This is a genomic window from Nocardioides sp. Root240, assembly GCF_001428825.1.
Taxonomy (GTDB): Bacteria; Actinomycetota; Actinomycetes; order Propionibacteriales; family Nocardioidaceae; genus Nocardioides.
Window position 1 is genome coordinate 287226 of sequence record NZ_LMIT01000001.1, and the last position, 108671, is coordinate 395896.

The 108671-nt window shown below is 71.7% G+C and carries 113 protein-coding genes and 1 riboswitch; of the genes, 53 read left to right on the plus strand and 60 right to left on the minus strand.

The window, feature by feature from the left end; translation table 11 throughout:
* Positions 1–191: 191 nt before the first annotated feature.
* The 5 genes from ASE20_RS01300 to ASE20_RS01320 form a co-directional block, all read right to left on the minus strand.
* On the minus strand, positions 192–641 hold the full coding sequence (locus ASE20_RS01300; RefSeq protein ID WP_056892720.1) for a DUF3040 domain-containing protein: 450 nt from the start codon (positions 639–641) through the stop codon (positions 192–194).
* 92 nt (positions 642–733) lie between these two features.
* Entirely contained in the window at positions 734–2005 is a 1272-nt protein-coding gene (gene dinB / locus ASE20_RS01305) for a DNA polymerase IV (protein ID WP_200952673.1), read from the minus strand.
* Positions 2006–2047: 42 nt separating this feature from the next.
* Positions 2048–2761 carry a methyltransferase domain-containing protein gene (locus ASE20_RS01310; protein ID WP_056892721.1) on the minus strand — a complete coding sequence of 238 codons (714 nt, stop codon included), beginning with the start codon at positions 2759–2761 and terminating at the stop codon, positions 2048–2050.
* Positions 2762–2817: 56 nt separating this feature from the next.
* A complete protein-coding gene (locus ASE20_RS01315; protein ID WP_225868996.1) occupies positions 2818–3282 on the minus strand; it encodes an SAV_6107 family HEPN domain-containing protein in 465 nt (154 codons plus the stop codon).
* Between the two features lie 114 nt (positions 3283–3396).
* Positions 3397–3855: a hypothetical protein gene (locus tag ASE20_RS01320; RefSeq protein ID WP_056892722.1), complete on the minus strand. Its 459-nt coding sequence runs from the start codon at positions 3853–3855 to the stop codon at positions 3397–3399.
* 59 nt (positions 3856–3914) lie between these two features.
* On the opposite strand from ASE20_RS01320, the gene ASE20_RS01325 reads away from it, so the two are divergent.
* Positions 3915–4388 carry a YbaK/EbsC family protein gene (locus ASE20_RS01325; RefSeq protein WP_056892723.1) on the plus strand — a complete coding sequence of 158 codons (474 nt, stop codon included), beginning with the start codon at positions 3915–3917 and terminating at the stop codon, positions 4386–4388.
* A gap of 15 nt (positions 4389–4403) precedes the next feature.
* A complete protein-coding gene (locus tag ASE20_RS01330; RefSeq protein WP_056892724.1) occupies positions 4404–5720 on the plus strand; it encodes a phytoene desaturase family protein in 1317 nt (438 codons plus the stop codon).
* A gap of 17 nt (positions 5721–5737) precedes the next feature.
* Here ASE20_RS01330 and metF read toward each other — a convergent pair whose 3' ends face one another.
* A complete protein-coding gene (gene metF, locus ASE20_RS01335) occupies positions 5738–6628 on the minus strand; it encodes a methylenetetrahydrofolate reductase [NAD(P)H] (RefSeq protein ID WP_056892725.1) in 891 nt (296 codons plus the stop codon).
* Positions 6629–6704: 76 nt separating this feature from the next.
* Between metF and ASE20_RS01340 the strand changes: the two genes are divergently transcribed.
* On the plus strand, positions 6705–7793 hold the full coding sequence (locus tag ASE20_RS01340; RefSeq protein WP_056892726.1) for a polyprenyl synthetase family protein: 1089 nt from the start codon (positions 6705–6707) through the stop codon (positions 7791–7793).
* Between the two features lie 22 nt (positions 7794–7815).
* Here ASE20_RS01340 and ASE20_RS01345 read toward each other — a convergent pair whose 3' ends face one another.
* The 4 genes from ASE20_RS01345 to ASE20_RS01360 form a co-directional block, all read right to left on the minus strand.
* Complete coding sequence (locus tag ASE20_RS01345) at positions 7816–8646, minus strand: methyltransferase domain-containing protein (RefSeq protein ID WP_056892727.1); 831 nt, start codon at positions 8644–8646, stop codon at positions 7816–7818.
* A gap of 75 nt (positions 8647–8721) precedes the next feature.
* Positions 8722–9135 (minus strand): barstar family protein, encoded by a 414-nt coding sequence (locus tag ASE20_RS01350; RefSeq protein WP_056892728.1) that lies wholly within the window; start codon positions 9133–9135, stop codon positions 8722–8724.
* Positions 9136–9196: 61 nt separating this feature from the next.
* Positions 9197–9679 carry a ribonuclease domain-containing protein gene (locus ASE20_RS01355; protein ID WP_056892729.1) on the minus strand — a complete coding sequence of 161 codons (483 nt, stop codon included), beginning with the start codon at positions 9677–9679 and terminating at the stop codon, positions 9197–9199.
* A gap of 3 nt (positions 9680–9682) precedes the next feature.
* Positions 9683–10063, minus strand: a complete 381-nt coding sequence (locus tag ASE20_RS01360; protein ID WP_056892730.1) for an Rv2175c family DNA-binding protein — start codon at positions 10061–10063, stop codon at positions 9683–9685.
* A gap of 147 nt (positions 10064–10210) precedes the next feature.
* On the opposite strand from ASE20_RS01360, the gene pknB reads away from it, so the two are divergent.
* The 4 genes from pknB to ASE20_RS01380 all read left to right on the plus strand — a co-directional run bounded on the left by pknB (position 10211) and on the right by ASE20_RS01380 (position 14818).
* Positions 10211–12307, plus strand: coding sequence for a Stk1 family PASTA domain-containing Ser/Thr kinase (pknB, locus tag ASE20_RS01365; RefSeq protein WP_225868997.1), 2097 nt, complete (start codon positions 10211–10213; stop codon positions 12305–12307).
* Positions 12297–13202 (plus strand): DMT family transporter, encoded by a 906-nt coding sequence (locus tag ASE20_RS01370; protein WP_056892732.1) that lies wholly within the window; start codon positions 12297–12299, stop codon positions 13200–13202. The genes pknB and ASE20_RS01370 overlap by 11 nt, the downstream gene beginning before the upstream one ends.
* 71 nt (positions 13203–13273) lie before the next feature.
* Complete coding sequence (locus ASE20_RS01375) at positions 13274–13756, plus strand: SRPBCC family protein (RefSeq protein WP_056892733.1); 483 nt, start codon at positions 13274–13276, stop codon at positions 13754–13756.
* A gap of 63 nt (positions 13757–13819) precedes the next feature.
* The gene (locus ASE20_RS01380) at positions 13820–14818 is read left to right on the plus strand and encodes a zinc ribbon domain-containing protein (protein WP_056892734.1); all 999 of its coding nucleotides are present in this window, start codon (positions 13820–13822) and stop codon (positions 14816–14818) included.
* Positions 14819–14990: 172 nt separating this feature from the next.
* Here the strand turns inward: ASE20_RS01380 and ASE20_RS01385 are convergent, their stop codons facing one another.
* The 3 genes from ASE20_RS01385 to ASE20_RS01395 all read right to left on the minus strand — a co-directional run bounded on the left by ASE20_RS01385 (position 14991) and on the right by ASE20_RS01395 (position 18504).
* On the minus strand, positions 14991–16328 hold the full coding sequence (locus tag ASE20_RS01385; RefSeq protein WP_056892735.1) for a class II 3-deoxy-7-phosphoheptulonate synthase: 1338 nt from the start codon (positions 16326–16328) through the stop codon (positions 14991–14993).
* Positions 16329–16425: 97 nt separating this feature from the next.
* Positions 16426–17883 (minus strand): APC family permease, encoded by a 1458-nt coding sequence (locus tag ASE20_RS01390; RefSeq protein WP_056892736.1) that lies wholly within the window; start codon positions 17881–17883, stop codon positions 16426–16428.
* A gap of 42 nt (positions 17884–17925) precedes the next feature.
* Positions 17926–18504 (minus strand): hypothetical protein, encoded by a 579-nt coding sequence (locus ASE20_RS01395; RefSeq protein ID WP_056892737.1) that lies wholly within the window; start codon positions 18502–18504, stop codon positions 17926–17928.
* Between the two features lie 90 nt (positions 18505–18594).
* Here ASE20_RS01395 and ASE20_RS01400 point away from each other — a divergent pair, with 90 nt between their 5' ends.
* Entirely contained in the window at positions 18595–19359 is a 765-nt protein-coding gene (locus ASE20_RS01400; protein ID WP_056892738.1) for an endonuclease/exonuclease/phosphatase family protein, read from the plus strand.
* 18 nt (positions 19360–19377) lie between these two features.
* Here ASE20_RS01400 and ASE20_RS01405 read toward each other — a convergent pair whose 3' ends face one another.
* Both ASE20_RS01405 and ASE20_RS01410 read right to left on the minus strand, forming a co-directional pair.
* Entirely contained in the window at positions 19378–20406 is a 1029-nt protein-coding gene (locus ASE20_RS01405; RefSeq protein ID WP_056892739.1) for a 6-phosphofructokinase, read from the minus strand.
* Between the two features lie 28 nt (positions 20407–20434).
* Positions 20435–21544 carry an ABC transporter ATP-binding protein gene (locus ASE20_RS01410; RefSeq protein WP_056892740.1) on the minus strand — a complete coding sequence of 370 codons (1110 nt, stop codon included), beginning with the start codon at positions 21542–21544 and terminating at the stop codon, positions 20435–20437.
* 252 nt (positions 21545–21796) lie between these two features.
* Between ASE20_RS01410 and ASE20_RS01415 the strand changes: the two genes are divergently transcribed.
* Genes ASE20_RS01415 through ASE20_RS01450 form a run of 8 tightly spaced genes read left to right on the plus strand, consistent with a single transcriptional unit; the run spans position 21797 to position 29441 of the window.
* Positions 21797–23089, plus strand: coding sequence for an ABC transporter substrate-binding protein (locus ASE20_RS01415; protein ID WP_056892741.1), 1293 nt, complete (start codon positions 21797–21799; stop codon positions 23087–23089).
* On the plus strand, positions 23086–24132 hold the full coding sequence (locus tag ASE20_RS01420) for a carbohydrate ABC transporter permease (RefSeq protein WP_082612046.1): 1047 nt from the start codon (positions 23086–23088) through the stop codon (positions 24130–24132). The genes ASE20_RS01415 and ASE20_RS01420 overlap by 4 nt, the downstream gene beginning before the upstream one ends.
* Positions 24129–24953, plus strand: coding sequence for a carbohydrate ABC transporter permease (locus ASE20_RS01425; protein WP_056892742.1), 825 nt, complete (start codon positions 24129–24131; stop codon positions 24951–24953). Before ASE20_RS01420 ends, ASE20_RS01425 begins: the two co-directional genes overlap by 4 nt.
* Complete coding sequence (locus tag ASE20_RS01430; RefSeq protein ID WP_056892743.1) at positions 24950–26401, plus strand: GH1 family beta-glucosidase; 1452 nt, start codon at positions 24950–24952, stop codon at positions 26399–26401. Before ASE20_RS01425 ends, ASE20_RS01430 begins: the two co-directional genes overlap by 4 nt.
* A gap of 10 nt (positions 26402–26411) precedes the next feature.
* Positions 26412–27455 (plus strand): LacI family DNA-binding transcriptional regulator, encoded by a 1044-nt coding sequence (locus ASE20_RS01435; RefSeq protein ID WP_056893064.1) that lies wholly within the window; start codon positions 26412–26414, stop codon positions 27453–27455.
* A 22-nt stretch (positions 27456–27477) separates the two neighbouring features.
* Entirely contained in the window at positions 27478–28296 is an 819-nt protein-coding gene (locus tag ASE20_RS01440) for a DUF1028 domain-containing protein (protein WP_056892744.1), read from the plus strand.
* A complete protein-coding gene (locus ASE20_RS01445; protein WP_056892745.1) occupies positions 28293–28904 on the plus strand; it encodes a maleylpyruvate isomerase N-terminal domain-containing protein in 612 nt (203 codons plus the stop codon). The genes ASE20_RS01440 and ASE20_RS01445 overlap by 4 nt, the downstream gene beginning before the upstream one ends.
* Positions 28905–28934: 30 nt before the next feature.
* Positions 28935–29441, plus strand: a complete 507-nt coding sequence (locus ASE20_RS01450; RefSeq protein ID WP_056892746.1) for a DinB family protein — start codon at positions 28935–28937, stop codon at positions 29439–29441.
* Between the two features lie 12 nt (positions 29442–29453).
* Here ASE20_RS01450 and ASE20_RS01455 read toward each other — a convergent pair whose 3' ends face one another.
* Together ASE20_RS01455 and ASE20_RS01460 are read right to left on the minus strand one after the other, a co-directional pair.
* Entirely contained in the window at positions 29454–30347 is an 894-nt protein-coding gene (locus tag ASE20_RS01455; RefSeq protein ID WP_056892747.1) for a hypothetical protein, read from the minus strand.
* Entirely contained in the window at positions 30340–30957 is a 618-nt protein-coding gene (locus ASE20_RS01460; protein WP_056892748.1) for a TetR/AcrR family transcriptional regulator, read from the minus strand. Before ASE20_RS01460 ends, ASE20_RS01455 begins: the two co-directional genes overlap by 8 nt.
* Before the next feature lie 56 nt (positions 30958–31013).
* Here ASE20_RS01460 and ASE20_RS01465 point away from each other — a divergent pair, with 56 nt between their 5' ends.
* Both ASE20_RS01465 and ASE20_RS01470 read left to right on the plus strand, forming a co-directional pair.
* Positions 31014–32234 carry an oxygenase MpaB family protein gene (locus tag ASE20_RS01465; RefSeq protein WP_056892749.1) on the plus strand — a complete coding sequence of 407 codons (1221 nt, stop codon included), beginning with the start codon at positions 31014–31016 and terminating at the stop codon, positions 32232–32234.
* A gap of 43 nt (positions 32235–32277) precedes the next feature.
* Complete coding sequence (locus tag ASE20_RS01470; protein WP_056892750.1) at positions 32278–33384, plus strand: phospholipase D-like domain-containing protein; 1107 nt, start codon at positions 32278–32280, stop codon at positions 33382–33384.
* Between the two features lie 13 nt (positions 33385–33397).
* Here the strand turns inward: ASE20_RS01470 and ASE20_RS01475 are convergent, their stop codons facing one another.
* The 4 genes from ASE20_RS01475 to ASE20_RS01490 are packed head-to-tail and all read right to left on the minus strand — an operon-like array spanning position 33398 to position 36394.
* Positions 33398–34054 (minus strand): response regulator, encoded by a 657-nt coding sequence (locus ASE20_RS01475; RefSeq protein ID WP_056892751.1) that lies wholly within the window; start codon positions 34052–34054, stop codon positions 33398–33400.
* Complete coding sequence (locus ASE20_RS01480) at positions 34051–34566, minus strand: flavin reductase family protein (RefSeq protein WP_056893065.1); 516 nt, start codon at positions 34564–34566, stop codon at positions 34051–34053. Before ASE20_RS01480 ends, ASE20_RS01475 begins: the two co-directional genes overlap by 4 nt.
* Positions 34563–35684 (minus strand): MacS family sensor histidine kinase, encoded by a 1122-nt coding sequence (gene macS, locus ASE20_RS01485; protein ID WP_225869020.1) that lies wholly within the window; start codon positions 35682–35684, stop codon positions 34563–34565. The genes ASE20_RS01480 and macS overlap by 4 nt, the downstream gene beginning before the upstream one ends.
* Positions 35681–36394 (minus strand): lysophospholipid acyltransferase family protein, encoded by a 714-nt coding sequence (locus tag ASE20_RS01490; protein ID WP_056892753.1) that lies wholly within the window; start codon positions 36392–36394, stop codon positions 35681–35683. Before ASE20_RS01490 ends, macS begins: the two co-directional genes overlap by 4 nt.
* A 137-nt stretch (positions 36395–36531) precedes the next feature.
* On the opposite strand from ASE20_RS01490, the gene ASE20_RS01495 reads away from it, so the two are divergent.
* Entirely contained in the window at positions 36532–37305 is a 774-nt protein-coding gene (locus tag ASE20_RS01495) for an alpha/beta hydrolase (RefSeq protein WP_082612048.1), read from the plus strand.
* A 9-nt stretch (positions 37306–37314) separates the two neighbouring features.
* The gene (locus ASE20_RS01500) at positions 37315–37731 is read left to right on the plus strand and encodes a hypothetical protein (RefSeq protein ID WP_056892754.1); all 417 of its coding nucleotides are present in this window, start codon (positions 37315–37317) and stop codon (positions 37729–37731) included.
* Between the two features lie 126 nt (positions 37732–37857).
* Here ASE20_RS01500 and ASE20_RS01505 read toward each other — a convergent pair whose 3' ends face one another.
* Genes ASE20_RS01505 through ASE20_RS01525 form a run of 5 tightly spaced genes read right to left on the minus strand, consistent with a single transcriptional unit; the run spans position 37858 to position 41816 of the window.
* Positions 37858–38769, minus strand: a complete 912-nt coding sequence (locus ASE20_RS01505) for an ROK family protein (protein ID WP_056892755.1) — start codon at positions 38767–38769, stop codon at positions 37858–37860.
* A gap of 5 nt (positions 38770–38774) precedes the next feature.
* Positions 38775–39719, minus strand: coding sequence for an ROK family glucokinase (locus ASE20_RS01510; RefSeq protein ID WP_225868998.1), 945 nt, complete (start codon positions 39717–39719; stop codon positions 38775–38777).
* A complete protein-coding gene (locus ASE20_RS01515) occupies positions 39716–40138 on the minus strand; it encodes a hypothetical protein (RefSeq protein ID WP_056892756.1) in 423 nt (140 codons plus the stop codon). Before ASE20_RS01515 ends, ASE20_RS01510 begins: the two co-directional genes overlap by 4 nt.
* Positions 40135–41334 carry an ArsA family ATPase gene (locus ASE20_RS01520; protein WP_056892757.1) on the minus strand — a complete coding sequence of 400 codons (1200 nt, stop codon included), beginning with the start codon at positions 41332–41334 and terminating at the stop codon, positions 40135–40137. Before ASE20_RS01520 ends, ASE20_RS01515 begins: the two co-directional genes overlap by 4 nt.
* A gap of 23 nt (positions 41335–41357) precedes the next feature.
* Entirely contained in the window at positions 41358–41816 is a 459-nt protein-coding gene (locus tag ASE20_RS01525; RefSeq protein WP_056892758.1) for an SRPBCC family protein, read from the minus strand.
* A 102-nt stretch (positions 41817–41918) separates the two neighbouring features.
* On the opposite strand from ASE20_RS01525, the gene ASE20_RS01530 reads away from it, so the two are divergent.
* The 10 genes from ASE20_RS01530 (at position 41919) to ASE20_RS24155 (ending at position 53058) form a co-directional block, all read left to right on the plus strand.
* Positions 41919–43706: an AMP-dependent synthetase/ligase gene (locus ASE20_RS01530; protein WP_056892759.1), complete on the plus strand. Its 1788-nt coding sequence runs from the start codon at positions 41919–41921 to the stop codon at positions 43704–43706.
* 189 nt (positions 43707–43895) lie between these two features.
* On the plus strand, positions 43896–44633 hold the full coding sequence (cpaB, locus tag ASE20_RS01535; RefSeq protein ID WP_082612049.1) for a Flp pilus assembly protein CpaB: 738 nt from the start codon (positions 43896–43898) through the stop codon (positions 44631–44633).
* A 13-nt stretch (positions 44634–44646) separates the two neighbouring features.
* Entirely contained in the window at positions 44647–45840 is a 1194-nt protein-coding gene (locus ASE20_RS01540; RefSeq protein ID WP_056892761.1) for an AAA family ATPase, read from the plus strand.
* Positions 45837–47351 (plus strand): CpaF family protein, encoded by a 1515-nt coding sequence (locus tag ASE20_RS01545; RefSeq protein ID WP_056892762.1) that lies wholly within the window; start codon positions 45837–45839, stop codon positions 47349–47351. Before ASE20_RS01540 ends, ASE20_RS01545 begins: the two co-directional genes overlap by 4 nt.
* Positions 47351–49267: a type II secretion system F family protein gene (locus ASE20_RS01550; RefSeq protein ID WP_056892763.1), complete on the plus strand. Its 1917-nt coding sequence runs from the start codon at positions 47351–47353 to the stop codon at positions 49265–49267. The genes ASE20_RS01545 and ASE20_RS01550 overlap by 1 nt, the downstream gene beginning before the upstream one ends.
* Positions 49267–50193, plus strand: a complete 927-nt coding sequence (locus ASE20_RS01555) for a type II secretion system F family protein (RefSeq protein WP_056892764.1) — start codon at positions 49267–49269, stop codon at positions 50191–50193. The genes ASE20_RS01550 and ASE20_RS01555 overlap by 1 nt, the downstream gene beginning before the upstream one ends.
* Positions 50194–50209: 16 nt before the next feature.
* On the plus strand, positions 50210–51781 hold the full coding sequence (locus tag ASE20_RS01560) for a sensor histidine kinase (RefSeq protein WP_056892765.1): 1572 nt from the start codon (positions 50210–50212) through the stop codon (positions 51779–51781).
* Entirely contained in the window at positions 51778–52428 is a 651-nt protein-coding gene (locus tag ASE20_RS01565) for a response regulator (protein ID WP_056892766.1), read from the plus strand. Before ASE20_RS01560 ends, ASE20_RS01565 begins: the two co-directional genes overlap by 4 nt.
* A 162-nt stretch (positions 52429–52590) precedes the next feature.
* Positions 52591–52779: a Flp family type IVb pilin gene (locus ASE20_RS01570; RefSeq protein ID WP_056892767.1), complete on the plus strand. Its 189-nt coding sequence runs from the start codon at positions 52591–52593 to the stop codon at positions 52777–52779.
* Positions 52780–52863: 84 nt separating this feature from the next.
* A complete protein-coding gene (locus tag ASE20_RS24155) occupies positions 52864–53058 on the plus strand; it encodes a Flp family type IVb pilin (protein ID WP_200952674.1) in 195 nt (64 codons plus the stop codon).
* A 3-nt stretch (positions 53059–53061) separates the two neighbouring features.
* Here the strand turns inward: ASE20_RS24155 and ASE20_RS01575 are convergent, their stop codons facing one another.
* The 4 genes from ASE20_RS01575 to ASE20_RS01590 all read right to left on the minus strand — a co-directional run bounded on the left by ASE20_RS01575 (position 53062) and on the right by ASE20_RS01590 (position 57062).
* The gene (locus ASE20_RS01575) at positions 53062–54300 is read right to left on the minus strand and encodes a M48 family metallopeptidase (protein ID WP_056892768.1); all 1239 of its coding nucleotides are present in this window, start codon (positions 54298–54300) and stop codon (positions 53062–53064) included.
* A gap of 5 nt (positions 54301–54305) precedes the next feature.
* Positions 54306–55505, minus strand: a complete 1200-nt coding sequence (locus ASE20_RS01580; protein ID WP_056892769.1) for a hypothetical protein — start codon at positions 55503–55505, stop codon at positions 54306–54308.
* Positions 55502–56425, minus strand: a complete 924-nt coding sequence (locus ASE20_RS01585) for a C40 family peptidase (protein WP_056893068.1) — start codon at positions 56423–56425, stop codon at positions 55502–55504. The genes ASE20_RS01580 and ASE20_RS01585 overlap by 4 nt, the downstream gene beginning before the upstream one ends.
* Before the next feature lie 97 nt (positions 56426–56522).
* A riboswitch (cyclic di-AMP (ydaO/yuaA leader) is annotated at positions 56523–56686 on the minus strand.
* A gap of 169 nt (positions 56687–56855) precedes the next feature.
* Positions 56856–57062 (minus strand): hypothetical protein, encoded by a 207-nt coding sequence (locus tag ASE20_RS01590; RefSeq protein ID WP_056892770.1) that lies wholly within the window; start codon positions 57060–57062, stop codon positions 56856–56858.
* Between the two features lie 110 nt (positions 57063–57172).
* Here ASE20_RS01590 and ASE20_RS01595 point away from each other — a divergent pair, with 110 nt between their 5' ends.
* Both ASE20_RS01595 and ASE20_RS01600 read left to right on the plus strand, forming a co-directional pair.
* The gene (locus ASE20_RS01595) at positions 57173–58882 is read left to right on the plus strand and encodes a DEDD exonuclease domain-containing protein (RefSeq protein ID WP_056892771.1); all 1710 of its coding nucleotides are present in this window, start codon (positions 57173–57175) and stop codon (positions 58880–58882) included.
* A 180-nt stretch (positions 58883–59062) separates the two neighbouring features.
* The gene (locus ASE20_RS01600) at positions 59063–59341 is read left to right on the plus strand and encodes an Lrp/AsnC family transcriptional regulator (protein ID WP_056892772.1); all 279 of its coding nucleotides are present in this window, start codon (positions 59063–59065) and stop codon (positions 59339–59341) included.
* An 18-nt stretch (positions 59342–59359) separates the two neighbouring features.
* Here ASE20_RS01600 and ASE20_RS01605 read toward each other — a convergent pair whose 3' ends face one another.
* On the minus strand, positions 59360–61744 hold the full coding sequence (locus ASE20_RS01605; RefSeq protein WP_157538371.1) for a hypothetical protein: 2385 nt from the start codon (positions 61742–61744) through the stop codon (positions 59360–59362).
* Positions 61745–61942: 198 nt separating this feature from the next.
* Here ASE20_RS01605 and ASE20_RS24940 point away from each other — a divergent pair, with 198 nt between their 5' ends.
* Entirely contained in the window at positions 61943–62287 is a 345-nt protein-coding gene (locus ASE20_RS24940) for a hypothetical protein (RefSeq protein ID WP_056892774.1), read from the plus strand.
* Positions 62281–63090 (plus strand): HTTM domain-containing protein, encoded by an 810-nt coding sequence (locus ASE20_RS01615; RefSeq protein WP_056892775.1) that lies wholly within the window; start codon positions 62281–62283, stop codon positions 63088–63090. Before ASE20_RS24940 ends, ASE20_RS01615 begins: the two co-directional genes overlap by 7 nt.
* Here the strand turns inward: ASE20_RS01615 and trpD are convergent.
* From trpD to ASE20_RS01630, 3 genes are read right to left on the minus strand one after another with little or no spacing between them, the layout of a single operon-like run.
* Positions 63048–64070, minus strand: coding sequence for an anthranilate phosphoribosyltransferase (gene trpD / locus ASE20_RS01620; RefSeq protein WP_056892776.1), 1023 nt, complete (start codon positions 64068–64070; stop codon positions 63048–63050). The two genes, ASE20_RS01615 and trpD, sit on opposite strands and share 43 nt — an antisense overlap.
* Positions 64067–64468, minus strand: a complete 402-nt coding sequence (locus tag ASE20_RS01625) for a hypothetical protein (RefSeq protein ID WP_200952675.1) — start codon at positions 64466–64468, stop codon at positions 64067–64069. Before ASE20_RS01625 ends, trpD begins: the two co-directional genes overlap by 4 nt.
* 10 nt (positions 64469–64478) lie before the next feature.
* The gene (locus tag ASE20_RS01630) at positions 64479–65429 is read right to left on the minus strand and encodes a cytochrome c oxidase assembly protein (protein WP_225868999.1); all 951 of its coding nucleotides are present in this window, start codon (positions 65427–65429) and stop codon (positions 64479–64481) included.
* 115 nt (positions 65430–65544) lie between these two features.
* On the opposite strand from ASE20_RS01630, the gene ASE20_RS01635 reads away from it, so the two are divergent.
* The 4 genes from ASE20_RS01635 to ASE20_RS01650 all read left to right on the plus strand — a co-directional run bounded on the left by ASE20_RS01635 (position 65545) and on the right by ASE20_RS01650 (position 69973).
* Positions 65545–66198: a heme-copper oxidase subunit III gene (locus ASE20_RS01635; protein WP_082612054.1), complete on the plus strand. Its 654-nt coding sequence runs from the start codon at positions 65545–65547 to the stop codon at positions 66196–66198.
* Between the two features lie 67 nt (positions 66199–66265).
* The gene (locus tag ASE20_RS01640; protein WP_082612055.1) at positions 66266–67168 is read left to right on the plus strand and encodes a c-type cytochrome; all 903 of its coding nucleotides are present in this window, start codon (positions 66266–66268) and stop codon (positions 67166–67168) included.
* On the plus strand, positions 67165–68265 hold the full coding sequence (locus tag ASE20_RS01645) for a ubiquinol-cytochrome c reductase iron-sulfur subunit (RefSeq protein ID WP_056892778.1): 1101 nt from the start codon (positions 67165–67167) through the stop codon (positions 68263–68265). The genes ASE20_RS01640 and ASE20_RS01645 overlap by 4 nt, the downstream gene beginning before the upstream one ends.
* A 1-nt stretch (position 68266) precedes the next feature.
* Entirely contained in the window at positions 68267–69973 is a 1707-nt protein-coding gene (locus ASE20_RS01650) for a cytochrome b (RefSeq protein ID WP_056892779.1), read from the plus strand.
* A 371-nt stretch (positions 69974–70344) separates the two neighbouring features.
* Here ASE20_RS01650 and ASE20_RS01655 read toward each other — a convergent pair whose 3' ends face one another.
* The 4 genes from ASE20_RS01655 to coxB all read right to left on the minus strand — a co-directional run bounded on the left by ASE20_RS01655 (position 70345) and on the right by coxB (position 74630).
* Positions 70345–71547, minus strand: coding sequence for a L,D-transpeptidase (locus ASE20_RS01655; RefSeq protein ID WP_082612099.1), 1203 nt, complete (start codon positions 71545–71547; stop codon positions 70345–70347).
* A 103-nt stretch (positions 71548–71650) separates the two neighbouring features.
* On the minus strand, positions 71651–72067 hold the full coding sequence (locus ASE20_RS01660) for a cytochrome c oxidase subunit 4 (RefSeq protein WP_056892781.1): 417 nt from the start codon (positions 72065–72067) through the stop codon (positions 71651–71653).
* The gene (ctaD, locus tag ASE20_RS01665; protein WP_082612100.1) at positions 72067–73686 is read right to left on the minus strand and encodes a cytochrome c oxidase subunit I; all 1620 of its coding nucleotides are present in this window, start codon (positions 73684–73686) and stop codon (positions 72067–72069) included. The genes ASE20_RS01660 and ctaD overlap by 1 nt, the downstream gene beginning before the upstream one ends.
* Before the next feature lie 68 nt (positions 73687–73754).
* A complete protein-coding gene (coxB, locus tag ASE20_RS01670; protein WP_056892783.1) occupies positions 73755–74630 on the minus strand; it encodes a cytochrome c oxidase subunit II in 876 nt (291 codons plus the stop codon).
* Positions 74631–74768: 138 nt separating this feature from the next.
* Here coxB and ASE20_RS01675 point away from each other — a divergent pair, with 138 nt between their 5' ends.
* Together ASE20_RS01675 and ASE20_RS01680 are read left to right on the plus strand one after the other, a co-directional pair.
* Complete coding sequence (locus ASE20_RS01675) at positions 74769–75887, plus strand: cysteine desulfurase family protein (RefSeq protein WP_056893072.1); 1119 nt, start codon at positions 74769–74771, stop codon at positions 75885–75887.
* Complete coding sequence (locus tag ASE20_RS01680) at positions 75884–76108, plus strand: sulfurtransferase TusA family protein (protein WP_056892784.1); 225 nt, start codon at positions 75884–75886, stop codon at positions 76106–76108. Before ASE20_RS01675 ends, ASE20_RS01680 begins: the two co-directional genes overlap by 4 nt.
* Here the strand turns inward: ASE20_RS01680 and ASE20_RS01685 are convergent.
* The gene (locus ASE20_RS01685) at positions 76101–77033 is read right to left on the minus strand and encodes a carbohydrate kinase family protein (protein ID WP_225869022.1); all 933 of its coding nucleotides are present in this window, start codon (positions 77031–77033) and stop codon (positions 76101–76103) included. The two genes, ASE20_RS01680 and ASE20_RS01685, sit on opposite strands and share 8 nt — an antisense overlap.
* Before the next feature lie 141 nt (positions 77034–77174).
* Between ASE20_RS01685 and ASE20_RS01690 the strand changes: the two genes are divergently transcribed.
* Positions 77175–77387 carry a hypothetical protein gene (locus ASE20_RS01690; RefSeq protein ID WP_056892786.1) on the plus strand — a complete coding sequence of 71 codons (213 nt, stop codon included), beginning with the start codon at positions 77175–77177 and terminating at the stop codon, positions 77385–77387.
* Between the two features lie 114 nt (positions 77388–77501).
* Here the strand turns inward: ASE20_RS01690 and erpA are convergent, their stop codons facing one another.
* The 4 genes from erpA to ASE20_RS01710 all read right to left on the minus strand — a co-directional run bounded on the left by erpA (position 77502) and on the right by ASE20_RS01710 (position 80718).
* On the minus strand, positions 77502–77918 hold the full coding sequence (gene erpA, locus ASE20_RS01695; protein WP_225869000.1) for an iron-sulfur cluster insertion protein ErpA: 417 nt from the start codon (positions 77916–77918) through the stop codon (positions 77502–77504).
* 58 nt (positions 77919–77976) lie between these two features.
* Positions 77977–79080, minus strand: a complete 1104-nt coding sequence (locus tag ASE20_RS01700) for an NAD(P)-dependent alcohol dehydrogenase (protein ID WP_056892787.1) — start codon at positions 79078–79080, stop codon at positions 77977–77979.
* Entirely contained in the window at positions 79077–79550 is a 474-nt protein-coding gene (locus ASE20_RS01705) for a DUF4334 domain-containing protein (protein ID WP_056892788.1), read from the minus strand. The genes ASE20_RS01700 and ASE20_RS01705 overlap by 4 nt, the downstream gene beginning before the upstream one ends.
* Positions 79551–79632: 82 nt before the next feature.
* Positions 79633–80718 (minus strand): glycerate kinase, encoded by a 1086-nt coding sequence (locus ASE20_RS01710; protein WP_056892789.1) that lies wholly within the window; start codon positions 80716–80718, stop codon positions 79633–79635.
* Positions 80719–80788: 70 nt separating this feature from the next.
* Between ASE20_RS01710 and nadA the strand changes: the two genes are divergently transcribed.
* Genes nadA through ASE20_RS01730 form a run of 4 tightly spaced genes read left to right on the plus strand, consistent with a single transcriptional unit; the run spans position 80789 to position 83562 of the window.
* Positions 80789–81964, plus strand: a complete 1176-nt coding sequence (nadA, locus tag ASE20_RS01715) for a quinolinate synthase NadA (protein WP_056892790.1) — start codon at positions 80789–80791, stop codon at positions 81962–81964.
* Positions 81957–82316, plus strand: coding sequence for a zinc ribbon domain-containing protein YjdM (locus ASE20_RS01720; RefSeq protein WP_056892791.1), 360 nt, complete (start codon positions 81957–81959; stop codon positions 82314–82316). The genes nadA and ASE20_RS01720 overlap by 8 nt, the downstream gene beginning before the upstream one ends.
* Positions 82317–82318: 2 nt before the next feature.
* On the plus strand, positions 82319–82906 hold the full coding sequence (locus tag ASE20_RS01725) for a DUF3043 domain-containing protein (RefSeq protein WP_056892792.1): 588 nt from the start codon (positions 82319–82321) through the stop codon (positions 82904–82906).
* Positions 82903–83562 (plus strand): hypothetical protein, encoded by a 660-nt coding sequence (locus tag ASE20_RS01730; protein ID WP_056892793.1) that lies wholly within the window; start codon positions 82903–82905, stop codon positions 83560–83562. Before ASE20_RS01725 ends, ASE20_RS01730 begins: the two co-directional genes overlap by 4 nt.
* Before the next feature lie 78 nt (positions 83563–83640).
* On the opposite strand, the gene ASE20_RS01735 is transcribed toward ASE20_RS01730, so the two are convergent.
* Positions 83641–84651, minus strand: coding sequence for an aldo/keto reductase family protein (locus tag ASE20_RS01735; RefSeq protein ID WP_056892794.1), 1011 nt, complete (start codon positions 84649–84651; stop codon positions 83641–83643).
* A gap of 75 nt (positions 84652–84726) precedes the next feature.
* On the opposite strand from ASE20_RS01735, the gene ASE20_RS01740 reads away from it, so the two are divergent.
* Genes ASE20_RS01740 through ASE20_RS01750 form a run of 3 tightly spaced genes read left to right on the plus strand, consistent with a single transcriptional unit; the run spans position 84727 to position 86233 of the window.
* Positions 84727–85266, plus strand: coding sequence for a GNAT family N-acetyltransferase (locus ASE20_RS01740; protein ID WP_056892795.1), 540 nt, complete (start codon positions 84727–84729; stop codon positions 85264–85266).
* A gap of 2 nt (positions 85267–85268) precedes the next feature.
* On the plus strand, positions 85269–85931 hold the full coding sequence (locus ASE20_RS01745; RefSeq protein ID WP_225869001.1) for an AzlC family ABC transporter permease: 663 nt from the start codon (positions 85269–85271) through the stop codon (positions 85929–85931).
* On the plus strand, positions 85928–86233 hold the full coding sequence (locus ASE20_RS01750) for an AzlD domain-containing protein (RefSeq protein ID WP_056892797.1): 306 nt from the start codon (positions 85928–85930) through the stop codon (positions 86231–86233). The genes ASE20_RS01745 and ASE20_RS01750 overlap by 4 nt, the downstream gene beginning before the upstream one ends.
* Before the next feature lie 134 nt (positions 86234–86367).
* Here ASE20_RS01750 and dapB read toward each other — a convergent pair whose 3' ends face one another.
* Entirely contained in the window at positions 86368–87159 is a 792-nt protein-coding gene (gene dapB / locus ASE20_RS01755; protein ID WP_056892798.1) for a 4-hydroxy-tetrahydrodipicolinate reductase, read from the minus strand.
* A gap of 51 nt (positions 87160–87210) precedes the next feature.
* Between dapB and ASE20_RS01760 the strand changes: the two genes are divergently transcribed.
* Both ASE20_RS01760 and ASE20_RS01765 read left to right on the plus strand, forming a co-directional pair.
* Positions 87211–87726, plus strand: a complete 516-nt coding sequence (locus tag ASE20_RS01760) for a class I SAM-dependent methyltransferase (protein ID WP_056892799.1) — start codon at positions 87211–87213, stop codon at positions 87724–87726.
* A gap of 45 nt (positions 87727–87771) precedes the next feature.
* Positions 87772–89511, plus strand: coding sequence for a BCCT family transporter (locus ASE20_RS01765; RefSeq protein ID WP_056893074.1), 1740 nt, complete (start codon positions 87772–87774; stop codon positions 89509–89511).
* Between the two features lie 74 nt (positions 89512–89585).
* Here the strand turns inward: ASE20_RS01765 and ASE20_RS01770 are convergent, their stop codons facing one another.
* From ASE20_RS01770 to ASE20_RS01790, 5 genes are all read right to left on the minus strand, one after another.
* The gene (locus ASE20_RS01770; RefSeq protein WP_056892800.1) at positions 89586–90953 is read right to left on the minus strand and encodes a M16 family metallopeptidase; all 1368 of its coding nucleotides are present in this window, start codon (positions 90951–90953) and stop codon (positions 89586–89588) included.
* Positions 90950–93178, minus strand: a complete 2229-nt coding sequence (locus ASE20_RS01775; protein ID WP_056892801.1) for a polyribonucleotide nucleotidyltransferase — start codon at positions 93176–93178, stop codon at positions 90950–90952. Before ASE20_RS01775 ends, ASE20_RS01770 begins: the two co-directional genes overlap by 4 nt.
* A gap of 244 nt (positions 93179–93422) precedes the next feature.
* Entirely contained in the window at positions 93423–93698 is a 276-nt protein-coding gene (gene rpsO, locus ASE20_RS01780; RefSeq protein ID WP_056892802.1) for a 30S ribosomal protein S15, read from the minus strand.
* Between the two features lie 96 nt (positions 93699–93794).
* Positions 93795–94862 (minus strand): HAAS signaling domain-containing protein, encoded by a 1068-nt coding sequence (locus tag ASE20_RS01785; RefSeq protein ID WP_056892803.1) that lies wholly within the window; start codon positions 94860–94862, stop codon positions 93795–93797.
* Complete coding sequence (locus tag ASE20_RS01790) at positions 94859–95191, minus strand: PadR family transcriptional regulator (RefSeq protein WP_056892804.1); 333 nt, start codon at positions 95189–95191, stop codon at positions 94859–94861. The genes ASE20_RS01785 and ASE20_RS01790 overlap by 4 nt, the downstream gene beginning before the upstream one ends.
* An 87-nt stretch (positions 95192–95278) precedes the next feature.
* Between ASE20_RS01790 and ASE20_RS01795 the strand changes: the two genes are divergently transcribed.
* Complete coding sequence (locus ASE20_RS01795; protein WP_225869002.1) at positions 95279–97390, plus strand: molybdopterin-dependent oxidoreductase; 2112 nt, start codon at positions 95279–95281, stop codon at positions 97388–97390.
* A gap of 12 nt (positions 97391–97402) precedes the next feature.
* On the plus strand, positions 97403–97825 hold the full coding sequence (gene arfB, locus ASE20_RS01800) for an alternative ribosome rescue aminoacyl-tRNA hydrolase ArfB (RefSeq protein ID WP_056892806.1): 423 nt from the start codon (positions 97403–97405) through the stop codon (positions 97823–97825).
* A 6-nt stretch (positions 97826–97831) separates the two neighbouring features.
* Here the strand turns inward: arfB and ASE20_RS01805 are convergent, their stop codons facing one another.
* The 10 genes from ASE20_RS01805 to rimP form a co-directional block, all read right to left on the minus strand.
* Positions 97832–99010, minus strand: a complete 1179-nt coding sequence (locus ASE20_RS01805) for a molybdopterin-dependent oxidoreductase (protein WP_056892807.1) — start codon at positions 99008–99010, stop codon at positions 97832–97834.
* A 33-nt stretch (positions 99011–99043) separates the two neighbouring features.
* Positions 99044–99979: a nucleoside hydrolase gene (locus ASE20_RS01810; protein ID WP_056892808.1), complete on the minus strand. Its 936-nt coding sequence runs from the start codon at positions 99977–99979 to the stop codon at positions 99044–99046.
* Positions 99976–100995 (minus strand): hypothetical protein, encoded by a 1020-nt coding sequence (locus ASE20_RS01815; RefSeq protein ID WP_056892809.1) that lies wholly within the window; start codon positions 100993–100995, stop codon positions 99976–99978. Before ASE20_RS01815 ends, ASE20_RS01810 begins: the two co-directional genes overlap by 4 nt.
* Position 100996: 1 nt before the next feature.
* On the minus strand, positions 100997–101944 hold the full coding sequence (locus tag ASE20_RS01820; protein WP_056892810.1) for a bifunctional riboflavin kinase/FAD synthetase: 948 nt from the start codon (positions 101942–101944) through the stop codon (positions 100997–100999).
* A 56-nt stretch (positions 101945–102000) separates the two neighbouring features.
* The gene (gene truB, locus ASE20_RS01825) at positions 102001–102864 is read right to left on the minus strand and encodes a tRNA pseudouridine(55) synthase TruB (RefSeq protein ID WP_056892811.1); all 864 of its coding nucleotides are present in this window, start codon (positions 102862–102864) and stop codon (positions 102001–102003) included.
* Between the two features lie 7 nt (positions 102865–102871).
* On the minus strand, positions 102872–103324 hold the full coding sequence (rbfA, locus tag ASE20_RS01830; protein WP_056892812.1) for a 30S ribosome-binding factor RbfA: 453 nt from the start codon (positions 103322–103324) through the stop codon (positions 102872–102874).
* An 85-nt stretch (positions 103325–103409) separates the two neighbouring features.
* Positions 103410–106286, minus strand: a complete 2877-nt coding sequence (infB, locus tag ASE20_RS01835) for a translation initiation factor IF-2 (RefSeq protein ID WP_056892813.1) — start codon at positions 106284–106286, stop codon at positions 103410–103412.
* 93 nt (positions 106287–106379) lie between these two features.
* Positions 106380–106736, minus strand: coding sequence for a YlxR family protein (locus ASE20_RS24160; protein ID WP_082612057.1), 357 nt, complete (start codon positions 106734–106736; stop codon positions 106380–106382).
* Positions 106737–106798: 62 nt separating this feature from the next.
* A complete protein-coding gene (nusA, locus tag ASE20_RS01840; RefSeq protein ID WP_056892814.1) occupies positions 106799–107767 on the minus strand; it encodes a transcription termination factor NusA in 969 nt (322 codons plus the stop codon).
* A complete protein-coding gene (gene rimP / locus ASE20_RS01845; RefSeq protein ID WP_056892815.1) occupies positions 107767–108288 on the minus strand; it encodes a ribosome maturation factor RimP in 522 nt (173 codons plus the stop codon). Before rimP ends, nusA begins: the two co-directional genes overlap by 1 nt.
* 67 nt (positions 108289–108355) lie before the next feature.
* Here rimP and ASE20_RS25220 point away from each other — a divergent pair.
* A partial coding sequence (locus ASE20_RS25220) for a hypothetical protein (RefSeq protein ID WP_200952676.1) occupies positions 108356–108671 on the plus strand: 316 nt, incomplete at its 3' end.

Consider the following 108671-nt stretch of genomic DNA (forward strand, 5'->3'; position numbering starts at 1 on the left):
ATCGCCGCCGGGACCGATCACCGTCCGGCGCCTCCGGAACCCACCCGCCGTCTTCGACGGCCGGTCCCCTGGAGGGAAGGTGGTCGGGCGTCCGGGCGACTTGGTCGAGCCGCTCACCTCCGGCTTCGGGCGCGCCGATCACCCGTCGCGCAGGCTCGATCAGCCGTTGCTCCGGGTGCGTGCAGGAGGAGTCAGAAGCCGCCGTTGTCGCGGCGGCGGCGCCAGCGGGCCTGGAGGGTGGCCATGAAGCCGCCGTGGGAGTGGCCGCGGGAGCCACGGCTGCGGGGGCCGCGGGGGCTGCGGGAGCGGCCGCCGTCGACGATGCCGAAGCCCGAGGGGTGGGCCGCGATGTGGGGCTCGGTGCCGCTGGCGCGCTGGCCGCGGAGGGCCGACATCAAGACGGTCGCGGAGCCGAGCATCACGACGAAGCCGGCGACACCGACGGGCCAGTAGCCGCTGACGGCGCCGCCCATCATCACGGCCACGCCGGCGGCGAAGACGACGCCAGCGAGGATGGCGCGACGGCGGGCCGCCTGGCGCAGGGTGGTGCCGCGGAGGGTCGAGGCGAACTTCGGGTCCTCCTCGCTGAGGGCGCGCTCCATCTGCTCGAGCAGGCGAAGCTCCTCTTCTGAGAGTGGCACCGGTTCCTCCGACACGTCGCTGAACTGTGCTCCAAGTGTAGGCAGGCAATTCCCGACGGGGTAGGGCGTCCCCCGAATTTGTGCACTCGCCGTCACCGGATGGCCTGAACTGGCCATCCCGGGGGTCGGGGGGAGGAGTCCGCGGCGGACAGCAGGCTGGCCCGACGCACGGCCGACGAGCCGAACCGGCCGGCAGCCAGGTCGACCGCGCGATCGGCGTCCGGCCAGCCGGGGTCGCGCTCGCCGAGAGCGAGCTGACGGGAGTCGCCGTCGCGGACCCGGCGCAGGCCCTCGATGCGGACACCGACCAGGCGCACCGACGGCCACCGGGGTGCCATCGCGTCGAGCAGCGTGTCGAGGAGGGACACCGCGACGTCGTAGACCTCCTGGGTCACGTCGGTTGGCTCCGGCAGCGTGCGGGAGCGGTTGACGGTGGTGAAGTCGGAGAACCGGACGGTCACGGCGACGGTCCGACCGACCCGGCCGGCCGAGCGCGCCCGGGCGGCGACCTTCGAGGTCAGTCGCAGCAGCTCGCGGTGGAGGCGGGCACGATCGGTCAGGTCGACCGCGAGGGTGTGCTGGGAGCCCATGCTCCCCTCGGGCTCGCCCTCCCCGAAGCCGAACACCCCCGCTCCCCCCGGCCGCAGCTCGCTGCGGTCGGTGCCCCAGACCAGGCTGTGCAGGTGGCCGCCGAGATGACCCCCGAGCATCCGGCGCAGCTGGTCGACCGGGACCGCCGCGACGTCGCCGACGGTCATCAGGCCGAGCCGGTGCAGGCGCTGGCGGGTGGCCTCGCCGACGCCGTGGAGGACGCCGACGTCGAGCGGGTGCACCTCGGCGGCGAAGCGGTCGGGCGCGATCACCCGGACGCCGTCGGGCTTCGCGAGCCGGCTGCCGAGCTTGGCGACCGAGACCGTGGCGGCGATGCCGACCGAGCAGGTGATGCCGTGCTCCGCGCGGATCCGGGAGCGCAGCCGCTCCGCGATCGCCTCGGGTGAGCCGAACAACCGACCTGCGCCGCGCACGTCGAGGAAGGCCTCGTCGAGCGAGGTCACCTCGACGACGGGCGTGACGGTGCGGAACGTCTCCATGATCGCCTTCGACACCGGCGTGAGCACGGCGAAGTCGGGCGGCATGGTGACGGCCTGGGGACACAGCTTCCGGGCCTCCGTGCCGGACATGCCGGAGCGGATGCCGAAGCGGCGCGCGGGGTAGTTGGCCGAGAGCACCACCCCGCGATGACCACCGCCGACCACGACGGGGACCTCGTGCAGCTCAGGACGGTCGCGGATCATCACCGAGGCGTAGAACGCGTCCATGTCGATGTGCAGGATCGGGCACACCGGCGGCGCGGCCGCCGTCATGGCGCGCCGCCGCGGGGCGAGGCACCACCGGAGGGGCTGGGATCAGGCGCGGGTGGCGAGGACGTGCAGCTGGGTCGCCAGCGGGAGGTACTCGGGGCGACCGGCCACGGCGCGCTCCAGGTCGACGAGCGCCGCTGCGGCGCCCGGCTCGAGGTCGACGAGGGCGGCGGGGACCAGGTCGGTGAAGACGCGGACGGCGTGGACCGTGGTGGACTCGAACCCGGCCTCGGCGAGCAGGGTCGCGAGCTCGCCGGCCGTGAACCGGCGACCCGTGCGCCCGTCCACCGGCTCCGGGTCGTCGAGAAGCGAGCGGGCCTGCTGGAAGTGGCCGGCCATGGCCCGGGCGACCACCGCGGCGTGGCGCTGACCGACGACGAGGCTGAGCAGGCCGCCGGGACGGAGCACCTCGCCGATCCGGGCCAGGGCGAGGGCGGGATCGACCACCTCGAGCACGCCGTGGCACAGCACCACGTCGGCCGTGCCGGCGCCGACCACCTCGACCAGGTCGGTGACGTCGCCCTGCAGGCCGGTGACCTCGAGGTCGACCTCCTGCGCCCGCCGCGCGAGCGCGGCGAGGGCATCGGGGCTCGGGTCGACGACGCGGACCCGGTGGCCCGACTCCGCCAGCCGTACGGCGAAGCCGCCGGTCCCGCCGCCGAGGTCGACCACGTCCCGCGGGCCGCCGGCGAGGGCGGCCTCGAGGGCGTCCCAGACGACGGCGGTCCGCACCGAACCGCGCTGCTCGCGAGAGGCCATGCCCGAAACACTATCGGCCCTCCCTCCGGTTGCGTGCCCCGACCGGCCGAGCGCGGTCAGCCCGCCACGCGCCCGGCGAGCCGCAGCTCGACCGGGACGTGGGGAGCGAGGCCGAGGGACTGCTCGACCAGCGCCAGGAAGCGGTCGGCGTCACGGACCAGGTCGTCGGCCTCCCGCTCGGACACCGCTCGGGTGGAACCGGCCTCGGCGGCGGCCCGCTTGGCGGCGCCGGCAGCGAAGAAGGTGGCCCACTCCCCCATCTCGGGCGCGACCTCGGCGAGCAGGACCCAGGCGTTCTTCTGGGCCCGGCGACGTGGGCCGGCCGGCCGCGCACGGGCCGAGAGCAGCGCCGCCGCTGCCCGCAGGGCCGCCACGTGGGCGCACGCGTAGCGGGTGGCGACGTCGATGGACGCGACCGCCTCGCTCAGCGACTCCGCCGAGCGCAGGAGGTAGTTGTGCGTGGTCGCGGGCAGGGTGTCCGGACCGACGGGGAACGACGAGGCGTGCTGCTGCGTGACCACGGGCATCTCCTTCGAGTGGTGTTCGAACATCTGTTCGAACACTTCGAAGGTACACCCGGGCTCCGACACAAGGTCAAGAGCGCATCTGGGCGAACGGGGCTGCCGGAGGGGCGCTCAGCCCTCGGGGTGCGGCTCGTGGGCCGCGCGGGCCGCCTCGCGCACGAACTGACGCGACTGCGGGTGCCAGATGAAGACGAGCGTGACGGCGCAGATCACCGCGCCCGCGATCGCGGCCCACTCGACCAGCCGCGGTGGGTCGGTGCGCACGGTCGCGACGGTGACGAGGAAGACGCCGACGACGACGGCCGCCAGCGCGTGCCGGGCCCAGTTGTAGCCGGTGCGGAAGAGGGCGATCAGCGTCATCGCCAGGAGTGCGGTGACGCCGTAGAGGACCAGGATGACCGGCACGAACTCGACCGGCTGGACCGTGCTGTCACCGACCTGCATCGGCGACCAGACCGCACCGAGGTCGTCGCGCTGGACGACGACCATCACGCACACGGCCAGGCCTGCTGCGACCAGGAACCACAGCAGCCAGCACGCGACATCGACCGCCGGCGGTCGCTTGGTCATCCATTCCTCCTGTGTCGGCTGCGGCGCGGGGGGCGCACCGCCTCGATAGGGTCTCCCCCATGTCGGCCGAGCATCCCTCGATCGCCCGCTTCCGCGCCGAGCACGAGCTCCGCGGCGGTACGGGCGAGATCGTCATTCTGCCTGACTCGGTCCACACCGCCGCACTGGCCGCCGAGGCGCTCGGCTGCGAGGTGGGGGCGATCGCGAACAGTCTGCTCTTCGATGCCGACGGAACTCCGGTCCTGATCCTCACCTCGGGTGATCACCGCGTCGACACCGCCCTCACGAGCGAGCGGATCGGCCGCGGCACGCTGCGCCGGGCGAGCCCGGAGCTGGTCCGCGAGCACACCGGCCAGGTGATCGGCGGCGTGTCGCCGATCGGGCACCCGGCACCGGTGCCGACGTACCTCGACACCTGGCTGCAGCGCCACGACGTGGTCTGGGCCGCGGCCGGCCATCCCGCAGCGGTCTTCTCCACGTCGTACGACGAGCTGCTCGCCCTGACCGGGGCGACTCCCCTCCAGGTCGAGTAGGAGCACCACGAGCACATGGCACGCATCGTCGTCATCGGTGGCGGGCTGGGCGGGTCGGCCGCGGCCGCCCGGCTGGCCAAGCAGGGCCACGAGGTCGCCCTCCTGGAGGCGTCCCACCGGCTCGGGGGCGCCCTGGCGCCGGTCGAGCAGGACGGCTACCGCTGGGACGCCGGCCCCGCCAGCACGCTGGTCCCGGCCGCGCTGCGCGACCTGTTCCGCAAGTCGGGCCGCCCGATCGAGAACGAGCTCGGCGGCGACCTCGAGCCGCTGCCGGTGATCCGTGAGCACCGTTTCGCCGACCGCACCTCGGTGCGGCTGCCGGGCGGCTCGCGCGCCGACCAGATCGCGGCCTTCGACGAGCTGGGCCCCGGGCTCGGCGAGGTCTGGGCCCGGCACGTGGACATCTACGACGCCGTCTGGGACATCCTGCGCCGCCACTACGTCGAGGCGCCGACGACCCCCGCCGACCGCCGCAGCCTGCCCAAGGAGCTCGACGACCTCTTCAACATCCGCGAGACGCTGTTCAAGCGGCTGCGCCACGACTTCCGCGACGAGCGGCTCGCACTGGTCGCCGGCCACGTGCCGACGGCCGAGGGGCACGACCTGCGCAACGTGCCGTCGTGGGTGGGTGTGAGCAGCTACCTGGAGCAGACCTTCGGCGCCTGGCGGGTCCCCGGCGGGATGGGCCGCGTCGCCGAGCTGCTCGAGGCCCGGCTCGCGCTGCGCGAGGTCACCGTCCGCACCGGGGTCGAGGTCACCGACGTCGTGGTCCGCGACGGCCGCGTGGTCGCGGTCCGCACCAACGAGGGCGATGCCGACGCCGACGCCGTCGTGGTCGCGGTCGACCCGCGCCGCCTGCCGTCCCTGGCGACGTACGTCGAGAGGACGATGCCCGCCATCCCCCCGGTGGTGTCCCACCTCGGCCTCAGGGGCGACGTACCCCCGTTGACCCACGAGATCGTGTTCAACGCCGAGCCCATGATCATCGTGCGGCCCGGCGTCAGCGCCCCCGAGGGCGGCACCGCGTGGACCCTGCACGGGCGCGGCAAGATCGCGGAGGACATGGTGTCCGCGCTGGTGCGGCACGGCCTCGACGTCCGCGACAACATCGTCACCCGCGTGGACCTCACCCCGCGCGACCTCGTCGAGCAGTGGCGCGGCTCACCGATGGGCGTGCTGTGGCAGGGCCGGGGCACGGTCCGCGCCCGGCTCGGCCCGACCACGCCGGTCGCCGGCCTCTACCTCGCCGGTGCGCACGGTGCCCCGGGCGCCGGCGTGCCCTTCGTGGCCCAGTCGGCCGCGCTGGTGGCGGGGCTGATCGGGCCGGCCTGACGGGTACCCCGGGCGCGTCAGACCGTGATCTGCAGCGCCTCGAAGATCTCGAGCGTCGCCTTGGAGCGGTTCAGCGTGTAGAAGTGCAGGCCCGGGGCGCCGCCCGCGAGCAGCTCGTCGCACAGCTCGGCCGCGATCCGGATGCCCTCGGCGCGCACGGCGGCCGCATCACCGTCGTGGGCGCTGATCCGCTCGACGATCTCCTCCGGCACGCTGGTGCCGATCAGCTCGCCCTGGCGGCGGATGGCGCTCAGGTTCAGGATCGGCATGATGCCCGGGAGGATCGGCATGTCGACGCCGCGGGCGCGGACCCGCTCGACGAGGCCGAAGTAGTCGGAGGCGCGGAAGAACATCTGGGTCACCGCGAACTCCGCGCCGGCCCTCGCCTTCGCGACCAGCACGTCGGCGTCGTGGTCCAGCGACTCCGCCGACGGGTGGCCCTCCGGGAAGGCCGCGACGCCGACGCGGAAGCTGCCGCGGGCCCGGGCCAGCTCGACCAACTCGACGGCGTAGTTGAGGCCGCCGTCGGTGGGCGTCCAGTCGGCACGCGGGCCCTCCTGCGGGTCGCCGCGCAGCGCCAGCACGTGGGCGACGCCCTCCGCGTCGTAGGCGTCGAGGATGCTCTCGAGCTCGTCACGGGTGTGGCCGACGCAGGTCAGGTGCGCCATCGGGATGAGCGAGGTCTCGCGGGCGATGCGGCCGGTGATCGCGACCGTCTTGTCGCGGGTGCTGCCGCCGGCGCCGTAGGTCACCGAGACGAAGGTCGGGCGGTACGGCTCGAGCGCGCGGATCGCCTCCCACAGCTGGGCCTCGCCGGCCTCGTCCTTGGGAGGGAAGAACTCGAAGGAGTACGAGCGCCCACCCTCACGGATGAGCTCCCCGAGCGAACGACCTGCACCAGTCACCATGGGCCGCAGTGTAGGTCGACCTGACCTCGCCGACCCGGGCATCTCGGCAACTGTGACGCTTCACTACTGTGACCGGGTGACTGAGCAGCGCTGGGACCCGACCTCCTTCCGAGCCGAGGTCCAGGCCACGCTCGACGCCTTCCTGGCCGAGCAGACCGACCGGCTCGCGCCGCTCGGCGCCGACGCGGCCCGCCTGCTCACCGAGGCCCGCGCCACGGTCTCCGGCGGCAAGCGCTTCCGGGCCGCCTTCTGCCAGTGGGGGTACGCCGCCGTCGCCGGCGTCCCCAGCGGCACCGACGCCGCCGCGGTGCTGCGCGCGTCCGCCGCCCTCGAGCTGCTGCACGCCAGCGCCCTCGTCCACGACGACCTGATGGACGCCTCCGACACCCGCCGCGGCCGGGCCGCGACGCACCGCGGCTTCGAGGCCGAGCACCGCGCCGACGGCTGGCGCGGCGACCCGGTCCAGTACGGCGCCGCGGCCGCCATCCTGCTCGGCGACCTGTTGCTGTCGTGGGCCGACGAGCTGGTCCGGCGCTGCGGCCTGGGCTGGGAGCGGGTCGGCCCCGCGCTCGAGGTGTTCGACCTGTGCCGCTCCGAGGTGATCGCCGGCCAGTTCCTGGACGTCTCCGTGCAGGCCCGCGGCCGGGCCTCGGTCGCCCAGGCCACGACGGTGCTGCGCTACAAGTCGGCGAAGTACTCCATCGAGCGCCCGCTGCACGTCGGTGCCGCGCTCGCCGGCGCCGACGCCGCGACCCTCGACCGGCTCACCGCCTTCGGCCTCCCGCTCGGCGAGGCCTTCCAGCTGCGCGACGACCTGCTCGGCGTCTTCGGCGACCCGGCCACGACCGGCAAGCCCGCCGGCGACGACCTGGTCGAGGGCAAGCGCACGGTCCTGGTCGCGCTCGCGATCGACGCCGCCTCCCCCGAGGACGCCGCCCGTCTCGACGCCGCCCTGGGCACGCCGCTCGGCGAGGCCGAGATCGCCGGGTTGCGCGCCATCATCGACGGCTGCGGCGCGCGCGAGCAGGTCGAGACGATGATCGACGACCTCGCGACGCAGGCCGTCGGCGCGCTCCGGGCCGGTCAGGCCGAGGAGGGCTGGGACGCCGGCGCCTGCCAGGTCCTCGAGCAGCTCGCGACGGCGGCGACCCGACGGATCCGCTGACCCGGTCCGTCACGCGGATCCTTCAGACGCGGCCCAGCACCGCGAACATCGTGACCGCCATGAATGCCTGTCCCGCGTCCTGGGCGGCCCGGATCTCGTCGACCAGCTGATCGCACTCGGCCTGCGTGACCACGCCGGCGGCCCGGGCGTCCTCGAGGGACTTCTGCACGAGCACCAGCAGCGCCCCGGGCGGCGGGACGACCGCCGTGGCGGCGACGTCGGGGTCGACGGTCAGGCCGGTCCGGACGAGCTGGCCGGGCAGGTGGCGGCCCGCGTGCGGGTTCGGGGACTGGCTGTCGCGGAAGTCCCAGAGGCGTCGGAGGAGCTCGGGGTCGCCGGGCGTCTGGACCGCCGTGCCCCAGTCGGAGTCGATGACGACCAGGCGGCCGCCGGGCCGCAGCACCCGGGCGAACTCGCCCACCGCACCGGCCGGATCGGTCAGGTGCTGGAAGACCCGCTCACACCGGACGACGTCGACGCTGGCGTCCTCGAACGGCAGGTCCGTCGCCTCCGCGTCGAGGTACGTCGCGCCCGTGCCGGAGGACCGCTCGGTCGCGACCGCCCGCAGCCCGGCGTGCGGCTCGATGCCGATCGCCCGCCCCGACTCCCCGACCGCGGCGGCGAGGCGTCGTACCTCCGCGCCGGTGCCGCTGCCGACGTCGACCGCCGTCTCGCCCGGCTGCGGGTCCAGCGCGGCCATCGCCCAGTCGCGCAGGCGCAGCACGCCCGGCAGGGACTCCTGCATGTCGAGCACGAAGACCTGGCCCGCGGTGTCGGCCGAGGCGTCCTCGGCGACGTTCCCGCGATGGAAGGACGTGGCGGTCAGCCCCGCCAGCGCGTCGGTGTCGGCCATGTCCCGAACCTAGCCACGGGCCGCCGGCTTGCCCATGGCCCGGACGGGTGGTTGCCCAGCCTGGCCCAGCCTGGCTCAGTCCAGCAGCGGTACGGCGTCGTCGGGTCCCGGACCGCGGAGCAGGACCTCGATCGGCGGGTCGTCGTCGCCGCGGTGCGCGAGGACGTCGACGACGACGGGGAACCACCGCAGGTCGGCGCGCGCGAAGCCGCCCCACGCGTCCCACAGCAGCACCGTCGGGCCGGCGAGGTCGCGCAGGCAGTCGTTGAGGGCGTCGAGGTTCTGCCCGTAGTGCGCGGGGAACGCGAGCGCCTCGCCGAGCGCCCGGAGGACGTCCGGCAGGGACTCGCGGCCGGCGCCGTCGAGGTGGGCGAACGCCCAGCCGGCGTGCTCGGTGGCCGCGCGGACGTCGTCGACGTCGAGCGCGGACTCCCAGCGGTGCACGCCCGCGGTGCGGCGGCCGGCGAGGACCGCGGCGAGGCCGCTCATGTCCGGGGTCCCCGCGGAGTCGTGCGCTGGAGGAGCGAAGCGGAGAACTCCGTGGGGTGGTTCATGGCCGGATCCTCTCGAAGGACGCGTAGTGGTCCTCGGTCCAGTACAGCTCTCCCTCGTCGCCCGCGATGATCCGCCGGGCGCCGCGGTGGTCGAGGCCGGGCGTCTCGACGGTGTACTCGGCGTAGTAGCCGCGGCCGCGGTCGGGCAGCACACCCTCGAAGTTGCCGAAGGTGGACCCGTCCTTGCCGGGGTACGGGAACGGACCGCCGGCGTCGATCAGCTCGACCGTCTCGGCGGCCTCGGGCGGCAGGTCGGCGAGGTCGACGTACGGCAGGCCGTCCTCGTCACGGTCGGCCTGCTGCGGCTCGGAGGTGCGGGACGGTGCGGGCGTCGGCGTGCTGGACGCCGCGACCGACGAGCGGTCGTCGGCCCGCCCGGTGTCCGAGGCGTCGTCGTCGCGGCTCTGCAGCCACCACACGGCGACCAGCAGCAGGACCGTGACGACCGTCGAGATCGCCTTGGTCGTACGACGCGACACGCGTCAGAACCCGAGCGCCTGGGCCCGCCGCTTGGCCTCCGCGCCGCGGTTCTCGTGCAGCGCGTCGATCGGGCGGCCGGGGAGGTCGGCGTCGAGGAAGATCCACGCGATGCACTCGCGGTCGTCGAAGCCCTGGTCGTGCAGCGAGGTGAGCAGGCCGGGCAGGCCCTTCACCGGCTCGCCGTCGACGATGAACAGGGCGGGGATGCCCTGGCGCACGCCCTGGCCGGGCTCGCCGGGAACGGCGGCGGCGAGCTGGTGCTCGCGCACCATCGTGCGCACCTTGGCCGGCGTGACGCCGAGCAGCTCGGCGGCCTCGTCCCAGGACAGCCACGCGTCGACGAGGGTGACGAGGTCCTGCTGGGCAAGGGGGATGTCGCTCATGGGGCCATCTTCCCCCAACCCGCGCACGAGGAGGCGGTCGGGATCACACCGGCGTGGCCACCGGGAGTGTGAGGACGTGCGCCGTACGATGTCCCCTCCCGGCCACTTCCCCGGCCGGTCCAGCGGAGCATGCACAGGAGGGTCGCTGTGCACGAAGACAAGCGTGCTCGCGGCGACGCCGCCGCGCGGACCGGCGACCCCGCAGGAGCGGCCCGCACCGAGGACCACCAGTACGGCCGGCTCCTCGACGGCCGCTACCGGATCGGCCCGCGGATCGCCCGCGGCGGCATGGCCAGCGTCTACGAGGCCGTCGACACCCGCCTCGACCGGACCGTCGCGGTCAAGATCATGCACCCCGGTCTCGGCGACGCGACCCAGGACGACGACTCGTTCGCGCGGCGCTTCGTGCGCGAGGCCAAGGCCGCCGCCCGCCTCTCGCACCCGAACGTGGTCGCGGTGTTCGACCAGGGCCGCGACGAGAGCGACGGCACGACGTACCTCGTCATGGAGTACGTCCCCGGCCACACCCTGCGCGACACGATCAGCAAGGAAGCGCCGATGTCGCCCGAGCGGGCCCTCGCGATCCTGGACCCGGTGCTCTCCGCGCTCGCCTCGGCGCACCGTGCGGGCCTGATCCACCGCGACGTGAAGCCCGAGAACGTGCTGATCGCCGACGACGGCCGGATCAAGGTCGCCGACTTCGGCCTCGCGAGGGCCGTCTCGTCCGAGACCCAGCACACCGCGACCAGCGGCGTGCTGATCGGAACCGTGTCCTACCTCGCCCCCGAGCTGGTCGTCGAGCAGCGGGCCGACGCCCGCGCCGACGTGTACGCCGTCGGCGTGATCCTGTTCGAGCTGCTCACCGGCACCAAGCCGCACACCGGCGAGACGCCGATCGCGGTGGCCTACCGGCACGTGCACCACGACGTCCCCCTGCCGTCGACCGTCGTCCCGGGCATCCCGGCGTACGTCGACGCGCTGGTCGCCCGCGCGACGACCCGCGACCCCAGCCTGCGCCCCTCCGACGCGACGGTGCTGATGCACCACGTGCGCCGCGTGGTCCAGGCTCTGCACGACGGTGTCCGCGAGGACCCCGAGCTGGTCGCCGACCTGCTGCCGACGGCTCGCGCGGTGGAGGCCGCCGAGGAGGTCGGCAGCGACACCACCCCCGAGCCGGTCAGCTCCCTGTGGGACGGCATGCCCGACCTGCTGCCGGCGCCCGGTCGCGAGCAGACGACGGTGCGCGAGCAGACGACGGTGATCGAGTCCGGTCCCCCGGCACCGCCGCCCCCGACACCCCGGCCCAGCCGGCCGATCCCCGACGACGGCGGCCGCCCGGTGCAGCGCCGCAGCAGGCGTGGGCTGGCGCTCGCGCTGGTGGTCGTCCTGCTGGTGGCTGCCGTCGCGGCCGGCGGCTACTGGTTCGGCTGGGGCCGCTACACCTCGACCCCGAGCGTGGTGGGGCTCGAGCAGGCCGCCGCCGAGGCGAAGCTCGACGACGCCGGCCTCGGCACCGACGTCGAGCAGGTCTACTCCGACAGCGTCGAGCCCGGCGTCGTCGTGTCGACCGACCCGCGCCCGGGCGCCCGCATCCTCCCCGGCGACGACGTGACGCTGACCGTCTCGCGCGGCCCGGAGGTCTACGACGTCCCCGACCTCGCCGGCCTCACCGTCGACCAGGCCGAGGACAGGCTCGCCGAGGTCAAGATGGTGCTCGGCCGCCAGGTCCCGAAGTACTCCGAGACCGTACCCAAGGGGCAGATCGTCCGTAGCAACCCCGCCTTCGGCACGCCCGCCGCCAAGGCGCTGCCCGTCTCGACCGCGATCTCCGTCGTGGTCAGCAAGGGCAAGCAGCCGATCAAGGTCGGCAAGTGGGTCGGCAAGGACGCCGACAAGCTCGAGAAGGCGCTGGAGAAGCGCGGCCTGCAGGTGAAGGTCACCGACACCGAGTACAGCGACGACATCCCCGAGGGGCACGTCATCAGCCACACCCCGGCGTCGGGGGTCGTCTACCGGGGCGACAAGATCGAGCTCGTCGTCTCGAAGGGACCGGAGCTCGTCACCGTCCCGTCGGTCCGGTACATGTCGACCAGCGCCGCCATCGAGAAGCTCGAGGACCTCGGCTTCGACGTCGACAAGCAGAAGGCGACCATCTACCTGACCGGCCAGGTCGCCTGGGACACCGATCCGGGCTCGGGCACCCGGGTGCGCAAGGGCAGCACCGTCATCCTCTATGTCGTCTGAGGCCCGGCGTCCGGTCCTGCTCGCGACGCTGGCCCTGCTGGGCATGACCGCGTGCTGGGGCTCGACCTTCTTCCTGATCAAGGACCTGCTCGAACGGGTCCCGACCGTCGACTTCCTGGCCGTCCGCTTCCTCCTCGCCGGGGCGGTGATGCTGCTGGCGGCGCCGCGCGCGATCGCCCGCCTGTCCGCCGACGTACGGCGTCGGGCGCTGGTGCTCGGCGCCCTGTACGGCGTCGCGCAGATCCTGCAGACCGCCGGCCTCGCTCACACCCCGGCCAGTGTGTCCGGCTTCATCACCGGCCTGTACGTCGTCGCGACCCCGGTGCTGGCGGCGGCCGTGCTGCGGACCCGGATCAATGCAGGCACCTGGGCCGCGGTGGTGCTGGCGACCGCAGGGCTCGGGGTGCTGACGCTCGACGGCCTCTCGATCGGGTACGGCGAGGCGATCACCCTGGTCGCGGCGTTGCTGTACGCCGCGCACATCGTCGGACTCGGCGCGTGGTCGACGCCGGCGGACGCGATCGGCATGTCGATCCTGCAGGTGCTGGTGATCGCCGGCATCTGCCTCGTGGCCGCGCTGGTGTCGGGCGAGGCGGGCATCGTGCTGCCGGAGCGTGGCAGCGACTGGGCGTCCCTGATCTACATGGCCCTGGTGGCCGGCGCAGCCGCGATGCTCGCGCAGACGTGGGCGCAGTCCCACCTGCCGCCGACCCGCAGCGCGATCATCATGAGCATGGAGCCGGTGTTCGCGGCGTTCTTCGCGGTCCTGCTCGGCGGGGAGTCGGTGACCGGCCGGATGGTCCTCGGCGGGGTGATGGTGCTGATGGCGATGCTGGTGGTGGAGGCGCTGCCACGCCGGCACATCGAGGGCGAGGTCACCCACCTCGCCGTGTGACCGCGAGGCTGGATTTCCGTGCGGGCCGGGCGCACCATGGAGGTCTGGGGGGTGTCCCTGAGGAGAGCACCATGGCCGGTCACATCATCCACGTCCACACCACCATCCCGGCTCCGCCGGAGCAGGTCTGGGACGTCATCACCGACATCGCGCACGCCGACACGGTGCTGCGCAGCGTCAGCGAGAGCGAGCTGCTGACCGAGGGCGGCTACGACGTCGGCACGTCGTGGCGCGAGCGCCGTACGCTCTTCGGGCACCACGGTCCCGAGCGCCTGCAGGTGGTCGAGTCCGAGCCGCCGCTGCGCACGGTGGTCGAGGCCGAGGTCGGCGACGACGTGATCCGCACGGCCTACCGGCTCACGCCCGCCGGACCGGACCGCCAGCGCACCCGCCTGGCGATGACGACCACGGTCGAGATGAGCCACCGCTCGCCCGTGTCGCGCGCGATCTGGGCGGTCTTCGGCGGGTTCAGCTACGACCAGAGCCGCAAGGTCCTGGAGCACGACCTGGAGGACATCGAGGCCGAGGCCTGCCGTCGCGCCATGACCGGCTGACGGGTCGCCGGTCTCGTCTTCGACCGGCCTGCCGGGGCCCGCTCAGGGTACGGTGAGGCCGCGATGAGCACCCCGACGTACTGCACCAGCTGCGGGCACGAGCTCGGGGTCGGGCGCTTCTGCACCAACTGTGGCAAGCCGGTGCCCGGCCGACACCCCGAGGCGACGCCCGGTCTCGGAGCGACCCCTGCGGAGGTCGGTGCCACCGCAGGGCCCACCGTCCCGCCGCCCGCGACCCAGCTGCCGCCGCAGGCGCGCTACCCCCTCTTCGCGGACGGCGAGCCGACCGTCGTACGAGCGCCGGACGCACCGCCCGCCATCCTGCCCCCGCCGGCGATGCCCGCTGAGCGACGCGGCACGCCGGGCTGGCTGCCGTGGCTGGTCGGTCTGGCGTTGCTCGCGGTGATCGCGGGGCTGGGCGGGTTCCTCCTCGCGAGCGGCGGGGACGACGACAAGGCCGCCGACGAGCGGTCGAGCGACGGCCCGAGCGCCGGTGCCCCGTCCGACGACGCCGCGCCGCCGTCCGAGCCCGAGCAGCCCGACAGCACCGGCACCGGCGCCCCGGTCGCGCCCCCCGACCCGGTCGACGTCGTCGACCTGACCACCGGCATCCGTGCCGAGGTGCCCGCGGTCGCGCCGCCGAGCCGCGACAGCAACAACCGTCCGGTCCGCTACAGCGCGCGCAAGATGTGGGACGGCAAGGCCCGCACCACGTGGCGGATGCCCGGCGACGGCACCGGCCAGACGATCACCTTCGACCTCGGCCGCGACGTCGTCCTCACCGAGGTCGGCATGATCAACGGCTACGCCAAGGTCGACGGCCCCAACGACTGGTACGCCGCCAACCGGCGCATCCGCACGGTCCAGTGGGAGTTCGACGACGGCACCCGGATCACCCAGGAGCTCGGCGACGACAGGCAGGTCCAGATGGCGCAGATCGGCGCGGTCGCGACGCGGACGGTCACGGTGCACCTGCTGGCCGTCAGCGAGCCCGGCGCGGGCACGGCCGGGCGTGACTTCACCGCGATCAGCGAGGTCCGCTTCCTCGGCACTGCGGCCTGACCACCTGCTGAGACACCTGCTGCGGTTTGGGACCAAACCGCAACATCTCGGGTCCCGGAGATGCGGTTCCTGCCCAATCGGGACGGTCAGTCGAGGAGACCGGCGAGCACCGTCGCGGCAGCCTCCGCGTCCGCGCGGGACACGTCGAGGCGAGTCGCGATCCGGGCGGCGCTCACTTGCGGCGGAGGTTCTCCGCGACCTGGAAGGCGAGCTCCAGGGACTGCACGCGGTTGAGGCGCGGGTCGACGACCGACTCGTAGCGGTGGGCGAGGCCGAGCTCGTCGAGCTGCTCGCCGCCGCCGATGATCTCGGTGACGTCGTCGCCGGTGTTCTCGACCAGGATGCCGGCCGGGACGGTGCCCAGGGCGCGGTGGACCTCGAAGAAGCCGAGGACCTCGTCGAGGACGTCCTCGAACCGGCGCGTCTTGTAGCCGTTGGAGGCCTCGAAGGTGTTGCCGTGCATCGCGTCGCACACCCACGCCACGTCGACACCCTCGGCGGTGACCTTCTCGACCAGCGGCGGCAGGCCGTCGCGGATCTTGCCCGCACCGAAGCGGGTGATGAAGGTCAGCCGGCCCGGCTCGTTGGTCGGGTTCAGCCGGGCGGCCAGCGCCAGCGCGTCGTCGGCGGTCGCCGTCGGGCCGAGCTTGCAGCCGATGGGGTTGCGGATGTGGCTGAAGTACTCGACGTGCGCGCCGTCGAGCTGGCGGGTGCGCTCGCCGATCCAGACCATGTGGCCGGAGACGTTGTAGGGCTGCTCGGTGCGCGAGTCGATGCGCGTCATCGCGTGCTCGTACTCCATGAGCAGCGCCTCGTGCGAGGAGTAGAAGTCGACGCGGTGGAACTCGTCCGGGTCGGCGCCGATCGCCTGCATGAAGGTGAGTGCGCGGTCGATCTCGGCGGCCATCGCCTCGTAGTGCTGGCCGACCGGGCTGTTGCGCACGAACTCGGAGTTCCACGTGTGGACCTGGCGCAGGTCGGCGTAGCCACCGGTGGTGAAGGCCCGCACGAGGTTCAGCGTCGACGCGGACGCGTGGTAGACGTCGAGGAGGCGCTGCGGGTCGTGGCGCCGCGACTCCGGGGTGAACTCGAAGCCGTTGACCGCGTCGCCGCGGTAGGCCGGCAGGGTGACGCCGTCGCGCGTCTCGTCGTTGGACGAGCGCGGCTTGGCGTACTGGCCGGCGAGGCGGCCGACCTTGACGACCGGGACCGACGCGGCGTAGGTCAGCACGACCGCCATCTGCAGCAGGACCCGCAGCTTGTTGCGGGTGTTGTCGGCGGTCGCGTCGACGAAGGTCTCCGCGCAGTCGCCGCCCTGGAGCAGGAAGGCCTCACCACGGCTGGCGGCGGCGATCTTGGCCTTGAGCTCGTCGCACTCGCCCGCAAAGACCAGCGGGGGAAGCGTGCGCAGCCGGTCGACGACAGCGGCCAGGGCCGCAGGGTCGTCGTAGGTGGGCTGCTGCTTCGCGCCGATGGCGTGCAACTGCTCGAGGGACGGAAGGGTGCTCACGCGACGAGTTTACGGCGCGGCACGAGCGGCCGCCGACTCGGCGGCCGCCCGTGGACTGCGCCGGACCTGCGCGGCCCCTGCCCGGGACGTACGGCGGTCAGACCGGGTCGTCCGTCGGGTCGACGTCCATGTGCTCGATGTCGGCGAAGTGGCCGCCCTCCGGCTTGTGGAGGAGCCGGGTCAGCAGCCACAGCACGACGCCGAGGCCGAGCAGGCCGGCGGCGATCTTGTACTGGATCATGTCCGCCTCCAGGCGGGCCCAGGGGCCGAGCAGGTAGGCACACAGGATCGCGCCCAGCACCGGGACGACGGTCGGCGCGCGGAAGCCCTTCGACGGCTCGCGCCGCAGGACGAGGCAGGCGACGTTGACGATCGTGAACACCGCCAGCAGGAGCAGCGCCGTCGTACCGGACAGCGAGGCGACGATGGTGCTCTCGGAGCCGAGCCGGACGTAGGTGATCAGCGCGAACGCCAGCAGGGTCGTGAACGCGATCGCGACGTACGGCGAGCGGCGGCCCGGCAGCACCTTGCCGAGCACGGGCGGGAGCACGTTCTGCCGGGCCATGCCGTAGATCAGGCGGCTCGCCATCAGCATGTTGATCAGCGCGGTGTTGGCGACCGCGAAGACCGTCATGAACGGGAAGAAGTCGTCGATCGGCAGGTCCGGCGCGCCGATCTTGACGACGTCGATGAGGATGCCGGCCTCGGCGTTGGTCGGTGCGCCGATCCTGTCGGCGGGGATCACGGCGACCACGGACACCGCGACGAGCATGTAGATGATCACCGCGATGCCGAGTCCGGTGAGCATCATCCTCGGGAAGATCCGCTGCGGGTCCTTGGTCTCCTCGACCATGTTGACCGAGTCCTCGAAGCCGACCATCGAGAAGAAGGCGATGGCCGTCGCGACCGTGACCGCCATGAACAGCCCCTTGTCGTCCGGGCTCTCGAAGACGGTGATCCGATCGAGGTCGCCGTCGCCCTTGCCGATGACGTAGAACCCGATGCCGATCACGATGGCCAGCGCGGTCATCTCCACGATCGTGAGCACGACGTTGAACTTCACGCTCTCGCCGACGCCGCGCAGGTTGATCGCTGCCAGCACCAGCATGAACGTCAGTGCCACGGCGAGCACCAGGCCCTTGCTCGGCGCATCGTTGCCGAACCCGATCAGCAGGTTGGAGGCGAGCAGTCCCGACGAGGTCGACGCGCTGGTGATGCCCGAGCAGACCACGGTGAAGGCGACCAGGAAGGTCACGAAGTGGATGCCGAACGCCTTGTGGGCGTAGAGCGCGGCCCCGGCCGCCTGGGGGTACTTCGTGACCAGCTCGAGGTAGGAGAAGGCCGTCAGCGTCGCGATCGCGAAGGCGACCAGGAAGGGCAGCCAGGCAACACCGCCGACCTGGCCCGCGAGGCGCCCGGTGACGGCGTACACGCCGGCACCGAGGATGTCGCCGACGATGAAGAGCAGGAGCAGTCCCGGGCCCAGGACCCGCTTGAGCTCGGGCTGGTCCTGCTGGGCCGGCTGGCCGCCGGTACCTACGTATTCGGTGGTCATGGAGCTGTTCCCTTCCCCGATTCGGAGCGTCGCTTCCGTCCATCACCCTCGCGCAGGCGAGGGCGAAACGGAAGCATTTGCCTCCTGGACGGGCGTGGCGATGTCGAGTCGACGCAGCAGGAGCAGGCAGGCCTCGGCGTACGGGTTGTCGGCGGTACGGCGGGCCACCTCGTCCCAGTCGACCTGCTCCCGCACGGCACGGGCGACCGGGAGGATGGCGGTCAGGTCGCACGCATGCTCCTCCATCGCACCCAGCTTGTCGGCCATCAGGACGGTCGCCGGCAGCACCGGCATCCGTACGGACTCGACCTCGCGGACCTCGGCGTCGTCGAACCGGCTCCGCGTGATCGGCTCGCCGTCGACACGGAAGATCACGTCGACCATCGCCTCGTCGATGAAGACCTTGAACAGCCAGTCCTCCGGAGGTTGGACGACGACCAGGTCACGTGCCGCGAGCAGGTCACGGGCGCGCACGGCGTCCTCCTCGGCCACCATGAAGTCCACGTCGTGGTCGGGCTCGGGACCTCCGAGCGCCCACAGGCCGTAGCTCCCGGCGAGCGCGAACGGCGTCTCGCCCTCCTTCAGGACGACCGCCACCAGCTTGAGCGCCTCACGCAGCATCCGTGTCATCACCTCGGGCCGGGAGGTACCCCGCCTCCGGTCGACCAGCCTTCCCCGGTTCTTCGCCGGTTCGCGGGTACCGGAACGGTGATGAGGCTGGTCACCTTCAACATCCTGAACGGGCGCCGCCCGGAGGACGACGTGGTCGACACGCAGGTCCTGTCGGCCGCCGTCCGCGAGCTCGCCCCCGACGTGCTGGCCCTCCAGGAGGTCGACCGCAACCAGCAGCGCTCCGGGCACGCCGACCTGACCGCGGTCGCGGCGGAGGCGATGGGCGCGCCGTACCACCGGTTCGTGGCGGCGCTCGCGGGCAGCCCGGGCGCCACGTGGACGGCGGCCACCGGCCGCGAGCAGCCCGAGGACGCGGCCTACGGCATCGCGCTCCTCAGCAGGTTCGAGGTGACGGGCTGGGAGGTCGTGCGACTGCCGGTGCTGCCGGTGCAGGTCCCCATGCGCTTCCGCGGCCAGGTCCGCCCGTCGCTGGTGCGCGACGAGCCGCGGGTGGCGGTGGCGGCGTCGGTCCGCACCCCGGCCGGGGACCTGACCGTCGCGACCACCCACCTGTCGTTCATCCGATGGTGGAACGGGCGGCAGCTGGCGCACCTGTCCCGCGCGCTGTCGGGCGCACACCGGCCGCTGCTGGTCACCGGCGACCTCAACATGGACGCGGCCCGCGCGTCCCGGATCACGGGCCTCCGGTCGCTGGCCGACCGCGCGACGTACCCGGCCGCGGAGCCCGTCGAGCAGCTCGACCACGTCCTCGCCGACCGCCCGCTGCGGGCGCTCGCCCAGGCGCGGGCGATGGATCTCTCCGACCACCGGGCGCTGGTGGTCGACCTCGACCTCGACGACTGACTCGTCGTACCCGGACGATCAGCCGAAGAAGACCTGCGCCTCGGCGTATTCCTTGGGGCTGACGAGCTTCAGCTCGCCGGTGCCCTCGATCAACGGCACCCGGACGATGTCCGTGCCGCGAAGGGCGACCATGACGCCGAAGTCGCCCTCGGCGACGGCGTCGATCGCCTGCAGCCCGAAGCGGGTCGCGAGCCAGCGGTCGAAGGCGGTCGGCGTGCCGCCGCGCTGCACGTGGCCGAGCACGACGGCGCGCGCCTCCGTGCCGGTGCGCTGCTCGATCTCGTGCGCCAGCCGGTCACCGATGCCGCCGAGGCGGACGTGCCCGAACGCGTCCTTCTCGCCACTGACCAACGTCATGCCGGTGCCGTCGGCCGGCACCGCGCCCTCGGAGACCACGATGATCGGTGCGTACTCGCTGCGGAAGCGGGTCTCGACGTGCGCGCACACCGCGTCGATGTCGAAGGGCGCCTCGGGGATCAGCACTGCGCTCGCGCCACCGGCGATGCCTGCGTGCAGCGCGATCCAGCCGGCGTGCCGGCCCATCACCTCCACGACGAGCACGCGGTGGTGCGACTCCGCGGTCGTGTGCAGCCGGTCGATCGCCTCGGTCGCGATGTTCACCGCCGTGTCGAACCCGAAGGTGAAGTCGGTGCCGGACAGGTCGTTGTCGATCGTCTTGGGTACGCCGACCACGGCGACCCCCAGGTCGGCCAGCTTCGTCGCGACACCCAGCGTGTCCTCGCCGCCGATCGCCACGAGGGCGTCGACGCCGGCGGCCGCGAGGTTCTCGCGGATCCGCTCCACACCGCCCTCGACGGCGAAGGGGTTGGTCCGCGAGGAGCCGAGGATGGTGCCACCCCGGGGCAGGATCCCGCGGCACTGCTCGATCCCGAGCGGCATGGTGAGGCCCTCGAGTGGCCCTCGCCAGCCGTCCCGGAAGCCCAGGAACTCGAATCCGTGGTCCTTGACGCCCTTGCGGACGACGGCCCGGATCACGGCGTTCAGGCCCGGGCAGTCGCCACCACCGGTCAGCACTCCGACGCGCATGCGACCAACCTACGCCCGGAGCACGGGGTCAGGCACCGAGCCGGAGCCCGGACGCGCCGTCGAAGACGTGGACCGCGGCGGGATCGACGGCGAGCCGCACCTCCTGGCCGCGCCGGAGGCCGGTGCGCTGGTCGAGGCGGACCACGATCTGCGGGACCAGCTCTCCGGCGGGGCGGGCGGCGAGGTCGACGCCGGGGGGCGTGGCGTACAGGTAGGAGTCGGCGCCGAGCTCCTCGACGACCTGAACGGTGACGGCGAAGCCGTCCTCCTGCGGGCCCACGACCCGCCAGGCCTCGGGCCGTACGCCGAGGGTGACCGCACCCGAGGCCTGGGCCGCGGCCGCGCGCGGGATGACGAAGTCGACGCCGTCGACCACCGCGACACCGTCGCCGGAGGTACGACCGGAGAGCAGGTTCATCGCCGGCGAGCCGATGAAGCCGGCAACGAAGGCGTTGGCGGGCCGGTCGAACAGGGCGAGCGGGGTGTCGACCTGCTGCAGGACGCCGTCCTTCATGACGGCGACGCGGTCGCCCATCGTCATCGCCTCGACCTGGTCGTGGGTGACGTAGACCGTCGTGACGCCCAGCCGACGCTGCAGCGCGGCGATCTGGGTGCGGGTCGAGACGCGGAGCTTGGCGTCGAGGTTCGACAACGGCTCGTCCATGCAGAAGACCTGGGGCTGGCGCACGATCGCGCGTCCCATGGCGACCCGCTGTCGCTGGCCACCGGAGAGGGCGCGTGGCTTGCGGTCGAGGACACCCTCGAGGTCGAGCAGGCGCGCTGCCTCGGCGACGCGGGCACGCCGTTCGGCCCTGGGCACGCCGGCGATCTTCAGCGCGAAGGCCATGTTGTCGGCGACCGACAGGTGGGGGTAGAGCGCGTAGGTCTGGAAGACCATCGCGATGTCGCGGTCCTTGGGCGCCACGTCGGTGACGTCCTGCTCACCGATCCTGATCGAACCGGAGGTGACCGGCTCCAGGCCGGCCAGCATCCTCAGCGAGGTCGACTTCCCGCACCCGGAAGGACCGACGAGCACCATGAACTCGCCGTCCTCGATCGTCAGGTCGAGTGCATCGACCGCGGGACGCTCCGCGCCGGGATAGCGGTAGGTCGCCTGGTCGAACCGGACCTCGGCCATGTCGACTCCTCTCCGACCGGGACGCACGCCCGGTGACGCGGCTCACAGTAGGCGAACCATTCAGGCACGTCCAGTGGAAGCGCTCCCACAAGCCCGCGCGACCCGGACTGCGCCCAGAAACTCGGCTCTTGACGTCGAATGTGACCCATGTCATGGTGTGCGGGCCGACAGAAATGGAAGCGCTCTCACTCCCCAGGAACCTCCACTCGGCAGACTCCACACCACGCGCCCCACCCCCCGAGGAGCATCACCGTGCACCACATCCGTCGATCCACCCGACTGCTCGCCTCGGCAGCCGTCGCGTCGCTCGTCCTCGTGACGAGCGCCTGCGGCTCCAGCGACGACCCGACCAAGTCCGCCGAGCAGGAGAAGCTCGGCGACGGTGAGGCGCTCACCATCACCACCTTCGGCGAGTTCGGCTACGACGCGCTCATCAAGGAGTGGAACGCCGCGCACCCCGACATCCCGGTGAAGCAGACCAAGGTCGGCAAGTGGGACGTGTGGAAGGCGGACCTCCAGACCAAGATGCAGGCCAACAAGGGCCTGCCGGACGTGGTCGCGATCGAGGGCGACTTCATCCCCGCACTGGTGGCCGCTCCCGAGCGCTGGGTCGACCTCTCCTCCGACGAGGTCGACGGACGCTGGCTCGACTTCAAGGAGAAGGCCGCGCGGACGGAGGACGGCGCGCTGCTCGGCTACGCGACCGACGCCGGCCCCGAGGCGATCTGCTACCGCGCCGACCTCTTCGAGAAGGCCGGCCTCCCCACCGACCGGGCCGAGGTGGCCGCGCTGCTCGGCACGTGGGACGACTTCTTCGCCACGGGCGAGAAGTTCAAGAAGGCCGTCCCGGACGCGAACTGGTACGACGCCTCCGGCTCCGTCGCGCAGGCCATGCTCAACCAGGTCGAGTTCCCCTTCGAGAAGGCCGACAACACCGTCGACGTCAGCTCGCCCGAGCTGCGCGCCGTGTTCGACACGGTCGCCGATCACATCGACCTCGGGTCGAAGGCCGCGCAGTGGAGCGCTGACTGGACCGCCTCCTTCAAGAAGGGCGGCGTCGCCACCGTCGCCTGCCCCGGCTGGATGCGCGCCAACATCAAGTCCAACCAGGGCGACCCTGCTCCGAAGGGCGTCCAGTGGGACATCGCCGACGTCTTCCCCGGCGGGGGCGGCAACTGGGGCGGCTCCTACCTCGCGGTCCCCAAGTCGTCCACGCACCAGGAGGAGGCCCAGGAGTTCGCCGCCTGGCTGACGGCCCCGGAGCAGCAGGCGAAGGTCTTCGCCGTCACCGGCAACTTCCCGTCGCAGGTCGAGGCGCTGGCCGACCCGGACGTCATCGGTGGCACGGACCCGTACTTCAACGACGCTCCGGCCGGTGAGATCTTCTCCAACCGCGCCGCCGCGATCACGGTCCAGCCGTACCACGGCCCGCTCTACTCCGACATCCTGCAGAAGTTCCAGGACGCCATCAACCGCGTCGACCAGGGCACCGACGCCGACAAGTCGTGGGAGACCTTCCTCTCCGACGTGGCCGCGCTGCAGTGACCCAGCAGGTCCCGGGCTCGCCCGCCGGAGAGGTCACCGCGACCTCCCCGGCGGGCGGACCGCCTCCCCCGACCGACGGGCCCGACCGGCCCGTCCCGCACGGGAGCGACGCCGCCCACCGGCGGCTGCTCCGGCGGCAGCGCCGCTCGCGCTGGGACCTGAAGCTGTCGCCGTACCTCTACGTCTCGCCGTTCTTCGTCCTCTTCGCGCTCGTCGGGCTCTTCCCCCTGCTCTACACCGGGTTCCTGGCCGTCCACGACTGGAACCGTGCCTACTACGTCCGCGGCGAGTACGTCGGGCTCGACAACTTCACGTGGGTGCTGCACGACCCGGTCTTCCGGAAGTCGCTGGTCAACACCTTCTCGATCTTCCTGATGAGCTCGGTGCCGCAGGTGCTGCTGGCGGTCTCGATCGCGGGCCTCCTCGACAACCGCCTGCGGGGACGCACCTTCTGGCGGATGAGCGTGCTGCTGCCCTTCGTGGTGGCGCCCGCGGCCGCCGTCCTGATCTTCGGCAGCCTGTTCGCCGACCAGTCGGGCGTCGTGAACGGCTTCCTGCGCGAGCTCGGCTTCGACGGCATCCGCTGGCACGTCGACCGCTGGTGGAGCCACCTCGCGATCGCGGGCATGGTCAACTGGCGCTGGACCGGCTACAACGCGCTGATCTTCCTGGCCGCGATGCAGGCGGTCCCCCGCGACCTCTACGAGGCGGCCGCGCTCGACGGTGCCGGGCGGGTCCGCCAGTTCCTCTCGGTCACCCTGCCGATGATCCGGCCGACGATGGTCTTCGTCATCGTCACCAGCACGATCGGCGGCCTGCAGGTCTTCACCGAGCCGCGGCTGTTCGACGACACCCCCAGCCGGGAGGGCGGCGCCGACCACCAGTTCATGACGACCACGCTCTACGTCTACGTGAAGGGCATCGAGGACCAGTTCTACGGCCGGGCCTCGGCCGCCGCCTGGATCCTCTTCCTGATCATCGTCGCGATCGCGGTCCTCAACTTCGCCCTGACCCGCCTTCTCACCCGTAGGAGCGCCTCGTGAACCGCCGCCCGGGCTTCCTCGTGTACGGCCTGCTCGCCGCGTTCGTGCTGGGCTCGGCACTGCCGCTCTACTGGTCGTTCGTCATCGGCTCGCACACCAAGGCGGAGGCGGAGCAGTTCCCACCGCCGATCCTGCCGGGCGGACACTTCCTCGAGAACGCCCGCAAGGTGCTCGACACCATCGACTTCTGGCAGTCGCTGGCCAACTCGCTGATCGTGTCGACGGCGTGCGCCGCCTCCGTCGTGTTCTTCTCCACGCTGGCCGGCTACGCCTTCGCCAAGCTCCGGTTCCGCGGCAGCAACGTGCTGATGGGCTTCGTCGTCCTCACCATGGCGGTCCCGGTGCAGCTGGCGATGGTCCCGCTCTTCATCCTGATGCGGGACTACCAGCTACTCGACACCCTCGCCGCGGTCGCGCTGCCCACGCTGGTCACCGCGTTCGGCGTCTTCTTCATGCGGCAGTACCTCGTCGACGCCGTGCCCGAGGAGCTGATCGAGGCCGCCCGGATGGACGGCTGCACCATGCTGCGGACCTTCTGGACCGTGGCCGTGCCGGCCGCCCGCCCGGCGATGGCGATCCTGTTCCTCTTCACCTTCATGCAGGTGTGGACCGACTACATGTGGCCGCTCGTCGCGCTCGACACGAAGAACACCCTGCAGACGGCGCTCGACGCCCTCGCCGTGACCGGCCAGGGCCAGACCACCGACTACGCACTCGTCCTCGCAGGCACCGGGATGGCCACCCTCCCGCTGCTCCTGCTCTTCGTCCTCGCCGGTCGCCAGCTGGTCACCGGCATCATGCAAGGAGCCGTCAAGGGATGACCCCCACGACCCCGACCACCGACCTGCTCACGTTCCCGGCCGACTTCCTCTGGGGCGCCGCCACGGCGTCGTACCAGATCGAGGGGGCGGTGGACGCCGACGGCCGCACGCCGTCCATCTGGGACACCTTCAGCCGCGTGCCCGGCGCGGTGCGCAACGGCGACACCGGCGACGTCGCGTGCGACCACTACCGCCGCATGCCCGAGGACGTCGACCTGGTGCGCGAGCTGGGCTTCGGGTCCTACCGGTTCTCCATCGCCTGGCCACGAGTGCGCCCCGACGGCGGTGCGCCCAATCCCGCAGGCATCGGGTTCTACGACCGCCTGGTCGACGAGCTGCTCGGCGCCGGCGTGCTGCCGTGGGCGACGCTCTACCACTGGGACCTCCCCCAGTCGCTGGAGGACGCCGACGGCTGGCTGAACCGCGACACCGCCGAGCGGTACGTCGAGTACGCCCTGACCGTGCACGACGCACTCGGCGACCGCGTGCACCACTGGACGACCTTCAACGAGCCGTGGTGCAGCGCCTTCCTCGGCTACACCGGCGGCCAGCACGCGCCGGGGCGCCAGGAGGGCGTTGCCGGCGTCATCGCCGCGCACCACCTGATGCTCGCCCACGGACGCGCGCTCGACGAGCTGCGGCGGCGCGCTCCCGGCGACCAGCTGGGCATCACCCTCAACCTCACGCTCTCCGAGCCCTTCGACGCGAGCGAGCCGGCCGACGTCGCCGCTGCCGAGCGCGTCGACCAGCTGTGGAACCGGGTCTTCCTCGACCCCGTCCTCCGCGGCAAGTACGACGACGGCCTGGCCGCGCACACCCGGGACATGACCTGGCGCGGGCGCACCTGGCAGGACTTCGTGCAGGACGGCGACCTCGAGCTGATCGGCGCCCCCATCGACTTCCTGGGCGTGAACTACTACCACGGCGACGCGGCGTCGGGTCGCGAGCACCCCGCCGCCGACCTGCTCGGATCCCGGATCCCCCACCCGACCCGGGCGACGAGCTCGCCCTTCCCCGGCGGCGAGCGCCTCTCCTTCCCGCGCCGTGGCCTGCCGGTCACCGGCATCGACTGGGAGGTCCAGCCCGAGGGGCTGACCGACCTGCTGGTCGGCCTGCACCGCGACTACGACCTGCCGCCGGTCTACATCACCGAGAACGGTGCGGCCTACCCCGACGAGGTGGCGGCCGACGGCACGGTGAGCGACCCGGAGCGGGTCGCCTACTTCGACGGGCACCTGCGCGCGCTGCGCGCCGCGATGGCGGCCGGCGTGGACGTCCGCGGCTACTTCGCGTGGTCGCTGCTCGACAACTTCGAGTGGGCCTACGGCTACGAGCAGCGGTTCGGCATCGTCCACTGCGACTTCGCGACCCAGCGGCGCACCCCCAAGGCGAGCGCGCTCCAGCTCGCCGAGGTCGCCCGCACCGGGCGCCTGCCGGAAGTCCGTTAGCGTGCCCCGCGTGAACCGTCCGCCCAGCGACACCTCCGCCGGCCAGGGGGCAGCGCCGACGCTCGACGAGGTCGCGTCGCGCGCCGGCGTCTCGCGGGCGACCGCGTCCCGGGCGATCAACGGCGGCAACCGGGTGTCCGCAACGGCTCAGGCCGCCGTGGAGACCGCGGTGCGGGAGCTCGGCTACACGCCGAACCCCGCCGCGCGGAGCCTGGTCACCCGTCGTACCGACTCGGTGGCGCTGGTCGTCCCCGAGCCCGACGAGCGGGTGTTCTCGGACCCCTTCTTCGTGCACACCCTGCGCGGGGTCAACCGGATGCTCGCGACCCGCGACCTCCAGCTGGTGCTGCTCCTCGCCCGCCCGGGCGAGGAGGAGCGTCGGCTGCTGCGCTACCTCGGCAGTCGCCACATCGACGGCGCCATCGTGGTCTCGCACCACCGCAACGACCGGCTCGCCGACCACCTCGCCGCGCTCAGCCTGCCCTGCGCCTTCATCGGGCGGCCATGGACCAGCGCCGACAAGGTCGCCTACGTCGACACCGACAACCTCGCCGGCGGCCGGGCCGCGACCGAGCTGCTCGTCGAGCGGGGTTGCCGCCGGATCGCCACCATCGCCGGACCCGGCGACATGGCCGCCGGCATCGACCGGCTCGAGGGCTGGCGAACCACGCTGCGGGCCGCCGGGCTGGCCGACGACCTGGTCGAGCACGGCGACTTCACCGAGGTCGGCGGCGAGGCCGCAGCGCGCCTGCTGCTCGAGCGCGCGCCCGACCTCGACGGGATCGTCGCCGCCTCCGACCTGATGGCGGCCGGGGCCCTGCGCGTCCTGGCGGAGGCCGGACGCGTCGTACCGGACGACGTCGCGGTCGTCGGCTACGACGACGTCGGCGTCCCCGAGCGCACCAGCCCCACGTTGACGACGGTCCGCAACCCGATCGGCGAGATGGCCGAGCAGGCCGTGCGGCTGCTGCTCGAGCAGATCGACGACCAGCGCGGCCCGCGCCCGATCCGGGTGATCTTCCCGCCGTCCCTGGTGCGTCGCGACTCGGCGTGACCCACCCTCCTAGGCTGCGGGCATGACCTTCTCGATCGTTGCCCGGTCCGCCGACGGCGAGACCTGGGGCGTCGCCGTGGCGTCGAAGTTCCTCGCGGTCGGCTCCGCGGTCCCGGCCGCGGTGGCCGGCGTCGGCGCGCTCGCCACCCAGGCCGACGCCAATGTCGCCTACAAGGGCCTGGCCCTCTCCCACCTCGACGAGGGCGCGACCGCTGCGGTCGCGCTGCAGCGTTTGATCGAGGAGGACAGCGGCTACGCCCACCGCCAGGTCGGCATCGTCGACCTCGACGGCAATGCCGCCTCCCACACCGGCACCGAGTGCATCCCGTGGGCCGGCGGTCGCACCGGTGACGGGTACGCCGTCCAGGGCAACTGCCTCGCCGGCGAGGAGGTCGTGGACGAGATGGAGCGGGCCTGGCTGGAGAGCGATGCCGAGGCTGCCCTCCAGGACCGGTTGATGGCTGCGCTGGCGGCGGGTGACGCGGCCGGTGGTGACAAGCGCGGGCGACAGTCGGCCGCGATCCTCGTCGTCCGTGACGGCGCCGGGTACGGCGGCCTCGACGACGTCGCCGTCGACCTCCGCGTCGACGACCACGCCGCGCCCATCGACGAACTGGTCCGCCTGCTCAGCCTGCACGAGCTGTACCTCACGGCCTCGACCGACGAGGAGAAGGTCGTCGTCGACGCCGCGCTGCGCGAGGAGCTCGAGGCCTTCGCGACGGCCGGCGGGCACCGCGACTTCGCGGCCTGGGTCGGCACGGAGAACCACGAGATGCGGGTCGCGCCCGACCTGGCGTGGATCGACCGGCGGGTGCTGGCGATCGTGCGGGGCGACGGGTGAGCGACGACTGGGCCGGGGCCTGCGCCGCCTTCGCCGAGGGCGCCGCGTGGTTCGTCGCGACGGTCGGCCGCGTCGGTGACCGCTGGACCCGACCGGGCCTGGGCGACTGGGACGTGCGAGCACTGGTCGGTCACACGAGCCGCGCCCTGCTCACCGTCGAGGAGTACGCCGCCCGCCCGGCCACCGACGTCGTGGCGACCTCCGCCGCGGCCTACTTCCGGGCGGCCCGCGCCTTCGCCAACGGGCCTGACGTGGCCGACCGGGGCCGCGCCGCCGGTGCCGCGCTCGGCGAGGACCCCGCTTCCGAGGTGGCGGCGATCGCGCAGCGGGTCACGGCGCTGCTGCCGACCCTCGTCCCGGACCAGCTCGTCGCCACGATCGTGGGCGGCATGCACCTGGTCGACTACCTGCCGACCCGGACCTTCGAGCTGGCGGTTCACACGGCCGACCTGGCAGCCGCGCTCGACGAGCCCCGCGTCGTACCGCCCCTCGCTGCCGCCGAGGCGCTCGCCGTCGTCACCGCCCTCGCGGTCGACGAGGGCACCGCCGGCGACCTGCTGCTCACGGTGACTGGACGCCCGGTCACCGAGCGATTCAGCGTGCTCTGACCTCCCCACCCCGCTCCTATCGTCGACGGCATGGACGAGACACAGCTCGAGACACAGCGGCAACCAGTCCCCCGCGTCGACGACGGTGAGCGGGGCACCGCGCTGGCGTTCCTCTCCTTCGCCCGGGAGTGCGTGCTCAAGAAGGTCGACGGGCTGCGCGAGGACGACCTGCGCCGGCGCCTGGTGGTCTCCGACACCACCCTGCTCGGCCTCGTGCAGCACCTCACCGACGGTGAGCGCTACTGGTTCGGCCACGTGCTGACCGGGGCCCCGGAGCACGCCGACGTCGACTTCTCGATGGTCGTCCCGGAGGACGTCGAACCGGACGCGGTCCTCGCCGCCTACCGGGCCGCGATCGCCACCAGCGACGCGCAGCTCGCGCGCGTGGCGCTGGACGACCACACGCCGGTCCCCCACGACGACGGACGGCCACGGACGGTGCGCTGGGTCGTCGCGCACATGACGAGCGAGGTCGCCCGGCACGCCGGCCACGCCGACATCCTGCGCGAGCAGGTCGACCGGGTCACCGGGCGCTGACGGAGCCCGGGCTCAATCGGACAGGCGGTCCAGCGCCCGCTGCGCGGAGTCGCGCTCGGCACTGGCGGTCCGCAGGTCCGCGGCCGCGCCGTCGCGGACCTCCTCGGCCTCGGCGAGCTCCTCCTCGAGCCCCTCCGACTGCTCCTCGAGGTCGGCCAGCGCGCGGCGCAGCTCGTCGATCTCGGCCTGCACCTGGAGCTGGCGCGCCTCGAGCCGGTCGACCTCGGCGACCGTCTCGTCGTACGCCGCCTGCGCGCCCTCGTGCTCCTCCTCGGCCTCGGCCAGCCGCTCCGCCGCTGCCGCCCGAGCCTTCTCCGCCCGGTCCGGGTCCGGTACGACGTGCAGGTCCGGCGGGCCCGGCACCGGCGCCTCCCGCGGGGTGGCCGCGAAGCCGAGGGCGTCGGGCACGGCGACCGCCCCGGCGAGGTCCGCCTCGGCCATCGGCTCGATGCCGGTGGTGCTCAGGACGGTGACCAGCAGGCCGCTGCGCACCGCGCGGCCGCACTCGGCGTCCACCATGGCCGCGGTGAGCGTCGCCTCGACCTGCTCGGCGACGGCCTCGGTCACCCGCAGCCCCTCCTCGGCGGCGAGGCGCCGGGCCTGCGTGGTGACCGCCGCGGTGACCTGCCGGCGCTGCCTGGTCAGGGTGCGCAGCTCGCCGGCCGACATCGCCTGCTGTGCCTCGCGCAGCGCCGCCCCCACGTTCAGCAGCTGGTCGACCTGGCCCGGCTCGCGTCGTACCAGCAGGTTGACCACCCACGCGGCCGTGCTGGGCTTGCGCAACGCCTTGACCGGCGCGGCGAGCGGGGTGCCCTTGAGTGCCTTCGCCCGGGCGTCGCGCGCCGGCGTGAACTCGGCGAGCGGCAGGGCGTAGAGCTCGTCGGCGATCTCCAGGAGGTCAGGCACGCGGCGAGTCTTTCAGTCCCGCGCCGATCATCGCCACGGTGAGGTCGACCAGCTGGTCGCGGTCGACACCGTCGGGCCGGGCGAGCGCCGTGCGCAGGCAGGTCGAGACGAGCACCCCCATCAGCATGAACACCACGCCCTCGAGCTGCTCGGGCGGCAGGTCCGGCCGGTGCCGGCGCGGCAGCAACGACGCCAGTCGCTGCAGGTCGCCCTCGATCTCGGGCAGCACGTTAGCGTTGTTGCCGGCCGGCATCTGGTTGACCATCGCCGTGATCACGCCGCGGTGCCGCTCGAAGCCGTCCACGAGGGTGACCACGATCAGCCGCAGGGCGGCGTCGAGGTCGAGCTCGAGGGCGTCGACGACACTGACCATCAGGTCGTCACTGATCGCGCGGACCGCCTCGTCGCGGAGCACCTCGAGCAGCTCGTTGCGGTCGTTGAAGTAGCGGTAGAACGTGCCGCTGGAGACATGGGACCTCTCGATGACCGCGGTCGTGGTGAGCCGGTCGGCACCGTGCTGGTCGAGGATGCGCACGGCGGTGTCGAGCAGCAGGCGGCGGGTCTGCACGGCGCGGACCTGGCGCGGGAGGGCCCGCTGCTTCTGCGCCACCGGCTGCTCCTCAAAAGTGAATAGAAGGTGAGACTCTCTCACTTTATCGTCGTCCCATGGTGACCGAACAGCTGCCTGACGCGATCCCGACCAGCCTGCGCCGTGTCGACGAGGCGCATCGGCGGTTCGGGACCTTCACCGACACCTACCTCGCCGGCATGTGGCAGGGCGACCCGCTCGCCGACGCCTTCGTCGCCGACTTCGCGGACCTCGGCCACGGCCGGGCGATGCGGATGCTGCGCCAGGCCTGCCGCGAGGGCATCGACGCCGTGGCCGACGCGCCGGCGTCCCTGAAGGCGCTCTTCGCGGCGCTCGACGACGTACCGGAGTGGGTGGACACCCGGCGCATCGACCGGGACAGCCGCTACACCTCGCGCTACTCCCTCGCCTCCGGCATCGTGCTCGGTGCCGCGTCGCTGGTCAGCGGCTACGCCAACTCGGCTGCCTCACGTCCCCTCGAGCTCACCGGCCGGTACGTCGAGAACGCCGGCGCCCGGACGATCGAGGTCGGATCGTGGCTGATGGCCGTCAACCAGCCCGGCGGCCTCGAGCGCTTCTCCGACGGCTTCGAGCTGACCGTCCGGGTGCGGATCATCCACGCCCTCGTGCGCGCCGACCTGGCCCGGCGTGCCGACTGGGACGCCGCCGCCTGGGGCGTGCCGATCTGCCGGGCCTACGTCGCCTACACGCTCGTGGAGTTCACCTTGATCCCGCTGCGCGCGATGCAGCAGATCGGGGCGCCGTACCTGCCGCACGAGGTGGACGCCGCGTACGCCCGCTGGCGCTACCTCGGCCACCTGCTCGGGATCAGCCCCGAGCTGCTCCCCCGCGACGAGGCGGAGCAGGAGCGGCTCGAGGAGATCTACCTGCTCACCCGACCGGTCGTCGACGACTACTGCCGCGCGCTGGTCGCGAGCATCAACCGTGAGTTCCTCGTCCCCGAGATCGAGGGCGTGCTGCCCCGGCTGCTCGGCCGGCACGCGCCCACGGTGGTGCACGCCCTGGAGCGGCTCTTCCTCGGCGACGAGATCGCCGACGACCTCGCGATTCCGCACACCCGGTTGACCGGCGTCATCGCGCGCACCGGGCCCCTGCTGTCGGCGGTCAACCGGCGCCGCGACCGGAAGGGCTCGTCGCTGCCGCGACGTACCGAGAAGGGCCGGGCCTACGAGCTCGAGCAGGAGGCGCGGCTGCGCCGGGACTGGAACGTGCAGCACGACCTGGTCGACGCGTCGCCGGGCGGCGGGCGCTCGCACCCGGCGCGCGGCGACGGGTGATCCTCCCGGTTTGGGGTGCGCACAGGGGCGGTAGGCACCAGGGGTGAAACGCATCCTCGCCTCCCTGACCGCCGCCACGGCCCTCGCCGCGGCAACCCTCTCCGCTGCTCCGGCCAGTCAGGCCGTGACGACGCAGGAGGCCGTCGAGGCCCCCGTCGCCGCGCGCTACACCGTCGCCGCCGGGCCGATCTTCGCCAACCGCAACCGGGCCATCTTCAACCGGCTGATCGCCAACGTCGACAACGCGCCGTCCGGCAGCACCATCCGGGCGATGACGATGACCTTCAGCGACACCGGCATCAGCAACGCGCTGATCCGCGCCGCCCGGCGCGGCGTGTACGTCTACGTCGCCGTCGCGAGCAAGGCCTGCGGCGAGACGGCCGTGAACGACCTGCAGGAAGCGGACGCGGACCTCAGCCGGCTCAAGGTCTCCTGCATCAGCAACGGCGCCCGCGGCACGACCGGCACGCTCCACATCAAGGGCATGTCCTTCTCCCGCACCGGCTCCAGCTCGAAGGTCGTCGTGCTGACGTCGTCGAACTTCACCAAGACCGCCCCCACCAAGCAGTGGAACGACGCCTACCAGACCGTCGGCTGGACGAAGTTCTACGACTTCTGGACCACGATCCACCGCCAGGTGATGCCGGACCGCGCCATCACGAACCCGTTCCGCCAGATGGTCGACGGCGTCTCCCGTGCCTACGCCACGCCCCAGAACCCGGGCCAGACCGACCCGGTGATCTCCCGGATCAAGGCCCTGCCCACGCGCGGGCTCCGGATCCACGTCGCGCAGTCGGCCGAGAACGGCACGCGCGGCGAGCTGATCATGAAGGCGCTCGCCGCCAAGCGCCGCGCCGGCGCCTCGGTCACCTACGTCTACGCCCGGCCGGCCCAGCACCGCAGCCTCCTCGCCGCGGCCGGCGGCACCCTGAAGATGGTCGACCCGCCCGCGGACGACGAGTTCCTGCACCACAAGTTCATGATCGCGTCGTGGATCAACTCCGCCGGCAACCGCGTCTACCGCACCTGGATGGGCACCGAGGTCTGGACCGACCTCGCGAAGAGCAGCGACGAGATGGTGCTGCAGCTCGCGTCGAAGCGCACCTACGACCGCTACCGGGCGCAGATCAGCTACCTGCTCGGCCTCTGACCACCGCGTCGGCTCACCCGTCCTCGTCCTCGTCGAGCCCCTGCTCGATGGCGTAGCGGGTGAGCTCGACGCGGTTGTGCATCTGCAGCTTGCGCAGCGTGTTCTGCACGTGGTTCTGGACGGTGCGGTGGGAGATCACCAGCCGTTCGGCGATCTGCTTGTACTCCCACCCCTTGGCGACCATCTTGAGGATCTCGGTCTCGCGGTCGGTGAGCTTCTCCCCCGGCGGCGTCTCCGGCTCGTTGATCCGCCGGAACTCCCCGAGCACCAGCGCGGCCAGGCCGGGCGTGAACACGGTGTCCCCCCGCGCGACTCGGCGTACGGCCGCCAGCAGCTCCTCGCGCGAGGCGGACTTCACGATGTAGCCGGTCGCGCCTGCCTTCACCGCGGCCAGCACGTCGTCCTGCTCGCCGGACGCGGACAGGATCAGCACCCGCGAGGACGGCTCGTCGGCCAGCACCGTCGCGGTCACCTCGACACCGCTGGGCTCGGGGATCTGCAGGTCGAGCACGACCACCTGCGGCCGGGTCGCCCGGAAGCGGTTGATCGCCTCGGTGCCGGTGGCCGCCACGGCCACCACGTCGTAGCCCGCTGCCTGCAGGTCGCGCTCCACGGCGTCGCGCCACATGGGGTGGTCGTCGACGACCATCACCCGGATCCGGTCGGTCATGCCCCGGACCCTAGCCTCTGGAAGCGGCCTCGGCGGTGCAGGAGCGGGTCGTCGTCGTCGCCGATCTCGGCGTGCTCGACGACGACCGTCACCTCGACCGACCAGCCGACCTCGCGCTCGTCCTCCAGGCGCACCGCGGCCCAGCTGGACGCCGAGGCGAGCCGGGGTCCGTGGTCGGTGTCGACGAACGCTGCCTGCCGGAACGGGCCGCCCGGTGCGGGCGCGGTGCCCGCGAACGCCTCGGCGAGCTGGCGATCCGGCCACGACAGCAGCTGGACCACCGCGCGACCGTTGTCGCGCAGGGCCTCGAGGAGGTCGGAGTCCGGGTCGAGCAGGGCGAGCAGGCGTGCCTCCGGGCCCATCGCGACCATCCACGACGTGACGGTCAGGCCGGCGCGGCCGGCTCCCGTGCCGGAGGTCCAGAGGGTGACCGTTCCGGCCAAGCGGCCGCGCAGGCGTCGTACCGGGTCGGGGCGGTCGTCGGCGAAGGGGTGCGTGGTGTGGATGGTCATCGCGGCACCCGCAGGGTCCACTCGGTGCCGTAGCTGCCGGAGTCGAGGGTGGCGGTGCCGCCGAGGTCGTGCACCCGGCCGCGGATCGACTCCGCGACGCCCAGCCGGCCCTGGGCCGCGGCGGCCTCGAGCCGCCCCTCGGGGATGCCCGAGCCGTCGTCGCGCACGGACACCTCGACGGCGTCGCCGAGGTCCTCCAGCAGCACCCAGGCCGGCGCGCCGTCGCCCACGTGGCGGTCGACGTTGTCCAGGCACGCCCGTACGACGGCCACGAGCTCGCTCACGACCTCCCTCGGCAGCGGGACCACCCCGGCGGGCAGGGCGACCTCGGTGCCCGGGCGCGCACCGAGCACCCCCAGCGCCACCGCCAGGTCGGCGGTGCTCGCACCGACGGGCGCGGGCGCGGCGGCCTGCGAACGGATCAAGGTGCGCAGCACCTGCTCCTGCTCCCCCGCGAGGCGGCCCAGATCGGCGGCCTCGCCCCCGAGCTCGCCGCCCCGGCGCTGGACCAGGGCGAGCACCTGCAGCACCCCGTCGTGCACGACCCGCGCCAGCCGGGCGCGCTCCGCGGCAGCGGCGGCCTCGCGCTGGGCCTCGTCGCGCTCGGCAGCCATCGCCTTGAGCGACTCGCACACGAACCCGACCATCGAACCGCCGAGCAGCAGCAGGAAGACGTTGCCCCAGTCCTTCTGCTCCACGTGCGACCGGGTGAGCAGGTCGACCGCTCCCAGCAGCACCGCCGCCGTCGTACCGCCGCGCCAGCCCCAGCGGACCGCCCAGGCGAGCAGGGCGCCGACGATCCAGTAGCTCGGGATGGTGGCGTGGAACCAGGGCCCCTTGGCGACGGGCGTCGCGAGCAGCATCGCGACCGCCAGCGCGAGGTCGACGACGAGCAGCGCGGGGCCGCGGCGCTCGGGCGCGGCGTACACGGCGATCAGCACGAAGGTCGCGACCACCATGATCGCGACGCAGGACCAGCCGAGGACGGGGCGGTCGTAGTTGTTCCGGTAGACGTTGACGACCACGGTGTAGCCGAGGACGACGACGCGCAGCACCGCGAGCGCGCGGAACATGCGGTCCTCGACCGCGAGCGCCGCGCGCGTGGTGGCGGTGGTCAGGAGGCGAGCTTCCGCTCGTCGCCGGCGTCGGCCTTCTTCGACTCCGCCTTGGCGCGGGTGGCGTACATGTCGACGTACTCCTGCTGGGAGAGCCGCATGATCTCGTACATGATCTCGTCGGTGATCGAGCGCAGGATGAAGCGGTCGTTCTCCATGCCGGCGTAGCGGGAGAAGTCGAGCGGCTTGCCGAAACGCACGGTCGGCCGGGTGATCCGGCCGAACTTCTTGCCCGGGGGCGCCACCAGGTCGGTGCCGACGACGGCCACCGGGATCACCGGCACACCGGTCTCGAGCGTGAGCCGCGCGATGCCGGTCTTGCCGCGGTAGAGGCGGCCGTCGTGCGACCGGGTGCCCTCGGGGTAGATGCCGAACAGCTCGCCCTCGGCCAGCACGCGCTTGGCCGAGACCAGCGCGCCCGACGCGGCGTCACCGCTGGTGCGGTCGATCGGGATGTTGCCGGTGCCGCTGAAGAAGTTCTTCTGCAGCCAGCCCTTGACGCCCGGCGAGGTGAAGTACTCCGCCTTCGCGACGAAGCGCACCATCCGCGGGATCACGAGCGGCATGAACAGCCAGTCGGCGTACGACAGGTGGTTGCTGGCGAGGATCGCCGGACCGGTCGCCGGGACGTTCTCCACGCCCTCGGAGCGCGGCCTGAAGATGACCTTCAGCAGCGGACCGAGTGCGACGAACTTCAGGAACCAGTAGAACACCTGATCGCGCCTTTCCCGTCTGTCCGGGTGCCGGCCCGACCCGGGCACCCACATCGTTCGCAGCCTAGTGCCTCGACGTGTGCGGCACGTAGCCCAGCCGTCCGCTGGTCGACGTCGGCGTGGGGCACAATCACGCCATGCCGTCGCAGACCGAGCCGCTCACCGTCGCCGCCCGCCCCGAGCTGACCGGCGGCCGCCGGATCGGCGTGCTGCTGAGCCACGGCTTCACCGGCTCGCCGGCCTCGATGCGGCCGTGGGGCGAGCACCTCGGCGCCCTCGGGTACGGCGTCGCCGTACCCCGCCTCCCGGGGCACGGCACGACCTGGCAGGACCTCAACACGCACCGCTTCGCCGACTGGTACGGCGAGATCGCGCGCACCTTCGACGCGCTGCGCGCCGAGCACGACGCGGTCGTCGTCGGGGGCCTCTCGATGGGAGGTGCGCTCGTGCTGCGCCTGGCCGCCGACCGAGGCGACGAGGTCGCCGGGGTGATGGTCGTGAACCCCGCGCTCGCGACGAAGCGCTTCGACGTGAAGCTGCTGCCGGTCATCAAGCACCTCGTGGCGTCGTTCCCCGCGATCGCCAACGACATCAAGAAGCAGGGCGTCGACGAGAACGGCTACGACCGCACGCCCCTCAAGGCGATCCACTCGTTCATCGGCAGCTGGCCCGCCCTGATCGCCGACCTGCCCCGGATCAGCGCGCCGCTGGTGTACTTCCGCTCGCCCGAGGACCACGTCGTCGACGGGAAGTCGGAGCCGATCATCCTCGACCGGGTCTCCTCCACCGACGTCACCCGCATCGAGCTGCCCGAGAGCTACCACGTCGCGACGCTCGACAACGACGCCCCGACGATCTTCGCGAGGTCCGCCGAGTTCATCGCCCGGGTCACCGCACCCACCCGCGCGTAGGCTGGAAGCGTGCAGCGTGAGCAACCCGACGAGGACGCCGCCTGGCGAGCCATCGTCGACAACTACGGCGACCCGGTCCTCGAGCCGGACGCCGGGCTCGACGCCACCCCGGAGCCCGAGCCCGAGCCGGAGCTCCCGGAGCACCTGCGCGACGAGGAGCCCGACGAGCTGCGGTACGCCGTCGACGACTCCTTCGTGCCGCCGGCGCCCCCGCCGCTGCCCCGCCCCACGCCGGACCGCATGCTCGCGTGGCTCGGCGTCTTCGGCTCCCCCGCGGTGCTGCTGTTCTTCGTGGTCACCGGGATCGGGATGCCCCAGCTGCTCGGCTGGGCGCTGGTCGGCAGCTTCCTCGTCGGCTTCGGCTACCTCGTGATGAAGATGCCGAGCGAACCGCGCGATCCCTGGGACGACGGCGCGGTCCTCTAGTTCGTCGCCGCCGCTTGTAACTCGGTGTTCGGTAGCACTGGCACGGTCTCCTGACCGGTCAGGAGACCGTGGTGGTGCCTACGGACACCGAGTTACAAGCGAGGGCAGCCCCCGGGGGCCGCACGGTCAGGGTCGGCCGTCGCGGGCCAGCAGGGCCGCGCCGATCGCGCCGGCCTCGGGGCCGAGCGAGGCAGGGACCAGGTCGGGCACCGGTCGGTGGTCCGTGCCCTGCAGCGCGCCGCGGAGCCCGGCCCGCGCGGGTGCGAGCAGCAGGTCGCCGACGGCGGAGACCCCGCCGCCGATCACGACGATCTCGGGGTCGAAGGCGGAGACGAGCGCCGCCGTACCGACGCCGAGCCACGTGCCGATGGAGGCGAACGCCTGGCGCGCCACCTCGTTGCCGGCCAGCGCCATCGCGGTCACCTCGGGGCCGTCGAGGTGGCGTCCGAGCGCGACGCGGGTGACCCGCTCCAGCGCGCGGCCGCTGCAGTACTGCTCCCAGCAGCCGCGCAGCCCGCACTCGCAGGCGAGCCCTCCGGGGACGGCCTGCATGTGCCCGAACTCGCCGGCCAGCCCGTGGGCACCCCGGACGACCCGGCCGCCGAGCACGAGCGCACCGCCGATGCCGGTGCCGATGGTCACCAGGACCACCGACGAGAAGCCACGGGCGGCACCGGCCACCACCTCGGCGTACGCCGCGCAGTTGGCGTCGTTGTCGAGGACGACCGGGAGCCCGGTGCGCTCGGCCAGCCGGAGCCGCACGGGCGCGTCGCGCCACGGCAGGTGCGCCCCGAAGAGGTAGCGCTCGCCTGCCGCGTCCACCAGGCCCGCGGCCGAGACGCCCAGCGCGGCGACGGCGCTACCGCCCGACACCTCCGCGGCCGCGTCGGCGATCGCCTGCTCGACCGCGTCGTACGGCGCCGTGCGGCCCGGCATCGGGCGGGTGGCGACCGACTGGACCGCGCCGCCGGCGTCGATGCGTACGGCGAGCACCTTGGTGCCGCCGATGTCCACGCCGATCCAGTGGTCGTGGGCCATCGTCGTCAGCTGCGGGCGAGGTCCGCGGCGCCGATCACGCCGGCACGGTTGCCGAGCTCGGCGAGCCTGATCTCCGGCGTCGGCCGGTAGCCGCGCCCGGTCAGCTCGTGCTCGAAGGAGGCGCGCAGCGGCGCGACGAGCAGCTCGCCGGCCTCGCTGACACCACCGCCGATGACGATGACCGCCGGGTCGAGGACCGCGACCAGCGAGGCGATGCCGTGGCCGAGCCAGCGGCCCAGCTGCTCGAACTGCTCGATCGCGAACCGGTCGCCGGCCTGGGCGGCCGTCGTGATCATCGGCCCGGTGATCGCAGCCGGGTCACCCCCGGCACGGTCCACCAGGTCGCGGGCGAGCAGGGAGCTGGCGGCGGCCTCACGGGCCGCACGGACCAGGGCGGTGCCGCTGCCGTACTGCTCCAGGCAGCCGTGGTTGCCGCAGCCGCAGAGCGTGCCGTCGGGCACGACGTTGAGGTGGCCGATCTCGGCGCCGACGCCGTGCGCACCCCGCAGCAGCCGGCCGTCGATGACGATGCCGCCGCCCACGCCGGTGCCGACGGTGACCATGAGCTGGTCGTCGACGTCGCGGCCGGCGCCGTAGCGGAACTCGCCCCAGGCCGCGGCGTTGGCGTCGTTCTCGACGACCACGGGCAGGCCGGTGAGGCGGGCGAGGTCGGCGCCGAGGGGCTCGTTGCGCCAGGCGATGTTCGGGGCGAAGAGGACCGTGGAGCGGTCGGAGGCGATGTAGCCGGCAGCACCCACGCCGACCGCGGTCACCGCGTGCTCCGCGGCGAAGCCGGCCACCAGGGCGGCCGCGGCCGCCTCCATCGCCGACGGGTCGGTCGCCGGCGACTCGACGCGCGCCTCGGCGAGGACCCTGCCGGCGGCGTCGACGACGGCGCCGGCCATCTTCGTCCCACCGATGTCGATGCCGCAGGTCAGTCCACTGCTCACGGGGTGTCTCCGTCGGGTTCGTCGTCGAGGTCGATCTTCTCGACCTCCGGACCGCGGGGTTGCCCCGGGGTCGTGGTCTGGGCCGCCGGGAGCGTCTCCATCAGCCCAGCGGCAGCCTGCAGCAGCGAGGAGGCCGCGGTCATCAGGTGCACACGCACCTCCGGAGAGGTCTGTCGTACGGCGTGCACGACCCGGCACACCGGGCAGTAGCGGCACTCGGCGCTGCCCGTCGCGATGTGCTCGTTGACGTCGTGGGCCATCGCCGCCGCCTGGCCGGCGAGGTCGCCGATCCCGCCGGCGGCCTCGCCGGTCTGCTGCCGGGCGAGGTCGGCGAGCGCCCCGAAGAGCTTCATCGCCTCCTCGCCGACGCTGCCGACCGGCGGCTGGTCGGCGGACGGGTTGCGGGGCTCGTCGTTCATCGTGCCTCCAGGGCGGGCTCGGCGAAGCGGACCCGCAGCTCGCCGTCGACCACCCGCGCGCCCGCCACCTTGAGCCGGGCGAGGCCGGGCGGCAGGGTCAGCAGGCGGCGGTAGGAGCCGACGGTCATGACCAGCTCGTCACCGTTGCGGGCCAGGTCGACCTCGGCACGGGAGACGAAGGGCAGCGCGAGGTGCACGACGGCACCCCCGCTGTCGGGACGGGTGACGCGGAACGGGCCGTCGCCGACGGGCGCGGCCAGCGGGTCGGCGCCGTCGTACAGCGCCCGGGCGAGGTCGGCGAGCGCGTCGACGCCGACGGGCTCGCTGGCCTGGTACTCCGAGGTGAAGACGGGCAGGCCGTTGAAGGACTGGGCCACCTCGCCCAGCACCTCGGTCTGCGCCGCGACCCAGGCCGCACGCCACGGATCGGCGTCGTCGGCCGGGAAGATGCGGTTCGCGACCACGCCGTCGACGCGGTAGCCGAACAGGCACAGGCTGGTGAACGCGCGCCGCGCCTCGGCGAGCACCACCTTCTCCGGGGTCAGCACCAGCCGCACGCTCGCGTCCGGCCCCGACAGGAGCTCGTGGACGTCGTCGAGCTCGGCGTGCAGGCGGGTGATCGCGTCGAACACCGCGTCCCCCGGCATGGGGACGCCGGCCGCGCGGTTGAGCACCGGTCGCAGGGCCTTGACCAGCCGCCGCTGGATGGGCAGCAGGCGCTCGATGTACCACCCGAGTGCCTCCGGCAGGGCGAGCAGCCGCAGCGTCTCGGCGGTCGGGGCGCAGTCGACGACGATGACGTCCCACCGCCCGGAGCGGGCGTGCTGGCGCAGCTCGAGGAGGGCCAGCACCTCCTCGGCGCCGGGGATCACCGTCATCTCCTCGGCCGCGACCGGATCCATCCCGGCGGCGTCGAGGACGGAGAGCAGGTAGCGCTGGATGTCGGCCCAGGACTGCTCGAAGCGGAGCTGGGCGTCGACTTGCTGCACGAACAGGTCGGGCGCCACCTCCATCGGCTCGGCTCCCCCGTGGCCGGGGCCGGCCGACGCGGCGCCGTACGCGTCAGCGAGGGAGTGCGCGGCGTCGGTCGAGATCACCAAGGTGCGCAGGCCGCGGGCGGCCGCGAGCGCGGCAGTGCCGGCGGCGACGGTGGACTTGCCGACGCCACCCTTGCCGGTGAACAGGACGATGCGCACGAAGTCGGGCTCCCCGGGGCCGCTCAGGCGCCGGACTCGACGCGCTTCTTCAGGCCCTTGAGCGCGGTGTCGATGAGGATCTTCTCGCCCTTGCGCTTGAGCATCCCGATCAGGGGGATGGAGACGTCCAGCGCGAGGCGGTAGGTGACCTCGGTCGTCCGCGGCCCGGTGGCCCGCAGCACGTAGGCGCCGTCGAGCGCCTTGAGCATCTTGCCCTCGGCGAGGGTCCAGGTGACCTGCGCGTCGCCGTCCCACTCGTAGGCCAGCGTGTACTCGTCCTTGATCGGCGAGACGTCGAGCGTGAAGAACACCTCGCGCGCCCGGCCGGCCTGCTTCGGGTCGGCGTCGTCGTAGGACGAGCGCACGTCGGCGACCGTGACGCCCTTCGCCCAGGCCGGGTAGGCCGCGAAGTCCGCGATGACCGCCATCACGTCCGCGGCGGGAGCGTCGACAACGATCGACGAAGACGTCTGTTCGGCCATGCCGGAAGGCTACCGGACCGCTCCCCTGCTCGCCGCCGAGGCTGGCGTGACGCTGAACTCGTCACTACGGCCGGCAGGACGGCGAGCGGTAGCCTGCGGATCGTGCGCGAGTACTCCACCCCGCAGACGGTCACCGTCCCCACGACGGGCAACCTCACCGACGACGTCGTCCGCAATGCCGTTGAGGCGCCGGACGCCGTGCAGTTCAGCCGGGCAGACGGCTCCGGCGGCTGGTCCGACGTGACCTGCGCAGCCTTCCTCGCCGAGGTCACCGCGGTCGCCAAGGGGCTGCTGGCGGCCGGGGTCGAGCCCGGCGATCGGGTCGCCCTGATCTCGCGCACCCGCTACGAGTGGACCCTGCTCGACTACGCGATCTGGTTCGCCGGGGCGGCGACCGTGCCGATCTACGAGAGCTCCTCGGAGGAGCAGGTCCAGTGGATCCTGTCGGACTCGGGCGCCCGTGCGCTCGTCGTCGAGGACGCCACCCACCTCGCCCGGGTCGGCGCGGTGCGCGCGCAGCTGCCGGACCTCGCCCACGTGTGGGCGCTCGAGAGCGGCGGGGTCGACGAGCTCGTGCGGCTCGGCGCCGCCGTACCGGATGCGGACCTGGAGGCCCGGCGGCAGGCGACCGGTCCAGCCGACCTGGCGACGCTGATCTACACGTCAGGCACGACCGGGCGCCCGAAGGGCTGCATGCTCACGCACGACAACTTCCAGAACGAGCTGTGCGTCGCCGTCGCGGAGCTCGAGCGGCTCTTCGATGCCGAGGACGCCTCGACCCTGCTCTTCCTGCCGCTCGCCCACGTCTTCGCGCGGATCATCCAGGTCGGCTGCATCAAGTCGCGCACCCGCCTGGGCCACAGCGCCGACATCAAGAACCTGCTCCCCCAGCTGGGGACCTTCCAGCCCACCTTCATCCTCGCGGTACCCCGCGTGTTCGAGAAGGTGTTCAACACCGCCTCGCAGCGGGCGACCGCCGACGGCAAGGGCAAGATCTTCGACCGCGCCGCCGAGACCGCGATCGCCTACTCGCGCGCGCTCGACGGGGGCCGCGTGCCGGTGCGGGTGCGCACCCAGCACGCGCTGTTCTCGCGACTGGTCTACGGCAAGCTCCGGACCGCCCTGGGCGGAAGGTGCGAGTTCGCCGTCTCCGGCGGAGCGCCCCTCGGCGACCGGCTCGGCCACTTCTACCGGGGTATCGGCGTCACCGTGCTCGAGGGCTACGGCCTCACCGAGACGACCGCTGCCCTGACGGTGAACCTGCCGGACGCGCAGAAGGTGGGGACGGTCGGGAGACCGATCCCGGGCACCGCCGTACGGATCGCGGACGACGGGGAGCTGCTCTTCAAGGGCGGCCAGGTCTTCACCGGCTACTGGAACAACCCGGAGGCGAGCGCCGAGGCGCTCCAGGACGGCTGGTTCCACACCGGTGACGTCGGCGAGGTCGACGACGAGGGCTTCGTCCGGATCACCGGGCGCAAGAAGGAGATCCTCGTGACCGCCGGCGGCAAGAACGTCGCCCCAGCCGTGCTCGAGGACCGGGTCCGCGCCTCGGCCCTGGTCAGCCAGTGCCTCGTCGTCGGCGACGGCCAACCGTTCATCGGCGCGCTCGTCACCATCGACGAGGAGGCCTTCCCGGCCTGGGCCGAGCAGCACGGCAAGACGGGCAAGGTCGCCGACCTCGTCGACGACGAGGACCTCCGCGCCGAGGTCCAGGCGGCGATCGACGAGGCCAACAAGGCGGTCTCCAAGGCGGAGTCGATCCGCAAGTTCACGATCCTGCCGGCCGACTGGACAGAGGAGGGCGGGCAGGTCACGCCGAGCCTCAAGCTCAAGCGCAACGTGGTGATGCGCGAGAGCCGCGACGAGATCGCGGCGCTCTACGGCTGATCCGCGCGTGGCGGTCCCTCCCGGCCTGGGCCCATAGTCCCAACGGGCCATGCCTTCGGTCTCGATCGGGCATCAATCGCCGCCGATTCGTGATTTCCCTCCCCCTTTCGACCGGGCCTCGCTAGCCTCGGCCTGCGCTGCATCCGGGGGCAGCCGACACATTTGCATGGGGAGCGGGAGGGCTCTGATATGGATCGTCGCAGGTTGCTGCTGGTCGTCGCCGCGGTGATTGCCGCAGTCGGCGTTGCACTCGTCTTCGCGTACGCCCGGAGCGCGGACACCCGCGCAGCGGACAAGTACGACACCGTCGAGGTGCTCACCGCCTCCAAGGACATCGAGCCCGGTGAGAGCCTGGACGACGCCCTGGAGAACGGAAAGGTCCAGCTGACCCACGTCGCCAAGGCGCAGCTGCTGGAGGGTGCCAGCGACGACTCGGACCCGCTGCGCGACAAGGTCGCGCTCACCACGGTCTACGCCGGGGAGCAGCTGATCCCCGCGAAGTTCGGCGCCCTCGAGGACGTCGAGGCCCGCGCCACCCTCCCGATCCCGGAGGGCAAGCTCGCCATCTCGATCCTGGTCAAGGACGACGGTCGCGTCGGCCGGTTCACCAAGGCCGGCGCCGAGGTCTCGATCATCTCCACGCTGCTGGACGACAGCCAGCACCCGATCCTCACCCGGGTCCTCCTCGACCGCGTGACGGTCCTGGCCGACGGCACCCAGACCGTCGACCCCGAGGACGGCACCGACGGCGGCGACAACGTGACCGACACCGAGCTCCAGCGCCTGGTCACGGTCGCCGTGACCCAGAAGCAGGCGGAGAAGGTCCGCTTTGCCGAGAAGAGCGGCGAGCTGACGATCGCGCTGCTCAATGACGCCAGCAACGTCAAGGGCGGCCCGCCGGTCAACGCCGACAACCTCTTCGACTGAGAGGCGTCGAACCATGCCCGTCATCGTCGAGGCGGAACCCGCCTCCGTCGCCACGCTCCTGGGCTCGATGCCCACCGGCTCGCACTCGGTCGCCTCGGTCGACCGCATGCACGCCTGGCTGGACCAGCACGCCGACGAGTACGTCGTCGTGCTCGGTCCGAGCCTCGGGCTCGACTCCGCCCTGGATGCCGTCGAGGAGCTCCGGATCAAGCGACCCACCGTCAGCGCCGTCCTGGTCCGCGACCAGTTCGACACTGACGTCCTGGCTCGCTCCATGCACGCCGGTGTCCGCGACGTCGTCGTCACCGGCCAGGACGACAAGGCCCTCACCAAGGCCGTCGAGCGCGCCCACCAGCTCTACCAGGCCCTGCGCGGGCCCGGAGGTGCCCGGCAGCTCGGCCGCGTCGTGACCGTCTTCTCCCCCAAGGGTGGCGTCGGCAAGACGACGTCCTCGGTCAACCTGGCCCTGGCGCTGGCCGACCACGGCGCGCGCAAGGTCTGCCTCGTCGACCTCGACCTCGCCTTCGGCGACGTCGCGATCACGATGCAGCTCTTCCCGACGCACTCGATCGAGCAGGCCGTCGGTGCGGAGGACTCCGTCGACCTCGCCCTGCTCGAGGGCCTGCTCACCCGGCACGAGGACTCGCTCACCGTGCTGGCCGCGCCGGCCCACCCCGACGTGCGCGAGCGGATCACTCCGCTGCTCATCTCGCGGATCCTGCGGGCACTGCGCGACGGCTTCGACTACATCGTGGTGGACACCTCGCCGTCGTTCGACGACGCGACGCTCACCGCGCTGGACGAGACCGACGAGTGCGTCATCGTGGCCACCCTCGACGTACCGACCCTGAAGAACGTCAAGGTCGCGCTCGAGACCATGGACATGCTCAGCATCGCCCGTGGCCACCGGCACCTGCTCCTCAACCGGGCCGACGACGCCGTCGGCATCAGCGTCGAGAAGGTGGAGAGCATCCTCGGGATGCCCGTCAGCGCCCAGGTGGGCAGTGCGGTCGACATCGCCGCGGCCACGAACTCGGGGACGCCGATCGTGACGCACAAGCCGCTCCACCCCGCCAGCCAGGCCTACTTCCATCTGGCCTCGTCCGTCACGGGCGAGCCGGTCTCCGCCCCGACGCCCCTGACCGCCGAGTCCGCGGCCGATCCGGGTCGATCGCGTGGCCTGTTCCGTCGTGGGAGGAACTCATGAGCAGCCTTTCCGAAAGGCTCGCGGCCGCCCGGCGCGAAGCCGCCGCCCAGGGCAAGCACGCCGCCGAGGTCTCCGACGAGGTCGAGGAGGTCGCCACCGGCGTCGAGGTCGAGCAGGCTTCCCAGCCCGCAGCCGCCGGCAGCACCGCAGCGACCACCGGCCCCCTGTCGGCCCGCGCCGCAGCGGCCGGAGCCGACCAGCGGGCGCCTGCCCGCCGTACCCTGGCCGGTGCGGAGGTCGACCGGATCGAGGACCTGAAGTCCAGCGTCCACGAGGAGCTGCTGAAGCGCCTCGGCCCCCACCTGTACGACGCCGAGATGGACCAGGAGGAGCTGGACCAGACCGTCCGAAGCGTCCTCTCCGAGGTGCTCGGCGCCCAGGACCGTCCGCTCAGCGCGGGCGACCGGTCCAGGGTCACCCAGGAGATCACCGACGACATCCTCGGCTACGGGCCGATCGACCCCTACCTCCGCGACCCGGAGGTCTCGGAGGTCATGGTCAACGGGTTCAACGACGTCTGGCTGGAGCGGGACGGCCGGCTGCTCAAGGCGGACGCCCACTTCGCCGACGAGGCCCATCTGCGCCGCACGATCGACAAGATCGTGTCCCGCATCGGCCGTCGTGTCGACGAGTCCTCACCGATGGTCGACGCCCGTCTCCCCGACGGCAGCCGTGTCAACGCGATCGTGCCGCCCCTGTCCATCGACGGCTCCGCGCTGACGATCCGGAAGTTCTCGACCGACCCCTACACCGTCCAGGACCTGATCAACTTCGGGTCCCTGACACCGCAGACGGCCGACTTCCTCGACGCCTGCGTCCGGGGACGGCTCAACGTCATCGTGTCGGGCGGTACGGGTGCCGGGAAGACGACCACGCTCAACGTGCTCTCCTCGTTCATCCCGCGCGACGAGCGGATCGTGACGATCGAGGACGCCGCCGAGCTCCAGCTCAAGCAGGAGCACGTCGTCCGCCTCGAGTCGCGTCCTGCCAACATCGAGGGCAAGGGCGCGGTGACCATCCGCGACCTGGTGCGCAACAGCCTGCGCATGCGGCCCGACCGCATCGTCGTCGGCGAGGTCCGCGACGCCTCGGCGCTCGACATGCTGCAGGCGATGAACACCGGCCACGACGGCTCCATCTGCACCCTGCACTCCAACGGCCCGCGCGACACGCTGGCCCGCATGGAGACGATGGTGCTGATGGCGGGCATGGACCTGCCGATCCGCGCCATCCGCGAGCAGGTCGCCTCCGCCGTGGACCTGATCGTGCACCAGACCCGCTTCAAGGACGGCTCGCGCCGGATCACGCACATCACCGAGGTCGAGCGGATGGAGGGCGACATCATCACCCTCCAGGACATCTTCGTCTTCGACAACAGCGCCGGCTTCGACGAGAACGGCCGGATCCTCGGCCGGATGCGCTCGACCGGGCTGCGCCCGAAGTTCCTGGAGAAGCTGGCCTACGCCAACGTCGCGGTCGACCCCACCATCTTCCGGATGGACCGGGTCTGATGGCCGCCCGACGGCCTCTCGTCGTCCTCGCGGGCTTCCTGGCCGCGTTCCTCCTGCCCGCCACTGCGGCGGTCGCCGAGGACGGCACGATCGCCCATGTCGAGTCCACGGGCGAGGGCCTGCGGGTGCTCGTCAACGTCCCCCAGGGGGCCGAGGTCGACCTCTCCGGCGTCGAGGCCACCCTTGACGGTGAGGACCTGACCGCCACCGCCGTCGCCGCGGGAACGGGCACCGAGGTCAAGCGGACCACTGTCCTCGCGATCGACACCAGCCAGTCGATGGCCAAGGCAGGTCGCTTCGCCGCGGCGAAGGCGGCTGCCACGACCTACCTCGCCACGGTGCCTGCCGACGTCGAGGTCGGCATCGTCACCTTCGACAACGACGTCCAGGTCGCGCTCGCACCGACCACGGACCGCGCCGCGGCGCGGACGGTGGTGGACGGTCTCGGCCTCGCCCGGGACACCCTGCTCTACGACGGCGTGATGGCCGCGGTCGACGCAGCCGGCACGGAGGGCCAGCGCACGGTCCTGGTGCTCTCCGACGGTGCCGACACCGGCGGTAGCGCCTCACTGTCGGACGTCGCCGACAAGATCACGTCCACCAACACGCTGGTCGACGTGGTCAGCCTCGGGCAGTCCGGCAGCTCGCTCGCCCCGCTGCGCACGATGACCGAGGCCGGCAAGGGCCGGGTCATCGAGAGCAGCGGTACGGCGTTGGCCGAGGCCTTCCGCGCCGAGGCGGACGTCCTCGCGAGCCAGGTGCTGGTCACCGCTCCCCTGCCGAGCGGCTTCGACGCCAGCCAGGCGACCGTGGAGGTCGTGCTGCCGACAGCCGACGAGCCGGTCATCGCCCGCGCCCTCGCGCCGATCCAGTCCGCGTCCGGCGACACCGGCCTGCCCTCGAGCCCGAAGGTGGAGATCGCCAGCCCTGGCGGCTGGAATCCCCCGGAATGGGTGTTCTACGCCGGCATCGGCGTCCTGGCCGTCGGCCTCATCGGCGCCGCCATGCTGCTCGTCCCGGGCCGCCCGGCCCCGATGAGCATCGCCGAGCGGGTCGAGGCCTACAGCACCCAGGTCACCCGACCCTCCGAGCGCGAGGACAAGTCGGCATCGGAGCCGATGCTCGACCAGGCCAAGGCAGCCGCTGCCGGGCTGCTCGAGCGGAACCAGGGGCTCAACGAGAGGCTGTCGCAACGACTCTCGGCCGCGGGCAGTGGGTTCAAGCCGTCCGAGTGGCTGCTCGTCCACGTTGCGACCGTCTTCGTCGCGGGCCTGGCCGGCTTCCTGATCAGCGGCAGCTTGATCGCCGGCGTCGTGGCCATGGTCCTCGGGGCATTCCTGCCCCCGATCTATCTCCGCTTCCGGGCCAGCCGGCGCCGCCGAGCATTCGACGATGCCCTTCCTGACGTGCTGCAGCTGATCTCCGGTGCTCTCAGCGCCGGCCTGTCCCTGGCCCAAGCCGTCGACACCGTCGTCCGCGAGGGGCCGGAGCCGATCGCCTCCGAGTTCAAGCGGGTCCTGGTGGAGGCCCGGATCGGCGTACCCATCGAGGACGCGTTCGAGGGAGTCGCCGCCCGGTTCGAGAGCAAGGACTTCGCCTGGTCGGTCATGGCCATCCGGATCCAGCGCCAGGTCGGCGGCAACCTGGCCGAGCTGCTGACCACGGTCGCCGCCACGATGCGCGAGCGGGCCTACCTTCGTCGCCAGGTCCGCACGCTGTCCGCAGAGGGTCGGTTCTCGGCGATCATCCTGTGCGGCATGCCGCCGACCTTCGCCCTGTTCATGTTCTTCGGCAACCGTGAGTTCATCCAGCCCCTGTTCGACGATGCCCGCGGTTGGGTACTGATCGGTGTGGCGTCGGCCATGATGTCGGTCGGGTCGTTCGCGATGTCGCGCCTGGTGAAGGTGGAGGTCTGATGATGCTGCTTCTCCTGGGATTCGTGCTCCTCGTCGGAGCCGTCGCGGCGGCGAGTGCTGCTTTCGTCAAGGGCGAGACGACCGACGGCCTCAGTCGGGCGCTCGAGGCACTCGAGCGCCAAGGCACCCACGACCCCGAGTTCACGCGCGAGGCCGAGCTGCCGTTCACGGATCGCGTGATCGGTCCTCTCCAGGAACGGGCTCTCGGCGTCGGTCGACGAATCACGGGTGCCGACCAGTCCGAGCGGATCCGCCACAAGCTCGAGCGGGCCGGGAACCCACGTGGCTGGACCGTCGACCGCGTCATCTCCTCCAAGGTGCTGGGCGCGGTCGTCGTCCCCCTGGCGGCGGTGGCGCTCGCCCTCCTCCTCGAGGCAACGGCCGCGATCGTCCTGCTCGCCGCCATCGTGGGCGTCGTGCTCGGCTTCTTCGCGCCCGACCTCTACCTCTACAACACGGCCCAGAAGCGCGCCGACCAGGTGAAGCGAACCCTTGCCGACGCCGTCGACCTGCTCACCATCAGCGTCGAGGCGGGCCTCGGCTTCGACGCTGCGCTCCAGCAGGTGGCCCGCAACACCGACGGCCCGGTCGCCGAGGAGTTCTCCCGCATGCTGCGCGAGATGCAGCTGGGACGAAGCCGGGCAGACGCTCTGCGGACCCTCGGCGAGCGGAGCGACGTGGAGGACCTGAAGACCTTCGCCGGCTCGATGGTGCAGGCCGACGCCTTCGGCATCCCGATCGGTCAGGTCCTTCGAGTCCAGTCGAACGAGATCCGCGTCAAGAGGCGTCAGTACGCCGAGCAGAAGGCTCAGCAGGTGCCGGTCAAGATCATGATCCCGCTGGTGCTCTTCATCCTGCCGTGCCTGCTGATCATCGTCATGGGACCAGCCATCCTGCAGGCCATGGACGCCTTCAAGGGTCGCTAGGAGGACACGGGGCCAGATGGCCAGCAGCCAGACCTTTGCCGTCGTCGGTGCCGCGCGCCTGTTTGCGCTGCTGGCCATCGGCGGACCGATCCTCTGGCTGCGCCAGAGTGAGGGCGTCATTGCCCTTCTGCTCCTCGCCTTGGTGTGGATCTACCAAGGTGCCACAGCGACCCGCCGTGAGCTCGAGCTCTCGCTGAGCCCCACCACTGAGGCTGCCGCGATCGGCATCATCAGTGGCGTCAGCATGGTCTACGGTCCGTCGATCCTGGTCGCCCTGGTCGTCCCTCCGCTCTACGCCACCGCGGTCGCCGGCACCCGCACCATGGTGCGCACCGTCCTCGTCGAGGTGATCGCGGTGGTCGCGATGGCGCTGATGTGGTGGGAGAAGATCACCTCGGAACAAGCGGTGGCGGTCTTCACCTGGGCCATGGCCGGCCTGGGGCTGAGCCTGATCGCCAGCGTCACGTTCTCGTCCAGCCGGCAGCCCGACCCGCTGGCGCCGTACCGGGACGCCCAGGAGCACCTCAAGCAGCTCCTCGCCCTCGCCGGCAGCCTCAGCTCCGGACTGGACGTCGGCGCACTCGGCGGAGAGCTGCTGAGCGAGGTCGGCGACCGGATCCCCAACCGTGGTCTGGCGCTCTACGTCCCCCGCGGCGATGCGCTGACGCCCGTGGCGTCGACCGTCGACCTCGACCCGGAGGCACTGGCTGCGTGCGAGACGCTGGCCGGCGACGTGCTCCGGGGCACACCCGAGCACAACGACACGGTCGAGATCGGCCAAGGCTTCGCCTTCCGGGTCAGCGATCAGGCGATCGTGGCCGGTCTCCGCCCGATCGGCAGCGAGCCCAGCACGGTCCCGCTGACTGAGGTCGCCGCGAGCCTCGGCGACAACGCCGTCAAGCTCGACGCCGCCCTCCTGTTCGCCCAGTTCCGTGACGCAGCCACGGCTGACGAGCGCAACCGGCTGGCCCGCGAGATGCACGACGGCGTCGCCCAGGACATCGCCTCCCTGGGCTACCTCGTCGACGCGCTCGCTGCGCGGCCTGCGGACGAGCAGCAGGCCAAGACGTTCGCGATCCTGCGGGAGCGGGTCTCCGTCGTGGTGGCCGAGGTACGCCGCTCCGTGATGAACCTGCGTACGAGCATCGGTGAGGCCGAGAGCCTCGGCGGGGCGATCAGCAGCGTCGCGCGCCACCTCTCGGAGTCCTCCGGAATCCCGATCCGGGTCCGCCTCGACGAGCAGCCCCAACGGCTGCGTCCCGAGGTCGAGGCCGAGCTCTTCCGGATCGCGCAGGAGGCCATGAACAACGCCGTCAAGCACGCCCGCGCCACGTCCATCGACGTCCGTTGCCAGGTCTACGCGCCCGAGGCGATCATCACCGTGACCGACGACGGCGTCGGCCTCCAGTCGGCACGCAGCGACTCCCACGGCCTGAAGATCATGCGCGAACGTGCAAGACTGATCGGTGCGGAGCTCGTGGTTCGCGACAATGCCAGCAGGGGCCTGACGGTGTCGGTGTCCCTGAAGGTGCCCCGTCATCCGGCCGGTTCGGGTCCGGCCGACTCGACTCCAGAGGAGATGTCATGAGCGACAAGGTCACCGTGCTGCTGGTCGACGACCACGAGCTGATCCGCAACGGTCTGGGGGCGGTCCTGGACCTCGAGCCCGACCTCGAGGTCGTCGCCACCGCCGGCTCCGTCGCCGAGGGCATCCAGCGCTATGCCGAGTTCCGCCCGGACGTCGTCATCACCGACCTCCAGATGCAGGACGGCACCGGACTGGACGTCGTCCGCACGCTGCGCAAGCAGAGCGACAAGGTCGGCCTGATCGTGCTCACCATGCACTCCGGGGACGAGCAGATCTTCGCGGCCATGCAGGCCGGTGCGTCCGGCTTCGTGGGCAAGGACGCACCCTCCACCGAGGTGATCAAGGCCGCGCGCCATGCGGCCGTCTCCCCCAAGGCCTTCGTGTGCGCGGGCCTGGTAGGGGCGATGATGCGCCGTCAGTCCGCGGAGTCGACCGCACTGACCGAGCGGGAGCACGACGTCCTGCTGCTGCTCGCCGAGGGCCTCAACGCCGCCGCGATCGGCCAGAAGCTGTATCTCTCGGAGTCGACGACCAAGTCTCACATCGCCCGGATCTACCAGAAGCTGGGCGCCGCCAACCGCGCCCAGGCGCTGGTGACGGCGATGCGGATCGGCCTGCTCTCCACCGTTCAGCCTTCCGCGCGCTGACGTCGTCGGACCGTGGCTCCGGTCACGCTCGGAAGGTAGTCCCAACTGACTAGGGGCGAAGAGACGAACTCCCGATCCCCAAGGGTCGCGCTTCAGGCAGAGTTCTCGTCATCGGGGAGCACTCCCCGGGGACACAGAACACCAGTGCAAAGGGAGACCCCGATGGTCCAGTACCTCCAGATCCTGCTCAACGCCCGCCTCGCCAAGATGGACGAGCGCGGCGCCACCGCCGTCGAGTACGGCCTGCTCGTCGCCCTGATCGCCGTCGTGATCATCGTCGGCGTTCGCCTTCTCGGCACCAACCTCAGCGACATGTTCAACGGTGTCGCCGGCGACGTGGGCGCTGCCTGATCTTCTGCACCAGCAGAGACAATCAATCGAACGGCCGAGCTGTGGACAACAGCCCGGCCGTTCGGTCGTTCTGAGGAGCTCGTCGTGGGGATCGAAGTGGGAGCAGACATGCAGAGCGACGTCGTCTGGGGCCGCCTTGGCCTGGGTGTCGAGGAGCGAGGCGCCACCGCCGTGGAGTACGCGCTGCTGATGACCCTGATCGCCGTTGCGATCATCGGCGGCGTGGCACTCTTCGGTGAGGCCATCCGCGGCCTGTTCGAGTTCGACTTCCCCGGATAGCCCTCAGGGTGCGGATTCCGCCCCGGCCCGCGCCAGGCCGATCCGCTGCAGGACCGTGGGGTGCGATCCGAACCAGAATTGTGACCATACCGGTGGTGTGGGGTCGGCATGGGAGCGCAGTGCGAGACGGCGCTGGAGCGCGACGAAGGCCTGCGGGTCCCTTGTCCGCTCCAGCGCCGTCTGGTCTGCCCGGGCCTCCAGCTGGCGGCTGATGCCGTTCTGAACCGGGGCGGAGGCCAGGGTCGCCAGCGCGACGAGCGCGAGCAGGCAGGGCACGGTCCCCGCCCGGCGCAGGTCCCGCCGGCCGTCACCGGCCAGCAGCAGCCCGAGCAGCCCGATCCCCACCAACGCTCCGGCCGCGCCGAGCGCCGTACCGGTCACCACGTCGCCGTGCCGGGCATGGGCCAGCTCGTGGGCGACCACCGAGAGCACCTCGTCGCGCGGCGTGCCGTCGACCAGGGTGTCGTAGAGCACGACCCGCCGGGTGTGGCCGAAGCCCGACACGTAGGCGTTGAGGGTCGTCGTACGACGCGACGCGTCGGCCACCAGCACGTCGTCGACCTGCACGCCCTCCTGGTCGGCGAGGTCCAGCACCGCGGTGCGCAACGAACCGTCCGGGAGCGGCTCGAAGTGGTTGAACACCGGCTCGATGAGCACCGGGTAGACGAACGAGCCGACCACGACGAGCGCCGCCCCCAGCACACCTGCCACCGCCGGCCAGGCCCGCGGCCAGCGCCGGACACACGCGACCAGCGCGATCACCGCCAGTGAGGTGGTCACGATCGCGATCAGCTCGCCCTTGACGACGTCGACACCCCAGGTCGACCAGGTCCCCGCTGCCAGGCCCTCGTCGAGGGCCAGCCGGCGCAGCGCGATCGCGAACGGCAGCGTCACCAGGCGGCCGACCACGCTCAGCGCAGCCACCACCAGGACGATCCGGACCCACCACCAGCCGGGCACCCGCTCAGCCCAGGCCCGGCCGCGACGCCCGAACCCCAGCCAGCACGCGACGGCGAGCGAGACCGCCAGCGACGACCAGCTCCAGGTCCGCGCCCAGCGCGCGTAGTGCTCGGCACGCTCGATCTCGGACGAGGTGAACACCGAGGAGGCCGACGCCGGTCGCGGCATGCCACCCGGCACGATCTCCCACGGCACCCGCTCGGCGGCGATCAGCACGAAGGCCGCCGCGCCCAGCAGCACCGTGCCCAGCGCGACCCGCCGGGCAGCGCGTCGGGTGTCCACGATCTCTACTTTTGCACGCCGGCCAACAACGCCAACCGGGCCTGCCAGGCAGCGGTCAGCTCGGCCTCGGTCCACCCGGCCTCGGCGCGCAGCGCGGTGGCGACGTCGGCGCCGCCGAGCACCCTGCGGTAGAGCGCGACGAGGGCGCCCTCTCCCCCGTGTTCGACGATCACCACGCACACCTGCCAGGCCGCCTCGTAGACCGCGCCGAGGTGGGTGGCCGTGGGGTCGAAGTCGGTGTCGGCAGGCAACGCGGCCGGTACGCCGCCGCGCTTGACCTGCTTGATCACCTGGGCCGCCGTGCGGGAGACCGGCAGGTCGACGTCGCGCAGAGCGACGTAGTCGGCGAAGCCCTCGACGAGCCACAGCGGCGCCCCCTGCACGAGCGCCGCGCCGGTCACCGCATGGACGGCCTCGTGGGTCATCACGACCTGCGCGGCGGTGGGGTCGAGGGCGTCGAAGACCGTGCGGTTGACGAACACGTGGACCGGGCTCCCCGGAGCCTGCGAACCGTCGACCGGTGCGGTGACCGCAGCGATGGCGCTGTACTGCCCGGGCTGCACGCCGAGCGTCCGGTCGACCGCCGCGGCGTCCGCCGGCACCTCGACGACGACGCCCGCGCGACCTCCGAGCAGTGGGCGGGTCGCGGCGACGGCACGGCGAGCAAGGCGGGCGTAGCGGTCGATCTCCCCCGCCGGTTCGGCAGCGGCCACGACCGCACCCGGGACCCGTCGTACGACGAGCGGACCGGTCAGCCACAACGGCAGCCGGGCGCCGTCGGCACCGATGCCGGCGATCCGGCTCCCGCCGTCGGCGAAGGACACCGGCACCTCGGCGCGCGCCGACGCCTCGTCGAAGCCCTCGACGCGCCAGGTGACGGCGACCAGTCCGTCCCACGCGTCCGCGCCGGACGTCCGACCAGTCTCGGTGATGTAGCGGAGGGTCACGTCGGACAGGCGCAGCCCCGTCGCGTTGCGGCTGACGGCGGCGAGGAGCTGCGCCGCGTCGTCGTCGGCCCCGAGGCGCGCCAGGGCGCCAGGGTCGTCGATGTCGTCCTGGAGGGCCGCCACCGTCTCGGCGGCGACCGCCGGGTCGGCGACCTCGGTGCGCTGCGTGGGCGGCGGCGCGACGTACTCGTCAGGCGAGCACGCCCCGGTGAGGAGGCCGGCCGTCAGGAGTGCGGTCAGGAGGACCCGTCGGGTCACCCAGGCCGGACCGCTCCGGCGTACGGCATCTCGTCGACGCTCGACACCTTCACGCCCGCGCCGGGGTTGGCGGCGTGCACGATCATGCCGCTGCCGATGTACATCGCGACGTGGCTGACCGGGCTGTAGTAGAAGACCAGGTCGCCGGGCTGCAGGTCGCTCTTGGCGACCGGGGTGCCCGAGCCCATCTGCGCGCGCGAGGAGTGCGGCAGGCTGACGTCGGCCTGGGCCCACGCCATCATGGTGAGGCCGGAGCAGTCGAAGGCGCTCGGGCCGGCCGCGCCGTAGACGTAGGCGTCGCCCACCTGGGCCAGCGCGTAGCGGATCGCGGCCGCGGCCCGGGGCGACGCGGGGATCGAGCCGGCGTCGGGCGCGCGGTAGCCGCCGCGGGAGAGGATCTCGTTGCGCTCCTCCTCCTCGAGGCGGGAGAGCAGGGACTTGGCCTGGGCCAGCTTGTCGTCGGCGCTCTTCTTCTCCGTGGAGAGCGTCTTCTTCAGGGCGCGGACGTCGTCGCGGCGCTCCTGGGTCTGGGCACGGCGGATGCCGTAGGCCTCGAGCTCGGTGCCGTAGTCGGTGAGGATCGAGTCCTGGATGCCGTCGACGGTCGACATCGTCGCCAGCTCGTCGAGGAAGCCGTTGGAGTCGGAGGCGAGCAGCTCACCAGTGGGGCCGAGGCCGCCGGACTGGTAGCGCTGGATGATCGCGTCGCGGACGTCGGAGCGGACGCCGTCGAGGACGTCGCTCTGGCGGGTCTGGTCGGCCTCGAGCGAGTCGAGGTCGCGGTTGAGCTCCTTGAGCTCGAGACGCGCGTCGTTGTAGCGCTCCGAGGCCTGCTCGGCCTGGTGCAGCAGCTTGTCGACGCGGTCGCGGACCTGCTCGATGTCGGGCTCGGCGTTGGCCGGGCTGGTGGGGGTGCTCACCGACAGGGCGATCGTGCCGGTCAGGGCAAGTGCGGCAAGCGAAGCGGTGGTGCGTTTCCGGCCGTTCAGCACGTGCTGGCGGTCCCCTCTGGTGTCGTACGCCTACCGGGTGAGCTGACGGGTTCGGGCACGACTTGCCCTACTCGCACTCCCTGCTCCCCCGCCGTCCGTTGGACGGGCAGAGGGGCCCCTCGTGCGGGATTCACCCCAGATGTGGTTGGTTCCCCGGCTCCGGTGTCGCGGACGACCCCGGACTCAGCGCGGTGCCCGCGCGGATCGGCCGATCCACTTCCACGGACACCTGAGCGATCAAGACTAATCCCGGGCCGCGAGGAGTCCAAAACCCGCTGAGCGTGTTGGGGAAGGAGTTGGTGAGGAACGGGTCACACCTGCCCCGGGGGGCCACTCCACCTCTCCTGCCCCACCGTCATCAGGCCGACTCCACCTCGGGCGCGGTCACCGGGCGCACCAACCGCAGCGGGGGCACCAGGCCGCCCTCGGCCAGCACGTCGAGCGCTCGCAGCTCGTCGTCGTCGATCATCAGCTCGGGGGGTGGGCCCAGCAGCACCGTCACCACGCAGTCGTGGCAGGCCAGGCCCCGCACCACGCAGGTGTCGCAGTCGATCCTCGTCGTCATGTCCAGGAGCGTGGCAGGGGGTGCCGACACAAAGGATCGTTCGCGATCGGCCGGCGCTCCCTCGGGACGCCTGCGCCATTGCGTCGGTGGTGCGTCCTACCGTCGTCGTCATGGACCACGCCGCCGCCCTCGATCCCCGATGGGAGGACCAGCGCTCCTTCGACGAGCTCGGGCGGCCGCTGCGCGACGTCACCTTCTGCGTGGTCGACCTGGAGACGACCGGCGGCTCGGTGGGCGACGGCGACATGATCACCGAGATCGGCGCGGTCAAGGTCCGCGGCGGCGAGGTGCTCGGCGAGTTCCAGACCCTGGTCAACCCGCACACCTCGATCCCCGCCTTCATCGCGGTGCTGACCGGCATCACCAACCGGATGGTGGCCGACGCGCCGCCGATCAGGGCCGCGCTGCCGGCCTTCCTCGAGTTCGCGGCCGGCTCGGTCCTGGTCGCCCACAACGCCCGCTTCGACGTCGGCTTCCTGCGGCACTTCGCGCGCGAGCAGGACCTGGCCTGGCCCGACTTCGAGGTGCTCGACACCGTCAAGCTCGCCCGCCACGTCGTGTCGCGCGACGAGGCGCCCAACCACAAGCTGTCCTCGCTGGCGCGGGTCTTCCGGGCCAGCACGACGCCCAACCACCGCGCCCTCGAGGACGCCCGGGCCACCGTCGACGTGCTGCACGGCCTGATGGAGCGCCTCGGCGGGCTCGGCGTGCACACCCTCGAGGAGCTGCAGGGCTACTCCTCCAAGGTCGCGGCGGCCTCCCGGCGCAAGCGCCACCTCGCCGACGAGCTCCCGCACGCCCCCGGCGTCTACCTGTTCCGCGACGAGCGCGAGCGGGTCCTCTACGTCGGCACGTCGCGGGACCTGCGTCGCCGGGTCCGCTCCTACTTCACCGCCTCCGAGAAACGCACGCGGATCGGCCAGATGGTGCAGCTCGCCACGTCGGTGACCGGCATCGAGTGCGCCACGCCGCTGGAGGCCGAGGTGCGCGAGCTCCGGCTGATCGCGGAGCACAAGCCGCCCTACAACCGGCGCTCGCGGCACCCCGAGAAGGTCACCTGGCTCAAGCTCACCCGCGAGCCGTGGCCGCGGCTGTCCCTGGTCAAGCGCGTGCTCGACGACGACGCCGACTACGTCGGCCCGTTCTCCTCACGCAGCAGCGCCGAGGGTTCGCTCGAGGCGCTGCACGAGGTGTTCCCGATCCGCCAGTGCAACGAGCGGTTCGGCCGTCGGCCCTCCCGCTCCGCCTGCGCGCTGGCCGAGATGCACCGCTGTCTCGCGCCCTGCGACGGCAGCGTCGACGAGCAGTCCTACGGCGCCGTGGTCCGCCAGCTGCAGGACACCCTCCTGAGGCGGCCCGACGACGTGGTCGACCTCGTGCACGCCCGGATGAGCGCGCTCGCCGACCAGGAGCGCTTCGAGGAGGCGGCCCACCAGCGCGACCGCCTGGCCGACTTCATCCGGGGTGCCGCCCGCACGCAGCGCCTTGCCGCGCTGACCGGTTGCCCCGAGGTGATCGCCGTCCGGCGCGAGGACGACGGCCGCTGGGCGGTGCACGTGGTCCGCCACGGGCGGCTCGCCGCCGCCGGCACCATCCCGCCCGGCGCCGATGCGGTCGCTTGGGTCGAGGCGCTGCGCCTGACGGCCGAGACCGTCGTCCCGGCGCTCGGCCCGACGCCCGCGGCGACGGCGGAGGAGACCGAGCGGATCCTGCGCTGGCTCGAGGCTCCCGGCGTCCGGCTGGTCGACGTCGTCGGCGAGTGGACCTGTCCGGTGCAGGGTGCCGCGCGGCACGTGCCGGTCCTCGCGGCCGCCCCCTGAGCGAGCCTCCAGGAGACTGCTGAACAAGACGGGCGAGCGCGAGCGGCGCTGGGTGCGTGCGGTCGCCAGAGCGGCGAGGACAGGCGTGGCGGGTCACTTCAACCGAGCCGAACGCCGCGAACGCTCCACCCGGCGCCGCGTAGCCGCGCGGATTGTCCAGCAGTCTCCTAGGGTGAGTCCATGATCACCGCCATCGTGTTCGTCCAGGCCGAGACCGCGCGGATCCCCGAGGTCGCCGCGGCGATCGCCGCCCTGGACGGCGTCAGCGAGGTCTACTCCGTCACCGGCCAGATCGACCTGATCGCGCTGGTCCGGGTGAAGAACCACGAGGACATCGCCACCGTGGTCTCCGACCGGCTCAACAAGGTCGACGGTGTCGTCGACACCGAGACCCACATCGCCTACCGCGCGTACTCCCGCCACGACCTCGAGGCGGCGTTCTCGCTCGGGCTCGACTGAGCCCGAGCGAGGACCTGGTCAACGAACCGTGCTGGTGCTGACCACTCGTTTCACGACCGAGGCGTAGCCGGTCTTGCTGACCGCGACCTCCAGTGTGATCCGCTTGCCGCGCGCCCGCGACGGGAGCTTGAGGGAGGAGCGCGTGCCTGCCGAGCCGGCCACGTAGGAGCTACCGATCTTCCAGCGGTACCTGTACACCACCGGCGAGGGACCCCAGCTCGCAACGTAGGCCCGCAGCGTGTACCCGACCCGCAGCGTGCCGCTCATCCGCACGCTGCCGGAGATGAGGCTGCCGCGCGCGACGACGGCTGTCGGCGCGCTCGCCACGACGGTGGGCTCGAAACCGGACTTCGTGCCGGTCACCTTGAGCGTGATCTGCTTCCCCAGCACCGATGCGGGCAGCGAGTAGTACCGACTCGTGCCGCTCTGGAGAACGGTGGAACCGGCGTACCAGCTGTAGGTGTAGGTGAGACCCGTCGGCCAGCCTGACAACGAGGCAGTCAGCTTCGAGCCGACCTTCGCGGTGCCGATGATCGCAGCGGTACCTCCCGGGAGCACTCCGCCAGCGGGCGTCACGGCGGCCGAGGTCTGCGGCAGCTGGGGGTACCCGGTGATCACGCCGGAGACATCGACGGTGAGCCCCTTGCCCACGTCGGCCGCCTTGACGGTGTACTTGTCGTAGACGGCGCCCGAGATGACGACCCCGTCGCGCTTCCACTGGTAGCTGTAGGAGGCCGGGACGGGGTTCCAGGCGCCCGTCGCGACGCTCAGCTCCTCGTTCACGGCAGGCGTGCCGTCATGGACGATCGCCGGTTTCGGGGTCTGCTGCCACGCCTGGAGGTCGATCGGGCCGTAGAAGGCGCTCGGCCAGGTCTTCGAGTCGAAGTTGTCGCGCTTCGCCGTCGCCTTGACCATCATCATTTTTCCGGCCTGAGCCTCCCCGATCACGAAGGTCTGACCGGTGGCACCGGAGATCGCGGCGCCGTCACCCGACTGGCCGGGGGTCTTGGCGTACCACTGCCAGTCCCACGTGTCCTGGCGCGGCACGGTGTCCCCGACCTGCGCAGTCAGCGTGTCTCCGACCGAGGCGGTGCCGTCCTCGGGGCCGCTGATCACGGGAGCCACGCCTTCCAGGAAGGTGCCGTTCTGGATGGTCGTGGTGACGTACCAGTTCGGGGCGGCGTCGGTCGACGGGAACGTCTCGTAGCGACGGCCGTCGACGACACCGGTGACGAGCACGATGAGCACGCGCGCGCGATCGCTCGGCGTCGGCACGTAGGTCTGTCGGTCGGCGTTCGGGAGCGCGGTCCAATGACGCATGTCGCCCGAGTAGCGGTACGACGTCGTCGTGCTGTACCACCTGAAGCGGAGGCCGACAGGGGTGCCTGACGGCGAGCGCCAGCCGTTCTGTGCGCTGTCGTAGCGCTCGATCGCGGTGGTCGAGGGCACCGGGTCGTAGGTCAGGGTGTTCCCGACCCCGCGAGTGCCCCGAATGATGCCGCAGCAGGCGTTGCCCGGCTCCTGGTTGTCGGGCGCGATCGGCTCGACGCCGGACCCGTTCGCGCAACTGGCCCCCAGGCGCACATTGTCGACGAAGCCCACGGAGTCGAGGTCGCCGTTCAGCGCACCGGGCGCGTCCCGGACGGTGACCGTGATCACCGCGTTGCTGGTGGCCAGGTCCAAGGGGATCCGCGCCGTGTCGAGGGACGTGAGGTTGTTGAGGCCGGTGACCGCAGGGAGGTGGGGCGTCTCGGCCGTGCCGGGTTCCGGGTCCTTGCGGCTGCCCGGCTGGTGCCAGTACTCGATCTGGTTGACGTGGTAGTACGTCGCCGCAGCGTCGACCGGCCAGTCCGGGCTCTTGACGGTGTCCGGGTCGTTCTGCGTGAAGTAGCCGTCGCCGGCGTTGACGGCGTACTCGACACCGTTCAGCTCGATGTTGAGCTCGTCGTCGGGGACGCCCGCGGTGTAGCCCGTCGGCTCCTCCGTACCCAAGGCGAAGTCGAGGAAGAGGCAGCCCGCTCCGGCGGTGCCCTGGGCGACGGTCAGGCTGATGCTCGACGAGTCCGGTGCAGCGTCGTTGCCGAAGTCCGTCGACAGCTGCGCACTCGCCGACCCCTGGAAGGCTTGGCTGGCATTCCCGGACGACAGCATCAGGTAGCTGCTGCCCTTCGACGGGAAGTCGTTGAAGCCGACGATCGGATCGACCAACGTGTCGGCGATGGCACGACTCGCCGGGTCGCCGCTCATGCCGGACACGGTCACGCCGGACGGCAGGTCGAGTGCGGTCCCAGCTGCTGGCGACGTGACGTCGGCGACGGCCGGTGGGCTCCCCGGCCCGACGGCCAGCGTCGCACCCCCGACCATGGTCGCGAGCGATGCCAGCAGAATGCGTCGAGTCGACACAGTTCCCTCCCAAGAACGCGAAAAGCCGGTTCAGGGAAACCCCGCCCCACGACAGGTCCGACCGGCAGCACCAGCACGCTAACCGACCCGCTGCGCGCCGGGGACCGACGTCGGGACATTGCCCGTAGTCCTTTCGGACCATGACATCGAGACCGGATCCCGTACTCCCAGGCCCCGCCCGCTGGCTACGGTGACCGTGTGCTCACCTCCGGTCTGGTCTCGTCGTGGCGCGACCGCCTGGTGGCCGGGATCGTCGTCGCGCTCTTCCTGGTGCCGGCGGTGATCCTGCTCGCCGGGCCGAAGCCGAGCCGGTTCGGCTTCCAGATGTACTCCGGCTACGGCATGGTGAGCGCGTCCTGGGAGGACAGGTCCGGAGGACGCCACGAGGTCGAGCTGACCGACCACGTCGCCAACGACCGGGCCGAGGTCGACTGGACCGAGACGCTCCCCGAGCAGCTCTGCCCACGCTTCCCCGACGCGGTCGAGGTCCAGGTACGACGGACCCAGCCCGGCACCGACCAGGTCAGGACCGTCTCGTGCTGACCTCGCTGCGTGTCGCGCCGCGCCCGGTCGCACTCGGCCGCGTCCTGTTCGCGATCGGCGCGCTGCTGACGTGCTACGAGGGCGGCGGCTTCCTCAACCACCTGCAGAAGGACCGGATCACCACGCCGGTCAGCGACTGGTTGCCGCAGGCCGCGGACGTGTCGCTGGCCGCCTGGTTCCTGACCATGGCGGTCGCCTGCGTCCTGCTGGCGCTGGGCATCCTCGCGCCGTTGAGCGCGCTCACCATCGCGGCCGGCAACGTGCTGCTGATGGCGACCGACCAGCAGCTCTACAGCAACCACCGCTTCTTCCTGGTGGTCCTGTGCCTCTGGTTCGCGATTGCACGAGCGGACCGGGCGTGGGCCGTCCGGGCGAAGGTACGGCGAGACGCCGGGGACGGCCTCGTCCCGTGGTGGCCGCAGCTGCTCCTCGTCGCGACGCTCTCCGCCTGCTACCTGTTCGCCGGCCTCAGCAAGGCCAACCCGGAGTTCCTCTCGGGCGACCTCATCGCTTCGCTGTCGCCCGACTGGGTGCCGGCGCAGGCGACCGCCTGGCTCACCGTGCCCACCGAGATCGCGATCGGGCTGGGCCTCTGGTGGCGGCGGACCCGGCGCCCCGCGCTGCTGCTGGGAGTGCTGCTGCACGTGTCGATCGTCGCGCTGCTGGGCGCGCCGCTGGTGTTCAGCGCGTTCGCCCTCCTGTGCTTCGCGAGCTACCCGCTGGTGTGGACCTGGCCGACCTTCCCGGCAGGGCCGGAGGATCAGGCCGAGGCGGCCGCGATCCAGCGGTCCAACGTGGCCTGAGCCGCGCCGGAGTCGATCGCCTCGGTCGCACGGGCCAGGCCGGCGGCCAGCGCCTCGTCGACCGGCTGGCCGGGGGCGTCGTAGACGGCCAGGGCGGCGCCGGCGTTGAGGAGCACCGCGTCGCGGACCGGTCCGCGCTCACCCTCCAGCAGGCGTCGTACGACGCCGGCGTTGTGGGTCGCGTCGCCGCCCCGCAGGTCCTCGGCGGTCGCCGGGGCGAGCCCGAGCGCGGCGGGGTCGACCTTCGCGGTCGTGACCTCGCCCTCGTGGACGACCCACAGCGAGGAGGTCGTGGTCGTGGTCAGCTCGTCGAGGCCGTCGTCGCCGCGAAACACCCACGCGTCCACACCCCGGGCGGCGAAGACGCCGGCCATGACGGGCGCGAGCCGCGGGTCGGCGCAGCCGATGGCCTGGGCCGCCGGCTTGGTCGGGTTGGCCAGCGGGCCGAGCGCGTTGAACGCGGTCCCGATCCCCAGCTCCCGGCGCGGTACGGCGGCGTGACGCATCGCCGGGTGGAAGGCTGCCGCGAAGCAGAAGGTGATCCCCGCCTCGGTGGCGAGCTCGGCGACCCGCGCGGGCGGCAGGTCGAGCCGGACACCCAGGGCCTCGAGCACGTCGGCGGTGCCGGCCTGCGAGGAGGCGGAGCGGTTGCCGTGCTTGACGACGCGCGCGCCCGCGCCCGCGGCGACGATCGCCGACATCGTGGAGATGTTGACGGAGAACGAGCGGTCACCGCCCGTGCCGACGACGTCGAGCAGGCGCCCGGGCACCGAGATCGGCGTCATCACGTCGTACATGGCGTCCACGAGGCCGGTGAGCTCCTCGATGCTCTCGCCCTTGGCGCGCAGCGCGACGACGAACCCGGCGATCTGGGCGGGCGTGGCCTCGCCCGCGAGGATCTCACCCATCGCCCAGCTCGCCTGGGCAGGCGTCAGGTCCTCCCCGGCGACGAGCGCGCCGAGGACCTCCGGCCAACTCATGCCGGGACGCGCGAGCGGAGCAGCGAGACGACGGCCTCAGCCAGCTGGATCGGGTCGATCGGGTGCGGCACGGCGGCGTCGGCGCGCGACCAGGTCGCGAGCCAGGCGTCCTGCGGGCGCCCGGTCAGCACGAGCAGCGGCGGGCAGTCGTAGATCTCGTCCTTGAGCTGCTTGGCGATGCCCATGCCACCGGCCGGCACGGCCTCGCCGTCGAGGATCGCCAGGGCGAGGTGCCCGGCGTCCATGTTCTGGATGACCACCGGTTCGGTGGCCACCTCGACGTACTCCAGCTCCGGCAGGTCCGGGTGGGGCCGACGGCCCAGCGCCAGGATGACCTGCTCGCGGGTGTGCACGTCGTCGCTGTAGACGAGCACCTTCAGAGACTTCGGAGAGCTCACTCGCGCGATGCTACTCGGGTTCCGCCGCGCCGGGTCGGGAGGCCTCCGCAGCGGCGAGCCGCTCCAGCCGGTCGAGGCGGCGGTCCTCTCGTTCTGCCTCCTTCATCGACGAGCGCACCCACTGGATGAACAGCACGACGAAGAAGACGACGCCCACCAGGTCGCCGGCGCCCCAGAGGATGCCGCCGGCGAGGTGCTGGTCGTCGTAGGGGTCCGGGAGCCAGGAGCCCAGCGGCCCGTCGTGCAGCCGCGGGTACCAGTCACCGCCCAGCAGCGTCTTCTGGCCCATGATCGTGACGCCGAGGAAGGCGTGGAAGGGCAGCGTCATCACGGTCAGCAGCACGCGGAAGGGATGCGCCACCCGGCCCGGCAGCGGGTCGACGCCCACGATCGGCCAGAAGAACAGGGCGCCGACCACCACCAGGTGGACGTGCATCATCTCGTGGACGTACGTCGAGCGGAGCGACGCGTCGTACCAGCTGGAGAAGTAGAGGGCCCAGGGCGAGAGCACGTAGAGGCCGAACGCCAGCGGCGGGAAGCCGAGCACCTTGGCGAGCCGGGAGTGCAGGAGGGCGAGCAGCCAGCCGCGCGGCAGGCGCGGCAGGGTCCGCAGCGCGAGCGTGACCGGGGCCCCGAGCGCCAGCGAGAGCGGCACCACCATCGACAGCACCATGTGCTGGACCATGTGCACGCTCAGCAGCACGGTGTCGTAGGCCGCCAGGCCGGACGAGGTCGCGAGGTAGAACGCCACCATGCCCACGCCCCAGGCGATGGAGCGCCCGACCGGCCAGCTGTCCCCCCGCCGGCGGAGGGTGACCACACCGAGCACGTAGAGGCCCACGGACCACACCGTGACGACGAGCGGGACGGGGGCCAGGCCCCACTGCGAGAGGAGCGCCCCGGCGTCGAACGGCGGCAGGTTCCCGGTCGCGGAGGCCGCTGCCGTCACCACCAGCCCCACGTGAACCTCCTCGGCGGCCTTTTCGGCCCTTTTGCGACCCGTTCGAGCGTAGGCGCAGGGTGGTTGGCGCCCATAACGGGGGGTCGGGATGCCGAGTCCGTCGGTAACCGCCATAATGGCGCCCGTGGCGATCTCAGCTTCGGCATCTCTTCCTGCCTCGCGCCTGCACGGCCAGCACGACCGACCCAGCATGGTGGCGGTCGGCACGATCATCTGGCTGTCCAGCGAGCTCATGTTCTTCGCGGCGCTTTTCGCGTCGTACTTCACGATCCGCTCGGTCTCGCCCGAGATGTGGTCGGAGAACACCGACCTCCTGAACGTGCCCTTCGCGAGCATCAACACCACGATCCTCGTGCTGTCGTCGTTCACGTGCCAGTTCGGCGTGTTCGCGGCCGAGCGCGGTCAGGTGGGCCGCGCCGGGACGCTGCTGCAGATCGGCAAGTGGGGCCTGCGTGAGTGGTTCATCCTCACCTACGTCATGGGCGCGATCTTCGTCGGCGGCCAGGCGCTCGAGTACGCCGAGCTGATCCACGAGGGCGTCACGATCCCGCACGACGGCTACGGCACGATGTTCTACCTCACCACCGGCTTCCACGGGATCCACGTGACCGGCGGACTCATCGCCTTCCTCTTCGTCCTCGGGCGCACCTACGTCGCCCGCCGGTTCACCCACGAGCAGGCGGTCAGCGCGATCGTGGTGTCGTACTACTGGCACTTCGTCGACGTGGTGTGGATCGGCCTGTTCGCCACGATCTACCTGATCAAGTGACGCTGGTGCCGTCGATGACGAAGAACTGTTGGAACCCCAGCCCGACCCGGACCCGCAAGGACTGATTGTGCGCCTTCTGAACCGCTCCGCCGGTCGCCTCTCCCGGCACCGCCGAGGCCCGATCGCCGGCCTCCTGGTGCTCGCTCTGGGCCTGCTGCTCACCGGCGGCCTGTACGCCGCGTTCGCGCCCGCCCAGGCCGACTCGAGCCAGAGCCAGGACGAGCTGGTCAAGGAGGGCCGCGAGCTCTTCCTGGTCGGCTGCGCCTTCTGCCACGGGCAGAACGGCGAGGGTGTCCTGACCCAGGGCGGCACGCAGTACGGCCCGGCCCTGACCGACGTCGGCAGCGCCGCCGTCGACTTCCAGGTCGGCACCGGCCGCATGCCGATGGCCCAGCCCGGCGTGCAGGCCCCCCGCAAGGAGGTCGTCTACAACAAGGAGGAGATCGCTGCGCTCGCCGCGTACGTCGCCTCCCTCGGCACCGGCCCGTCCGTCCCGGACACCGAGCTCTACGACACCGACCGTCCGGGCGACCTGAACGGCGACGGCAAGGAGGACAGCGAGGACAAGGAGCTGCTCGTCACCCGCGGCAGCGACATCTTCCTCGCCAACTGCACCGCCTGCCACAACTTCGAGGGCTCCGGCGGCGCCATGCCGCGCGGCGGCTTCGCCCCCAAGATCCGCGGCGTCGACTCCAAGCACATCTACGAGGCGATGCTGACTGGTCCGCAGTCGATGGACACCTTCTCCGACGGCAACATCCCGCCGGAGGACAAGAAGGCCGTCATCGCCTACCTCGAGACCCTCGACAAGGCCCCGAGCTACAGCGGCCTGACGCTGGGCGGCCTCGGTCCGGTCAGCGAGGGCATCATCGCCTGGCTGTTCGGCATCGGCGTCCTGGTCGGCTTCGCCGTCTGGATCGCCGCCCACACCACCCGCTCGAGCAAGAAGAAGGACGAGGCGGCAGCGTGAGCGACGCACACACCCCCGACCCGACCGGGCACGAGCTCGTGCCCGCTGGTCCCATCCCCGACCCGGGGCTCCCCGAGCACCAGTGGCGGCCGACCGACGTCGACCCCGCCAAGGAGAAGCGTGCGGAGCGACAGGTCGCCAGCCTGCTCGGCCTGTCCGCGGTCTGCGTGATCCTGTTCCTGGTCTCGTACTTCACCCTCGACATCGGTGACAACTGGCACGTCGTCGCCGGCTTCGGCGCCTCGACGATGGCGCTCGGCGCGTCGCTCGGCTTCGCGCTGCTGCTGATCGGTGTCGCGATCATCCACTGGGCCCGCAAGCTCATGGGCGACCACGAGATCTCCGAGCTGCGCCACCCGGCCCGCTCCACCGACGCGGACCGCGAGGGCACGCTCGAGGCGCTGTCGCTCGGTCTCGAGGAGTCGGGCATCGGCCGTCGGCCCCTGATCCGCAACTCGCTGCTCGGCGCGCTGGGCATCCTCGGCCTCGCGCCGGTCGTGCTGCTGCGCGACCTGGGCCCGCTGCCGGGCGACAAGCTCTACCACACGATCTGGGGCAAGGGCACCAAGTCCAAGCCGATGCGGATCGTCCGTGACGGCATCTGGACGCCGATCCTCGCCTCCGACCTGGAGAACGGCGACCTGGTCAACTGCCAGCCCGACGCCCTCCACAACCCGGAGCGCTACGGCATCGACCCGACCGAGGTCGAGGGCGTGAACCTCCAGATCCACAAGTCCAAGGCCTCGCTGGTCCTGCTCCGGATGGACCCGGGCGACATCAAGCCCGGCAAGGACGCCAACGGCAACAGCCGTGAGAACTGGGACGTCAACGGCATCGTCGCCTACTCCAAGATCTGCACCCACGTCGGTTGCCCGATCTCGCTGAACGAGCGCACGACGCACCACCTGCTGTGCCCCTGCCACCAGTCCACCTTCGACCTCGCCAACTCCGGCAAGGTGGTGTTCGGCCCCGCTGGCCGTCCGCTGCCGCAGCTGCCGATCGCGATCGACGACGAGGGCTACCTGGTCGCACAGAGTGACTTCGACGAACCGGTCGGCCCGAGCTTCTGGGAGCGTGACTACTATGACCGCTGGTGACATGAGCAAGGTCGCCACGACCAACGGCACCACGCCGGCCACGGACGCCAAGGGCGCCAAGGCCGCGGGTGCGATCGCCAACTGGGCCGACGAGCGCCTCGGCCTCGGCACGGCCATGAAGAAGAACCTGCGCAAGGTCTTCCCGGACCACTGGTCCTTCATGCTGGGCGAGATCGCCCTGTGGAGCTTCGTCGTCCTGCTGCTGACCGGTGTCTTCCTGACGCTCTGGTTCGACCCGAGCATGAGCGAGGTCCAGTACAACGGCGCCTACGACCCGCTGCGCGGCAAGCACGTCTCGTCGGCGTTCGCGTCCACGATGGACATCTCGTTCGACGTCCGCGGCGGTCTGCTCATGCGGCAGATGCACCACTGGGCGGCAATGATCTTCATCGCCTCGATGATGATCCACATGATGCGCGTCTACTTCACGGGCGCCTTCCGCAAGCCGCGCGAGCTCAACTGGGTCATCGGCTGCCTGCTCCTGCTGCTCGGCACGATCGAGGGCTTCACCGGCTACTCGCTCCCCGACGACCTGCTCTCGGGCACGGGCGTCCGGGCCGCGGACGGCTTCATGAAGGCCTCCCCCGTCGTCGGCTCGTACATGTCGTTCTTCCTCTTCGGAGGCGAGTTCCCGGGTGAGTCGATCATCCCGCGGTTCTACGTCATGCACATCCTGCTGATCCCGGGCATCCTGCTCGCCCTGGTCGCCGCCCACATGCTGCTGCTCGTCTACCACAAGCACACGCAGTGGGCCGGCCCCGGCCGCACCGAGGAGAACGTCGTCGGCTACCCGATGCTCCCCGTGTACGCCGCGAAGGCCGGTGGCTTCTTCTTCATCGTGTTCGGCGTGATCACCCTGATGGGTGGCCTGTTCTCGCTCAACCCGGTCTGGAAGTTCGGCCCCTACGACCCGTCCAAGGTGACCGCGGGCTCCCAGCCCGACTGGTACATGGGCTGGCCCGACGGCCTCCTCCGCATCATCCCCGCCTGGGAGACCCACATCTTCGGGATCACCCTGTCGTGGAACGTCATGCTGCCGATCCTGGTCATGCCGCCGCTGATGCTGATGATCCTGATGGCGCTGCCGTTCATCGAGGCGTGGATCACGGGCGACAAGCGGGAGCACCACCTGCTCCAGCGCCCGCGCAACGCGCCGACGCGCACGGCGATCATGGTGGCGCTGATGACCTTCTACGGCCTCTCGTGGGCCGCGGGCGGCAACGACATCATCGCGATCAAGATGCACCTGAGCATCAACGAGATCACCTACTTCATGCGCGGCGCGGTCTTCATCGGACCGGTCATCGCCTTCATCATCGCTCGACGCTGGTGCATCTCGCTCCAGCGCCACGACGAGGGCAAGCTGCTCCACGGCATCGAGTCCGGTGTCCTGGTCCGCTCCCCCGAGGGCGCGTACGCCGAGAAGCACGTCCCGCTCCCCGTGAGCGAGGCCTACACGCTCTCGGCCCGGGACGACGACCCGACGCCGGAGACGGTCGAGGAGATCGAGGCCTCCGGCCTCGCGGGCCGCAAGGTCCGGCTCCGCAAGCTGCGGGCGAAGCTGCAGGCGCTGTTCTTCGCGGACAACATCCAGAAGCCGACCGCCGAGGAGCTGCACGACGCTCAGCACCACGCCGAGCACGAGCTCCACGAGCTCGAGTCGCAGATCGCCGCCGGCCCGAACCGTCACGGTCCGACCGAGCACTGATCACCCGGCGCACAGGACGCCGCTCCCCCACGGGGAGCGGCGTCCTTCCGCATGTGGAGGTGGGCGCGTGGACGCCTCCGACGCCTCCCGGTGCCTCCGGTGCCTCCCGGGGTGTCCCTTGCGGGTGCAGAGCGGGGACCCTGCCGTCGGCGGTCCGCTGCTGGGGCACGTGCATCTGATGCTCACGCCGACGGCACCCCGATGCACCCGCAAGGGACACCCCGTACGGCCCCTGCGGCCCCGTCCGGCGTCTCCGGCGTCCACGCGCCTTCCGGGACCCCGGAGGCTCTGGTCAGCCGAGCAGAGAGCGCCCCCGGGAACGGAACGAGCCCACCGGATCACCGGTGGGCTCGCTCTGCGTGTGGTGGGGCTCAGCTCAGGGCGGAGTCCGCCCGGTAGCTCGCCCAGGAGATGTTCCAGTCGCCGTAGCCGTTGTCGGGCTCCATCGGGCGGTCGGTGCCGACGTACTCGACGACGTCGCCGCGGCGGGTCATGTCGTAGAGCCAGGCCGCGTTGTCGGTGCTCATCCCGGTGCAGCCGTGGGAGACGTTGGCGTAGCCCTGCGAGCCGACCGACCACGGGGCCGCGTGGATGAACTCGCCGGAGTTGGTCAGGCGCATGGCCCACTTCACGTCGTCGATGTCATAGGCCTCGGAGGAGCCGGCCGGGATGCCGACGGTCTCGGAGTTCATCCGGCGGGAGGCGAACTTCTCCATGATGACCTTGACGCCGGAGCGGGTGGTGAAGCCCTCCTTGCCGGTGGTGATCGGCAGGGTGCGGATCAGCTTGCCGTTCTCGAAGACCTTCATCTTGTGGGTCCGGGCGTTGACCTTGTAGACGTGGGCGTCGCCGACCTTGAAGTCGACGTCGCGGTCCTCCTGGCCGTAGATGCCGCCGCCCGCGCTCACGCCGTTGATGTCGACGGCGACGCTCACCCGGGAGCCGGCCTTCCAGTACGTGCGAGGCCGCCAGTGGGCCTCCTTGTCGCTCACCCAGCGCCAGGAGCCGGCTTGCTGCGGGGTGGCGGTGACCTTCATCCGCTTCTCGAAGGCGGCCTTGTTGGTCACCGGGAGGTCGAAGGTGACCACGACGGGCATGCCGACGCCCACGGTCTCGCCCTGGAGGGGCGCCACCGAGGGGTAGGTCTGCTGGTCGAGCCCGAGGGCCTGGGTGCTGAACGGGGTGATGCTCTCGACGGTCGTGCCGTCGGAGCTCGTCGCGACCGCGCGGATGCGGTAGCGGGCGCCGGGCTCGAGGCGCTCGTCGGCGACCCAGCGCGAGCCACCCACGATCTTGCCGGTGACCTTGCCGGCCTTCGACCGGACCGTCACCGAGGTCAGCGTGCCGTCGACCGCGGAGACCCGCAGCAGGGTGCTGACCGGGACGCCCTGGGCGCCCGCCTTGACGTTGGCCTGGACGGTGGCCTTCACGACGGCGGCCGCCGTCGTCTCCGGGGCGTCGTCGCCGCCACCGCCTCCGGGGCTGAAGCCGGAGCCGTCGCAGCCTGCCGCCGCCACCGCCAGGACCGAGAGCACAGCGCAGCCGCGCGCGATGCGGGAGCGGCGGGAAGTCATGAACACTGGCAAATCGTACCTGTCGGGTGCACGGAACCCCGCTTCAAAAGCGCGTCGGCGGTGTCACACCTGAGGTGTGACACCGCCAACAGCAGCTGGTGGATCAGTGTGCGTAGTCGCCGCGGTAGTACTCGAAGATCCAGCCCGAGACGGCGATCGCGCCGAGGACGAAGCCGATGATCATCAGCCACCAGGCGAGCACCGCCGTGGCGAACACGATGATGCCGAGGGTGCAGGCGCACCAGAACGGCCACCAGGAGTACGGCGGGAAGAAGCCGAGCTCGCCGGCACCGTCCGCGATCTCGCCGTCCTTGCGGTCCTCCGGACGGAGGTCCATCTTCTGGGCGTGCACGCCGAGGTAGGCGGTGACCATCGCGCACAGCAGCGTGGTCATGACCAGGGCGGACGTGCCGGTCCAGTCGGCGCCGGAGTCACCGGCGTCGGTGATGAACCAGTAGGCGGGGCTGACCAGGACCAGGAAGATCGTGGTCACACCGAAGATCCATGCCTCGATCTTCATCAGGCGTCGACCTCCTTGGCGCCGGCCGCAGCGGCGACCGGCTCGTCGTACATCTCGATGGCGGCGATCTCCGGGTGGTGGAGGTCGAACGCGGGCGACTCCGAGCGGATGCGCGGGATCGAGTGGAAGTTGTGGCGCGGCGGCGGGCAGCTCGTGGCCCACTCCAGCGACCGGCCCCAGCCCCACGGGTCGTCGGTGTTGACCAGCGGACCCTTGCGGGAGACGTAGACGTTGTAGAAGAACGGCAGGAGCGAGGACGCGAGCACGAAGGCGCCGATCGTCGAGACCTGGTTCATGAACTCCCAGTTGTCACCCGGCAGGTAGTCGGCGTACCGACGCGGCATGCCCTCGATGCCCAGCCAGTGCTGGATGAGGAAGGTCGTGTGGAAGCCGATGAACAGCAGCCAGAAGTGGATCTTGCCGAGGCGCTCGTCGAGCATCCGTCCGGTGAGCTTGGGCCACCAGAAGTAGAAGCCCGCGAACATCGCGAACACGACCGTCCCGAACACCGTGTAGTGGAAGTGCGCCACCACGAAGTAGGAGTCGGACACGTGGAAGTCGAGCGGCGGGCTGGCCAGGATGATGCCGGTCAGGCCACCGAAGAGGAAGGTCGTGAGGAAGCCGATCGACCAGAGCATGGGCGTGTCCATGCGTACCGATCCGCCCCACATCGTGCCGATCCAGTTGAAGAACTTCACGCCGGTCGGGACGGCGATCAGGAACGTCATGCCGGAGAAGAAGGCGAGGTTGACCGCGCCGGTCACGAACATGTGGTGCGCCCACACGGCGACCGAGAGGATCGCGATGCCGAGCGTCGCGCCGACCAGGCCGATGTAGCCGAAGATCGGCTTGCGGCTGAAGACCGGCAGGATCTCGGAGATGATGCCGAAGAACGGCAACGCGATGATGTAGACCTCTGGGTGGCCGAAGAACCAGAACAGGTGCTGCCACAGGATGGCCCCACCGTGCGAGGTGTCGAAGACGTGGGCCCCGATCTGGCGGTCCGCCTCGAGCGAGAGCAGCGCGCCGGCGAGGATCGGGAAGGCCACCAGGACCAGGATCGCGGTGATCAGCACGGTCCACACGAAGATCGGCATCCGGAACATGGTCATGCCAGGGGCACGCATGCAGATGATCGTGGTGATGAAGTTGACCGCACCGAGGATGGTGCCGAGACCACCCATCCACAGACCCATGATCCAGAGGTCACCGCCCACGCCGGGGCTGTTGACCGAGTCGGACAGCGGCGTGTAGGCGAACCAGCCGAACGACGCCGCACCCTGCGGGGTGAGGAAGCCGGCACCGGCGATCAGGCCACCGAACAGGTAGAGCCAGTAGCTGAACATGTTCAGGCGCGGGAACGCGACGTCGGGCGCACCGATCTGCAGGGGCATGATCGCGTTGCCGAAGCCGAAGAACAGCGGCGTCGCGAACAGCAGCAGCATGATCGTGCCGTGCATCGTGAAGAGCTGGTTGTAGAGCTCCTCGTTGACCAGCTGGCTGCCCGGGTAGGCGAGCTCGGACCGGATCAGCAGCGCCATGATGCCCGCCGCGACGAACCAGAACATCGCCGTACCGAAGTACAGGTTGCCGATCAGCTTGTGGTCCGTGGTCGTCATGACCCGGACGATCTGCTGGCCGAGCGGCTTGCGCTCGGACAGCTCCGCGTTGCGGGTGAGCGTGGCGGTCACTCGTGCTCCTCCTCGTCGTGGTTGATGAGGTTCTCGGAGTAGACGCCACCCTTGACCGGCTCGTCGGAGACGTGCTCGGGGTCAGCAGCGAGCTTCTTGAGGAATGCCTCGTACTCGGCCTCGGTCACGACCTTCACCCGGAACAGCATCCGCGAGTGGTAGGCGCCACAGAGTTCGTAGCACTTGCCGTCGAAGGTGCCGGTGCCCGTGGGCTTGACCTGGAACGAGTTGTCGTTGCCCGGGACGACGTCCATGCGCATCGCGAAGGCCGGGACGCCGAAGTCGTGGATCACGTCGGGGCTGTAGAGGTCGAACTCGACCGTCTTGCCGACCGGGATCACCAGCGTGGGGATGTCGTCACCACCGGCGCTGTTGACGTAGACGTTCTTGCCGCCGGCAGCCTCGGTGTCGGGGTAGTTGAACGTCCACTGCCACTTCTGGCCGACGACCAGCACGGTGACGTCGGGGTTCTCCACCTCGTCGAGCGCGATGTTCTGCACGCGCACGGTGTGGGCGAAGAACGCGATCACCATGATGACCGGGAAGATCGTGTAGAAGATCTCGATCGGCAGGTTGTAGCGCGTCTGGACCGGGACCTCGTCGTCACTGCGACGACGGAACCAGATCGGGACGCCGATGATGAGCGCCCACGTGATCACGCCGGTGACGAGAGCAGCGATCCACGCTCCCTGCCACAGCTGCAGGATGTGCTCACCCTGCTCCGACTTGATCTCCGGCATGCCGATCCGTTCCCACTGGGAATCGGTCGAGCAGCCGGACAACGCGGCCGCGAGTACGACGAATCCGGCGAGCGGGATCGCGCGACGGAACCGTCGCTGCGCCCGCGGACGCTCGGGGTGCCACCAGCCCACGAACGAGCCTTCCTCTCGAGGGTCAGAACTACAGCGAACAGTAGCGGAGGACGACCTCGTGCGGCGCGCGGGGTGGGTCGTTTCGGACCAGCAGTCCCTCCTCCCCCGCTGGGCACGGCCTGGTTCTATGGTCAGGTGGTGAGCAGCACCCCCGAGGTCTACCTCGACAGCGCCTCCGCCGAGCGCCTGCACCCGGCCGCCCGCGAGACCCTGCTCGCCGCCCTCGAGAGGGGGTACGCCGACCCGCGCCGCCTCCACGGTCCCGGCCGCGACGCGCGGCTGATCGTCGACAACGCCCGGGCGGTCGTGGCCGAGTGCCTCGGCGTGGCGCCGGACGAGGTGGGCTTCACCTCCTCGGGCACCGAGGCCGTGCACCGCGGCCTGCTCGGGCTGACGGCGGCCACGGGGCGGTACGGGATCGTCCACAGTGCGGTCGAGCACTCGTCCGTGCTGCACGCCGCCCAGTGGCGCGACTCCCCTGCCCACGTCTCCGTCGCGGTCGACACCCTCGGCCACGTCGACCTCGCCGCGATGGCGGCGGCCGCACGCGAGCCCGGCGTGGGGGCGGTGGCGCTCCAGGCGGCCAACCAGGAGGTCGGGACGCTCCAGCGCGTCGACGAGCTGGACCTGCCGGCCGGCGTACCGCTGCTCGTGGACGCGGCCGCGGCGTTCGGCCACGTGCCGCTCCCCCGGCGTTGGGACGCGCTGGCCGCATCCGCGCACAAGTGGGGCGGTCCGGCGGGCGTGGGTGTGCTGGCCGTACGGCGCGGCACCCGCTGGACGACACCGTTCCCCGGCGACGACGGCCTCGACCAGCCCGGCTTCCCCAACGTGCCGGCGGCCCTGGCCGCCGCCGCGGCCCTGCAGGCCGTGGTCGCGGAGCAGGCCGAGGTGGGGGCGCGCCTTTCAGTCCTCGTCGACAGGATCCGCTCGGCGGCCGCGGCACTGCCCGACGTCGAGGTCGTGGGCGACCCGGCGCACCGGCTCCCCCACCTGGTGACCTTCTCCGCGCTCTACGTGAGCGGGGACGAGATCGTCAACGAGCTCGCGCGCCGAGGCTTCGGCGTGGCGAGCGGGTCGGCCTGCACGGCCTCGACCCTCGAGCCGAGCCACGTGCTCGCCGCGATGGGAGCCCTCACGCACGGCAACGTGCGGGTGTCGCTCTCCCGGGACACGTCCGGGGAGCAGGTGGATGCCTTCTGCGCGGCGCTCGGCGAGGTCGTGACGGAGATCCGGAGCCGGGCGGGTGTGCCGTGATCGAGATCGACTGCCGCGACCTGCCCTGCCCGCGCCCGGTCATCGAGCTGGCGAAGGCGCTGCCCGAGGTACCGGTCGGCGGCCGGATCGCGGTGGTTGCCCGCGACCCGGCCGCCCGGTACGACGTCCCGGCGTGGTGCCGGATGCGCGGCCAGGCCTACGTCGGCGAGGAGCTCGCCGACGACGGGGTGCCGCGCTACGTGGTGGAACGGCTCAGCTGAGGTGCTTGGCGACCTCGTCGGCCGCCTCGTCGCCGTAGGAGACGCGGACCCGCTCGACGAACTGCTCGAGCGTGAAGGTGTACTCCTGCGTGCCGACGGTCTCGACGACGTAGGCCGCGAGGACGCAGCCGACCTGCGCCGCGCGCTCGAGCGAGGTGCCCCAGGACAGCGCGGCCAGGAAGCCGCCGCGGAAGGCGTCGCCGACGCCGGTGGGCTCGACGGCCGCGACGTCCTTGGCGGCGGGGACCTCGAACGAGGTGCCGTCCTGCGAGGTCACCCGGACGCCGTCCTTGCCGAGCGTGGTGACCTGGATGCCGACCCGGGAGAGGACCTCCTCGGCGCTCCAGCCCGTCTTCTTCTCGATGACGTGCGACTCGTACTCGTTGGAGAACAGGATCGCCGCGCCCTCGATCAGGTCGCGGATCAGGTCGCCCTCGGCGAAGGCGAGCTGCTGCGAGCAGTCGGCGATGAAGGGGTAGCCGCGCTGGCGGCACTCCTCGGTGTGGCGCTTCATGGCCTCGGGGTCGTCGGCGCCGATCAGGACGTACGTCGGCGCGCCGACGCGCTCCACGATGGGGAGCAGCTCGATCTGGCTGGCCTCGCTCATCGCGCCCGGGTAGAAGGACGCGAACTGGGCCATGGTGCTGTCGGTGGTGCAGACGAAGCGGGCGGTGTGCTTGCTCTCGGAGATGTGGACCGAGTCGCAGTCGACGCCGTTGCGCTCCAGCCACGAGCGGTAGTCGGCGAAGTCGTCGCCGGCCGCGCCGACGAGCACCGGACGGAGGCCGAGGCGGGCCAGGCCGAAGCACATGTTCGGCGCCACCCCTCCCCGGCGGATCTCGAGGTCGTTGACCAGGAAGGAGACCGAGAGCTTGTCGAGCTGCTCGACGACGAGGGAGTCGGCGAACTTGCCGCCGAAGGTCATGAGGTGGTCCGTCGCGATCGAGCCGGCGATGAGGAGGGAGCCCGTGGGTGCAGTCACGACACGGAACATTAACCGAGCCGTTGCAGCAATATCGGCGTATGGCTCTGGGTCTACTCCGTGGTAACGCCTAACGTCGAGGACATGACGCCGTACGAGGAGATCGCCGCCCCCCGCGACCTGCACGCCGACTGCGAGGCCGTGAGCCGCCGGCTCGAGCACGCAGCCGTCAAGGCCACCCGACCCGCGCCCAGCATCCACTTCGACGAGTTCCCCCGCGACGCCGGCAAGCGGGAGATCCGGATCTCCGAGGCCGCGCAGCGCCTGGCCAACGCGCTCCACCTGCACCTCGACTAGCACGAGGTGTCAGAAAAAGCGCCTCGAGATGCCAGAAGCGCCCCGGTTGTCCCGGGGCGCTTCTTTCTGCTTGGCATCTCGAGGCGCTTTTTCTAACACCTCGTGCGCGGTGACTCAGTTGAACGAGTCTCCGCAGGCGCAGGAACCCGTGGCGTTCGGGTTGTCGATCGTGAAGCCCTGCTTCTCGATGGTGTCGACGAAGTCGATGACCGCCCCGTTGAGGTAGGGGATGCTCATCCGGTCGACCACGACGGCCACGCCGTCGAAGTCGGTGACGACGTCGCCGTCGAGGGTGCGCTCGTCGAAGAAGAGCTGGTAGCGCAGGCCGGAGCAGCCGCCCGGCTGCACCGAGATGCGCAGCGCGAGGTCCTCGCGGCCCTCCTGCTCGAGCAGGCTCTTCACCTTCGTGGCCGCCACCGGGCTCAGGTTGATCTGGTCCTCACGGCGGTCGAGGTCAACCGGGGTCGCGACGGTCGTGGTCGCGCCGGGGGCCTCGTGGCTGTGGCCGCCTCCGCAGCAGCTGTCGCTCATGCTCACTCCAGGTGTGTCAGGTCGGTGTTCGACTGTCCCAATGGTCGCACAGCCGTGGTTATTCCCCCCAGACGAGGACGGGCTTGACCACCGCACCGCTCTTCGAGTCGGCGACCGCGTCGGCGATCTTCTCGAACGGGTAGGTCGTCACGAGGTGGTCGACGTCGAACTTGCCGGCCTCGCGCAGCGCGATCAGCTGCGGGATGGTCTCCAGCGGGTCGGCCTCGCCCTCGATCGAGGAGCGCACGACCTTGCCCGACTGCAGCAGGTCGATCGCGTCGATGGTGTACTCCGGCGCGCCCAGGCCCAGCGCGACGAGCAGGCCGCGCGAGCGCAGGGAGCGCTGGGCCTGCAGGACGACCGCGGCGATCGCGGTGGTGTCGATGGCGTAGGCCGCGCCGCCGCCCGTCAGCGCCCTGACCCGCTCCTCGACCGGTCCGGCGGCCTCGTCCGTGGGATCGAGCGCCGTGGCGCCGTACCCCTCGGCGACGGTACGACGAGCCGCGACCGGGTCCACCACCACGACCGTCTCGACCCCGAGCCCCCGGGCCACCGCGACCGCGGCCAGCCCGACCGCGCCGGCGCCGAAGACGACGATCGGCTCGTCGGTCCTCGGGTCGAGCACGTTGAGGACCGTGCCGGCGCCGGTCTGGAAGCCGCAGGCGAAGGGCGCGAGCCGGGCGAGGTCGAGGCCCTTGTCGACCACGACGCAGTTGTCGGCGTAGGCCAGGGCGTGGCGGGCGAGGCTGGACTGGCCGAAGAAGTTGCCGAAGACCGTCTGCTCGCCCCGCTTCATGGTGGTCGAGCCGTCGGCGCGCATGCCCATGTAGTTGAGCAGCAGCGACTGCTCGCAGTAGCCGACGTCGCCGGCCCGGCACGGCCCGCAGGCGCGGCAGGAGCGGAAGCTGAGCACGACGTGGTCGCCGACCTCGATGCCGGTCACGGCCGCGCCGACCTTCTCGACGACGCCGGTGCCCTCATGACCGACGACCGTCGGCATCATCTCCTGCGGCAGCATGGTCGGCACCGTGAGGTCGGTGTGGCACAGCCCGGTCGCGACGATGCGGACCAGGACCTCGTCGTCCCGCGGCTCCTCGAGCTCGACCTCGGCCGCGACGAAGTCGCCGCCCGGCTGCTCGACGAGGTAGGCAGTCGTCTTCATGCGTCGTCACGCTCCAGCCAGAAGTAGTAGAGGTCGGCCACGCCGAAGGCGGCCTCCAGCTTGCCGTTCATGATCCCCATGAGGGTGCGGTCGTCGACCTGCTTGAAGTGGTCGAACACCGGCATCCGGTCGTAGACCATGGTGGCGGTCACCTCGCCCCGGAAGCCGACCTCCCACAGGGAGGCCTCGCCCCCGCCGCCGGCATCCTTGTTGGAGTAGAGCTCGCCGTTCTCGTCGCGACACACCAGCGGCACCGCGGCGAGGGCGCTGTCGAAGCGCTTGCCGTGCCAGCGCACCTTCTCCAGCACCGTGCTGGCGAGGTGGCCGGTCGCGAAGTCGCCACCGCGCCAGGCACCGAGGATCCCCTCGACGCGGACAGGTGCGAGGTCGGCCCAGAGGGTGTCGAGGTCGGCGGGCTCGGCCCGCTCGGCTGCACGCAGCTCGTCGAAGCGTGTTCTGATGTCCGTCACGCGGCCAATCTAGAACATGTTCCTCTCATCTGGACACGGGCGTTTGCAGAAAGTGAGGACGAAGTGAGGACCTTCGTCTCGCTCAGGACGACCAGGTCCGGGCCACGCGCGCGGCCAGCTCGCCGAGCGCCCCGACCGGGTCCTGGAAGGCCCGCTGCTCCCCCACCGCGTCGACGAGGGAGTACGCCGCGTCCATGCCCAGCGCGCGCATCTCCCGCTGGCCGACCAGCACCTGGCCGGCCAGGGCGACACAGGGACGCAGGGCGTCGGCGGCCACCGCCGCCACACCCGCCGGGACCTTGCCCGCGCGGCTGCTGAAGTCGAAGGCGCCCTCGCCGGTGATGACCAGGTCCGCCGCCGCGGCCTGCCGGGCGAGGCCGACGGCCTCGGCGACCAGCTCGATGCCGGAGACCCGGCGCCCGCCGAGCAGCATCAGCGCGAAGCCGAGCCCGCCGGCCGCGCCGGCGCCCGGCTCGAGGGAGAGCCGGCGGTCGGTCGCCGCGGCCCACTGCTCGAGGTAGCCGTCCATGGCGACCTGCATCTCCTCGTCGAGGCCCTTCTGGGCGCCGAACGTCTTGCTCGCGCCGAACAGCCCGGTCAGCGGGCTGTCGACGTCGGTCGCGGCGATGATCTCGACACCGTCGACGAGACCGCGGGCGATGCTCAGGTCGACCTGCGTCACGCCGTCGAGGAAGATCCCGCCGACGTCGAGCGCGACGTCAGCGTCCGCGCCGAGTGCGGCGAGCAGGCCCGCTCCCCCGTCGTTCGTGCCCGACCCGCCGAGACCCACGACGACCCGGGTGGAGCCGGAGTTGACGGCCTCGAGCAGCAGCTGGCCCACGCCGACCGTCGTACCGAACTCGCCGAGCTTGCCGCCCGTCAGGTGGGAGCCGCAGGCCTGGGCACTCTCGATGTACGTCGTGTCGCCCACCGTCAGGATGGTGGCCGGCACCTCGTGGCCCTGCGGCGCCTCCGCGACGACCGCGAGCAGCTCGCCGCCGAGCGTCGCGTGCAGCACGTCGACGAAGCCGGGGCCGCCGTCCGACATCGGGGCGAGGACCACCTCGTCGTCGGGCGCCTGACGGCGCCAGCCCGCGGCGATCGCCTCCGCGGCCTCGACCGCGGTGAGGGTGCCCGCGAACTTGTCGGGGGCCACGAGCACGCGCATGGCGTCATCATGTCGGACCGGGCGGCAGACCGATCAGGGCGCGCCGGGACACCCAAACTAGGATGAGGCCATGACCACCGTGGACCTCCCGCTGCTGCCGCTCGGCCGCGGCTCCGACCCGCTCTCGGAGCGGGGTGTCGAGTGCCCCGGCGACCTGCCGCCGGCCTCCGACCCGGACCTGGTCGCCCGCGCGCGGGCCGCCAAGGAGAAGCTCGGCGAGCGGCTGTTCGTGCTCGGCCACCACTACCAGCGCGACGAGGTCATCCAGTTCGCCGACGTCACCGGCGACTCGTTCAAGCTCGCCCGTGACGCGGCCGCCCGGCCCGACGCGGAGTTCATCGTCTTCTGCGGCGTGCACTTCATGGCGGAGTCGGCCGACATCCTGACCGGCCCGGACCAGAAGGTCGTCCTCCCGGACCTCGCTGCCGGCTGCTCGATGGCCGACATGGCCCGGATCGCCCAGGTCGAGCGGGCGTGGGACGCGCTGGCCGAGGCCGGTGTCCAGGACGTCGTCGTCCCGGTGACCTACATGAACTCCAGCGCCGCGATCAAGGCGTTCTGCGGCCGCAACGGCGGCGTCGTGTGCACCTCGTCCAACGCCGAGGTGGCCCTCGACTGGGCGTTCGAGCAGAAGGGCGAGGACACCAAGGTCCTCTTCCTGCCCGACCAGCACCTCGGCCGCAACACCGCCGTGCTCAAGCTCGGCTACTCCCTCGACGAGTGCGTCGTGTGGAACCCGCACAAGCCCAACGGCGGGCTCACGCCCGAAGAGCTCGCGCAGGCGCGGATCATCCTGTGGAAGGGCCACTGCTCGGTGCACGGCCGCTTCGCCGCCGACGTCATCGACGAGCTGCGCGCCAAGGTGCCGGACCTCAACGTCCTGGTGCACCCCGAGTGCCAGCACGAGGTCGTGCTCAAGTCCGACCTGGTCGGCTCGACGGAGTTCATCATCAAGACGATCGAGGAGGCGCCGGCCGGCTCGAGCTGGGCGATCGGCACCGAGCTCAACCTGGTGCAGCGCCTCAAGAACGCCCACCCGGACAAGAACATCATGTTCCTCGACCGCAACGTCTGCTACTGCTCGACGATGAACCGGATCGACCTCCCGCACCTGGTCTGGGCGCTCGAGAACCTCGCCGAGGGCAACCTCGTCAACCAGATCGAGGTCGACCCGCAGACCGAGGCCGACGCGCTCGTCGCGCTGCAGCGGATGCTCGACCTGCCGGGGAAGACCCATCGTGACTGACGGCCTGCCCGCCTGCCCGGAGTGCTCCGGCGAGTACACCTACGAGATGGGCGAGCTGATGGTCTGCCCCGAGTGCGCCCACGAGTGGTCGCCGGCGGAGGCCGCAGCGGCTGCCGACGAGGCCGCGTCCGCGGGCGTGGTGCGCGACGCGAACGGGAACCCGCTGGCCGACGGCGACGACGTCATCGTGGTCAAGGACCTCCCGGTCAAGGGTGCGCCGAAGCCCATCAAGTCCGGCACCAAGGTCCGCAGCATCCGCCTCGTGAGCGGCGTGGGCGACCACGACATCGACTGCAAGGTCGACGGGTTCGGGCCCATGCAACTGAAGTCCACCGTGGTCAGGAAGGCCTGAGCGTGTTCAAGCGGACCAAGTCCCCCGCCGTCGAGGAGCAGAGCGCCCCGACGAAGCCCGGCGGCAAGGGCCGGCCGACGCCGACCCGCAAGGAGGCCGAGGCAGCGGCGAAGGCGCGCGCCCGCGTGCCGCGCGACAAGCGCGAGCTGCAGCGCCAGCAGCGCGAGCTCCGCTCGGAGAGCAGCCGCAAGATCCGGCAGGGCATGAAGGCCGGCGACGAGAAGTACTTCCTGCCGCGTGACAAGGGCCGGGTGCGCCGCTTCATCCGCGACTACGTCGACGCGCGCTTCTCCATCGTCGAGATGGTCATCCCGCTCATGATCGCCGGGCTGGTGCTGGGCTACACCGGCCAGTCCGCGCTCGTGCAGGCCAGCAGCATCGTGCTGCTCGCGACCGTGCTCTTCGTGATCACCGACATGTTCGTGCTGCGCTTCCGCCTGCGCCGCGAGCTGCGCCGCCGGTTCCCCGACGAGTCGCTCAAGGGCACGACCTACTACGCCCTCACCCGCTCCATGCAGATGAAGTTCATGCGGCTGCCCAAGGCCCGCGTGAAGATCGGCCAGGCGCTTCCGGAGGACTACGACCGGTGAAGCTCGTCGCCGCGCTCCGCACGCCGGGCGCGGGCCTGCTGGAGCCCGCGTTCCGCACGCGCCTCGCGGAGCTCGGCGCGACGCGGGTGCAGGTCAACCTCGACGACGACGCGGTCGCACCGGCGATGCGCTTCGGACCGGGTACGCCGATCACGGCGGTCGTCTCGGTCTGGGGCGAGCTCGACGTGGCCGGTGTGCTCGGCGTCGTACGCGAGGCGGACGGGGACGTCGACGCGTGGCTGGTCGACGAGCGCGAGCCGCTGGTGCCGCCCGTCGTACCGGACGGGGTGCGGGCGGACGCCCTGGCCAACCTCGCCTTCCTGCGCAGGCCCGAGGCGATGAGCCACGCCGACTGGCTGTCCGACTGGCTCGATCGCCACACCCAGGTGGCGATCGACACCCAGGGCACCTTCGGCTACGTGCAGAACCCGGTGCTCGAGGCGCTGACCCCCGGCGGGCGCGACGTCACCGGCATCGTCGAGGAGCTCTTCCCGATGGCGGCCATGAGCGACCAGCACGCGTTCTACGGCAGCGGTGGCGACGACGCCGAGCTCAACCGGCGCTTCTCCGAGCTGATGGACAGCTGCGCGCGCTTCGGCGCGGCCGACGGCCTCGACCTGGTGCCGACCAGCCGTTTTCTCTTCCGCCTGCAGTAGCACCTCCGGGGCCCGCTGCGCATGGTCGGATCGCGCCACTGCCCGGACGGGAATCGCGAGCGCAACGAGCCAGACGGTTCAGCCGATCACCTCGGACCGGCGCGGCGACGTGGTGAGCGCCGGGTCCGTCGTGATGACGCCGTCGAGGACGCGGTCGATCGCGGCGAGGGTCTCGGCGTCGAGCCCGACACCGGCTGCCTTGACGTTCTCGGTGACCTGCTCGGGACGGCTGGCGCCGATGATCGCCGCGGAGACGTTGTCGTTCTGGAGGACCCAGGCGACGGCGAGCTGGGCGAGGGTCAGGTCGACGGACTCCGCGACCGGACGCAGCTGCTGGACCCGCTCGAGGACGTCGTCGCGCAGCCAGCGGCCGACGAAGTCGGCGCCACCCTTGGTGTCGGTCGCACGGGAGCCGGCCGGCGGCGGCTGGCCCGGCAGGTACTTGCCGGTGAGCACGCCCTGCGCGATCGGCGACCAGACGATCTGGCCGAGGCCGAGCTCCTTCGAGGTGGGGACGACCTCCTCCTCGATGACGCGCCAGAGCATGGAGTACTGCGGCTGGTTGGAGATCAGCGGCACGCGCAGCTCCTTGGCGAGCGCGGCGGCGGCGCGGATCTCCTCAGCCCGCCACTCCGAGACGCCGATGTAGAGCGCCTTGCCCGAGCGGACGACGTCGGCGAAGGCGAGCATCGTCTCCTCCAGCGGCGTCTCGTGGTCGTAGCGGTGCGCCTGGTAGAGGTCGACGTAGTCGGTGCCGAGGCGGCGCAGCGAGCCGTCGATCGACTCCAGGATGTGCTTGCGGGACAGACCGTGGTCGTTGTGGCGGCCCGGGCCGGTCGGCCAGAAGACCTTCGTGAAGATCTCCAGGCCCTCGCGCCGCTCCCCCGTCAACGCCTTGCCGAGGACCGTCTCGGCCGCGGTGTTGGCGTAGACGTCGGCCGTGTCGAAGGTCGTGATGCCCTCGTCGAGCGCCTGCCGGACGCACGCCAGGGCGGCGTCCTCCTCGACCTGCGAGCCGTGGGTGAGCCAGTTGCCGTACGCGATGGCCGAGATCCTGAGGCCGCTCGCGCCGAGGTTGCGAATCTCCATGCCTCGACCCTAGTGACTGCAGTCAACGCCGGTCCCGGTTCCGGGCCGCGGACCTGCCGGTGGGAGTATCGGGACGTGGTTGCTGCTGATGTCTCCGTCCGGGTCGGATGGCCCGCCGACGCCGCCGGCATCGCCGAGGTGCAGCTGCGTTCCTGGCGCAGCCGGTACGACGGCCGCCTGGCCGCGCAGCTCGACGAGCAGGGCATCGGTGTCGACGACCTCGCCGAGGCCTGGCGTAGCACGCTCGCCCGCCCGCCGCAGGCTCGGCAGCGGGCCCTCGTCGCGCTGGTCCGCGACACGGTCGTCGGTTTCGCGCTCACCGGCCCCAACACCGACCCCGACGCGGACCCGTCCGCCGACGGCGAGATCGGCGAGCTCACCATCGACCCCGACACGACCCGCGCCGGGCACGGCTCCCGGTTGCTCCAGGCCTGCGTGGACACCCTGCTGGCGGACCGCTTCGCGCGCGCGGTCGTCTGGGTGGACGCCACCGACGACGTCCTGCGGGCGTTCCTGACCAGCACCGGCTGGGCTCCCGACGGCGCCAGCCGCGAGCTGGCCGACGAGACGGGCGCGGCACTCAAGCAGGTCCGGCTGCACACGGCGCTCTCCTGAGCGTGGTGGACGTCGACCGTCGTACCGTCGTCCGGGACAGCCTGGGCGTCGCGATCGCGACCGGGACGTACGGACTGAGCTTCGGCGCCGTCGGCGTCGCCTCCGGCCTCGACGTGGCACAGACCTGCGTGCTGTCGCTGCTGATGTTCACCGGCGCCTCGCAGTTCGCGCTGGCGGGCGTGCTCGGCGCCGGCGGGTCGGCGGTGTCCGGCGCCCTGACGGCACTGCTCCTGGGGACGCGGAACACGCTCTACGGACTGCGGATGGCCCCGCTGCTGGGCTACCGCGGGTGGCAACGGGCCGTCGCGGCGCACGTGCTGATCGACGAGTCCACCGCGATGGCGGTCAACCGGGCGAGCCGGTCGCTCGCGCGCACCGGGTTCTGGACCACCGGCGGCACCATCTTCGTGCTCTGGAACCTGACCACGCTGGTCGGGGCTGTCGCCGGCGAGCAGCTCGGCGACCCGCGCGACCTCGGCCTCGACGCGGCGGTCGGTGCGGCCTTCCTCGCGCTGCTGTGGCCGCGCCTGGCCTCCCCCGTCGCCCGGCTGACCGCGGTACTCGCCGCGCTGGTGGCTGCGAGCGCCGTGACGGTGACGCCGGCCGGCGTACCGGTGCTGGTGGCGGCGGGCGTCGCCGTCCTCGTGGGAGCGCTGCGCCGATGACGTGGTGGGCCATCCTGGCTGCCGGCCTCGGCTGCTACCTGCTCAAGCTCGCCGGGCTCTCCGTCCCGGCGCGGGTCCTCGCCCGCCCGGTGGTGGCGCGGATCGCCGACCTCGTCCCGGTCGCGCTGCTGGCCGCGCTGGTCGCCGTACAGGTGCTCGCCGCGCCGTCCGGACGCGCACTCGCCCTCGACGCCCGTGCGGCCGCCCTCGGCGTGGCCGTGCTGCTCCTGCTCGCCCGGGCGCCGTTCCTGGTGGTCGTCTTCGGCTCCGCCGCCTCAGCCGCCCTCCTGCGCCTCCTCTGACCCACGAACCGCGGAAGATGGCACCACGAAGTCGGCGTCATGGCACCTCGAGATGTGGATCGTGGTTGCCACGAGTCGCAGTTGGTGGTGCCACGAGCCGCAGTTCGTGGTGCCACGAGGCCCACTTCGTGGGGTCAGGTGAGGTCGAGGAAGTGCTCGAGGCCGACGGTGAGGCCGGGGAAGTCGCCGATGCGGCGGACGCCGGTGAGGACACCGGGGGTGAACGAGACCCGGTCGAGGGAGTCGTGGCGGATGGTGAGGGTCTCGCCCAGGCCGCCGAGGATGACCTCCTGGTGGGCCACCAGGCCGCGGACCCGCACGCTGTGGACCCGGACGCCGTCGACGTCGGCGCCACGCGCGCCCTCGAGCCCGGTGCTGGTCGCGTCCGGGATCGGCGCGCTGCCGGCCTCGCGGCGGGCGGCGGCGATCATCTCGGCCGTCCGGCCAGCGGTCCCGCTGGGGGCGTCGGCCTTGGTCGGGTGGTGCAGCTCCACGACCTCGACCGACTCGAAGAAGGGGGCGGCGATCGCTGAGAAGCGCATCATCAGGATCGCGCCGATGGAGAAGTTGGGGGCGATCAGCACGCCGGTGCCGGGGCTGTCGGCGAGCCAGCCGCGCAGGGTGGCCAGGCGCGCGTCGTCGAAGCCCGTCGTACCGACGACGGCGTGGATGCCGTTCTCGATGCAGAACCTCAAGTTGTCCATGACCACGTCGGGGTGGGTGAAGTCGACGACGACCTGCGTGCCGCTCTCGACGAGAGCGGCGATCGGGTCGCCCTGGTCGACCCCCGTGCTGAAGTCGACGTCGGGAGCCTCCTCGACCGCGCGGACGACCTCCGCGCCGACCTTGCCCTGGGCTCCGAGGACCCCGACACGGAGCCTTCCAGCGTCGGTGGGACCGGCGTTCTCCGCGACACGAGTGCTCACGGGACCAAGGTAGTGCGTCACCCGGGCAGGCGTTCTGGCAGGCTGACCCCCATGGTGAACAAGATCCCGGCCCGGATCCGGTGGGCGGTGGACTTCATGGACGTCCAGCCCAACGACCACGTGCTGGAGATCGGCTGCGGAAATGGCGCAGCCGCCGACCTCATCTGCCGGCGCCTCGAGGGCAAGGGCAAGATGTTCGCGATCGACCGCTCGGAGGCCGGCGTCGACCGCACCAAGCAGCGCTGCGCGGCCCACATCGAGGCCGGCCGGCTCACCGTGCGCCAGATCGACCTGGCCACGCTGCGGGTGCCGGTCAAGCGGCTCACCAAGGTGTTCGCGTTCGACGTCAACCTGTTCTGGGTGCGCGACGCGGCCGAGGAGATCGCCCTCCTCCACGAGCGGCTGATGCCCGGCGGCTCGGTCAACCTCTTCTTCGACACCAGCCGTCCCGAGCAGGTCTCCGACATCCTCGAGAAGACCTCCGCGCAGCTGCGCGACGGCGGCTTCCGGGTCTACATCGTCGACTCGAAGATGCCGCCCGTCATCGGGATCATCGGCCGCCGCTGATCTCGACCCGTGTGCGGCGGTCCCGAGTGGGTACCGCCGCACCACGTGACGCAGGAACTATCGAGAACGACCGCCCACCGAGCCACTGAGCTCGCCGAGTCCGCCCTGGCGACTCCGGCCGCGGACGTCGTACCGCACCCGGCGCTGGACCAGGCCATCGAGACCGACGAGCCACCCCAGGGAGGTCTCGACCCCGTCGTCTTCGGCGTCGCCGCCTCGATCAGCGTCGCCTTCGTCGTCTGGGGCCTGGTCGGAACGAGCTCACTCGCCACCGCCTCGGGGCACGCCCTGGACTGGGTGATGACCAACACCGGCTGGCTGTTCGTGCTCACCTCGAGCGGGTTCGTCGTCTTCGTGATCTGGCTCGCCCTGAGCAAATACGGCGCCATCCCGCTGGGCCGCGACGACGAGGAGCCGGAGTTCCGGACGTCGTCGTGGATCGCGATGATGTTCAGCGCCGGCATGGGCATCGGCCTGATGTTCTACGGCGTCAGCGAGCCGCTCTCCCACTTCGTGACTCCCCCGCCGGGCACCGGCGGCGACGAGAACACCGCCGCCCAGACCGCGATGGCGACCACGATGTTCCACTGGACCCTGCACCCATGGGCGATCTACGCCGTCGTGGGCCTCGCCATCGCGTACGGCGTCTACCGCAAGGGCCGCGTGCAGCTGATCTCCGCGGCCTTCGCCCCTCTCCTCGGCGAGCGTGCGTCCGGCGGGGCCGGGAAGGTCATCGACATGTTCGCGATCTTCGCGACGCTGTTCGGCTCCGCCACGTCGCTGGGACTCGGCGCCCTGCAGATCAGCAGCGGGTTGGAGATCGTCGGCGGCATCGGTCCGCTCGGCAACGGCGCGCTGGTGCTGATCATCGCCGTGCTCACGGTCGCCTTCGTCCTCTCCGCGGTGTCGGGGGTCGCCAAGGGCATCCAGTGGCTGTCGAACATCAACATGGTGCTGGCCGTGCTCCTCGCGGCCTTCCTGTTCGTCGTCGGCCCCACCGTCTTCATCCTCAACCTCGTGCCGACCTCGATCGGCAGCTACGTCCAGGACCTCTCGATGATGGCCGCTCGTACCGGAGCCGAGGGCGCGGCCACCGAGGACTGGCTCGGCACCTGGACCGTCTTCTACTGGGCGTGGTGGCTGTCCTGGACGCCCTTCGTCGGCATGTTCATCGCGCGCATCTCGCGGGGGCGGACGATCCGTCAGTTCGTGTCCGGCGTGCTCCTCGTGCCGAGCGTGGTCAGCGTGATCTGGTTCTGCATCCTCGGCGGCACCGCCATCGACCTGCAGCGCACCGGCACCGACATCGCGAATGCGGGCGGTCTCGAGGACCAGCTCTTCGGCACCCTCGACGCCCTGCCCCTGGCCACGATCGCCGGCGTGCTGGTGATGACGCTGGTCGCGATCTTCTTCGTCTCCGGCGCCGACGCCGCCTCGATCGTCATGGGCAGCCTGTCCGAGCGCGGGACGACGCAGCCCCGGCGCACCACGGTGATCTTCTGGGGCGTCGCCACCGGAGCGGTGGCGGCGGTGATGCTGCTCGCGGGCGGCGAGGACGCACTGACCGGCCTGCAGACGATCACCATCGTGGCGGCGTTGCCGTTCGTGGTCGTCATGGTCGGCCTGGCCGTGGCCCTGGTGCGCGACCTGCGGAACGACCCGATGGTCGTCCGTCGCAGGTACGGCGAGGAGGCCGTCGAGCAGGCCGTCATCGCCGGCGTGACCGAGCACGGCGACGACTTCGTGCTCTCGATCGAGCCGACGGAGCCCGAACCGACCCCTTGACGGAGCTTGCGTCATAGGCTCCGTGGGCTCAAGCCCCCGGAGCCTATGACGCTACGTCGCTGAGTACGCGCGCCTCAGGCCGGGCCGACGACGGCGAGCAGCTCGGGCCGGCCGAACACGTCGGCGGCGACGGCGCGCACGTCCTCGACCGTCACGGCCTCGATCCGGGCGATGACCTCGTCGATGCCGAGCACCTCGCCGTGGACGAGCTCGTTCTTGCCGATGCGCATCATCCGGGAGCCGGAGTCCTCGAGGCCCAGGATCATGCCGCCGACGAGCTGGCCCTTGCCGCGCGCGAGCTCGTCCTCGGAGATCCCCTCGGCGGCGATCGTCGAGAGCTGCTCGCGGACCACGGCGAGGACCTCCTCGGTGCGGTCGGGCAGGCAGCCGACGGCCACGCCGACGATGCCGGAGTCGGCGTACTGGCTGGCGAAGGAGTAGACCGAGTAGGCCAGCCCGCGCAGCTCACGGACCTCCTGGAACAGCCGGCTGGACGTGCCGCCGCCGAGCGCGGTGTTGAGGACGCCCAGCGCGTAGCGGCGCTCGTCGTCGCGGGTGACGCCCTCACGGCCGATGACCAGGTTGACCTGCTCGAACGGGCGGCTGACCTCGGCGGTGCCGGGAGACACGCGCGGACGGCGCTTCGAGGAGGTCGCACGGCCCGGGACGGGGGCGGCCTCGCCCACGAGCCAGTCGTGGCGCGAGAAGGCCTTGCGGACGGCCTTGACGGCGGCGTCGTGGTCGACCGCGCCGGCGATCGAGATGACCGTGTTGGCCGGGACGTAGTGGCGCTTGTAGAAACGCCGGATCTGGGCCCCGGTCATCGCGCCGATCGACGCGTCGGTGCCCGCGATCGGGCGGCCCAGCGGCGTACCGGCACCCCAGGCCAGCTCGGCCAGCAGGTTCTGGACGACGTCGTCGGGGTCGTCGTCGTGCATCGCGATCTCGTCGAGGATCACGTCGCGCTCGGCGTCGACGTCGTGGGCGGCGATCACCGAGCCGGTGATCATGTCGCCGAGCACGTCGACCGCGAGCGGCAGGTCGTCGGACAGGACCCGCGCGTGGAAGCAGGTGTACTCCTTGGCGGTGAAGGCGTTGAACTCACCGCCCACCGCGTCGAGCGCGATCGAGATGTCGAGCGCGGAGCGCTCGTCGGTGCCCTTGAACAGCAGGTGCTCGAGGAAGTGCGAGGCGCCGTGCGTGGCGGCGGTCTCGTCGCGCGAGCCGACCCCCACCCAGACGCCGATCGACGACGAGCGGGCGCCGGCCATCTGCTCGGTCACGATGCGCAGGCCGGAGGGCAGCTGCGTGCGTCGTACGACGGACGTCACCTGGCCGGAGTCGTCACGGACCGTCTCCAGCGTGCGCGTGGAGACTCGGGAAACGGCCGACGGCCGGTCAGCGTGCTGCTGACCGGCCGTCGACTTGAGAGCGTTGCTCACGCGTCCTCGGACTCCGCACCGTCGTCGTCCGCCGAACCCTCGGCGTCGTCGACGACCGGGATCAGCGACAGCTTGCCGCGGTCGTCGATCTCGGCGATCTCGACCTGCAGCTTCTGGCCGACCGCGACGACGTCCTCGACGTTCTCGACGCGCTTGCCGCCGGCGAGGCCGCGCAGCTTGCTGATGTGCAGCAGCCCGTCCTTGCCCGGCATGAGCGCGATGAACGCACCGAAGTTGGTCGTCTTGACGACCGTACCGAGGTAGCGCTCGCCGACCTCCGGCATGGTCGGGTTCGCGATCGCGTTGATCGCGGCCCGGGCGGCCTCGGCCGCCTCGCCGTTGGTCGCACCGATGTAGACCGTGCCGTCGTCCTCGATGGACACGCTGGCACCGGTGTCGTCCTGGATCTGGTTGATCACCTTGCCCTTCGGGCCGATGACCTCGCCAATCTTGTCGACGGGCACCTTGACGGTGATGATCCGCGGCGCGTGGATCGACATCTCCTCGGGAGCGTCGATGGCCTCGGCCATGACCTCGAGGATCGCCAGGCGGGCGTCGCGGGCCTGGGTCAGGGCCGAGGCCAGGACCTCCGCCGGGATGCCGTCGAGCTTGGTGTCGAGCTGGAGCGCGGTGACGAACTCCTTGGTGCCGGCGACCTTGAAGTCCATGTCGCCGAACGCGTCCTCGGCGCCGAGGATGTCGGTCAGCGCGACGTACTCGAGCTTGCCGTCGATCTCACCGGAGATCAGGCCCATCGCGATACCGGCGACGGAGGCCTTCAGCGGGACGCCGGCCTGCAGCAGCGACAGGGTCGAGGCGCAGACCGAGCCCATCGAGGTCGAGCCGTTGGAGCCCATGGCCTCGGAGAGCTGGCGGATGGCGTAGGGGAACTCCTCGCGGCTCGGGAGCACCGGCAGCAGCGCCCGACGGGCGAGCGCTCCGTGGCCGACCTCGCGACGCTTCGGCGAACCGACGCGACCGGTCTCACCGGTGGAGAACGGCGGGAAGATGTACTTGTGCATGTAGCGCCGGTGGTTCTCCGGCGACAGCGTGTCGATCTGCTGCTCCATCTTGAGCATGTCGAGGGTGGTGACGCCCAGGATCTGGGTCTCACCGCGCTCGAACAGCGCCGAGCCGTGGACCCGCGGGATCACGTCGACCTCGGCGTGCAGCGGACGGATGTCGGCGAGGCCGCGACCGTCGATGCGCACCTTGTCGCGCAGGATGCGCTCGCGGACGAGCTGCTTGTTGACGGAGCGGAACGCCGCGCCGAGCTCCTTCTCGCGACCCTCGAAGTCACCAGCGAGCTTGTCGAGCACCTCGGCCTTGAGCTCGTCGGTGCGCGCCTCGCGCTCCTGCTTGTCGCCGATGGTCATGGCGGCAGCGAGGTCCGACTTCACGGCGGCCTCGACGGCGGCGTAGGCGTCGTCCTCGTAGTCGAGGAAGACCGGGAACTCCTGGACCGGCTTGGCGGCCACGTTGGCGAGCTCGACCTGGGCCTCGACGAGCTGCTTGATGAACGGCTTCGAGGCGTCGAGGCCGGCGGCCACGACCTCCTCGGTCGGCGCCTGGGCGCCGCCGCGGACCAGCTCGATGACGTCCTCGGTGGCCTCGGCCTCGACCATCATGATCGCGACGTCGCCGGTCTCGGTGACGCGGCCGGCGACGACCATGTCGAAGACGGCCTTCTCCAGCTGGCTGTGGGTCGGGAAGGCGACCCACTGGCCCTCGATGAGGGCGACGCGGGTGGCGCCGACCGGGCCGCTGAACGGCAGGCCGGAGAGCTGGGTCGACAGCGACGCGGCGTTGATCGCGAGCACGTCGTAGGGGGTGTCGGGGTTGAGCGCCATCACGGTGATGACGACCTGGACCTCGTTGCGCAGGCCCTTCTTGAAGGTCGGGCGCAGCGGGCGGTCGATGAGGCGGCAGGCGAGGATCGCGTCCTCGCCCGGACGGCCCTCGGACCGGAAGAACGAGCCGGGGATGCGGCCCGCGGCGTACATCCGCTCCTCGACGTCGATCGTGAGGGGGAAGAAGTCGAAGTGGTCCTTCGGGTGCTTGCCGGCGGTGGTCGCCGACAGCAGCATGGTGTCGCCGTCGAGGTAGGCGCTCACCGAACCGGCGGCCTGGCGGGCGAGGACGCCCGTCTCGAACTTGACCGTGCGGGTGCCGAACTTGCCGTTGTCGAGAACGGTCTCGACCTCGGAGATGACGGGTTCAGTCAACTGTTTTCTCTTATTCGAACGTGCGGGACGCGTTGCCCCGCGGGAATGGACGTGATTGTCACCGGCCACCTTATCGACCGGTGCGGGAAATGCAGAACGGGCGACCCGTGGCGGGTCGCCCGTTCAGGAAACTATTTCGTCGCTCGGCGCGTGCGGCCCCAAGGCGCGGCCGCGAAGGCGACCTTGGAAGCGGAGCGGTCGTCGAGCGGCCGCAACGCCGGGGACGCTCCGCCGAGCGGCGAAATCAGCGGCGCAGGCCGAGGCGCTCGACGATGGAGCGGTAACGCTCGATCTCGGTCTTCTTCAGGTAGTTGAGAAGGCGACGGCGCTGGCCGACGAGCAGGAGCAGGCCACGACGGCTGTGGTGGTCGTGCTTGTGCTTCTTGAGGTGCTCGGTGAGGTGGCTGATGCGGTGGCTCAGCAGCGCGATCTGCACCTCCGGCGAACCGGTGTCGCCCTCGGTCGTGGCGTACTCCGCGATGATCTGCTTCTTGGTCTCAGCGTCGGTTCCGACTGCCATGGGTTCTCCCTGGTTCGCTCGTTGCGCGGCGCCCCAGCCTGAGTTCCTGGAGCTCTCTTTGTCCGCGGCCGTCCTGACGGCAACCGGAGAAGATTATCAGCGGGCCGGTACGTCGGCCGAATCCTCGACCGCCGGGCCACCGTCGGGCAGCACGACCTCGGGCGCCGCCGCGAACGGGAAGGCCGGCAGGCGGGGCGGCGTCGGGCTGCTCCAGGCGTCCGGGTCCCGCTCCCAGAGGTCCGCGTCGCCGGGGCCGACCGGCAGCGGGAAGACGTTGAAGCGCGGGCTGCCGTTGCTCAGCCACGGGTAGACCCACGACATCCCGTCCTCCTCGATCCCGTCCTCCGACCCATCCTCCTCGGCCAGGCTGTCGTCGACCGACACCGCCCGCCCGTCGGCGGTGAAGAGCTGGACGCCGGTCAGCGGCCTGCCCTGCGCGTCGTAGGGGAACAGGTTGGTGAGCTGGACGCCGTCGTAGGACAGGCCGGGGAGCTCCTCACCCGCCCCCTCGGAGTACATGTCGTCAAGCACCTGGTCGGCCGTCGACCAGCGCGCCTTGTCGACCATCGGCGGGAGCAGGCAGACCGCGAGCACGTTGAGGCCGATCACCACGAGCCGCGCGGCGGCGTGGCCGCGCACCCGCGCGATCGCGCCGCGTCCGCGGCCGAGCTGGACGCTCCCGACGACGAGCAGCGCGAGGACCAGGGCCCAGCCGACGCCGTAGCTGACGTACGGATGGGCCATGTCCTGCAGCACCATCCAGGCCACCCAGGCACGCAGCACCCACCACGCCGGCTGCAGCGACTCGAGGAAGCCGCGCGGCGAGCCGGGCACCTTGTCGACCAGCTCGACCCAGGTACGTCGCGCTGCGTCGAGCAGCTCGCCGACGACGAGCGCCACCGGACGGCGCTCGCGGCGCGGCGCCATCACCGGCGCGAAGCCGGCGGCGGTCCGCAGCTCGACGGCGTACGACGCCGGATCGCCGAGGACCTGCTCCGCCGGCTCCGGGCCGTCGTGGTCCGCGAGTCGCTCGGACAGGTCGGCCCGCAGGCCGCCGACGAGCTCGTCGCGCTCCTCGGCGGTCAGGTCGGCGAGCCGGCGCTCGACCTCGGCGACGAAGGCGTCGACCTCGCCGCGGACCTCGAGCTTCATCGTGTCGTTCATGCGCGGGCCTCCTGGCCGGAAAGGAGCGTGGTGACGGCGGCGGAGAAGTGCAGCCAGTCCTCCGACTGGCGCTTGAGCTGGTCCCGGCCGCCCGGGGTGATGCCGTAGTACTTGCGGTGCGGGCCCTCGTCCGACGGCACGACGTACGACGTCAGCGCGCCCGCGGCGTAGAGCCGCCGCAGCGTGCCGTAGACCGAGGCGTCGCCGACGTCGCCGAGCCCGGCCGAACGGAGCCGGCGCAGGACGTCGTAGCCGTAGCCGTCCTCGTCCTCGACCACTGCGAGGACCGCCAGGTCGAGCACGCCCTTCAGGAGCTGGGTGGTGTCCATGCAGTGCACACTATTACGGATTGCGAACTAGTGTCGACAGCGGAGAACTCTCTGCGTGTCGGGGGCCGACCTGCGACGATGCGAGACGTGGCGGAACAGCGTGTGGGCGTGTGCAACCTGTGCGAGGCGACCTGCGGTCTCCTCCTGACCATCGACGCGGGCCGGGTGACGGGCGTGCGGGGCAACCCCGACGACCCGCTCTCGCGCGGGCACATCTGCCCGAAGGGCGTGGCGATCGGCGACATCCACGCCGACCCCGACCGCCTCCGCCGTCCGGTACGACGGATCGGCCGCGGTCCGGACGCACGCTGGGAGGAGATCGGCTGGGACGAGGCCCTCGACCTGGTCGCCGACCGGGTCGCCGCGACGATCAACGAGCACGGCGACGACGCGTTCGCGCTCTACCTCGGCAACCCCAACGCCCACAGCCTCGGCGCGCTCACCCACGGGATCGCGGTGGCGCAGTCCTTCCGCACCCGCAACAAGTACAGCGCGACCTCCGTCGACCAGCTCCCCCACCAGCTGATCGGCCACCTGCTCTACGGCCACCAGCTGCTGCTGCCGGTGCCCGACATCGACCGCACGTCCTACTTCCTCGTCTTCGGCGCGAACCCGATGGCGTCCAACGGCTCGCTGATGACGGTCCCGGACTTCCCGGGCCGCCTGCGCGAGCTGCAGGCCCGCGGCGGCCGGATGGTCGTGTTCGACCCGCGGCGCACCGAGACCGCACGGGTCGCCGACGAGCACCACTTCGTGCGTCCCGGCACGGACGCCTGGGTGCTGCTGGCGATGCTGCACACGCTCTTCGCCGAGGGCCTGACCCGCCCGCCGTCGTACGTCGACGGCCTGGACGCGGTCGAGCGGGCCCTCGCCGACTTCACCCCCGCCGCGGCCGAGCAGGCCAGCGGCGTCCCGGCCGACGTGATCGTCCGGATCGCCCGCGAGCTCGCGGCGGCGGACGGCGCGGCGGCGTACGGGCGGATGGGCGTGTCCACCCAGGAGTTCGGCCTGGTCTGCCAGTGGGCGGTCCAGCTGCTCAACCTGGTCACCGGCAACACCGACCGGGTCGGCGGCGCGATGCTCACCTCCCCCGCGATCGACGCCGTCGGCCGCGGGCTGCTCGGCCGCGGGCACTACGACAAGTTCCGGTCACGGGTGCGCCAGGCGCCGGAGTTCGGCGGGGAGCTGCCGGTGTCGGTGCTGCGTGAGGAGATCGAGACGCCCGGCGAGGGCCAGGTCCGCACGCTTCTCACGATCGCCGGGAACCCGGTGCTCTCGACACCCGACGGCGGTGCGCTCGACAAGGCCCTCGAGGGCCTCGACTTCTGCGTCGCCGTGGACATCTACCTCAACGAGACGACCCGGCACGCCGACGTGATCCTCCCGCCGACCACGCTCCTCGAGCGCGACCACTACGACCTGCCGTTCCACGTGCTGGCGGTGCGCGACACCGCCCGCTTCACGCCGGCGACCTTCCCGAAGGACCGCGACCAGCGGCACGACTGGGAGATCTTCCGCGACCTCTACGTCCGCGTCCAGCGACGCCTGGACCGCAAGCCGCCGCTGAAGCGGCGCCTGGCGACCGAGGCGCGGCTGCGGCTCAGCCCGACCTTCATCGTCGGGATGCTGCTGCGCACCGGGAAGTCGGGCGTCACGATCAGCCAGCTGCGCAAGCACCCGGAAGGCGTCGACATCGGGGCGCTGCGTCCTGGCCAGCTGCCGGGCCGGTTGTTCACCAGGAGCAAGCGGATCGCGGCCCTCCCGGGCCTCGTCTCCGACGACCTCTCACGGCTGCGCGCGCAGGAGCTGCCGACGGGCGACGAGCTGCTGCTGATCGGCCGTCGCCACCAGCGCGACTGCAACTCGTGGATGCACAACACCGACCGACTCACGAAGGGCAAGCCGCGCCACCACCTGCTGATGCACCCGGCCGACCTCGCCGCCCGCGGGCTCGTCGACGGCACCGTGGTCACCGTGACCTCGCGCGTCGGCAAGGTCGAGGTCGAGGTGCAGGCGACCGAGGACATGATGCCCGGTGTGGTGTCCCTGCCCCACGGCTACGGCCACCAGCGTGAGGGCGTGCGGCTCGGCATCGCGACCGGCGTCGTCGGGGTCTCCATCAACGACCTCACCGACCCCGAGCGGATGGACGTGTCGGGCAATGCGGCGCTGTCCGGAGTGCCGGTCACCGTTTCCTAGGTCGTGACCTGGATGGACGTCACCGTTCCCGCCGGCCCCGGTCTGCCCGGCGGCCTGGTCATCCCCGACACCGAGCTGGTCGAGCGCTTCTCCCGCTCCCCCGGCCCGGGCGGGCAGTCCGTCAACACGACGGACTCGCGCGTCGAGCTTGCCTGGGACCCGGCAGCCTCGGGCGTCCTCGACGACCACCAGCGCTCCCGGCTGGTCGCGCGCACCGACGGACCGCTCGTCGTCGTCGCGCACGAGCACCGCTCCCAGCACCGCAACCGCGCCGCTGCCCGGGAACGGCTGGCCGCGCGGGTGCGCGAGCTGCTCGCTCCCCCACCGCCGCCGCGGCGGGCCACCAAGCCGACCCGCGGGTCGAAGGAGCGCAGGCTCGACGCCAAGCGCCAGCGCGGGCAGACCAAGCAGCTGCGCGGGCGGGTGCAGGACTGACGGTCCTCAGCCGACGGTCACCGGGTGCCGCACGACCGCGTCGAAGAAGTAGCCGTTGGGGTTGAAGGTCGCGACGTCGGGCTGCGTGCGGCCGTGCAGGTCGGTCGCGCGCGCCAGCAGCTCGTGCCGCCCGGCCCGCGGCGCGTGCCAGGTGTGCGTCCACCGGGCCCAGCCGTGTCCCTCGGTACGACGCCCGGGCGCCGGACGCAGCCGGGCCCGCTCCCACGTCGTACCGCCGTCGGTGCTGACGTCGACCCGTGCGATCGGAGCCGCGCCGGACCACGACCGGCCGGTCAGCACCGCGGTGCGGCCCGCCGGCAGCTGCGCGTCGCGTGGCAGCTCCCAGGCCGAGCGCACCGGGTTGACGCCGAGCGGGCCACCGATGTTGTACCAGCGCGTGTTCCACGGCGAGGTCAGCTCGGACGTCGACACCTCGAGCTCGCCGAGCCACTTGATGCTGGCGATGCCGACCCAGCCGGGCAGCACCAGGCGGAGCGGGAAGCCGTGGTCGGGCAGCAGCGGCTCGCCGTCGATGCCCCACGCGAGCAACGCGTCGTCGAGCGCCTTGGCGATCGGGAACGGGCGCCGCACCCGGCCGAGGTTCTCGCCCTTGTCGACGTACTCGTCGTCGAGGCCGGCCCCCTGCACGGACACCGCGTCGGGCCGCAGGCCGGCGAAGCGCAGCACGTCCCGCAGGCGCACGCCCTCCCACGTGACGGTGCCGACGGCGCCGAGCGTCCACGGCGTCCCCGAGGCCTTGGTGCCCTGCTGGGTGTCGAAGAAGCTGCGGCCGTTGCCGGTGCACTCGTGGACCGAGGTCCACGCGACCGTGCGGAAGCGCCGCTTCAGGTCCGCCAGACCGAGGGTCACGCCGGCCGGGTCGGTCAGCCCGTCGCCGAACACCCGCAACCGGTACGACGACGCGTCGATCTGCGGCGTCCGCGTGTGGTTGCGCACGAACAGCCGCTCCTGCGGTGTCGCGTACCGGTGCGGGTCGACGGAGTCCCACCGGGTCTCGGCATTGGTGCCGTAGCCGACGAACCACTCGGGCGGCAGCGGCTTCTGGATCGCGGGCGCGCCGGCCCAGGCCCGCGGGGCGGGACCGAGCAGCTGGCCCACCCCCACGGTCGCGAGACCGGCGAGCGGGACTCCGAGGACCGAGCGACGTCGCAGCGCGTTCTCCATGCAGGCGATATTAACATCATCGACTTACTACATTTAAGAACCGAGCGTCGTGCAGAGAAGGTCGACGTAGCCGTCGTGGTCCGCGCGCACGGCCACCGAGGTCCGCCCTCGACGCTCGTCGACCTCGGCGGCGAACCGCGTGGCGCCGTACCGGACCGGGTCGGTGCGCTCGACCTGCACGGTGGCCCGCAAGGTCGTCAGCAGCCCCGGGGCGACGAGCGCGGCGACCGCGAGCGGGTCGTGCAGCGGCGCTCCCCCGGCCGCCGCCATCGACGGGTCGCGTCGGTACCACTCGATCCGGGCATCGACGAGGTCCGCCGTCGCGCGGGCCGCGGGCGTCCCGAGCCTCCGGAGCCGGGCCACGTCGGCGGCGGTGAGGGGCGCGGAGAAGGTCGCGTCCATGGTCACCAGCAGCACGTCGCGGAAGGGCGCGGCGAGCACGTCGGCCGCGGCCTCGGGGTCGCACCACACGTTGCGCTCGGCGTACGGCGTGACGCCGGCCCGCTGGTGGGCGCCGCCGAGCACGACCAGGCGCCCGACCGAGCCGGTGATCGAGCGATCGGCGGCCAGCGCCGCGGCCAGGTTGGTCAACGGCCCCGTGGCCACCACCGCGACCGGCTCGGTGGCGGCCCGCAGCGTGGCGACCAGCCACTCGACCGCCTCGGTGCCCGCGGCCGACACGGGCGCCGGCAGGTCGAGGGTGGGCGGCAGGTCGTCGCGCCCGCTGGGCAACGGCGTGAGCCGCGGCCGGACCGGCTCGTTGCGCCCCGGGTGGACGCCGACGCTCGCACCCCGGCCGACCAGGTCCAGGACCCGCAGCGTGTTGTCGGTCGTGTGCCGCACGTCGTGGTTGCCCCAGCTGGTGGTCACCCCGAGCAGGTCGAGCCCGGGGTGCAGTGCCGCGAGCAGGATCGCGACGGCGTCGTCGGTCCCGGTGTCGCAGTCGAGCACCACCGGGACCCGGGTCATGCGCGGTCCTCGTCAGCAGGGTCGGCGTCGCGCAGCGACCGGTAGGCGACCCGCGCACTGACCGCCCGCTCGAGCTCGCGGATCACCACCGAGAAGAACTGGCGGCGGTAGAGCTCGTCGGTGACGGCGTACACCGTGAAGTAGAGGCCGCTGAAGGCGGCGAGGAAGGTCGAGACGCGGAGCAGCTCGAGGCTGAGTCGCTCGCCGAACACGTGGCCGATGGGGCCGTCGAGGGCGTGCACGGGGTGGGCCAGCCACAGCTCGAGCACCTCGGGCTCCATCGCGACCAGCCCGAACACGATGAAGAAGGCGAAGACCGCCAGCGCGAGCAGCAGCACCTGGACCGCCTGGGCCACCAGGAGGACCAGCACCAGGTTGGCCTTCTGGAGGCCGGCCACCTCGGCGTCGACCGCACCGACCTTGTCGACGCGGTCGGCGATCCTGCGCGCGGCCGGCTCGAGCGGCGTCCCCGCACAGGCCTCGATCAGCTGCTGCGCCTCGACCTCGTCGTCGACGCTGTCGAGCTCCTCCGGAAGCCGGGTCAGCAGGAAGCCGATCGCGATCGCCGCGAACAGCAGCACCGTCACCCACAGCACTCCGCCGTCGAGGCTCGCCGCGACCTGCCACACCTCGGTGTTGATGAACAGGAAGGTGATGAACAGCAGCAGCAGCGGCAGGGCACGCGTGACGAGGGGCAGCATCAGCCCCATCGAGCGGAAGGTACGACGGACCGCCCACCCCACGATGAGCCAGGCCCGGAGCACGGCCACGGCGTAGACGGCGAGCACGACGCCGAACACGGTCAGCGCCGCACCGAGCGCCGAGGCCACCCCCAGCCAGAGCCCGGTGCCGAGGCCGGCGACGGCCGCCAGCACGACGGCCACCGCGACGGCCGGGACCAGCCGGCCGCTGCGGAGGCCACGCGCGACCGCGGCGCGGTAGTCGTCGACGAAGTAGGGCAGGCCGTGCTCGACGAACCACCGCTCGGCGGCGGCGAGGTCGTCCGGCGCTGCCACGTCAGTCCGCGAGGATGGTCCGTGCGCGGGCCACGTCGCCGGACATCGCCACGAGCAGGTCGTCGATCGAGTCGAAGCGCACCATCCCGCGCAGCCGCTCGACGAACTCCACCTCGACCTCGTGGCCGTAGAGCTGGAGGTCGGTGCGGTCGAGCACGTACGACTCCACCCGCCGCTCCCGCTCCCCCGCGAAGGTCGGGTTCGTGCCCACGCTGATCGCCGCCGGGTACGTCGAGCCGGCGTCGGGCCCGTCGAGCACGGTCAGCCGGCCGGCGTACACGCCGTCGGCGGGGGCGGCCGCGCCCGGGCGGACCGGCACGTTGGCCGTCGGGTAGCCGAGCTCGCGGCCGCGCTTGTCGCCCTCGACGACGACCCCCCGCGTGGTGAACGAGCGGCCGAGCGCCTCGGCGGCGCCGGTCACGTCGCCCGCGGCCAGGCAGGTGCGCACGTAGGTCGAGGACCAGACCTGAGGTCCGCCGTCGAGGCTGACCTCCTCGAGCACGAAGTCGTGGTCGCGGCCGGCCTCACGCAGCAGGTTGCAGTCGCCGGCGGCCCGGTTGCCGAAGCGGAAGTTCGCGCCCACGACGACCGCCCGCACGTGCAGGGTGTCGAGCAGGATGCGCTGGATGAACTCCGCCGGCGTCCACGACGCGATCTCGCGGGAGAAGGGGATGACGAGCACGTCGTCGACCCCGGCCTCTCCGAGCAGCCGGAGCCGCTCGTCGATCGTGGTCAGCGTCGGCGGCGCGTGCTCCGGGCGCAGCACCGCGATCGGGTGGGGGTCGAAGGTCACGGCGACCACGTGGTCGACGCCGACCTCGCCGGCCACCTCACGGGCCCGCCGGACGACGTGCTGGTGCCCCAGGTGCATGCCGTCGAAGTTGCCGATCGTCACCACCGTGCGGCCGAGGTCGGCCGGTACGTCGGAGAAGTCACGCCACACTCGCACGGCGGCAACTCTCCCACATCGGCCCCACCAGCCCCGAAGGCGGATCGGCCTCAGCCTCACCCGACGAAGACGGCCGCGGGCTTCGCCGTACCGCCGGCGGGCTGGTAGAGCGCGAGGAACTCCCCGTCGGGCGCGAACACTCCGGTCAGCTCGTCGATCGCCAGCGGCAGCGGACGGCCGTAGCGGACGGCCTGCGCCTGCTCCTCGTCGAGGTCGAGCGCCGGGAAGCTCGCCCGCGCCGCGACGGCCAGCGGGGTCACGTCGAGGTGCTCGAGGTCCTCGTTGGCGCCGTCGAGCGTGAACGGCCCGACGGCGGTACGACGCAGCGCTGTCAGGTGACCGCCCACGCCGAGGGCGGCCCCGACGTCGCGCGCGATGGCGCGGATGTAGGTGCCGCTCGAGCAGCGGACCGTGATGTCGACGTCGACGAACTCCCCCACGACCCGCTGGTCGTGGACGGTCAGCTCGTGGACGGTCACCGGACGCGCCTTGAGCTCGACCTCCTCGCCGTCGCGCACGCGCTGGTAGGCCCGCTTGCCGTCGACCTTGATCGCACTGACCGCGGTCGGCACCTGGAGGATGTCGCCGACCTGCTCCTCGAACGCGCCGGCGACGACCGCAGGCTGGAGGTGCCCGGCGGGCGTCGCCGCGACGAGCTCGCCCTCGGCGTCGTCGGTGGTCGTCGTCGCGCCGAGCCGGACCGTGGCGTCGTAGCCCTTCTCGGTCAGCATCAGGTGGCCGAGCAGCCGGGTGGCGCGCTCGACGCCGATGACCAGCACGCCGGTCGCCATCGGGTCCAGGGTGCCGGCGTGGCCGACCTTCCGGGTGCCGAGGGTACGGCGGACGCGGGCCACGACCGCGTGCGACGTCAGACCGGCGGGCTTGTCGACGACGACCAGCCCGGACGGGACGGTGGACACGAGGGGATCAGTCCTCGACGTCCTCGTCGAGGTCCGGGGCGGCCTCGCGCGGCTTCTTGTACGGGTCGGCCTCGCCGGCCGGCTGCGCGCCCTCGCGGGCAGCGGCGACGGCGGCGTCGGCCTCACGGGCCTTGGCCAGCACCTCGTCGAGGTGGCGGGCGATCTCGGGGACGCCGTCGAACTCGAACGCGAGCGACGGGACGTGGCGCATGCCGAGCTGCTTGCCGACCTCGGAGCGGAGCATGCCCTTGGCCGACTCCAGCGCCTCCGCGGTCGCCTGCTGGTCGGCGTCCTCGCCGAGGACGGTGTAGTAGATGGTGGCGTTCTGCGCGTCACCGGTGAGGCGGACCTCTGTCACGGTGACGAAGCCGAGCCGCGGGTCCTTGATGCGACGCTCGAGCATCTCGGCGACGATCACCTGGATCCGGTCGGCGATCTTGCGCACGCGCGGGCTGGCCATGAGTCAGTTCCTATCAGTTGAACGGCTGTGCCGTCCGCCCCGGGTGGGACGGACGGCACAGCGCGGATGGTGCTGGTGGAGCAGGTCAGCCCCGCGGGATTTCCTTCATCTCGAAGGCCTCCACGATGTCGCCCTCCTTGATGTCCTGGAAGTTCCTGAGCACGAGACCGCACTCGAAGCCTTCCCGGACCTCGGACGCGTCGTCCTTCTCCCGCTTGAGCGAGGCCAGGTCGAGGTTGTCCGCGATGACGGCACCGTCGCGCAGGACGCGCACCTTGGCGTTGCGTCGGATGACACCACCGATGACCATGCAGCCCGCGATGTTGCCGATCTTCGACGAGCGGAAGATCGCACGGATCTCCGCCTGGCCGAGGGTCTGCTCCTCGTACTCCGGCTTGAGCATGCCCTTGAGGGCCGCCTCGATCTCCTCGATCGCCTGGTAGATGACCGAGTAGTAGCGGATCTCGACGCCTTCCTTCTCGGCCATCTGACCCGCCTTGCCCTGCGGCCGGACGTTGAAGCCGATGATGATCGCGTCGGACGCAGCGGCCAGGTCGACGTTGGTCTCGGTGATCGCACCGACACCGCGGTCGATGACCCGGAGGCTGACCTCCTCGCCCACGTCGATCTGCGCGAGGGCGTCCTCGAGGGCCTCGACCGAACCGGACACGTCGCCCTTGAGGATGAGGTTGAGCTCCTGGCTCTCGCCCTTCTCCATGGAGGCCATGAAGTCCTCGAGGGTACGACGCACGCGGCGCTTGGCCTGCAGGGCGGCACGCTCGCGCGCCTCCCGCTTCTCGGCGATCTGGCGCGCCATCCGGTCGTCCTCGACGACGAGGAAGTTCTGGCCGGCGCCCGGGACGGACGAGAGGCCGAGAACCATCGCCGGACGGGCCGGGTCGGCCTCGGTCAGCTCGTTGCCGTGCTCGTCGAGCATCGCGCGGACCCGGCCGTGGGCCGGACCGGCGACGATCGAGTCACCGACGCGCAGCGTGCCGCGCTGGACCAGCACCGTGGCGACCGGACCGCGACCGCGGTCGAGGTGCGCCTCGATGACCAGGCCCTGGGCGTCCTGGACCGGGTTGGCCCGTAGGTCCAGGGACGCGTCGGCGGTGAGCACGATCGCCTCGAGCAGCTTGTCGAGGTTGAGGCCGGCCTTGGCCGAGACGTCGACGAACATCGAGTCGCCGCCGTACTCCTCGGGCACGAGGCCGTACTCGGAGAGCTGGCCACGGACCTTCGTCGGGTCGGCCGACTCCTTGTCGATCTTGTTGACCGCGACCACGATCGGGACGTTGGCCGCCCGGGCGTGGTTGAGCGCCTCGACCGTCTGCGGCATGACGCCGTCGTCGGCCGCGACCACCAGGACGGCGATGTCGGTCGCCTGCGCACCACGGGCACGCATCGAGGTGAACGCCTCGTGACCGGGGGTGTCGATGAAGGTGATGCGACGGTCGTTGCCGTCGACCTCGGTGTGGACCTGGTAGGCACCGATGTGCTGGGTGATGCCACCGGCCTCGCCGGCCACGACGTTGGCGTCGCGGAGCGCGTCGAGGAGCTTGGTCTTTCCGTGGTCGACGTGACCCATGACGGTGACGACCGGCGGCCGGATGACCAGGTCCTCCTCGCCGCCCTCGTCGGCGCCGAACTCGAGGTCGAAGGTCTCCAGCAGCTCGCGGTCCTCGTCCTCCGGGGAGACGACCTCGACGACGTAGTTGAGCTCGTCACCGAGCAGCTCGAGCGTCTCGTCGCCCACCGACTGGGTGGCCGTGACCATCTCGCCGAGGTGGAAGAGCATCTGCACGAGCGACGCGGCGTCGACGCCGATCTTCTCGGCGAAGTCCGTCAGGGACGAGCCACGCGCCAGGCGAACGGTCTCGCCGTTGCCCTTGCGGACCCGCATGCCGCCGATCGTCGGGGCCTCCATGGCCTCGAACTCCTGGCGACGCGCCCGCTTCGACTTGCGACCACGACGCGCCGGACCGCCGGGGCGACCGAAGGCACCCTGGGTCTGGCCACGCTGACCGGGACGGCCACCGCCACCGGGACGACCACCGCCGGCGGGGCCGAAGCCGCCGCCACCGGGACGACCGGCACCGGGCGCACCGGCACCGGCGCCACCGCGACCGGGGGCACCGGCACGACCGGGGGCACCACCGGGGCGACCCGGACCACCGGGACCACGACCGGGGCCACCGGGGCCACGGCCACCGGGGCCCTGGCCGAAGGCGGCCGGGGACTTCGGCATCATCGCCGGGTTGGGGCGCGGCATGCCCGGGCGCGGAGCGCCACCGGCACCAGCCGGCGGGCGCGGGCCGGCCGGACCGGCCTCGCCCTCACGCGGCGGCGGGGAGGGACGACGACCCATGCCCTGGCTGGGCGCGAACGGGTTGTTGCCGGGACGCGGGGTGCCACCGGGCTTGCCGACCGGACGCGGAGCCGGAGCGGCACCGGGCGCCTTCGGGGTCGGCGGCTTCGGGCCGGCAGGCTTCGCCGGGGCCGGAGCGGACGCGGCGGCAGCCGGCGCCTCGGGAGCGGCCGGAGCCGGAGTCGGCTCGGGCTCGGCCGCGGGCGCCTTCGGGCCCGGACGCGGACCCGGACGCGGGCCGGCCGGCTTGTCGGCAACGGGAGCGGCCGGGGCGGCGGGCGCCTCGGCAGCAGGGGCGGCGGGAGCCTCGGCGGCGGGGGCCGCGGGGGCCTCCGGAGCGGGGGCAGCAGCAGCCTTCTTGGCGGGCGCCGGCTTCGGCGCCGCCTTGGCGGGCTCGGCCGGGGCGTCGCCGCCGGGCGACATCTTGGCGAGCAGCTCGGCGCCGTAGGTCGCCTCGAACTTCTTCACGGCAGGGAGCTCGATGCTGGAGGACGCCGTCTTGGCGAACTCACCGATCGCGCTCAGCTTCTCCAGCGCTTCCTTGCTGGGGATGCCGTACTGCTTCGCGAGTTCGGAAACTCGGGTCTTGGCCACAATTCTCCTTCTGGCCCGGACCCGGGGTGGATCTCAGACCAATGATGGGTGGTGCAGAACGAACTGGCTCATCGCGAGGTACTCATCGAGTGCTCATGAGCTGTTGCTCCAGTCTCTGTCGGTCGGATCGGTCCGCGAGGCGACGTACTCCCCCACCGGCACGCTGGACAGCCCACCCGCGCCCGGAGCGATCCGGAGCGCGCGGGAGAAGGCTTTCCGCCGCACCGCGAGGTCGTAGCAACCGGGTGTGGGGTGCAGGTGCGCTCCACGCCCCGGTGCGGTGCCGTCGGGATCGGGGACGACGGCCGGTTGGCCATCGGCACCCGAGCCGGCGGTCACCCGCAACAACTCGCGCTTGGCGGCCCGCTCCCGGCATCCGACGCAGGTCCGGACGGGTCCCGCTGTCGGGAGGACGTCAGGGCGTGCAGGGGATTTCAGTCGGTGGGCCACCGAGCGACAACTCTACCGCTCCTGCGGTCAGGATCACGAACCGGCACTGCCGCGCGGGGCGCTCAGGCCTCTTCGTCGGAGTGGATGTCGATGCGCCAGCCGGTCAGTCGCGCCGCCAGGCGGGCGTTCTGGCCCTCCTTGCCGATGGCGAGCGACAGCTGGAAGTCGGGGACGACGACGCGCGCCGACTTCGCCGCCTCGTCGACCACCGTGACCGACTGCACCTGCGCCGGCGAGAGCGCGTGGGCGACCAGCGTGGCCGGGTCGTCGGACCAGTCGACGATGTCGATCTTCTCGCCGCCGAGCTCGGCCATCACGTTGCGGACCCGCTGGCCCATCGGGCCGATGCAGGCGCCCTTGGCGTTGACGCCCGAGACGGTCGAGTGGACCGCGATCTTGGTCCGGTGGCCCGACTCACGCGCGATCGCGGCGATCTCGACGGTGCCGTCGGCAATCTCGGGGACCTCGAGCGCGAACAGCTTCTTCACCAGGCTCGGGTGCGAGCGCGACAGCGTGATCTGCGGGCCACGCATGCCCTTGCGGACCGAGACCACCAGGCACTTGATGCGCGTGCCGTGGCTGTAGTCCTCGCCCGGCACCCGCTCGCTGGCGGGCAGCTGGGCCTCGACCTTGCCGAGGTCGACGAGCACGTCGTCGGGGTTGCGGCCCTGCTGGATGATGCCCGAGACGATGTCGCCCTCCTTGCCGGAGAACTCACCGAACTTGATCTCGTCCTCGGCGTCGCGCAGGCGCTGCAGCATGATCTGCTTCGCGGTCGTCGCGGCGATCCGGCCGAAGTCGGCGGGCGTGTCGTCGTACTCGCCGACCTTGTTGCCCTCGGCGTCGAGCTCGACGGCGAGCACGCTGACGTGGCCGGTCTTGCGGTTCAGCTCGACGCGTGCCTGCGCCGAGGAGCCCTCGGTCTTGTGGTAAGCGGTGAGGAGGGCCTGCTCGATCGCCTCGACGAGGACGTCGAACTTGATCTCCTTCTCGCGCTCCAGCGTCCGGAGGATGCTGAGGTCGATGTCCATCAGTCGGCGTCCTTGTCTTCTTCGCGTGCCTTGCGGTTGAACTCGATCTGGACGAGCGCCTTGCGCACGTCCGTGTAGGGGATGCGGCGCTCCGCGCCGTCCACGGCCACGTCGACACCCTCGTCGTCCGAGCCGCCGATGCGGCCCGTGATCGTCGAGTCGTCGGCCAGGGTCACCTTGACCAGGCGGTCCTCGTTGCGCCGCCAGTGCCGCGGCAGGGTCAGCGGCCGGTCCACGCCACGGGAGGTGACCTCCAGGGTGTACGGCAGCTCGCCCATCACGTCGGAGCCCCCGTCGGCACCGTCGGCCTCGAGGACCGCGTCGATCACCTTGGTGGCCGCGGCCACGTCGTCGAGCGTCGGCCCGCCGTCGGTGTCGACCGCGACCCGCAGCACCCGCCGCTTGCCTGCCGGAGTGATCTCGACCGCCTCGACGTCGAGGCCGAGCTCGGCGAGCGGTCCGGTGAGAACCTCCTCGATCCGCTCGGCTGTCGCGCGCTGAGCGCCCTGGCCCGAACCCATGAGAGTCCTCCCGTGTCCTGTTGTGGCTGTGCCCGTCAACGATAGCGGGTGGGGATAGGGTTCCCCGGTGCCCGCTGCCCCCTTCCCGCTGACGCGCCGCGCCGTGGTCACCGGCGGGCTCGCCGGAGCCGCGCTGGCGCTGACCGGGTGCGACGCGATCGGCGGCGTCCTGGACGGCGACGAGAGCCCGGGCGTGTCGGGTGCCGTCACCCCCACCGCCCCCGCCGTGGATGCCGACAGCGACCTGGTCACCTCGGTCCTGTCCTCCCTCCACGCGGCCGCCGCGCTCGCCACCGCCGTCGGTACGACGGTCCCCGCGCTCGCCCCGGTCGCCACTCCCTTCGCCCGCCTGCACGACGCGCACGTCGACCGGCTCCGCGGGG

What these genes read in the sequence shown, in the direction of transcription:
- ASE20_RS01805 (WP_056892807.1), bottom strand. Translation starts at nt 99,010, where the DNA reads ATGGAGAACGCGCTGCGACGTCGCTCGGTCCTCGGAGTCCCGCTCGCC.
- ASE20_RS01760 (WP_056892799.1), top strand. Translation starts at nt 87,211, where the DNA reads ATGGTGAACAAGATCCCGGCCCGGATCCGGTGGGCGGTGGACTTCATG.
- rbfA (WP_056892812.1), bottom strand. Translation starts at nt 103,324, where the DNA reads ATGGCCAGCCCGCGCGTGCGCAAGATCGCCGACCGGATCCAGGTGATC.
- ASE20_RS01390 (WP_056892736.1), bottom strand. Translation starts at nt 17,883, where the DNA reads ATGACCACCGAATACGTAGGTACCGGCGGCCAGCCGGCCCAGCAGGAC.
- ASE20_RS01310 (WP_056892721.1), bottom strand. Translation starts at nt 2,761, where the DNA reads ATGGCCTCTCGCGAGCAGCGCGGTTCGGTGCGGACCGCCGTCGTCTGG.
- metF (WP_056892725.1), bottom strand. Translation starts at nt 6,628, where the DNA reads ATGGTGACTGGTGCAGGTCGTTCGCTCGGGGAGCTCATCCGTGAGGGT.
- ASE20_RS01380 (WP_056892734.1), top strand. Translation starts at nt 13,820, where the DNA reads ATGAGCACCCCGACGTACTGCACCAGCTGCGGGCACGAGCTCGGGGTC.
- ASE20_RS01395 (WP_056892737.1), bottom strand. Translation starts at nt 18,504, where the DNA reads ATGCTGCGTGAGGCGCTCAAGCTGGTGGCGGTCGTCCTGAAGGAGGGC.
- ASE20_RS01790 (WP_056892804.1), bottom strand. Translation starts at nt 95,191, where the DNA reads ATGGACACCACCCAGCTCCTGAAGGGCGTGCTCGACCTGGCGGTCCTC.
- nusA (WP_056892814.1), bottom strand. Translation starts at nt 107,767, where the DNA reads ATGGACATCGACCTCAGCATCCTCCGGACGCTGGAGCGCGAGAAGGAG.
- ASE20_RS01710 (WP_056892789.1), bottom strand. Translation starts at nt 80,718, where the DNA reads ATGCGCGTGCTCGTGGCCCCCGACAAGTTCGCGGGCACCCTCACCGCG.
- ASE20_RS01495 (WP_082612048.1), top strand. Translation starts at nt 36,532, where the DNA reads ATGCCGTCGCAGACCGAGCCGCTCACCGTCGCCGCCCGCCCCGAGCTG.
- ASE20_RS01515 (WP_056892756.1), bottom strand. Translation starts at nt 40,138, where the DNA reads ATGAACGACGAGCCCCGCAACCCGTCCGCCGACCAGCCGCCGGTCGGC.
- ASE20_RS01810 (WP_056892808.1), bottom strand. Translation starts at nt 99,979, where the DNA reads ATGACCCGGGTCCCGGTGGTGCTCGACTGCGACACCGGGACCGACGAC.
- ASE20_RS01450 (WP_056892746.1), top strand. Translation starts at nt 28,935, where the DNA reads ATGGACGAGACACAGCTCGAGACACAGCGGCAACCAGTCCCCCGCGTC.
- ASE20_RS01570 (WP_056892767.1), top strand. Translation starts at nt 52,591, where the DNA reads ATGGTCCAGTACCTCCAGATCCTGCTCAACGCCCGCCTCGCCAAGATG.
- ASE20_RS01540 (WP_056892761.1), top strand. Translation starts at nt 44,647, where the DNA reads ATGCCCGTCATCGTCGAGGCGGAACCCGCCTCCGTCGCCACGCTCCTG.
- ASE20_RS01785 (WP_056892803.1), bottom strand. Translation starts at nt 94,862, where the DNA reads ATGAACGACACGATGAAGCTCGAGGTCCGCGGCGAGGTCGACGCCTTC.
- ASE20_RS01545 (WP_056892762.1), top strand. Translation starts at nt 45,837, where the DNA reads ATGAGCAGCCTTTCCGAAAGGCTCGCGGCCGCCCGGCGCGAAGCCGCC.
- ctaD (WP_082612100.1), bottom strand. Translation starts at nt 73,686, where the DNA reads ATGACGACCACGGACCACAAGCTGATCGGCAACCTGTACTTCGGTACG.
- ASE20_RS01345 (WP_056892727.1), bottom strand. Translation starts at nt 8,646, where the DNA reads ATGGCCGACACCGACGCGCTGGCGGGGCTGACCGCCACGTCCTTCCAT.
- ASE20_RS01685 (WP_225869022.1), bottom strand. Translation starts at nt 77,033, where the DNA reads ATGACCTTCGGCGGCAAGTTCGCCGACTCCCTCGTCGTCGAGCAGCTC.
- rimP (WP_056892815.1), bottom strand. Translation starts at nt 108,288, where the DNA reads ATGGGTTCGGGCCAGGGCGCTCAGCGCGCGACAGCCGAGCGGATCGAG.
- ASE20_RS01750 (WP_056892797.1), top strand. Translation starts at nt 85,928, where the DNA reads ATGACGTGGTGGGCCATCCTGGCTGCCGGCCTCGGCTGCTACCTGCTC.
- ASE20_RS01370 (WP_056892732.1), top strand. Translation starts at nt 12,297, where the DNA reads ATGTCGTCTGAGGCCCGGCGTCCGGTCCTGCTCGCGACGCTGGCCCTG.
- ASE20_RS01475 (WP_056892751.1), bottom strand. Translation starts at nt 34,054, where the DNA reads ATGACCGACCGGATCCGGGTGATGGTCGTCGACGACCACCCCATGTGG.
- ASE20_RS01440 (WP_056892744.1), top strand. Translation starts at nt 27,478, where the DNA reads ATGACCTTCTCGATCGTTGCCCGGTCCGCCGACGGCGAGACCTGGGGC.
- ASE20_RS01375 (WP_056892733.1), top strand. Translation starts at nt 13,274, where the DNA reads ATGGCCGGTCACATCATCCACGTCCACACCACCATCCCGGCTCCGCCG.
- ASE20_RS01690 (WP_056892786.1), top strand. Translation starts at nt 77,175, where the DNA reads ATGACGCCGTACGAGGAGATCGCCGCCCCCCGCGACCTGCACGCCGAC.
- arfB (WP_056892806.1), top strand. Translation starts at nt 97,403, where the DNA reads ATGGACGTCACCGTTCCCGCCGGCCCCGGTCTGCCCGGCGGCCTGGTC.
- ASE20_RS01480 (WP_056893065.1), bottom strand. Translation starts at nt 34,566, where the DNA reads ATGACCATCCACACCACGCACCCCTTCGCCGACGACCGCCCCGACCCG.
- ASE20_RS01635 (WP_082612054.1), top strand. Translation starts at nt 65,545, where the DNA reads ATGGCGCCCGTGGCGATCTCAGCTTCGGCATCTCTTCCTGCCTCGCGC.
- ASE20_RS01550 (WP_056892763.1), top strand. Translation starts at nt 47,351, where the DNA reads ATGGCCGCCCGACGGCCTCTCGTCGTCCTCGCGGGCTTCCTGGCCGCG.
- ASE20_RS01650 (WP_056892779.1), top strand. Translation starts at nt 68,267, where the DNA reads ATGAGCAAGGTCGCCACGACCAACGGCACCACGCCGGCCACGGACGCC.
- ASE20_RS01405 (WP_056892739.1), bottom strand. Translation starts at nt 20,406, where the DNA reads ATGCGCGTCGGAGTGCTGACCGGTGGTGGCGACTGCCCGGGCCTGAAC.
- ASE20_RS01600 (WP_056892772.1), top strand. Translation starts at nt 59,063, where the DNA reads ATGATCACCGCCATCGTGTTCGTCCAGGCCGAGACCGCGCGGATCCCC.
- ASE20_RS01595 (WP_056892771.1), top strand. Translation starts at nt 57,173, where the DNA reads ATGGACCACGCCGCCGCCCTCGATCCCCGATGGGAGGACCAGCGCTCC.
- ASE20_RS01410 (WP_056892740.1), bottom strand. Translation starts at nt 21,544, where the DNA reads ATGGCCGAGGTCCGGTTCGACCAGGCGACCTACCGCTATCCCGGCGCG.
- ASE20_RS01590 (WP_056892770.1), bottom strand. Translation starts at nt 57,062, where the DNA reads ATGACGACGAGGATCGACTGCGACACCTGCGTGGTGCGGGGCCTGGCC.
- erpA (WP_225869000.1), bottom strand. Translation starts at nt 77,918, where the DNA reads ATGAGCGACAGCTGCTGCGGAGGCGGCCACAGCCACGAGGCCCCCGGC.
- ASE20_RS01360 (WP_056892730.1), bottom strand. Translation starts at nt 10,063, where the DNA reads ATGAGCGACATCCCCCTTGCCCAGCAGGACCTCGTCACCCTCGTCGAC.
- rpsO (WP_056892802.1), bottom strand. Translation starts at nt 93,698, where the DNA reads ATGGCAGTCGGAACCGACGCTGAGACCAAGAAGCAGATCATCGCGGAG.
- ASE20_RS01735 (WP_056892794.1), bottom strand. Translation starts at nt 84,651, where the DNA reads ATGGAGATTCGCAACCTCGGCGCGAGCGGCCTCAGGATCTCGGCCATC.
- ASE20_RS01400 (WP_056892738.1), top strand. Translation starts at nt 18,595, where the DNA reads ATGAGGCTGGTCACCTTCAACATCCTGAACGGGCGCCGCCCGGAGGAC.
- ASE20_RS01465 (WP_056892749.1), top strand. Translation starts at nt 31,014, where the DNA reads ATGGTGACCGAACAGCTGCCTGACGCGATCCCGACCAGCCTGCGCCGT.
- ASE20_RS01555 (WP_056892764.1), top strand. Translation starts at nt 49,267, where the DNA reads ATGATGCTGCTTCTCCTGGGATTCGTGCTCCTCGTCGGAGCCGTCGCG.
- ASE20_RS01560 (WP_056892765.1), top strand. Translation starts at nt 50,210, where the DNA reads ATGGCCAGCAGCCAGACCTTTGCCGTCGTCGGTGCCGCGCGCCTGTTT.
- dinB (WP_200952673.1), bottom strand. Translation starts at nt 2,005, where the DNA reads ATGACGGCGGCCGCGCCGCCGGTGTGCCCGATCCTGCACATCGACATG.
- ASE20_RS01655 (WP_082612099.1), bottom strand. Translation starts at nt 71,547, where the DNA reads ATGACTTCCCGCCGCTCCCGCATCGCGCGCGGCTGCGCTGTGCTCTCG.
- ASE20_RS01325 (WP_056892723.1), top strand. Translation starts at nt 3,915, where the DNA reads ATGTCGGCCGAGCATCCCTCGATCGCCCGCTTCCGCGCCGAGCACGAG.
- ASE20_RS01320 (WP_056892722.1), bottom strand. Translation starts at nt 3,855, where the DNA reads ATGACCAAGCGACCGCCGGCGGTCGATGTCGCGTGCTGGCTGCTGTGG.
- ASE20_RS01700 (WP_056892787.1), bottom strand. Translation starts at nt 79,080, where the DNA reads ATGAAGACGACTGCCTACCTCGTCGAGCAGCCGGGCGGCGACTTCGTC.
- trpD (WP_056892776.1), bottom strand. Translation starts at nt 64,070, where the DNA reads ATGAGTTGGCCGGAGGTCCTCGGCGCGCTCGTCGCCGGGGAGGACCTG.
- ASE20_RS01565 (WP_056892766.1), top strand. Translation starts at nt 51,778, where the DNA reads ATGAGCGACAAGGTCACCGTGCTGCTGGTCGACGACCACGAGCTGATC.
- ASE20_RS01330 (WP_056892724.1), top strand. Translation starts at nt 4,404, where the DNA reads ATGGCACGCATCGTCGTCATCGGTGGCGGGCTGGGCGGGTCGGCCGCG.
- nadA (WP_056892790.1), top strand. Translation starts at nt 80,789, where the DNA reads ATGACCACCGTGGACCTCCCGCTGCTGCCGCTCGGCCGCGGCTCCGAC.
- ASE20_RS01660 (WP_056892781.1), bottom strand. Translation starts at nt 72,067, where the DNA reads ATGAAGATCGAGGCATGGATCTTCGGTGTGACCACGATCTTCCTGGTC.
- ASE20_RS01505 (WP_056892755.1), bottom strand. Translation starts at nt 38,769, where the DNA reads ATGGCCCACGACCACTGGATCGGCGTGGACATCGGCGGCACCAAGGTG.
- ASE20_RS01525 (WP_056892758.1), bottom strand. Translation starts at nt 41,816, where the DNA reads ATGGCCGAACAGACGTCTTCGTCGATCGTTGTCGACGCTCCCGCCGCG.
- ASE20_RS01350 (WP_056892728.1), bottom strand. Translation starts at nt 9,135, where the DNA reads ATGAGCGGCCTCGCCGCGGTCCTCGCCGGCCGCCGCACCGCGGGCGTG.
- ASE20_RS01430 (WP_056892743.1), top strand. Translation starts at nt 24,950, where the DNA reads ATGACCCCCACGACCCCGACCACCGACCTGCTCACGTTCCCGGCCGAC.
- cpaB (WP_082612049.1), top strand. Translation starts at nt 43,896, where the DNA reads ATGGATCGTCGCAGGTTGCTGCTGGTCGTCGCCGCGGTGATTGCCGCA.